This window comes from Runella sp. (genome assembly GCF_027484545.1).
In the GTDB taxonomy this organism is placed as follows: domain Bacteria; phylum Bacteroidota; class Bacteroidia; order Cytophagales; family Spirosomataceae; genus Runella.
Genome location: NZ_JAIXST010000134.1, coordinates 1 through 110,727, shown reverse-complemented (window position 1 = coordinate 110,727; position 110,727 = coordinate 1). Strand labels below are relative to the sequence as shown.

Genomic DNA, 110,727 nt, shown 5'->3' with positions numbered 1-110,727 from the left:
GGCAAAAACGAAGGGCAATGGCTTGGTCCCCAAAAGGTTCTCGAAATCTTGCCATCGCAACCGCATATTTCAAAATACCTGCCTAATATAGTTTGCACAAATTATTTACAGTAACTAAATTTATGATTGAATTCAAGTAAAAAGTTATACATTAATTTGTTGAAACCCACCACCGAAGTAAAGTCGTTATGCAAAAAACTTACCGGATAGCCATCTTACTTTTAGGTTTGATAGCAGCACGTTCAGACGCTCCCCGCGAACAGATGATTATCTTGGGACAGGCGTTTCAGCAGTTGAATACCCAAATTCGTGAACAAACCCTTACGCCTGACTCGGCGCAGATGCGATTTCAGGCAATTATGCTTCAACTTCGCGAAGTAACCGACCCGCTGCGTCAAAAAAGTTGCAATGATTCCATACGATTTGTGTTTCCTTTAAAAGATTATGATGCAGAAAATATTGGCGGTAATGGCTTTGGCTTTCGGCCGCGAGGATTCAATCTTTTCGACCATGGTGTACAGGGAAGTCATCCTGCACACGATATTTTTGTTTACGATCGCAATCAGGACAATATTGATGACCAAACCGATTTGCCCGTAGATGTATTGGCGATGCGTCCCGGAGTTGTGGTAGCTACTGAGGCCAACTGGACCCGCGAAAGTTCGTATAGAGGAGGCAATTTTGTATGGATATACGATCCTTGCTTAGACGGGTTGTTTTACTACGCCCATCATAGCAAAGTGATAGTAAACGTAGGCGATGAAGTGGTAGCCGGGCAAAAAATTGCAGAAGTGGGCCGTACTGGCCTCAATGCTGCTAAACCTCGTTCAGGTACACACCTTCATCTTATGTACCTTCAATTGACACCTGACGCGCTTCCACAGCCTATTAATACATACGATTGGTTGGCCGATGCGGAAGTGATAAGATAAAAAAAGTCGTTGGTGTTTTTCATTACACCAACGACTTTTTTATGTAGTACATCTTTTTTGAACCCTATTTTTTTATTAATCCTTTCAGCTCTTCCTGTAAAGTTTTGTTATCAGGAAACTCCTGTGGAATCCAGCGTTCCACTATTTTTCCCTGAGAGTCAATCAAGACAAACGGATAACGCATTGAGGTGGAGTAAGTATCCTTGAGTTTTTGAGCCTCTTCGTCCGAAGCCCACAAATGTACAACTCCCGGGCGGCTTTGAACCGTAGATTTCCAGTCTTCAAACGGGGTATTCGGAGTAACGTTTAAGTAAACAAAAGTGAGTCGATCACGGTAGGCTTCTTCTAGCGGTTTGAAAATCAATTCGTGCTGTTTGAGATTAAAACAAAACGCAATACAAACGGGCTTGCCTTTCAAACTGCTTAGTGATACGTCTTTCCCTTCCTGATTTTTGAAGGTGAAATTAGGCGCCCGTTGTCCTACATACTTTCCTTCTTTGGCCGCAATGGTCTGTTTGAAATAAGGGATCAGTTCAGAAGACGGATACGTTTTTTCGTAGTTTTTCAATAAAGCATGGGCAGCCGCCATGTCACTGCGGAAAGTAGTGGAATAGTCCAACCAATAAGTAAGCAAATACGCTCGCTGACGCGGATAAGCACGGAGTTTTTCATCGCTCAATTGATACGCATATTGCACGGCTTCGCCGCTGAGGACATATCTCTTGGCCGAATCAGTAGGATATTTTTGAGTAACGGGAATCTGAATGAAATTGCGCAATTCTCTGCGGTAAGGCTCACTCATTAAGGCGGCATCGGGCAGAACTTTGAAATTTTGCATTGTCAAATTTTCAATTTCCTGGCGTTGTTCTGGTTTCAACTGAATCCCTTGACTTTCACGAATCTTTTTATCTGATACAATCAACTTTAACAAATAGGCTTCTGTAGTGGTCGTGGCAGTTAGGTAGGTCTCAAATGCCTCATTGACGGGTTGCTGACTCTTCAAAGTTTGCAGGCGTTGTTGACGAGCCTGCTGTAGACTGTCTACTTTGGGTAAAATCGAGCTGTTGTCTATTTTGGTGGGATTGTAGCCAAAAACCGGTAAATATTCATACAAACTCTCTCTAAAATAATCCCGCAAAATTTCCTGGTAAATAGCATTAGTTCCCTGAAAGGTGAGTGATTTATCAGGATTAATCGTAATCGTCAGTTTATCATTTGGACTTATGAATAGCACATAGTTGGATCTCTGAGCAGGACGCTGACCCGCAACAAATGCCTGTGCTTTGGAAGTAATATTCAGTCGTACGATTTGAGGTTCTTTCAACTCAAATTCGGTCATCGCCCATTGTCTGGTTGTATCATCAAAATACCCAATGTTGAGAAACTCCATATCTATCAAACCAATGGAAGGGGCTTCGTGATATCGCACTTGTTCGGTTGCCAAAGACAACATAAAATTACTGCCAAGGGGCGTTTTAAGCGTAATTGGGGCAGTTTGAGCGACGAGTGTGGTGCTTATTAGGCAAGCAACAAAGCTGTAGAGTACGTGTTTCATGTTGTGTGATTTTTTCAGTAAACGAAAAAAAGTACAGATTATGTTAATGAATGTACCATTTTTGAGTTTAAGGTTAAACAAAAAAGCCGTTGTGAGACGGCTTTTTATAAATCATTATGTCATTTTTGTCTTTCTTACTTTCCAGTATTTGCTACTCCGTTTGGATTAAATTGTATCCATTCCACTCCAAATAGACCTTGGTTATTAGGCACTGATTGGGTTGTAGTGAACACCAAATATAAGTTGTGCAATTTCTCGTCCGGTCTGCGAAGCGAGGCAGTAAGAACCCCTATTTTGTTGTTAGAAACTTCTACTTCCCCAATCAATGCTCCCGTGGGGCTGTCCAATCGTATTTCAATTTTACCGCCTACAGTCCGATCCGGTGTGGCATATACCATAAATGAAACAGTGCTGATGTCAGTCAAATCAATGTCTTTGTAAAGTGCATAACTGCCATTTTTTACCGGTGCTAATACTTCCGACTTTGAAGGTAATTCCACATTAGTTGCATCTTTCACTTCGTCGTTTTGTACAGCTTTTACTTTGGCGGGGCGCAGTGCTACCGTAGTGGTAGAAGTTTGAGGGCCTACAGCGGCGTTTCCTTTGTCGGTATAGCTTGCCGTAAAAATATAAGAACCTTCTTTCTGTTTGGGAACAGTGACATATTCGCCTTTAACAGGTTTTTTGTCCGGTCCTTTTTCATTGGCCAACGACATGATATACTTTACAATATCTTTGGCTTCTTCTTTTTTGATTTGTGGGTGCGCACTCATGGCTTGCTCGCCCCACACGCCGCCGCCGCCTTGGATGATTTTGTCGGCCAATCGGCTCTCAATATCGCGCTCGCCTTTGTATTTTTTAGCCACCTGACGATACGCAGGCCCAATTGATTTTTTGTCAATGTCGTGACATGCTTTGCAATCCGACAAGTCCATAAGGCGTTTGCCCGTTGCAAACCCCAAATTTGCCTGATGGCCCTGGGCTAAAATGGTTTTGTCAAATCCTTCCAGATAATCAATTGTTACAGTTACATCTTCGGGGTTGATTTTCTTATTAGCTAAACTTCCGTCTTCTTTATCAGCTACTTTTACTTCGTAGTTAACAGGTTTGTTTTCCCAATAAAAAGACTTATTTCCTGCTACCGCTACTTCGACTTTTGGTGGCTCGTTGCCTACTTTTACCTCTACATTACTTGTCGAAGAATTCCCTTTGGCGTCAGTTACTTTTAACATAGCCGTGTAAGTTCCCGGTTTGGTATACGTGAAGGTTGGATTAGGAAGTGTGCTTTTGGGCAAACCTTTGCCAAAATTCCATTCATACGTAAGCGCGTCACCGTCATAATCCACTGATCCCTTTGAAGAAAATAGGGCTTTCATAGGAATGGCACCCGCTTTTTTGCTGACAGATGCAGCAGCAATCGGCTTACGGTTGCCTGCATTGTAAGTAATGCGCGATAAACGAGAATCATCGTTTTGAGCAAACCAGGTGTTTCCATATTCCATCACGTACAAAGAACCGTCAACGGCAAATTGCATATCAATCGGGTGATTGAATTTCGTACCCGGCATAAATTCTTCCATGCTCACAAAATTGCCGTCTTTGGTCATCGTTACAGGGTGAATCCAGTCACGGATCCACTCATAAGCAAACAGTTTACCATCGTAATGGCGAGGAAATTTTACATCTGTTTCAGGATAATCGTCGTAGTAATATACAGGGCCTGCCATTGCATTGCGTCCGCCTTTACCTACGATGGGACCAAACTCAGGAGAATCAGCATAGGGATAAAAAATAAATGCTTTTTGGGCAGGCGGTAATTCTGTCAGACCCGTATTATGTGGTGAATCGTTGATGGGTTTTAGAGGGTCAAACAGTTCACTTGATACTTTGGTACCCATATCATAGCGGTTGTAGGGTCTATTATCCCCTATAAAAAGCGGATAACCAAAATAGCCGGCTTTTCGTGCCTGATTAACTTCATCGTATCCTCGCGAACCACGGGTAGGGCTATCATTGCCCGCATCAGGGCCTACATCGCCCCAGTATAAATAATTTGTACGTTGGTCAATCGAAATACGATAAGGGTTTCGTGTTCCCATTGTATAAATTTCGGGACGTGTTTTGGGGGTATTAACGGGGAATAGATTCCCTGATGGAATATCGTATCCACCCTCCGGGCGAGGTGTTATACGCAGTACTTTTCCGCGGAGGTCATTGGTGTTGGAGGAAGTTGAACGTCCATCCCAACCTGCCCTTCCCGGGCGGCCGTCCAGTGCTCCGTACCCGTCATTGCCAAACGGATTGATATCATCACCCGTAGAAAGGTATAAATTGCCTTGTTTGTCCCATGCAATAGAACCACCCGTGTGGCAGCAGTCAGTACGTTTTACAGGAACGCGAATCAAGACCTGTTCGGTGCTTGGCAAAAGCGTGTCACGTTCTGTATCGTATTTCATGCGCACCAATCGCTGCGAAGTATCGGCCTCGGTTGATACAGGAGAATAATAAAGATAAACCCATTTATTTTGTTTGAAATTCGGATCCACATTAATTCCCATTAAACCATATTCCTGCTTGATGTAAACGGGTAAGTTGGCTACTATTTTATAAGTATTGGGCTTTTTAGGATTGTACAGTTTAACTTTACCTTTTCGCTCCGTAAACAATACCCGTTGGTCTTCCAAAACAACGATCTCAGTAGGTTCATCTAATTTTTCCAGCAAAACATTTTTAGTGAATCGATTCTCTTCGGGGGCAGTTGAGGGAGTTTGGGCAAAGGCCGAATTTATCAGCGTAGCCGACAACAAACACGTGCTCAATAAATGCGACGACTTGGGCCAAAATTGTAGTTTCATGTTAACGGTTAGTATAAAAAAATAGTGGTTATCATTTATAAAGCACAACTGATAGATAAACTAATTTGTTGTACTGCAAGTTTTAAACGCAGCAGGCTTTTTTCAGTAATACTGCGTTCTGATGAATTTGAACCATCCCTAAAAATATTTCGTTATTTCTTTGGAATGCTTGAACAATTTAACCGATATTTGTCACGTTTTTTTCAAAAACCAAATTACAAAGGTGGCACAATCTCTTTCACATACACGCTGCGCACACACTACGCCATTTTTTAGCAGGTCCGAAAGGACACATTAATCTATGTTTGCCTACGTAGCAAACTTCTTTCGCCAAGTTTTCCAAAAATCATTTATTTTATCAACACCAAAGCGGATTATTTGTCTCCGCAGAGGATATAATCCTGATTAAACGACAATGTCAAACATAGAAATCGTATCTGACCAATACATAGTAGAAACAGCCGAAGACAAACACTTCCATCTTGCCGAAACCATTTGCAATGAAATGGAAGAAAGTGCCAAACAGCGTGGAACTGGTATAGCCAAGCGTTCTCCCGTTTATATTCGGGAAAAAATGGCGGAAGGGAAAGCGATTGTTGCCACTACGCTTCTGGGAGATTGGGTAGGGTTTTGTTACATTGAAACGTGGGAACACGGCAAATTTGTGGCAAACTCCGGTCTTATCGTACATCCTGACCATCGGAAAAGCGGTATTGCCAAAGCCATCAAAAGAAAAGCTTTTGAACTTTCGCGTACCAAATATCCGGATGCCAAAATCATCGGTATCACTACCAGCCTTGCGGTCATGAAAATCAATTCTGACTTAGGGTATGAGCCTGTGACTTTTAGTGAGTTACCGGCCGATGACGCTTTCTGGAAAGGATGTTCAAGTTGTGTAAACTATGATGTACTGACCCGGACCAATCGCAAAAATTGCCTTTGTACCGGGATGATGCATGACGCTGAAGCCGCTCAAAAAACGGAGAAAAAAGCTCCGTGGGACTTTTTGAAAGAGTCAAAACTCTATGAGCGTTGGATGCGCCTGAAACAACGTATCTTACTGCGTCGAGAAATTCGTGAAGCCAAAGCACGTAACCGCCAAAGAGAATTGGAGTTGGTTTGATTCTTTTGATTGCTATTTTTGAACCCGTCAGATTCGCGAGTCGTTACACCGCAAAATCTGACGGGTTTATTTTTAGTAACCTCGTCGTTATTATCCTAACTTTGTGCTAAAATAGTATCCCTGATTTTGAAGTTAAAAGTTAACTGTATTTACCATCCATGTCTGAAAAAAAGAAAGTTGTCTTAGCATTTAGCGGAGGTCTGGATACCTCTTTTTGTGTCAAGTATCTGTCAGAAGATCTCGGTTATGAAATCCACTCGGTGTTGGTGGATACAGGTGGGTTTTCGGCAGAAGATTTGAAAGCTATCGAAGCGCGCGCGTATTCGCTCGGAGTCAAAGCCCACGCTACTATTTCCAAAACGGATGATTATTATAATCAATGTATCAAGTATTTAATATTTGGTAATATCCTGAAAAACAACACGTATCCGTTATCGGTAAGTGCGGAGCGTATTTTTCAGGCCATTGCTGCTGCTGAATTTGCCAAAAAGATTGGTGCACAGGCCATTGCCCACGGAAGTACAGGGGCGGGCAACGACCAAGTGCGCTTTGACATGGCGTTCCGCATCATTATGCCCGAAGCAGAAATTATTACGCCGATTCGCGATTTGCGTTTATCGCGGGATGCGGAGATTGAGTATTTGAAATCAAAAGGCGTAGATCAGGAATGGCATAAAGCGGCCTATTCCATCAACAAAGGACTTTGGGGAACGTCAGTAGGGGGGAAAGAAACGTTGACTTCTGATAAATATTTACCCGAAAGTTCATTTCCAACGCAGGTAAGCAAATCGGAGCCTGAACGGGTAACTTTAAGTTTTGAAAAAGGTGAATTGTCTTCCCTGAACGGACAGGCGATGAGTTCCGTAGAAATAATTCAAAAACTTTCAGAGATAGCGGCTCCTTTCGGAATTGGCCGTGATATTCACGTAGGCGATACCATCATTGGAATCAAAGGCCGCGTAGGTTTTGAAGCCGCTGCGCCTTTAGTAATTATCAAAGCGCATCATACACTTGAAAAGCACGTGTTGAGTGAGCAGCAATTGTACTGGAAAGAACAATTGTCCAACTGGTACGGAAGTCTTCTGCACAAAGGACAGTTTATGGAGCCGGTGATGCGTAATATCGAAACATTTTTGACTGATACCCAACAGCACGTATCAGGACAGGTTCATGTGTATTTGGCTCCTTATCGTTTCCACGTAGAAGGAATTGAGTCAAGCTATGACCTAATGTCTCCGGTATTTGGCAGTTATGGAGAGATGAACAATGCCTGGACGGGTGACGATGTACGCGGCTTTGCTAAAGTGGCTTCTAATCAAGTGATGATTTATCAGAAAATCAGTGAGTTGAATCAGTGAATATCAATCCTTACAGGACTGGACGTCCCCGTTTTTACGGTGCGACGTCTCGCAAACCTGTAAGGATTACACAACCGAATGAGAAAAAATTTATTCCTTATTTCCCTATTGTTATTGGTTTCGTTGATTACAAAAGCCCAAAGCGAAGGCTGGGCAATTTGCAATAGCGGGGCCAATTTGTACTTCAAAATTGTTGGCAGTGGAAGTCCTGTGTTGGTGGTCAGTGATGTAGGGAACTCATCTACTTACCTAAAAGACTTGGTTAAAAAACTATCCGAAACCAATCGCGTTGTTTACTACGATCCTCGAGCTACGGGAAAAAGCCGTTTTCCTTATATTAACGATACAACCGTTAATTTTAATAAGGCTGTTGCTGATATTGAAGCACTGCGGATGGTGTTACGAATTCCGAAATGGTCGGTTATTGCACATGGATTCGGAGCAAAAATCGCCTGTGCGTATGCCTCAGAGGCAGGAACGCATTTGGCGCAATTGGTACTTATCAATCCTACTTCAATGAGTGAGGTGGCTGCTCAGGCAACCGATACTTACTTTGACACCTATGAAGATTATGGTTTTTCAGGGATGTTGTCGCAGGATGTAATCAATCAACGTTTTCAGCGATTGCAGACTTATCTTCAAACTGTTTCAACCGATTCGCTTGCCCGTGCCAAAGCCATTATGAATTTTCAGGCGGCTACCTACGTACACGATACATTGCATGAACCGATTGCTGCCGATTTTTTGTTTGAAAAAGTACGCAATGTGGCGGTAAAGAGCCGAGTTAGCAGTAAATTTGTTCCTAAGCCGTTTGATTGTGTTACTACCCTTCGCACCCGGAATATTCCGGTGATGGTGGTATTGTCGCGGCAACGGTTCAATCTCAATGGGTTGGTGAATTACTGGAAAAAATCACTTCCCAACGCCATGATTTCAGTAATTGACCGAGCGCATCATTTTCCGTGGTTGGACAATCCAACGGCGTTTTATGAGCAAGTAAATCCTTTTTTGCAACGATTTGTCTTGGAAGAATATGCCAGTCAAAAAAAAGTTAGTCGTCCTGTCGGGCGCGGGTATCAGCGCCGAAAGCGGTATTAAGACCTTTCGCGATTCTGATGGTTTGTGGGAAGGGTATAGCATTGAAGATGTAGCCACGCCCGAAGGCTGGCGTAAAAATCCGCAATTGGTGTTGGATTTTTATAACGAACGTCGTAAACAGGGGCTTACGGCGCAACCCAACGCTGCTCATTTGATTTTGGTAGAATTGGAACGCTATTTTGACGTTCAAATCATTACTCAGAACGTAGATAATCTGCACGAAAAGGCAGGCTCTGCCAAGGTGCTCCACTTACACGGCGAACTGTATAAGTCTCGAAGTACTAAAGACCCAAGCTTGGTATATGATATTGAAGGCTGGGAACTTAACTTAGGAGATAAATGCGAATTAGGAAGCCAATTAAGGCCTAATATTGTATGGTTTCATGAAGAAGTTCCGATGATGGAACCCGCCGTTGAATTGGCTGAACAAGCTGATATTTTTATAGTAGTAGGAACGTCGTTGGTGGTGTATCCTGCGGCAGGTTTGGTATATTATGTTCGACCTCGGGTGCCTGTTTTTGTGATAGACCCCAAGACACCCGAAATGTCAGGAAGTACCAAATACGTTACTTTTATTCAGGAAAAAGCAACGGTGGGTATGGAATTATTGAAAAAGAAACTGTTGGAAGAATACGTTTAGAATTAGCAAAAGCAATGCTGATGAATGTTTTGTATTTTGCAGGTGTTATAAAAATAGAGAACTTTGTGAAAACTAAACAGATAATGAAAGCCGAACGAAAAACATTAAAAAACATAGCCCAAAAAATCTTGGCTGATAAGAAAGCGATTCAAGCCAAAGGAATGGAGCGTGCCGCTACTGAAGATGGTATCAAATTTGTCAAACCTTTCTCCTTATCTCATTCTTGAAACCGAACAGGGTTTCTACTTTGATAATGAATAAGGAGTTACCTATTATGTTTATTTTACTGATGCGACAGGCTATTTTCCAGATAGTTCCTACAGTGAATACCTGAAAATATTCGGTTTTGAACCCACTTCGGATATTGGTGAGACAGGCTTCGACCAGCGTACTTCTGAAACTCTTTTATATTTGTTGATAAAGTTTTTTGCGCAACACAATCACAACGTTATTTTATATGTTTGTGATCAGGCTGACGGGAGGCAAGCCCATAGGAAGCGTCTTTTTGAACGCTGGTTTCGACGCTATGCCAGTAACAGCTTTATGAAATTCGACGAAGAATTTGAGGATATAGTCTATATTTCTGCTATTACCTCTACACAAAATCCTTTGTTGGAACGTTTTGAAGCGGATTTTCGATTTCTACGTTCTTATCTCAAATAGATATTATGGTGTAAATCCCAATCATCAATAATTGGAATAATTTCCCCAAATAAATCATAAAATCCCTAAAAATTAATTTTTAACGGATTATGGGAGTTTAGGTTTTTTGAACAGGAAAAAGCAACGGTGGGTATGGAATTGTTGAAAAAGAAACTGTTGGAAGAATACGTTTAATAACGAGTGTAAACTGCTTTTCTGCAAATGAAATTTCTCGGACTTCGTACGATCATTTATCCCGCGCCTGATTTGGAAGCACTCAAGAAGTGGTATATTCAGGCTACGGGTGTTTTACCTTATTTTGACGAACCTTTTTATGTTGGATTTAACATAGGAGGATATGAATTGGGACTTGATCCCAATACTACCGTGGGCGAAAATGGCCAAACGCTTTATTGGGGCGTTGAAAACATCGAAGAAGCCTGGGATTATCTACTTTCCATTGGAGCGGCTTCCCATGACGGAATCCGCGATGTAGGCGATGCCATTAAAGTGGCAACGGTAAAAGACCCGTTGGGTAATGTGCTGGGAATTATTGAAAATCCATACTTTCAATTGCCTCAACCTTAATTGTGTATGATTTTGGAGGCAACGAATTTTGTATGGGTTGTTTCCGCTGATAAAAATAAAATATTTCTCAATGCAACTTCTCGATGGCAAAGCACTGTCAGCACAGGTAAAGGCTGAAATCAAATTAGAAACCGATAAAATCAAAGCGACGGGGGGTAAAAAGCCTCACTTAGCGGCTATTTTGGTAGGCAACAACGGGGCGAGTGAAACCTACGTAGCTTCTAAAATCAAAAGCTGTGAAGAAATCGGATTTACCTCTACCTTAATCAGCTTGCCTGATACTACTTCGGAGGCGGAATTGCTCTCGCATATTCAAGACTTGAATTACGATGACGATGTAGACGGATTTATCGTGCAGTTGCCTTTGCCGGCTCATATCTCCGAAAACACGGTAATGGAAGCCATTGCTCCCGAAAAAGACGTGGACGGATTTCATCCTATCAACGTCGGGCGGATGTGTAAAGGATTGCCTGCTTATATTTCGGCTACTCCGTTTGGGATTTTGGAAATGCTTGAACGTTATAAAATTGAAACCGCAGGGAAACATTGCGTGGTTGTAGGCCGCAGCCAAATCGTAGGACTTCCGATGAGTATTTTGATGCAGCGTAACACCTCTCCGGGTAACTGCACGGTTACGATTTGCCACAGTCGCACTCATAACTTGAAAGAAGTTTGTCAGAGTGCCGATATTTTGATTGCTGCGTTGGGACGCCCTGAATTCATCACCGCCGACTACGTAAAAGAAGGAGCCGTGGTAATTGATGTTGGTATTACTCGCGTACCCGATGCTTCCAAAAAGAGCGGGTTTGCTATCAAAGGTGATGTAAAATTTGATGAAGTAGCGCCCAAATCAAGTTTCATTACGCCCGTGCCGGGTGGCGTGGGCTTAATGACCATTTGCGGGTTGTTGACCAACACACTTTTGGCTTCTAAAAAGGCGATTTTTAAATAGTGTAGCCGTTACTGCGCGGGCGGCCCCGCTGTTAATTGTTATTAGTTAATTGCCCAATTTTACGCTGAGATCTTAACGGTTAACGATTTAACAGATAACGAATAACTTGTTCCTAATTCGGCATGTAATTCAAATCATTATTGCGTTTCAGCTTGATGATTCCCGTTGCATTCAAAAATAAAATGAATGGGAATGTAGGGTCAAATTCGTGCCATTTCACGCCAAAATTGGCACGTCCACCGAGTTTGTGATGATTGTTGTGATATGATTCACCCATCATCAGAAAATCAAACGGAAGCAAATTTTTAGCAGTATCGTTTACTTTAAAGTTAATATAGCCGTATTTGTGAGCGTACCAGTTGATAATGACACCGTGTACAGGCCCCATCAGAAAGTGGATAGGCAGCAGTAAAAACATCCACCAAGCCGTAGCAAATTGGATATAAAACAAAGTGTATAACACGCCCCAGCCTATGCGGATAGCCCAGAAGTCGCCTAACCTTTCGATAAATTCCCAGTGAGGAACATCTTTCTTAAATTTAGCAGGTATTTTATCTTCGTGATGCAAAATAGTATTGTAGTAATTTTTAGTTTTCCACATCATATCAAACAAACTTGATGAAAAACTGGGAGAATGTGGATCTTCCTCGGTATCAGCGTAGGCATGATGAAGTCGGTGCATGACACCATACGCATACGGACTTAAGAATGACGAACCTTGGAAAATGAATGTGAGACCGTAAAAGAATTTTTCCCAAAATGGACTCATTGTAAACATTTTGTGGGCTGCGTAGCGGTGCAAAAAGAAAGTCTGCATTAAAAGTGATAAATACCAATGGGCTACGAAAAATACAAGAATATACATAATTTGAAAGATGGATTGAGAGTATCGTCTTGCAAAAGTACCGGTGGGATTTTTAAGAAAAGATGAGGAAAATCAGCTTTTTTTGTTTTTTGCCAATTACTGTAAACCGGAAGATTAATTTAGAAATACGATGACTGTTAACGATTTTATGGCTTCGCTGACCGAAGCTCAACCGCCAACTCAATGCCCTATTTTGGTGCAAGCCCTTTGGTATGATGCCAAAGACAATTGGGAAAAAGCCCACGAAATAGCGCAGTCGCGCGAAGGAACGCGTGAGTATGACCGCCTGCACGCGTATTTGCATCGCAAAGAAGGAGATCAGTGGAATGCTGGTTATTGGTACCGACGCTCCCGTGCCGAAATGCCGACCTACTCGTTGGAGCGGGAATGGGAAGAATTAGTAAAAGGATGGTTATAAGAGCCCGGAATCCCCATTCTGCGGAATTCTATTCAGGTATATCTTTATCCGATATCCCTTTTCAAGATAACAACCATCCCTTTTTGCGTAAAACGTACTTCCCCAATGAGATTTCCATTCAACTTACATTTGTTTTGACTTTAGTGGCTTGTTTATCAGCATTTTCACAAGATAAAATCGGAATTGTAAAACACAATCATATTGCCTTGCAAGTAGCCGACATTCAGGTAAGTGCTAAATTTTATGGAGAGGTTTTGCAATTGGATCGCATTGAAGTTCCTGACAATCTAAAAGCCATTCGGGCTTGGTTTAAGATTGGGACCGACCAACAAATTCATTTATTAGCGGGGCGTACTCAGCCCGTGGTCAATGACCGGAACGGGAGCCACTTTGCGGTTTTTGTGAGTTCAATGGGAAAAGCGGAAGCGTATTTGACCAAGCTTAAACTGCCTTTTCATAAACAGGTACGTTTTGATGGCGTAGTTCAGATTTACTTAGCTGACCCTGATGGGTATTTAGTGGAGTTGAACGAGTGGAAATAGTTTCAGTTTACTCAATAAAAGCTATGGACAGATTATAAACAAGGGTGTTTAAATTGTAAACTAATAACTGTAAACTGTTGACTTCCTTTACTTTCTGACGTAAAAATACAGATTGACAGAAGGGGCAATATTGCGCTCACTCAGCGTGAAATAGCCATTGTTATTTTTAGCAAAACTGACAGCTTCTCCCTGTGGTTCAAAAAGATACGGAAGGGTTTTGTTGGGAGCTCGAAGCAGTACTTCGCCCACACTTTCCGTTGTTTTTCGTTTCCAATAATTAATGGCGGTATAACCACGTACTACTATTTCGGTACCCACTACGGAGATACTTCCTCCTGTTAAGTCACTTCCTACGGTCATTTCACCTATTTTTTGAGCCGTTATAACTTCATTAGTAGATTGTGGATAGGCCAACCGATAAAGTCGTGCTTTAGGAAGCCATTTGGTTACAACAAACAAATCTCTCGTGAGAGGGTCCAATAGGATTGTTTCAGCATCAAAAGAGCCGTCCGGATAACGGAATTGAATACGGCCGAAAGCCGTAATGGTGGAAGAAGGATTGCTGGGTTCGGGGAAACGATAAATGCGCTTAACGTCCTGACTGCTGCCGTTGTCGCCAATGTCGGCAAGGTAAAGATAGGTTTCACCCGTTTGAGGGCCGGGACCGATGGCTACGTCTTCCCAATCGTAGTTGTTAAACGGCGTTTTTACGGTTCCCACTAATTTCCCCTGACGATTCAGTAAATAAATCTCATCGGGCGAGCCCGCATCTCCGTGCGTCCATAAAAGCCCCGACTGTTTTTGACTGTCTGCCAAACCAGAAGCCTCGTCGAGTTGGTTAGAGGGCGTAATTGGACTTATCGTTGGTGTTTCAGAAAAAACGTCCGAAAGTTCGCCGCCCGGCGTTGGGTCGGGAGTTGGGTCTTGGCACGAGGTTACTATTAAAGTGCAGATAAAAAGTAGGAAAATGAGATTTTTCACGCTGTCAAATTTTTTTAATTACTAATTCAACCCGTCGATTAAGCCGGCGAGTTTCTTCTCGATTATTGTTGGCAATAGGTCGTGTGGAGCCAAATCCTCTGCCCGAAATGCGTTGAGCGGCAACTCCTTTAGAAACTAAAAAAGCCTTCACGGCTTCTACCCGTTGTTTGGATAATGCCAGATTCAAGTCAAAATCTCCTTGGTTGTCGGTGTGACCCTGGAGCTCAATTTCGGCAGTTGGATGTTCGCGCATAAATTCCCACAAATGGTTGAGCTCGGCATCCGATTCAGGTAATAGTTCCGCTTTACTTTGCACAAACCGAATGTTGTTTAGAACAATAGATGCTCCAATAGCAACGGCTTTCTCCTCAAAATTGGTATATGATTTTGGTTTTTCGGTCGCAGCAGCAACAGGAGGTGTGGCAGCGGGAAGTGCAGGTGTGATAACGGGCGGTGTTTTTACCGCAATGGATTTGGTAATTCCCTCATTGAGAAGTAAAAAACCACGTTTTATGGTGGCGGGGTCAACGACATAATCGTAGATTTTTATCATCGCTACGGCTCCTTCGCTGGCTTCTTCTTTTACGATAAGGTCATCAAAAAAGAAATTTAAAACTCCATCATCGTCAATTACGCCTTGGTCAAATTTGTCCGTAAATTGCACTTTTGACTCGCCGTCCACGTACATTTTGAGTTGTTGCGTTTTGGCATCGCGCGAGACCACATAATGCGTGTATTCGTTGGGGTTTACAGGTGCTTTAGTTCCCATGGCAAAGTTGTAAAAATTAAGTTTGCCTTCGTAGACATAACAACCGTTGTCTGACTTTCGATTTTTGAAGTCAATAACTCGTTTCCAACTGTCTAAAGCCAAAAATCGAAAATAGATTTCGATGGTGTAAGAGCCGCCCAGAAAACCGTTGGCGGCACGATTGTCAAATTGAAGGCCGCAATTTTTCTCAAAAGCGTATACCGTTCGTTTGGCATTTTTTAACTCAGGAAGTTTCTCTTCCTGATAGGTGCCGGGTTGGCCAAGAGGCTTGAATGCGGGTAGTTTTCCCGATTCTTCTTCCAAGGTTGTATCAAACCGATACACACCCATGCGTTGGGCTTGCACGCCCGACACAAACGCCCAAATTGCCACCAACAAAAACAGAAAGCAACGCATAAAATAGAGTAGGATTTGCGGTGTATGAACGATTACTTTGGCAATTTATGTTCAAATTTAGAAAAATATAGCCAAAGATACGTTGAAACATTTATCCGAAACTCGGGAAGTTTGGCTGCGAGGCCCGCTTCCTAACATTCCCCCTTTATTGCAACCCGTTGCTCATGCGTTGCTGCAAGCCCGTGAAGAAGTAGAGACATTAGGCCATAATTTTCCAGAGAATCAACTGTGGACACGACCCGCCGGAATGGCATCGGCAGGATTTCATTTACAGCATTTAACGGGTGTTCTCGACCGCCTGTTAACGTATGCACGGGGAGAATCACTAAACGCCGCACAATTGCAATGGCTTGCCAACGAAGGCAAGTCTCAGGAAGGTGCAGATTCATTTGAGGCTTTATTTCAACTTTTCAGTAAACAAATAGATAAGGCGTTAAACCAAATTCAGCATACTGACGAGGGAACCCTTACAGAAATACGCGGAGTCGGACGCGCGCAAATTCCCTCTACGGTCTTGGGGTTACTTTTCCACGCAGCGGAGCATACACAGCGGCATGTGGGGCAATTGATTGTAACAGTGGGAATATGCCGAACATCAACCCCCAGTTAGTGGGGATTTTTTTCTACACTTTGGTTAAAAATAGCATAAAATCAGTAAAATATATCCCGAAATTCAGCCGGTAAGAGAGTTTTAAAGAATAGAATAAAATAAATTATTCGCACCCAAAAACACTTACTGACATGATACGCTGGACTGTTATTTTGTTGATTGTAGCGATAGTTGCCGCTCTTTTTGGATTTGGAGGCATTGCCGCGAGCGCTGCCGGCTTAGCTAAAATTGTTTTCTACATTACCATTGTGCTCTTTTTAATTAGCCTAATTGCAGGCAGAAGAAGAATATAGGTAAACGTAATGCTGTTCGAGATTTACAATCTCGAACTAAATTGCAGCGAATTTGTAATTCGCAAAAAGCGGAGGTCAGGAGGCATTGCCTTTTAACCTCCGCTTTTTTATAGCAAAGATATCAGCCCAGCTGCATGTGCAGAATCGGATAAGGCTTGCCCAATCCGTCTAATTCGGAGCGGTTGATAATTTCAAAACGTATATGTTCATAAAATCCTATGGCTTGCGGGTTTTGCTCATTTACATCTACTTTTTTTACCTTCAAATCGTTGATAGCGTGGAGAATGACCAGTTTCGGGTAAAAAATGATGCGTGGCTCGCACAGATGCCTCCCACACATCCACCACTTCAGGATAGTCAGTTGAAAAAACGGGTTCAATCGTTGGAAGGTAATTTGGAGACTTCATGCGTGATTTTTGGAGTGAATTTACTTGCAAAATGGAGTACATGCGGTTTTTTACAAAACGTTTTGCTAAACAAAATTTCAACTCCGGCAATGTTCATTTACTTTTGCTGCTTGTCACCCCTTCGTCTTATTTTATTAAACTATCTGAGTTCAAATGATTCGTTATTTATTTTTACTGTTTGTGTTGATTTCAACCGGTTTACAGGCGCAATTAGCGGCTCCTTCTTTAAAAATCAGTTGGGAAATTATTGAAAATAACCATCAGGGAAAATCGGCATCGCTGACCGCTTTTGCCATCACCAATACTGGTAAAAAAGCGCTTCCTAAGAACGGTTGGAGCTTTTATTTCAATTTCGTACGAAAAGTAGACACCACGTTGTCGGCTGACTTAAAAGTTAAACACGTCAACGGTGATTTGTTTCAGTTGCTGCCTACGGCCAATTTTCAAGGGCTAAAACCGGGTGCTTCTTTAGAGATTAAGCTTATATCGGAGGCATGGGTCATTAATTTTACGGATGGGCCTGCCGGTTTGTATTGGGTATGGGACCAACAGCCAGGAAAAGGCTATTCACTGACGGATTATTCCATTAAATCTTCTACGCAATCCCGCCAATTTCAACGCTTTGCCGGAGATAATCTTGGAGTGATTACCCCCGAAAAGACATTTGCCCAAAACAAAGCCATCCAAGCCATTGAAGAAAAAGACCTTCCCAAAATCATTCCAAGCCCACAGCAATATCGCGAGCGGGGAACTCCTTTTGTGATAACACCTCAAACTGAGTTGGTTGCCCCTGCCGAATTAAAGGAAGAAGCTGCTTTTTTGAATTCACAATTGAGTGGAATGTTGGGAAAAACACTACCCATAGCTAACGGAAAATCAGGCGCAGCATCGGCCATTGTATTTCGAGTTGAAAATATGCCCAAAGAAGCATATCGGTTGATGGTCAATGAGAAAGGAATTGAAATTGCCGCATCCGACCGAGCAGGGGCTTTTTATGGAATTCAGTCCCTATTGGCTTTATTGCCTCCTTCCTCTTGGGGTAAGACGCAATCAAGTCTAACGGTTACGGGGGTTGAAGTAAGCGATCAGCCCCGCTTCGGGCACCGAGCCATTATGTTGGACGTAGCCCGTCATTTTCATTCCAAAAAACAACTGTTAAAATTGCTCGACCTGATGGGTTTTTATAAACTCAACGTACTTCATCTGCACTTTTCAGACGATGAAGGTTGGCGTTTGGAAATACCATCCCTGCCCGAGTTGACGCAGGTGGGGGCTATGCGCGGTCATTCGGATGTTCCACTCAAAAGCCTTCCCCCGGCGTATGGTTCAGGACCGGAGGCGATGAACAGTGCGGGCAGCGGTTATTATAGCCGATTGGAATTTGTGGACATATTGCGTTATGCCAATGCCCGTCACATTAAGGTCATTTCCGAAATCGAAGCGCCGGGTCATGCCCGGGCGGCAGTAAAGGCCATGGAAGCAAGATACGTTACCAAACTGGCCGAAGGACGCAAAGACGAAGCCGAAAAATACCTTTTATACGACCCTGCCGACCGCTCCTCGTACCGTTCGGTACAGATGTACAACGACAATGTCATTAATGTAGCTATGCCCTCCGTCTATCGTTTTTTGGAAACGGTTACGGATGAGATTTTGGCCATGTATCGCGAAGCGGGTGCACCTATTGAAACCATTCACTACGGAGGTGACGAAGTTCCGATAGGAGTTTGGACTCAATCGCCAGCGGTGGCTAAACTGCGCCAACTAAATCCCGAGCTCAAAACTACTGACGATTTGTGGTATTATTTCTACGGTAAAATCAACGATATGGTGCAGAAAAAAGGGCTTTACCTGTACGGTTGGGAAGAAATTGCGATGCGGAAAACCATGCTTGACGGCAAAAGTCATATCATTCCCAATCCCGATTTTGTCGGTCAGGAGGTACAGGTAGATGTTTGGAACAATGTATTGGGCTGGGGGGCCGAAGATTTGGCGTATCGACTGGCCAATGCCGGCTATAAAGTGGTGTTGTCGTGTGTCACTCACCTGTACTTTGACATGTCGTACTATAAATCCTTTGATGAGCCGGGGTATTATTGGGGAGCGTATTCCGACGTAGACAAGCCGTTTTCATTTATTCCCTACGATTATTTCAAAAATTCCAAAGAAGACCGTTTGGGTAATGTCCTCGACCGATCTATTTTCAACGGGAAAGAACGGCTGACCGATTATGGAAAACAAAACATCGTGGGAATTCAGGGGTTGCTCTGGAGCGAAACCCTCAATTCACCCGAACGACTGGAGTACATGATGTTGCCAAAATTGATTGGTATGGCTGAGCGTGCCTGGGCTCCAACACCCACTTGGGCGGCCGAAGCCGATGAAAAATCGTATGAGAAAGCGTGGTCAATTTTTGTCAATCAGTTAGGAAAACGCGAACTTCCTCGCTTGGATTATTTGGCCGGAGGCTTTGCCTATCGTTTACCAACGGCAGGAGCAATCGTGGAAGGCAATCAAGTGATGGCCAATGTTCAATTGCCCGGCTTGACCATTCGTTACACCACCGATGGCTCTGAACCCACCGCCAACAGTGCTATTTATTCGCAGCCGCTTCCGGTGAGCAAACGTATTAAAATGAAGGTATTTGGAGCAAATGGTCGTGCGGGAAGAACGGTGGAGGTGAATCCGTAAATGTTAAAATCATTATTATTTTGTGTAACTTCGTTTAACGAAACAGGATAAAAAATGACAGCACAAAAACTATCACCTTTACAATTAGAACTTTTGAAGGTGTACTCATTTCAACCTTCACAAGAAGATTTACTGGCTGTAAAACAGATGCTTGCTAATTATTTCTCTGATAAATTGATTTCTAAAATTGGCAAAGCCGTAGAAGAAAAAGGCATTTCAGAAGAAGATTTAGAAAAATGGCTAAATGACTAAACTGCGTATTGTACTGGATACCAACGTATTTTTGGTGTCGTTAGCTCCTCAGTATAAATATCATTGGATTTATCAGTATCTGTTGGCTGGTAAATTTGAATTATGTTTGACGACAGATATTCTACTTGAATATGAAGAAATAGTGGCTCAAAGATATGGTATAGAGCGGGTTGATGGAATGTTGAATTACTTATTGCTTTTACCTAATATACTGCTCGTTACTCCTTCTTTTCGCTGGTATTTAATAGAAGCCGACCACGACGACGATAAATTCGTAGATTGTTACATTGTGGCCAATGCCGACCATATTGTGGGGAATGATAAACATTTTAATGTATTGAAAAACAACGATTTTCCTAAATTCAGTATTCTCAAATATGAAGAGTTTGAAACAAGGTATAAAGATAAGTTATCTTAATTTTTCTATACAGTTGTACCAATGTCAGGCTAAAGTTCGGTGCTGACGATTAGCACTAAATTCGAGCGCTGCGGTTAGGTCTTCACGTGTCAATTCTGGAAAGTCCATTAAAATATCATCAAATGACATATCAGAAGCCAACCAACGTAAAATATCCTCTACCGTAATACGCATTCCACGTATGCAAGGTTTGCCGCCTCGTTTACCAGCTTCCACCGTGATTATGTTTTTGTAAATAACCATTACTTTTGTAATTTTAGGATGAATCAAAATAACAAAAAATAGCGTGTCCACGCCCCTTTTTACTATTTTTGACCCAAACACAAACCCCAATTTCTATCGAAACAAGCCAATTATAACTTCAACATATTGATTTATAGCGTTTAGCTTAATAATCCTGTAATCCGAAACCTGAGAAATTTCAAACACAACAGGGAAAGTAAAGCTCAACGCTCGCGCGGTCTGCGTGGGCGTTGTCTTGCTTTTGTTGTGTGGGCTTCTCAGGGCCTCGGAGACAGAGTAACGGCAGCGTTCCACGCTTTTTCTTTTGACCCTAAGACCGCAATGAGAATTTACAATCTCCTCGAACAAACCCTCCGCAAAGAACCTAACTTCATCAGTGACGACGGTCACCTCAAAAAATGGGTGGTAATCAGCCAAGCCCAAAATTTTGATGAAGAATTGCTCTCGCTGCTCATAGATGAACCCGAACTCAAAGCCGAGTTTTTCAAAGAAATCCATCAACATTGGGTGTTTGACCAAAATCGGTTTGTGCAGTTTTTGGAGCAAAAAAATTTCCTGAACGATAGCTACACGGCTTTCAAAAACAAAATCGGCTTAACCATTGACGGAAAATACCTGAAACAACGCAACGAAGTGGCCTTGGTATGGCCTTTTAAAGACTGCGTACTCGAAGGCGGGCAAAGCCGCGAAGAAGACAAACGCGAAGAAATTTTCTTCAATGAAACCCTCGCCCAAGACGAAATCACGCAGCTTTTAGAACCGAAGGTACTCACCAACGCAAAACGCTACACGGCTCCACCACTCGAAGGATACTTAAATTTCTCAGCACCAGTTGCAGAAAATACCTCGTTTTTTAACCGAGATATTAACGGCCACATTACTGACAACCTCATAATCAAAGGCAATAACCTCTTGGCGCTCCACTCGCTCAAGGAAGAATTTGCTGGAAAAGTGAAGCTGATTTATATAGACCCACCTTACAATACGGGAAATGATGGGTTTCGGTACAATGATAGTTTTAACCATTCCACTTGGTTAACATTCATGAAAAACCGCCTCGAAATAGCTAAACAGCTTTTATCAAAAGATGGAAATATATTTATTCAAATTGATGATTTTGAATCTGCATATTTAAAAGTTCTATTGGATGAAGTTTTCGGCAGAGAAAATTTTAGAAATCAAATTACGTGGAAAAGAAGAGGTGGGAGCGCAAACCCTTCAAATCGTTTAAACAATGTTGTAGATTATATTTTATGGTATTCAAAGACAGATAAATTTTTATTTAAAAGCCCCTTCACTATTGATGATGAAAACACACAGAAATACATAAAAGAAAGGTTCACAAATATTGATGAAAATGGTCGAAAATTCATGAAATCCCCATTACAAAGCCCAAATCCAAGGCCTAATTTGATGTATGAATATAAAGGCTACAAAACGCCAAAAAACGGATGGTCTATTTCACAAGATAAAATGAAAGAATGGGATAAAGAAGGGAAGTTATGGTTTCCAGAGGATAAAACTCAAAATATCAATAGAAAAATTTATCTCGATGAATATTCAGGACAACCAGTTTCTAGCTTATGGAGTGATATAAGTGTCATCAATCCTATGAGTAAAGAACGTTCTGATTTTGATAATGGACAAAAACCTGAAGCCTTACTACAAAGAATAATTGAAATGTGTTCAAATGAAATGGATTTAATTTTAGACTTTCATCTAGGAAGTGGTAGTACTGCAACAACCTGCCATAAAACAAATCGCCAATATATTGGCATTGAGCAAATGGATTATATTGAAAATGTTGTGATTGAAAGGCTTAAAAAAGTAATTGAAGGCGAACAAGATGGTATTTCAAAAGCAGTTAATTGGAAAGGCGGTGGTTCCTTCATTTATCTTGAACTCAAAAAATACAATCAAACCTTTGTAGAGCAGATAGCCGAAGCCTCCAATACAGAGACACTTTTGGAGATATGGGAAGCTATGAAAGCCAAGTCGTTTCTGAACTACAATGTGGACATCAAAAAGCAAGAGGCTCATATAGAGGAATTTAAAGTCCTGACGTTGGCAGAACAAAAACGGCACTTGGTAGAGATTTTAGACAAAAATCAACTCTACGTAAACCTCTCTTCGCTCGATGACGATGATTTTGCCGTTACCGACCACGAGAAGAAAATCACCAAGGCGTTTTACCAAAAACAGGCGAAGAAATAATGGGCTTTTTATATAGCAATTTTGATAACACGTTTGGTAAAAAAGAAATCAACCGGGTAGTTGTGCCCAATACCATTACCGATAATCTCAAGCCCAACTATGGGCAAAGGCCCTATCAAATAGAGGCTTTCAAGCGGTTTGTGTATTTGTACAACGAGGATTTTGAAGGAAAGCCCCGTAAGCCGTATCATCTGCTTTACAACATGGCTACGGGTAGCGGCAAAACGCTGGTTATGGCAGGATTAATGCTTTATTTGTACGAAAAAGGCTACCGAAATTTTTTGTTTTTTGTTGATTCCAACAACATCATCCAAAAAACGAAGGATAACTTTCTGAACGCCCAAGCATCGAAATACCTGTTTAATGACAAAATTGTCATAGAAGGCCGAGAGGTTTATGTAAAAGAAACCGACACCTTCGACAGTGCCGACGACAAAAACATCAACATCAAGTTTACGACCATTCAACAGCTCCATCTTGATCTCAACAACACTAAAGAAAACAGCATCACTTATGAGGATTTTCAAGACAGAAAGATAGTGCTCATTGCCGACGAAGCGCACCATTTGAGTTCGGCCACCCGCAACAATGGCGAACTGTTTGGAAGTTGGGAAGGAACGGTAATGGAGATTTTGAAGCAAAATTTTGATAATATTCTTTTAGAATTTACGGCAACGCTGGATTACGACAGCCGAGAAATTACGCATAAATACCAAGACAAAGTAATTTTTAGATACGACCTTTCACAGTTCAGAACCGATAAATATTCTAAGGAAATAAACCTCATCAGGTCGTTGTACGATGAGCAAGAGCGTATTATTCAGGCTTTGATTCTAAACTTATATCGGCAAGAGTTGGCCACGAGTCACCACATCAATTTGAAGCCTGTTATCTTGTTCAAAGCCAAGAAAACTATCCGAGAATCAGAGCAGAATAAAGAGAATTTTCACCGCCTGATAGATGAATTATCGGCAGAACTCATTGAAAAAATCCGAGAAACGGCCACTGTACCCATTGTAAGGAAGGCTTTTGTGTTCTTTGGTTCAAAGCATATTACACCCGCCGAAATTTCACGAAGGCTAAAATTCAATTTTCGCTTTGAAAATTGCCTCAGTGCCAACAACGACGAAGAAGCCGAAAAAAATCAGTTATTGCTTAACACCTTAGAAGATGAAAACAACCCCATCAGGGCGGTTTTTGCCGTGCAAAAGTTAAATGAAGGCTGGGATGTGTTGAATCTCTACGATATTGTGCGTTTGTATGAAGGACAAAATACGGGCGGTTCAAATGCCAAAATTGGTGCAACCACCCTTTCAGAAGCGCAGTTGATTGGACGAGGAGCGCGGTATTTCCCGTTTGCGTTAGAAAAAGGGCAGGATAAGTTCACCCGAAAATATGACGATGACCTCACCAACGACCTCAAAATTCTGGAAGAACTCTATTACCACACCAAAGAAGATAGCCGCTACATTTCAGAGCTAAAGAAAGCCCTTGTAGAATCGGGTATTTATGAAGACGATGAAAAATTGGTAACAAAACAACTCACGCTCAAATGGGATTTCAAGCAGACTGATTTTTATAAAACGGGACAAGTTTTATACAACAAAAGAGTAGAGAAAAGCTACGAGAATATTCGGTCATTTGCTGACTTGGGCGTCTCAAGGCGCAACTTTGCTTATACGCTTTCTTCGGGAGTGGGCAGAATGTCAGGGGTTTTTAAAACAGAAGAAGAAATCGAAACCGAAAAAATAGAGAGTAAAGACATAGCACTTTCAGCGATACCCAAACACATCGTTCGTTTTGCTTTGACTCAAAATCCCTTTTTCTATTTCAATAACCTGATGCGGTATTTCCCTAATGTAGGATCAACTTCCAATTTCATTAACAGTACTGATTATCTGGGGAGTTTGGAGGTAACTTTCAGCGGCACAAAAAACAGACTTGTTACTATCACCCACCAAGATTATTTGCAGGCTATTCAAGGGCTGCTTCAAGCCATTGAGTCAGAAATAAAAGTCAATTTAACCACGTATGAAGGCTCCGATTATATTAAAGAGTACGTCCATAAAGTATTCAAAGACAAGGAAATAAAAGTGCCGAAAGACAGCGAGCGAGCTGATGGACAGGAAACGTTGGTTGTCAACGAGCCTTGGTATATTTATAATGCCAACTACGGAACGAGCGAAGAAAAGGCATTTGTAAATATGTTTGCGAGACGTTTTGAAGGCTTGGGACAGAAATATGAAGACATTTACTTGATTCGTAACGAAAGAGAAATCAAAATCATTGATAGACTCGGCAGGGCTTTTGAGCCGGACTTTATTTTGTTTTGCAAACAGAAAAAAGAGAGTGCCCTGACGTACCAAGTTTTCATTGAGCCAAAAGGTAAACACCTGATAGGAAATGATAAATGGAAAGAAGATTTTTTGAGGGAGATAAGAGAAAAAGAACGAACCCTAAAAATCCACACCGATAGCTATGTCATTACAGCCGTTCCTTTTTACAACTACGAAAACGAAAACGATTTTGTGAGGTCATTAGAGGGAGTATTGTCAATAAATGAAAGGTAGTTAGTGTCCCCCTAAACCACGGCAGGCTCGAAATAAACTTTCATCAGTTGATGGGCGGTAAGTGTGGGCAGGGCGTAGGTAACACCTTTGGTATCGGCGAACTCGACTAAAAAAACATCTTTGTCTATACCTCTACAATGGTTCGCACCGGCGACTCGGCCTAACTCCCCTTTACGGAGATTAGTGTGGGCAATGATTCCGTCAATACCACCACATCTTATAATTCAAGGGTTATCATGTGTATATTTGTAATAACATAACAATGTGTTAGTATAAATATAAAAATCTCAGAAATCAGCGCCATTATGCACATACAATACTGCTCTGACCTGCATTTGGAAATGAACCACAATGCCGCCTTTTTGGAAGATTATCCTTTGGAAGTGGCGGGCGATGTGCTGATTTTGGCGGGTGATATTACCAATCTAACGTATTATAATAGTCGTAAATTAGAAAAAGACTTTTTCAGAAAGCTTTCTAAACAATTTAAACAGGTATTTTGGATTTGTGGCAACCACGAGTTTTACCGCAGTTGGGATGTGTCGCAGTCAGATAAACCGATGAATATCAATGTGCATAAAAACGTACAGTTGATTAACAATGTCAGCGTAGACTACAGAGGTGTACGATTGGTATTCAGCACCTTGTGGTCGTACATTGGTGAGATAGAAGGGATGTACATTCAACAAAATATGTCCGATTTTGACTTGATTCGCTACCGTGGCCGCACCCTTACTACGGGGATTTATACTAATAAGCTCCACCGACCCTGCCTTGATTTTTTGATGAACGAATTCCAAAAACCTACTGATTTTCCTACGGTGGTGGTGACCCATCATTTACCCTCTTTACAATGTGTCCACCCCAAACACCAGGGCAGCGCCCTCAATCAGGGGTTTGCTTCTAATCTTGACGCGCTGATTTTGGAAACTCAACCCAACTACTGGATTTACGGTCATAGCCATGCCAATTTGCCTACCGTTGAGATTGGAAAAACAAAGTTGATAACCAATCAATTAGGCTATTGTGCTTATGGGGAGAATAAGGGATTTAACTGGAATAAGTGTATCGAGATTTGATTGATAATTTTACCCCCTATTCAACCGCTTCATCCCCAAATACAACGGATAACTCAGCACCAAAAATCCAAGTGCATAGACGCTGCTTCCTGGGTCTTGAAAACCGGCACCAATCAAAAACGCTAAGGAGGCAATCAGTACAATCCAGGGAATGAAAGGATAACCCGGCACTTTCCACGGGCGAGGAATGTCAGGCTCAGTTTTGCGGAGGTACAACAGCGACGCAAAGCCGGAAGTGTAGCCAATCACGAAGAAAAACGTGGCAATGTCGGAGAGTTTTCCGCTGGCTTCTTTTCCGCTTAGGATAAATACAACAGCCATGGCTACCGAAAGCGGCATGGCGATACTGGGTGTTCCTCCGGCATTGACTCGGGTGGCTTGCTTGAAAAACAGTCCATCGCGGCCCATGGAATAAAGCACTCGTGGGTTGAACATCACTTGCGCGTTCACAATGCCCAAAATTGAAATCATTAAAAAGAAGGTAACAATCTTGCCCGACTGTTCTCCAAAAATTAAGGTAATGGCATCCGCTGCCGCGAGTTTGGATTGTTGCAAAACAGGCATGGGTAAAATGTATAATATTGCGGCGTTCACCAAAAGGTAAATAGCCACAATCAATGCCAAGCCACCCAACATGGATTTGGGAAGGTTGCGGGCGGGATCCGCATCTTCTTCTGCAAAATAAGCGGCGGTGTGCCAACCATCATAGGTGTAAAAAATGGCCTGCAACGCAAAAATCAATGCCCCAATCATGGAGCCTTTTTGGACCGCCTGCGCTGTGGTTTCGACTACCTGCGTAGGGGTGACGGCGTCTCCGTACACAAAACAGATGATGACAAACCCAAAAAGTCCCACGCCTTTGGCTACGCTCATGATTTCCTGAGCGCGGCTTGCCGTGCGTAAGCCAATCCAATGCAACAAACCAAGTCCTACCAGTATAGAAATTGACATATAGGTCTCATACCCGGCCGTTTTGGGTAACAATAAAGCGATATACTCGCTCATTGTAAAAGCACCGAAAGCGGTAGCCGATGAAGTGCCCAACCAACTGTTAAACCCCACAACAAACCCGGCATAGCCCCCAAAAGCTCGCTTTGCATAAACATACCAGGCACCGGCCTTTGGGAAAGTAACCCCTAACTCAATGGTACACAACACGCCTAAAAGCGCATAGATACTGACCAATATCCACACGCCCATGATGAGCCACGGGTCTCCGAGGGCGTTGGCGATGGGACCCGGTTTGCGCAGAATCCCCGTGCCAATGGTCCCGCCGATGGTAACGGCAATTCCGAAGCCTACGCCAAGAATTTTGAGAAGTTGATTGTTTTTAGGTTGTGGGTTAATGGTTTCCATACAAGTTAGGTTTTGAAAAAAATACCCCTGTCGGCGTAGAAACCGCTGACAGCGGTGGGATTGGGCGGCGGTTGCTAAATTGGCAAAAAAAAGCCAACCGGCCTAATTTTCGACAAGTTTTGAACTGCCTGAAAATTGAGCGCTCTTTATGCTAAACCCTATTTTGCAGAAATTTGAGAGCCTCACCGTTGTTTGATTCAAAATAAGTTAAACCTTTAAAACAGGTACATAAGAGTAAATTCAGAAAGAAAATAATTGAAAATTGTCGGAGCAAGTAAGGCGCTTTCTGAAAGTTCCTGACTTAATTTGTAGAAACTAAAAAACTCAACAGGTATGAACGCACTCTCACTCTTCTTTGATCGCATTGCCAATTGGAAAGTATTGTTACTGATCATTGCCATTTATATCAGTTTTCCTGCTTATTTTTTGAAAGATGCCGAAACAAGAATTAATATATTAGCGGGTAAAACATTGGGGCCTATTGACTTAACAATGGGGTTTACGCCTGAAAGGACGTTGCAGATGGTAGCTGAATACGGAGACGAAGCGCGTGCTTATTACGCTACTGTTGAATCTACGATTGACTTGGTTTATCCCATTACGTACGCGTTCTTATTTGGAGTAATCCTTACCTTGGTATATCGCAAAAAACGCTATAAACCTTTTCCCTACGTCAATATTTTACCGTTTGTGGCGTTGATTTTTGATTATCTGGAAAACATTACCATTGTGACCATGTTGAAAAGCTATCCTGACCAATCCATTGTAGTAGCTTCACTTTGTGAGTTTTTTAAATTAGGTAAATGGCTGACCTTTGCCATAACGATTGTGCTGATTATCTACGGATTGCTGAAAATGGTACCCAAAATGAAAAAGGCGTAATTGTTAGAAAAATTTCCGTTTATTTTATTTTTCCTAAAACCCTATTCCAAGAACTGATGACCAGTCAACAAACACCTGCTGAAATTTTTGAAAAATTAGAGAAAATCATTCAGGGCTATATTTTGGCTCTTGACGGCTATACCGATGAGCAATTTGCCTATAAAAGTGCGGATGATGTATGGTCATTGGGGCAGATGTACGAGCACTTGTACCTTAGTGCCAATTTTTTCTTTTTTGCCAATACCTTACGGTGCCTTGAGCAGCGCAAAGGTCAGTTGGGCGGCGAGAAAAATCAATACGGTGACAATCTCTTTATCTACAACCGTTTTCCTCCTATTAAGGTCAAGATTCCCGAAGCGGTTCGCGGACCTGAACCCGTCGCTAAAACCCGTGAAGAGTATCGTCCCTTGTTTGAAAAAATAGTTGACGATGCTCAAAAACTTATAGAGCCTATCACTAAGGATGCGGGAGAGTACAAATTCAACCACCCTGTTTTTGGCTGGCTCAATGCGCACGAGTGGTTTCACAATCTGGAAATGCACCATCGTCATCATTTGCGGCAACAGAAAGAATTGGAGAGTTTAGTATTATGAGACAATAATTCGTTATTTTTGTTAAAGACAAATTTTGGATAATACACAGCTATGATACCTACTGCACAAACGGCATTATTTCCTACCACGCTCGAAGAATTTGAGCGTTGGGAGCCTAACGATGGCTACAAGTACGAATGGAATGATGGTGAATTGATTAGATTTACGGGTATGAAAAGAAAACATTTGAAGATAATAAAAATACTAAATCGCTTGTTTTTGCTTACGACAGCCCATAAAGAAGGCGGTGAACTGATTTGCGAACAAGACGTAATGCTCAATGGTATTCAGTTGAGACGTCCCGATATGGCATTTTTTAGTGATGAACAAATCAAAAGCGAAGGAGATGAGCCCATTCCAGCCTTTTGCATTGAAATCATTTCATCAAATGATCAAATCAACGACGTAAAGAAAAAAATTAAAGAATATTTCAGACATGGCGTACGGGTAGTGTGGGTAGTGTTGCCCGAAGAAGACATGGTAGAAGTTTATACTTCAGTAAAAGACGTGACTATTTGCTTAGAGCAGGATATTTGCTCTGCTGAACCTGTCTTAAATGATTTTAAAATTTCGGTAGATGATTTACTGAAATAGTCAATTTAAAAGATACTGCACCATCAACTCCCCTGCCCGTTCCGAGGCCCCTTTTTCACCCAGCAGCGCTTTTACCCGACGGTAATCTTCCAGTTGGGCTGCACGTTTTGTGCCCTTAGGGAGAATATCCTGAAGCTCCTGAGCCATGTTTTGGGGAGTCAACTCATTTTGAATCAGCTCTTTGACGGCTTCTTTTTGGGCAATTAAATTTACCAACGAAATGTACGGAACACGGATAAGCCGCTTGGCAATGGCGTAACTGATACTTCCTGTTTTATAACAAACCACTTGAGGAACTTCAAAAAGTGCCGTTTCGAGCGTGGCTGTTCCGGAAGCGACCAACGCCGCAGTTGCTACTGAAAGTAAGTCATAAGCTGCATCCGTGACGAGCTTAATGTCTTCTTTTTCAAAAGGTTGGTATAATTCCTTTGGCAAATTGCTGACGCCTGCGATCACGAATTGATAATTGGGGAAATGCGGCTTCGTGGCCGTCATCAGAGTCAGCATCTGTTCTACTTCCTGACGGCGGCTACCGGGCAAAAGTGCAATGATGGGTTTCTGAGAATCCAAACCGTTTTCCTTTAAAAAATGGGAATTAGGCGTAAAATCGGCAATGGCATCAAAAAGAGGATTCCCAACGTAATCGACCTCATAATCAAACTTTTGGAAGAAATCTTTCTCAAAAGGAAAAATGACAAACAGCTTGTCTACGTACCGTTTGAGTTTGAGGGCTCGTTTTTGATTCCAGGCCCAAACCTTAGGAGAAATATAATAAAAAGTACGAATGCCGTTTTCTTTAGCAAAACGAGCGATTCGCATATTGAAACCTGCGTAGTCAATCAGAATCACTACATCGGGGCGATAGGCAAGAATATCAGCTTTGCATTTCTTTAAAAAACCGGAAATGGTTCCTAAGTTTTTGGCAACTTCCCAAAAGCCCATAAAAGCCATGTCGGCGTAATGAGTGACCAATTCTGCCCCTGCGGCCTGCATCATCTCACCTCCCCACGCCCGACACTCCGCTTGCGGGTCATGCCGACGAATGGCTTTGATAAGATTACTGCCGTGTAAGTCGCCGGAACGCTCACCTGCGATGAGATAGTATTTCATAAAGCCCCCTATCCCCAATGGGGGAAATCATGTATAAAAATCTGTTTTTTATAGAATCCATTCTAATGAATTAATTGTGCATGAAGTGAGTCAATTTGAATGGATTGAGAAACGTATTGCAGAGAATAACCCTTGCCAGATGGACTCAAAATGCCGATACGGTACGTGTCGGGTACAAAGTTTTCGTTGTAAAAAGTGACCACAAATCCTGCTTTGTAAACTTTCCCCGTGGTTAAAAATTGACGTTTCCCTCCCTGAATAGGCCACGTTGGAAGTAAATAGGTTGTGTTTTTTTGCGATTTGAATACTAAAAACAATCCTGCTTTCCCAAATTCAGGCTGCGATACACTATTATTTTCCAACGTAAATTGAGCTACTTTTTGAGGATGATTAAAAAAATCAATTGACTTTACGTGGGTACTCAATGTTAAGTCTATTTTTTTGCTTTTGCTTGTGCTCGTATCTGCAGGAGCGGAAATGAAAGCTTCGGCGCTTGCTAAAGGAAAATCAGTAAAGCGATAAATTCCTTTGTCGTAGGCCGGTTGAGTGAAAAAATCAGCCAATTCACTCCGAAAATGCGTAGTCAGTTTGCGGTGTTGTCGCCAATTGTAATGGTCAGCAACAAGGCTGCGTCGGCGTACATCGATGTCAAGTTGGTATTGGTAAAAACTCATTAAGACAAAAGCGATTCCAAAGACAAATGCGAAACGAGCAAGCCATTTTTGAGATACGGCCTTCCACGTTAACAGAGCAATGTAAGCAAGTGTCAATAAATGAAGAGGATATAAGCTGTAACGACTCGTAAAAACGGAATAAACGTCGCGCCCGCCGCGAGAAACGGCAATAATGCCAATCGTCATTACCGAAAATAAAAATACACCCGTCCAAAAGTAAATCTGACTCGGACGAGGTTTGGCAGGAGAAAAGAAGGTTTGACTGATTAACCAAAGCGTCAGCCCAACTAAGCTAACGAAACCAATGATAAAAGCTCCCCAAAGCAGCCAAGCTTGGCTATTCCCTTTAAAAGCCGCGATCCAACCACCTGATAAAGCGGCAAAACTTACCACAAAATTTTGCACAAACTGACCCGAAAACGTCACTTTTGTTGCCTGCCCTACACTATAATTTAGGAAGTACGCCAACAATGCCACTACCATACCTATGCTCCACCAGACACTTTTTTTCCAATTTTTGGCCAATAATAGTATCGAAAGCCCTGCAGCAAAAACCAGAAAGCCGTTTCCGTTGGTAAATGTTGCCGCAAAAGCGAGTACTAAGGCAAAGATCGTTGGAAGTAATTTTGGATACGTTGCCAACAGATAAAGCGAAGCAAATACCAACAAATTAAGTGTGGTATGTTGCGTCCCGTTGATACCCCAAAGCGTGACATCAAACATGAAAGGAGTAAGATACCAGAGTAAAATGGGAAGGAAATGCCAAGCGCTGAGCCCTTTTTTGAGAAAACTCACAAACCAAAATCCCAAAATCCCAAGCAGACTGCCATTAACAACCCAAATCAGTGTACGATAATTGATAAAACCTTCTATGGCATAATCCAACAAGGCTATCGAGCGCGGAACAAGAATACGATGGTCGTTTTCGGGTTCTAACAATAATTTAATTTTTTGCCACCAACTGAACTCCTGCGTAAGCAATGTGTATTTTACGCGAACAAGGTCATAATCATCTGAAATGGGAATATTGACCGCATAGAGATGAATATAATACAGATAGCTCCCAACAATTACGAGCAGAATAAGCCCCAAAAGAAGAGGAAGGCGTTTTTTGTCCACAATGGTTTGATTAAAATAAATAGTTCGGCTGTAAAAACTTGGAAATCATAAAGATAGGCTTTCTAAATTGGCTTTGATTCTCACTGCCGTAGTCAGCGTCCTTACTGACTACTTCGAGATTATTCTCCATAATACTCCACATAATTTTTGGGAGTTTCGATTAATTTGAGATAATGCAGTTTGGTGTGAGGAGCCAATTCGCCAAGACCTTTTTCCAGAATTTTCCAGATTTCAATCACAAAGTTCTCACAACTTGGAATAATACCCTGCATAAAGTCCACATCTAAGTTAAGATTGCGGTGATCTACTTTGTCAATCACGGTATCTTTCATCATTTTACCCAATTGCTTCATATCCACCACAAACCCCGTTTCGGGATTTATTGAGCCTTTTACCGTAATTATCAACTCAAAATTATGCCCGTGGAAGTTAGGATTGGCGCAGATGCCGAATACTTCCTCGTTTTTTTCATCCGACCAACTTGGGTTGTATACCCGGTGGGCGGCATTAAAATGTTCTTTTCTTGTTACGTAAACCATTTTTTAGTCCACAATCAATAGTCCAGAGTTAACAGTATACCGTACTAACAAAAGAGATACAGATACTGACAACTGTTAAATAATTTTCTGCAAAATTACTACCAAAAAACGGTATCAAAAAACGCACTGAAAATGAGTTGCGAATCTTGGAAAAATCAAATTTATTCTACGAATTTTAGATAGTTTGGTATATTAAATAATACCTACCTTTGCGGTTGCTTTTTTGAGTAATTTTACTGTACCAACTATTTGAAAACCCACTATTTAAACGCCTTATCATAAACTATTTCTATGATTATTGTTACGGGTGCTGCAGGCTTTATCGGCAGCTGTCTTATCAGCAAACTAAACGAAGAAAACTTCAATTTCATTATTGCAGTTGATGATTTTTCAAAAATTGAAAAAACACCAAATTTAGAGGGTAAAAAGATTCAGGAACGGGTCGAAAGAACTGAGTTTTTTGAATGGTTAGACCAAAACTACTACGAGGTCGAGTTTATTTTTCACATCGGAGCACGTACGGATACTACCGAATTTGACCACACAATTTTTGATGAGCTTAATGTCCGTTATTCTCAGCAAATTTGGCAAAAATGCATTGATTATCAAATACCTCTGGTCTATGCTTCGTCGGCGGCGACCTATGGATTGGGAGAACTTGGTTATGATGATAATGAGTTTACCATTCCTCAATTAAAGCCGCTCAATCCGTATGGAGAGTCAAAAAATGATTTTGATATTTGGGCATTGCAACAGGAAAGAAAGCCGTTTTTCTGGGCAGGACTAAAGTTTTTTAACGTATATGGCCCTAACGAATATCACAAAGGCCGTATGGCTTCGGTGATATTCCATGCTTTCAACCAAATTAAGGCAACTCACCAAATGCGTTTGTTTCGTTCGCATCATCCTGATTTCAAGGACGGTGAGCAAATGCGTGATTTTGTGTACGTAAAAGATGTAATAGAAGTGTGTTCGTTCTTAATGCATCATCGTCGCAATTCAGGTATTTATAATCTGGGCAGTGGAAAAGCACGCACTTTTGTCGATTTAGCCAAAAATACCTTTGATGCGATGGGCCTGGAACCCAAAATCAATTTTGTAGATACACCTGCCGATATTCGCGATAAATACCAGTATTTTACACAGGCAAATATGAATAAATTGCGGTCAATTGGTTATACCAAACCGTTTCATTCGCTGGAAGAGGGAGTGAAAGACTACGTTCAAAATTATTTGTTGCCTGGAACGTATTATTAATCAGCTTAAAATATCAATAAGGTCACTTATCTTATTGATAATAGTGCAGTTGCTGCCCAACTGAATATCTTGTCCGACTACTTGGTAGCCTGTTAATAAAATCTTAGTGTCAGGAAATTGCTGAGAGAGCCTGTCAACGTATGGTTGAATTTCGTCGTTGGCAGGTACTGAAGTAATTGCGGTAAAGATATAGTCCGGTTTATGGACGTCATACGAAAAAATCAATTCACTGAACGGGAGCGTTTGACCCAAATAAAACACTTTATGGTTACGGGAACGTATAATGTAGCTGGCGAAAAGCAAGCCCATTTCGTGCAGTTCTCCTTCGGGTAAATACAGTATAAACTTCTTGGAATTCGGACTGTATTTGATAACCTGACCGTCAATGGCTACAATTATTTTTTGGCGCACCAAGTTAGAGATAAAATGCTCCTGCGCAGGCCCAATTGACCCCGTTATCCAAAGTGTACCAATTCGGTTCAAAAATGGGTAAATAATATTGGTCATGGTATTTTCGAAGCCGTTCTGCAAAAAATTAGTGCTGATAATCTTCTCAAACCGTTCCTCCTCCAAGTCAATCATTGAGATGGTAAGGGCATGAATCTGATCGGGATAACTTAGCTTTTGATCGGAAATAGCCATCACAATTTTACCCATTTCATCAAGCGATAGCTTGGATATTTCTGAGATTTTGTGGCCGTGATCTTTGAGTAACGAGATATTAAGGACCAATTTTAGGTCTTGGTCATCGTAGAGACGGATGTTGGTGTCCGTTCGCTTGGGCTGGATAATATTATAGCGCTGTTCCCAAATACGCAACGTATGGGCTTTGATGCCAGACAGTTGCTCTAAATCTCGGATAGAATAATTACTCATAATTTCCTTTCATTTTAAAATGGATGTATCCTTATAACCTATCTATATTAAAAGTGTTTTAAATATTTGTTATTCAAGTATATATGTTAGGTTATGAGCGCCAAAAAATAGAGCTTGACAAGCCAATAATAAGCCTGCTGCGCGGTTTTGTTTTGGGAAAGGCAGTTTATAAAACAGCCATAGTAAGCCAAACGACACTATGTACCAAGCCACGTAGTTTTGCAAGGGGATAGAACCTCCGACCCAACTCCAGAAATCAAGCCGTATGGCTACTGGTTCAATAAGCATATCTATTGCTACTACCATCCCTGCGGCCAGTAGTGCCTTTATCCAATGAGAACGGTGCCACTGATTGGCGATGATACCGGCGGAATAAATGAGCGTAAGCCAATTGGCACCGATGACCAAAGGAACATCCAATAGCTTCGGCCCTAAAGTTGCTCCATAGTGATACTGTCCAAAAATCATGCCTGTGTAGACACCCAGCGCCTCAATAATAAAGCCGACAAAATAAGCAATAAGACAAAAAAATACGGCAGGACGATTCCAGTCCGTGTGAAAAAGAAGTAGTACAGCCAATGAGGTGAGCAAATGAAAAGGTACTAATGCTTTAAATAATGGCTGAGTAAAGGAATTCTGTAGTCCCAAAAAGCCCGTAATGTGCATTAAGGGTAAAACAATAAAAATGACGCGTTGAAAGGAAGAGGAGTGACGAAGCTGAGATAAAAAAGAATACATAGCATTTTTTAAACTAAAGCTGTGTAAAAAGGTTTTGAAAAAGGGACAATAAAAAATCCCAATGCGATGCATTGGGATTTAAAAAAAGGGAGGGAGACGGGGTTCGAACCCGCGACCTTCGGAACCACAAACCGACGCTCTAACCAGCTGAGCTACAACCTCCGTGTTTTGGATTGCAAAGATACGGAACTACTTTCAATTTTTCCAAGCCTTTGTGCGTTTTTTTGTAGATTTGTAGCTGTATTTTATAAATGATAAACTACTTATGACGCTCAAACAACGCATAGACGAAGACATCAAACAAGCCATGCGCGACAAAAATCAGGATACGTTGCGGGCTTTGAGAGCAGTGAAATCACTGATTTTGTTGGAAGAAACCAAAGAAGGTGCTGCTGCTCAGCTTACTACCGATGATGAATTGAAACTTCTTAATAAAGCCGCTAAGCAACGCCGTGATTCAGCAGCGATTTATGAACAACAAAATCGGCCTGATTTATTGGAAAAAGAAGTGGCTGAAATTGCCGTGATTGAAAAATATCTTCCGAAACAACTCACAGAAGAAGAGGTAAAAGAGAAACTTCAGGAGATTTTTAGCCGTGTAGGAGCAAAAGGCCCGTCGGACATGGGTAAAGTAATGGGGGTGGCAATGAAAGAATTGGCCGGTCAGGCCGACGGTAAGGTGGTTCAGACCTTAGTGAAAAGTTTGTTGGCCGGATGAACACCCTTGATTTATTGATTTTAATCCCACTCGCCTGGGGTGCATTTAATGGCTATCGCAAAGGGTTACTGATTGAGATTGTGGGGGTAGCGGCTTTTGTGATAGCCATGATTGTTGGCTTCAAATTCCTGCGTTTTGGAACGGATTTATTGGCCCCTTATCTTACGGCCGAACTTGTCCGTCGGTTTTTGCCATTCGTCGGTTTTTCAGTTATTTTCTTCCCGACCATTTTTATGGTCAATCGTATTGGATATTCAATGCGATCTATGTTGCGATATACCTTGCTGGGCACGTTGGATAATCTTGCCGGGGCAGCGGTAGGTATCTTTACGTGGGTGTTTGGAATCAGCGTCTTTTTTTGGTTGTTAAGCACAATTGGTATTCAAATTCCTCCTAAATACCGACTTGAAAGTTTTCTTTACGACTATCTTGTTCCCGTGGCGCCGGGCATTATCAGCGTTATTTCTGATTGGATTCCGGTCGGCGGAAATCTGATACGGGAGTGGGGGAGAGGAGAGTAGGCAGTTTACAAGTTTGGAGTTTACAGTATAGGGTTTTTATGTTTGGGGTAAGAAGCTGATTTATTTTGTTCTGCGAATACTTTCAGAGAGCACCTCGTACATTCCCTGCCATGCTGGATAGCGTTCCAAATAATCCAAATGAGTCTCTATAATTTGCTGATCGCCGCGTCGGGCCGGGCCGGTTTGAACCATTGCAGGGTCAGGAGCTTCCATCGCTTTGCGAATGGTTTCGCGAATGAGCGGTTTGAGTAAATCAAATTCTAAATGTTCGGCATCTAAAATTCGCTTGGAGATTGTCAAAAGATGATTGGTGAAATTGCAGGCAAAAACAGCGGATACGTGTAAAATGCGGCGCTCTGCCGAATTCATTAAATACACCACGTTACTGATATCCTGAGCAAGTTGAATGAGTACCTGTTCAATTTTGGGTTCGGATGCTTCAATGCAAAGAGGAATGTCGGTAAAACTGATAGGTACTTCCCGGCTAAAAGTCTGTAATGGATAAAAAACACCGGTTTCGGCAGGGACATCGCTATAAATCTCAATTAATTGGCGTAGTTCATCCAGAGATTTGGTACCGGAAGTATGAATAACAATGCAACTTTCGGGCAATACTAAATGCGATACCACTTCATGAAGCGCATCGTCGGCTACGGCTAAGACAATAAGCTCGGCAGGGCTCTCCGCAAAGTCTAAATCAGGTGCGACTTGCGTGTCGTAAAGTTTATTGACAAGCCGTCGTGCATTGCGGGTATCACGACTGAAAACTTCGACAATATGATGCCCTGCGTGTTCGAAGGCTTGGGCTAAATGCCACGCTACGTTTCCGGCTCCAACAAATGAAATGCGCATATTGCCTTAGGAATAAAATTACCTTCAAAGATAAAAAAATAACCCGTCGGGCAATAGCGCGACGGGTCTTCTCGGAAGGTTAGATTAAATAGGTAACCGATCTTTAGATTCGGGTTTTCCCAAACTGATATAAAAGCTTGAATCGAACGCCTATGCTGCGATTTTCTGTAAGATAGGTGGGCTTTTGCAGGTAGGGAGCTGCGTAGACTTCCATCTGAAAAACGAGCGATTTCCATTGTTTTTCTACCCCTGCCGAAAACATAAAATCGTTGGATAAAGCAGGTTTTACATCAAACTTTCCGTTTTCCACTTCAATCTCTCCATTTCTTTCTCGATAAGAAAAGCGATACTCCTGAATCGCAGAAAGATTGAGGTTGGTTCCTACTGACATTAATAACGTAAGGCTATTATTAAGTGGCCAACGATACGTTAGGCTGACAGGCATCCGTACTAAACTAACGGAAGTGGTAATATCAAATGCCTGCGGAGGCAATAAGGGAGGTTGTGGAATCCCTGACTTTTTCCATGTTTGAAAATCCCGGTTATTTTTGGCTTTGAAAACCGCGTCTGTATAGTACTGAGGACCATTGATTTTGGCTTGCCCGATTCCTACATCCACACTCCAGTATTTCCCCAACAGTAAACTTGTGTTTACGGTATAGCCGGTAAACTTATCGCCTATGTTAAATCCGGCTCCCATTCTGAATTTCATATTTTTGAATGAAATAGAAGGCGGAGGCGTAGCCTTCGTTTCCGTTGGAGCGTTATTGGTTGCGGAAGCTGATAAGGTAGCGTAAGCATAGCGCTGTACGTTTACATTAGCAGGTTCCAAACCGTCTAATTCACTGATTGTTTGCTTCGATTCCAACAAGGCTATTTCCGATGGAGCCACAGGAGCGGCAGGAGTATTGACATTGGCTGCCACTGAACCGTTGCCAGTCATTACTTCGTTGGCTTCGCCGTTCTGTACAACTCGTTCTGCTCTCGACACATCGTTTCGGTCCACTGAGCTGCCTTTTTGTTTTGACAGTGAAGAGGTCGATGTTTTCGGTGAGCTTTTACCTATCCTTTCTTTTTTTAGAGAAGAAGGATTATTTTTTGCTTTGGCAGGATAAGAGTCATCGGACAATTTCTCGTTGAGAGCATCTACAGTTCTGGTGTTATCCTCTTTTTCCCCCAATGCATTCGTTGCAGATTCAGTCGGTTGCCTTTCAGGGGATTCACTGATTCGTTCATTGGAATTTTTCCGAATGATTTTTCCTGCATTTTTAAGGATTTCCGACACTTCGTTCGGAAGTTCGTTCTTCAACTCATTGGTATTGATTTCAGTAGAGGAAGGTACAGCTTGGGCATAGGCATTGGGTTGAGATGAGGGTTCAACAGAAATGTATTTGGTGATATAAACAGTATCTACTCGGGTGGAAGTACGAATCGGAGCGTTGTCTTTTTGAGAGAGCTTTCCTTTTAACTCTGTAATCTCCTGATTTAAGTGTTGTTTTTGGCTGTATTGATACACATTTGCAAATACCATTACTGCTGCTGCCACACTCGCTGCCGTATACATCATCGAACGCCCATATCGTTGTACAAACGACATAGGAATTTGGGTACTTTGGTACGCCTTAAATTTCCCCCAATCTTCTTCCTGAAAACCGGGTTGAATCCCTTCCAACTTTCGGCGTATAGCTTCGTCAAATTTATCGGGTTTCATTTTTGTTGTTTTTGTGCTTCTGCACGTTGTTTATCGTTTGTGGTTGGATTGCCAACCGATGATTTATTGGTGTTTGGGGTACTTATTTGAATCGCTGATCCATTTTCCCCTCAGAAAAAACCGGGTATGACAGTTTTATCAATTCCTGCAGTCGTGTACGTGCCCGGGCAAAATGAGAGCGCACGGTAGCTTCGTTAAAGTTAAGTACATCAGCAATTTCGCGCAGTTGATAACCATCTACCACGTGCATCGTAAAGACAGTACGATAAATCGGTTTCAACTGTTGCACTAAGGCCAAAATCTCCTCGGCAGATATTTGGTCAATGACAGATTCATCCACCGAAGGCTCATGAATGTTATCAAGCCCGATTTCACCGTGAAACTTCTGATTCTTACGGTAATAGCTGATAGCCGTATTTACCACGATAGTTCGTAACCAGGCTTTGAAGGGCTGAGTAAGGTCGTAGCGATCCAAATGTTGAAAAACTTTCAGAAAGCTCTCATTCAGGATTTCTTCCGCTTCTTCCATTGAGGAAGAATACCGCAAGCTGATTCCCTTGGCGTAACCGAAAAACTGTTGAAAAAGCACCCGCTGCGCCCGACTGTCGTTGTCGCGGCACGCTCGGATGACTTCCTCAAGGTCGTCTTCGGTAAAGTTGATTTTCTTTCTAAAAAACAAGGTAGTAACGGATTTTGGATGGTTGTTAGCGGCACTTCTTCTACTTATTACATACCCGTAATACGCACAAGAACGGTATCGTGTTGCAGAAAGTTACATCTTTTTTTTGTTAAAAAAAATTAATGCTTTTCCTGCCACGCGCTGCAAAATGACCGCGTAATGGCCTATGAAATCAATTATTGTTTTATTCAAATTTATCAAAACAAACCATGAAAAAGTCCCTGTTTCTTGTTTTCGCTTTAGTTGGATTATTCTTAGCGAGTTGTAATCGCGAAGACATTACTGCTAACACTACATCGGATGACTTGACCGAAGTAGTTCAACTTTCGGCAGCCCGTTCCGCCGCTACGACTGACACCGTTACGAAGCAGAAATGCAAAGGAAATTTAACGGTAATTGCTGCGGCAGATTTACCGGCGGCTGTTTCAACGTACATCTCAGCCAACTATGCAGGATCTGAAGTTCAGTTTGCTGGAAAAGATGCTTCCGGTCAAATTGTAGTTGGTCTTAAATTGGCAGACGGTACCCACAAAGGGTTGCTTTTCAACGCTGACGGCACATTTAACAAAGCGCTTGAAAAATACCCAAAAGGTGCTAAACTGACCAAAGTAGAAGTGTCAGCTTTGCCCGCTGCTATCACTGCTTATGCTGCTAAATATGCAGGTTATACGGTGAAAGCTGCCGGTAAGAATGATGCTGGAGAGTATTTTGTAGTTATTGAAAAAACAACTGGTACTGATGCTGAAATAAAAGCATCGCGCAAAGTATTGCAATTCAATGCGGACGGTACTTTCAAACAGGAAACTACTCCCCCTTCCCACCCTGATGGTCCAAAAGGAAATCGTCGTAAGCATTAATAATCAGTCAGTAAAAAACACTTCTGAACATTCCGAGTCTGTTTCCTGTCTTAATGGACTTGGAATGTTTACTTTCTCTTAACATCATCTTTCTTAATTAACCGCACGTATCAGTTATGTCTGCGCCAAAAAACATTCACGTTTTGGTGATAGGGGGATGTCATGTCTGTTTTATTCGGAGGAATGGTTGAGAAAGAAAGACTTGGTAGAATTGGGATACCATTCTTAGAGTGCTTTGAAAAACAGCGTACTACGTATATACAATTAGGTTATTCGCCTCCATAAACGACTCCGGATATGTCGTTTTGACTTATTGCGTCAAAGAGAACATTTGACTTCCATTTACACACCAATTAAAGGTTACTTTTTATGAAAACAATCACAAATTTATTCATTTTGGGGGCTTTTGCCCTTGTTTTGGGACTTTCCGGCTGCACAAAACAGGAGGTAGAACCTGACCCCGCTGATCAGGTACTGGGAACCTACAGTGGTACTACCTATACCATATCTATGAACGGCGTAGCGCAAAGTTTTGATCTTACTAACGAACTTATCAAAAACGAAGTAGTGATTTCGATGACTATAGCTAAGAAATCGGCAAGTAGTGTAACAATTGTGTTGAATTTCTCGCAACGCGACAGTACAGGCACCATGCAATCGTACACCGACACCTACGATACTATTGACCTTAAAGCATTGGGAAGCGGCGAGTTTGAAATGCAGAATGCCGGTGCGGCGGTAGGAAAGATCGGGAACGGTGTCTTAAAATTGCAGGAAACCTATTCGGATGCCGATGCAAACGGTACTGCTATGCAGGTAGCAGTGACCATTGATGCTAAGAAAAGCTGACCATACGTCGTTATATTCCTGCTTTATATCTACACTTTAAACAAATTACGCCACGTTTTGAAACAAGTTGCGTATTGGCTTACATAGACTAAAATATATCTGCACATGAAAACTACATGCCAACACTGCCAATGCTGTTATAATCACCAAGAAGTGGCTAACGCTCATACAGTATATGAAAAACAGGCAGGAAAAATTATGTTTAGCAGTACCGACGATGATTTTGGGGTAGATATATGCCAAGTATGCCATAAACCGCCTTTTGTGGCGAGTTTATGGCATACAATCTTTGGCAGCTCTACGTCTTTGTCGTTAGAAACCCGAGCGGAAATTTACCCCGAAGTAGCAGTTGCTATTTTGTAAATGTGTACAAAATTTAGAATTCAATTCGATAATTCAGTACGGGAATAAGCGGTAATTGATAGGCCGTGCGGATTTTTCCAATAGTGGCATCGTAATAATGGATAAACACATTTTCGCGATTGGTCAGATTTTGAATGTCGAGCGAAAGGGTGCCTGTAAAGCCGTTTCTGTTGCGTTTCCAACTGATACGTACGTCGGAACGGAAATACGCGTCTAACGTTTGTTCATTGGTTTTGCTTTCTACCCAAACCGTTTCTCCTTTGCTGCGCGATGCCTGTAGATCAATGGGTGTTGTTTTAAAGCCTCCTACGAAGGTTGTTTTAAGATTGAGGCCCAGCACGTTGTTTTTGTTTCGTCCCATCAACCATTCTTTTCCTACAAGTAGATTTCCCGCTGCTCCGGCATCAAATCGCGTGCTGCGCCAAATCTTGTCCGAACCCGTATATTCCGATTTGAAAACCGAACCGCTCAGTAAATAGTAAAAATTGTTGTGCAAAAAGCGTTCGAGGGTCAATTCCGCACCATAGTTACGACCCTTACCGTTATTGACTAAACGTTCTGTCAAAAAGCCATCGGTCGCGTTCAGTAGCGAAAAGGCAGTGCGTTTATCGGCGCTTACGGGGACGTTGTAAAGTGATTGGTAATACGCTTCCAGTTTCAGGCGAGTATGTTCGTTGAGCAATCGGTCATAAGAAAGCACCAAGTGTTGGGCTTTGGTAAAATCAAGATTACGATTAGGATACGAATTGCCGGCGTCGGTCAATTGATTGGAATAAAAATACAGCGCTAATGGATGTATCTGACTGTGAATTCCATAGCCAATAGCCAATGATTGCCCTGTGCCTACATCCCATTTCAGGGAAGCCCGTAGTTCAATGGAGCGACTTTTATTCAACAATAACGCCAAGGAGTGTATGCCAAGATTGGCCGTCAATTTTTCGGATACTTTGTAATTGACCTGTGCATAGGCTTGCAGAGTGCCTGTTTGACCGTCGGAAGCAATAAAACGTTCCATCTTTTTAAGATCGCTATTCCATGATTCGCGGAAAAAATCGTAGGATTGTCGGCTCCAAATGGCTCCCGCACGCAAGGCAAGTCGGGCGTTGAATTTATAATTTAGCGTGCTCGAAACGGTCAATTTACGCAAGGAATAATCTTCATTGTAACGAGGCTCGAATACGTAGGCATTGCTGTATTGTTGTTGGTGAAACCCATTTTGGTAGACAGAATACAATACCACCGTTTTAAGAAACGCCTTTTTGTTCAGATTGACAGCATGAGTAGCGCCCCAAGCTCCTGTGTTAGATTTGAAATTTTCGTCGTACCGTTTGTCTCCGTTGGTTTTCCAAAGCGTAGAATCGGCTTGCGCTTCTCCGACGCTGCTGCTCAGTCCGCCAAATCCAAAGAGGGTGAATTTACCCCATTTGTTGGTAGGTAACGAAATATTATACGATAGATCCTGAAAACGTTGGGCAAAATCTCCCAATGGCAAACCGAGTTTTGTAAGAAGTTCGAGGGTAGAATAGCGGTAATTTATCAAATAAGAGCCTTTGTAGTTTTTAGAAAAAGGCCTTTCAGCAGCAACATCCAAGCCCAATAACCCCGCCTGAACCGTGTATTCGCGTTTTTGATTGTTGCCTTTGCGAAGTTTTAAATCAAAGACACCCGATAACGCATTGCCGTATTCAGCGGGAAAAGCGCCCGTCATAAAATCAGAATTGGTCAATACCTGGGCGCTCAAAATGGAAACACCGCCCCCCGCTGCGCCCAAACTTGAAAAGTGATTAGGGTTGGGAATATCAACGCCTTCCATACGCCAAAGAAGTCCATTGGGGGAATTTCCACGAATGACAATGTTATTGCCCCCGTCGTCAGCGGCGATGACGCCTGCGTAGGCCGTTGCCATGCGGGCCGGGTCGTTGATAGCGGCAGCGTAACGTTGGGTTTCTTCTACCGAAAAGGTTCGTGTACTGACCGTGGCCATGTCATTGAGGGGTTTATCTTTTTCAACCGTTGGCTTGATGGTAATTTCAGAAAGTTGGGTAATGTCTTCTTCCAAACCTACGTTAAGTACCAATTCTTTGCCCGCATTCACCACAACGTTACTCATGGTCATTTCTTTGTAACCCATGTAGGTAATCTTGACTGTTTGACGGCCAATGGGAACTTGAGTAAGTTGGAATCCGCCTTCGCTGTCGGTAATCGTTCCTTTGAGAGGAGTTGAACCCACCAAAATTACCGTAGCTCCGACAATGGGAGTTTGGATGTTTTTATCCAAAATGATGCCGCGAATGGTCTGAGTGAGGGTTTGAGCTTTTAGGGAATGAGTGAATAAGAGAAAGAAATGAGTGAATGAGAGAAAGAGTAAATGAGTGAATACGATAAAGCTTCCTTTTCTTGTCAGGTGTTTTGGCTTTTGTTGGTTTGTCATAATAGTGTTGTTTAAGGCTGTTTTTTAGGCAAAAAAAATCCGTCACCGTTTTTTCTGCGGTGTAAATTCAGAATTGAATTTCAGTGAATTAACCTATTCGGTGACGGAGGAGGCTTTCGGTTTTTATTTGTTTTCCTGCTGTTTGGGAATAAGACAACCCAAAAAGAAGATGCCCCTATTGTGTAGGTACGGAAATTTTAGATTCCTTCGGAATGACAAATTATTTCAAAGAAAACTAAGGAATCAATGCTGCGATGGCATAACCGATCATGACCAAACACAAGACAACTTTCATAAAAATCCCCGTGACAAACCCCAGAAAAGAGCCTAACGCGGCTTTGAGTGCTTTACCTACCCCCATGCCGCCAATGAGTTCACCTACTAAGGCACCTAAGAATGCGCCCAGAAAAATCCCCAAAGCAGGGATTACAAAAAATCCCAAAAGCAGACCGATGGTAGAGCCCCAAGTGCCGTAGCTGGTTCCTCCAAACTTTTTAATTCCCCAAATGGGTACGTAATAATCCAAAATGGTGATTGCCAACGTGAGCGCTCCGAAGGTGTACAGAGTCAATTCGCCGATGTCGGCGTATTTGCTAAAATGCAGGCACAATAAGCCAACGAAACTCAACGGCGGTCCCGGAAGTGGCAATACGGCTCCCGCCAACCCTACCAATAAACCAGCAATCCCAAGAATCAGCAATAAGATGTCCATCGTTTTGAGTATTAAAATCTAACACTCAAATAACACAAAAAACTACGGCGAATCGTATCTTTGTCCACCAAATTTTTAGAGTGAACTATTCACTCATCCGGTCATTCACTCATTCACTCATTTTTACATGTCAAAAGTCTTAATCATTGGAGCAGGGGGAGTAGGGGGCGTAGTGGTGCACAAATGTGCAATGAATTCACACGTTTTTACCGAAATCATGTTGGCAAGTCGTACCAAATCCAAATGCGATAAAATTGCGGCCGATATTCAGGAAATGCACGGAGTTTCGATACAAACAGCTTCCGTAGATGCTGATATTGTAGCCGAAATGGTCGTGCTTATCAAGTCATTTCAGCCCAAAATGGTCATCAACGTAGCGCTGCCTTACCAAGACCTTACCATTATGGAAGCGTGTTTGGCGACGGGCGTTCACTACTTGGATACCGCCAATTACGAACCCAAAGACGTTGCCAAATTTGAATACAGTTGGCAGTGGGCGTATCAGGAACGTTTCAAAGAAGCGGGTTTGATGGCCTTGCTGGGCTGCGGTTTCGACCCGGGCGTAACGCAGGTATTTACTTCTTTTGCCAACAAGCATCAGTTTGACGAGATGCATTACCTCGACATCATTGATTGCAACGCAGGTAACCACGGCAAAGCTTTTGCTACCAATTTTAACCCTGAAATCAACATTCGGGAAATTACGCAGGCGGGTCGCTATTGGGAAAACGGAGCGTGGGTAGAAATTCCTGCCATGAGCATTCACAAACCCATTGATTATCCAGGCATTGGCCCCAAAGAAAGCTATGTGTTGTACCATGAAGAATTGGAATCGTTGGTAAAAAACTTCCCGACTTTGAAACGCGCTCGCTTCTGGATGACGTTTGGACAGGCGTATTTGACGCATTTGGAAGTGTTGCAAAACGTGGGAATGACGAGCATCGCGCCCATCAAGTTTCAGGGAATGGACGTTGTGCCGTTGGAGTTTTTGAAAGCCGTATTGCCTCCGCCGGAATCATTGGGTGAAAACTACACGGGACAAACGTCAATCGGTTGCCAAATTAAAGGAATCAAAGACGGTGAAGATAAAACGTATTATGTGTGGAACAACTGCGACCACGCTCAGTGCTGGAAAGAAGTTCGCGCACAGGCCGTTAGCTATACGACGGGCGTGCCAGCCATGATTGGAGCCATGTTGATGTTAACCAATTCGGAATGGATGAAAGCAGGCGTTTGGAACTGTGAAGAACTGAATCCTGACCCGTTCATGGACTTGCTCAATCAACACGGATTGCCGTGGAATGAGCAAATCAACCAACCGCTACCGCACGAGTATTAGTCGTAAAAAAATAGTAAAAAAAAGCCCTGAATAGAGTGTTCAGGGCTTTTTTCTTTTCATCCGTACCCACTTAACCATTGACACATGACACGTTTCCAGTTACATTTGTGTTTATGATTATAAGCTATCGGCACAAAGGCTTGGAACTTTACGCGACAAAGGGCGACTGCTCCAAGTTGAACCCTGCTCATGTCTCTAAAATTCGATTAATTTTAACTCGTTTAGATGCAGCGGACAGCCCCGAACAAATGAATCAGGTTGGTTATGGATTTCATGCGCTCAAAGGAGATTTAAAGGGTTTTTACGCCGTGAAAGTGTCGGGAAATTGGCGCATTATTTTTCGATTTGAAGGCGACAATGCTACTGATTCGGACCGCCGACGCGGTGGATTATTTAGATTATCACTAAGGAGGAACAAAACATGGCACTATTTGACCCCGACCACCCGGGCGAATTAATCCGCGAAACTTTGGAAGGGTTGCGCGAAGAAACAGGAGAGAAATTGACGATTGCAGAAGTTGCCGAGGGCTTAGGCACGACGCGCAAAACTCTATCGGCCATCATTAATGGTAAACAAAGTGTAAGCCCTGAAATGGCTATCCGTTTAGGCGCAGCATTTCCAAATACGAGTGCTGAATTTTGGCTAAAAGTTCAGGAAACCTACGATCTTGCAAAGGTTGAGCCAAATGTCGATACCAGCCATATTCGGGTTTTCCGGAATCCTTCGGGATTGAATTTTCAACCTGCTTAGGGCAGCAGCTAAAGAAAGGAGGGTATTATGACACATACCATCATCATCGAAACGCATAATCACAATGATTTTGCTTTGCTAAAGGGATTGGCGCAGAGGTTGGGACTTTCCACCAAGGAAGTTCATAAAGAGATAAGCTGCCTGAGTGAAGCCGAAGAATTAAAACTGCTGGAAAGTGTTGCCGGAAGCTGGCAAGGTGACGAAACAGGCAATGAATTAGCTGCTAAGATTCGTGCAGATAGAAACGATAGCCCCCGTGATATTGAGTTATGAACCAATACCTTCTTGATACTTATCTAAATATCGTCAACCGATAGTTTATATTCATTCAGTAAAATAGAGATTGGGTCATTAGGCTTAGGGAAGCTGTATGCACCTTTAGACCACGATATTGTGTTTGGAGCGTTATGTATTAATGAAACTTTTTTCCATAAATCATCATGTGGATACAGATACCAATCCCCATTATAGGGAAAACAGATATAAAGGTTCTTTTCGAGGTATTTAGCCTCGAAAGTTAGCCGACCCTTCAACTGAATCTTTAAAATATCACTATTGTTTATGTGGATAGCAAGAAAATCTGCTCCCTCATAGTCGTCTGATAATCGAATACAGTTAAAACCATAATCGGCTAATAATGAGGATATTTTGTGAAAGTTGTAGTTTTCCTTTTGTCGATGATTCAAATCAGTTTTGTAATTTATTTTTTGGAAAACCATATAATTTGACTTTAAGAGGAGTGCAATATTCAGTATGCTTCTTGCAAAAATAATAAGAAATTAGAATGTTATTGGCAATAGTCATTGCCTTTGTTTAGGCTTGGGCAGGTCACTAAAAAAGTGCTTCGTCCCGCACTTATTTTTCAATTTATCACTTCTTTATACTGCATTTGGTACAGATTAGCGTAGAAGCCGCCGTGTTCGAGCAATTCTTCGTGTGTGCCTTTTTCCTTGATTTGTCCTTTGTCCAGTACAATAATCTGATGTGCTTTTTGGATGGTGCTCAGGCGGTGGGCTATTACAATCGCGGTTCGGCCTTTCATCAGTTTTTCAATCGCGTTCTGAATCAACTCTTCCGTTTCGGTATCTACTGAAGAGGTTGCTTCGTCCAAAACAATAATTTTGGGATCGTGTACCAACGCCCGTACGAAAGAAATCAACTGTCGCTGACCTACCGAAAGCGTAGCTCCGCGTTCCATGACGTTGTAGTCGTAGCCACCGGGCAGGCGTTCGATAAATTCGTGGGCACCCACCAATTGCGCGGCTTCGATGATACGGGCGCGGCTGATGTCAGTGTTTCCCAGCGTAATGTTGTTGTGAATGGTATCCGAAAACAAAAATACGTCCTGTAAAACGACACCGATGTTGTGTCGTAATGCGCCCAATTCGTAGTCATGCACGTTGACGTTATCCACCAAAATTTCGCCTTTATTGATTTCGTAAAAACGACTCAATAAGTTGATAATCGAAGACTTACCCGCACCCGTAGCTCCTACAAAAGCAATGGTTTGCCCAGCTTTTACGTCAAACGAAATGTCTTTCAAAACGTATTCTTCTTCATTGTAAGCAAACCAAACATTTTTGAAAGAGACTTCGCCGCGCAAAGTTTCAGGAGCGTGAGTGCCGTGGTTGACGGTATATTCGTCGCTATCCAGCAATTTGAGAATGCGGTCGGTACTGACAATACCCATTTGGAGCGTATTGAAACGGTCGGCCAGCATCCGTATGGGTCTGAAAAACAGGTTGGTAAACATGATAAAAGCCGTAACTGTCCCAAACGTCATGTCGTCGCTGAGAATTTGCCGCGCTCCGTACCAAACAATGAGACCCGTAGCGGCAGCGGCAATGACGTCGGCAACGGGATAATACACCGAATAATACCAAATCGAACGAACGTGGGCATCGCGGTGAACGGTGTTGATTGATTTAAATTTGCGGTACTCTACTTTTTCAGCACTGAAAATCTGGACAATGTTCATGCCCGTGATATGTTCCTGCACAAAAGAATTCAGGTTAGACACGGCAGTACGAACCTCATTGAAAGAATCCTTGATTTTTTCTTTGAAAATATAGGTACTGATAAGCATGAACGGAACCGTGGCAAGGCTGATGAGCGAAAGCCGCCAATCGGTATAAAACATAACTCCGATGATAAGCACCAACTGTAAAATATCGCCTGCAACGGCAGCCATTCCATCACTAAATACGTCGGAAAGCGTTTCTACATCGGAAACCGTACGAGTTACCAAACGGCCAATGGGCGTGTTATCGAAGAATTTAAGACGAAGACTGAGGATTTTTTCGTACAACTGAACCCGAATATCACGGATGATATTCTGACCCAACCAACCCGCTAAATACGTTTGAACAAACTGAATAAGCGCCTGAATAAGTAACAGGCCAATCATGACCAACAGCATGAGGGTAAGACCGTCATAGTCGCCCGACGCGATTTTGGTATCAATGGTATAACGAACCAACAACGGACTCAAGGGCGAGAGTGCCGCCCCCGTTAAAATAAGGGCAACAAGTGCATAAAACTGTTTTTGATAAGGGGTAATAAAAGCATAAAGACGGCGAAGGGTAGGCCAGTCGAATATTTTCCCGCTTTTTTTTTCTTCGTTCATAGCACAGAATATAGGAGTTGTCTATCAAAGCTAACACCAATTCTCCCATGAAGAGTTTTGGGTTTGGGCTTAAATTTTTGAAATAGTCGATTTCTTGGCCCCTTTTTTCTTTCAATAGTGCACTTTTGAGCCCGATTGAAAGGATTGTGAGCGATATTTAGGCATTTTATCGTTTTAATTTTGAATCCAAACTCAAGGTTCCCGCTCCGTTGAAAAAGAAAACCAAGGCTAAGAGAACAAAAAGAAAAGGATGTTGGTCTTCGTACCAAAATTTACCGTGTCCTACAAAAAAAGTAATGCTCAACATAGTAACGGAGATAATGATCGAGGCGAACCGTGTAAAAAGCCCCAAAGCCAATAAAATTCCCGCCATAAATTCGGCTCCTTTGCCCAAATAGACCAATGCCAAACCCATGGGTAACTCTTTAAACATGTCCCATTGGGCGTAGTCGTTCATTTGTTTGGCATCAAAAATTTCAAAGCCATGATACGCCATGAGTAAACCGGTGACGATTCGTATGATGGCGGTGCCTATACTGTTCAATTGAGTATTTCCTGAATGTTGATTCATGGCTTTTGAAGACTTAGAAATTTATTCAAAATTGGGTTAGAGGAATTCCAAATTTATAAAGCAGGAAGGAATCAAATCATAATGGAAACGTCCCGTTTTTCTACGATACCCCACAACAAAAAACCCCGCCAAGGACGGGGTTTTTTAGTGCTATGTATTCCAAAAATCAGATTTCTACAGCTTTAACGGTCTTAATGATGCGGGCCGCTACTTTGTATGGATCAGCCGCCGAATTGGGACGACGATCTTCCAACCATCCCTTCCAGCCTTTTTGTACGGCTGCGATAGGAATACGGATAGAGGCTCCACGGTCAGAAATACCGTATGAGAATTGGTCAATTGACTGTGTTTCGTGTTTACCTGTCAAACGGAGGTGGTTATCAGCACCGTATACGGCAATGTGCTCAGCTACTACCGGAGCAAATGCCTGACAGATTTTGTCGTAAGTCTCTTTGTTACCTGCCGTTCTCAACGCAGTGTTTGAGAAGTTGGCGTGCATTCCTGAACCGTTCCAGTCAGTATCTCCAAGTGGCTTGCAATGCAGGTTGATACCTACTCCGTATTTCTCGCCGATACGCTCCAACAGATAGCGTGCAACCCAAATTTGGTCACCTGCTTCTTTGGCACCTTTGGCAAAAATTTGAAATTCCCACTGACCTGCCGCTACTTCGGCGTTGATACCTTCCACGTTCAGGCCGGCTTGCAATGTATATTCAAGGTGTTCTTCAATGATATCTCTTCCGTACGCATTTTTTGCGCCAACTGAGCAATAGTAAGGGCCTTGTGGGGCAGGGTATCCATTGGCAGGGAAGCCAAGTGGTTTATTTGTTTCAAGATTCCACAGGAAATATTCCTGCTCAAATCCAAACCAGAAATCGTTATCGTCATCTTCAATCGTGGCGCGACCATTAGTTACGTGAGGCGTACCGTCTGCGTTCAATACTTCACACATGACCAAATAAGCAGGTGTACCCAATTTTGAGCGTTCCGGATCGGGGCAAATGAAAACGGGCTTTAACAAGCAGTCTGATGAGCCACCTGATGCCTGCTCAGTTGACGAACCATCGAATGACCATACACCGCATTCTTCTAATGTTCCCGTAAAATCGGACTCAATTTTGGTTTTACTACGCAAACTTTGAGTGGGCTTGTAGCCGTCTAACCAAATGTATTCTAATTTAGCCTTTGCCATTGACAGTATAAATTTTAAGTGGTTGAAACAATCAATTGGTGTTGTTGCACTTTTTACGGATTCAAAACTAATGTGTTTTTATATAATCACCAAATAAAATTCTATATTTTTTAATATTAGCCATTGATTATAGATGGAAAAGGTTGTTTGTGAGATAAATACATTAAAAAATTGTACAAAACCAAGTTGTGCCAAATTTGACCTACTTTTTACATAAAGTTAGGAAATGTGCGGAAAATAAGATTAAAAAGAATACTCTAAAAGGTTTTTTTGATTAAAAAATACGAAAGTTTGAATAGTTTAAAGTACTCAAAAATACCCCAAAGTGCTCTATTTGCCCCTTTTTATGCAGTATTTATTTGTTTTATACGAGAGAAAACGACCTGTTTTTAGGGAATAAATTTCGATTGGACAACTTCTGAGTGCAATCCGAATCAAATTTGCCGATAGCGGCTATATGCAGAAGAAAAAAGAGTGCATCTGGACGAGTCGAAGTACTACAGACAGAGGACGAGTTTGTATAAATGGATGGTATAAACAAGAAAAACCCCGTACTCTAAAGAAGAAATACGGGGTAAAAGAGGTAGAAATCGTATTGCGACCTATTTTCCTTTTCGCTCAATCTCGCGCAGATTTTCCAGTTTTTTGTTTCGCAGAAAACCGTTGATGTCTTCAAAGTGTTCTTTGACGCGCTTATTTCCGAATTCAAACACTTTTTCGGCCAATCCATCTAAGAAATCCCGATCGTGAGAAATCAAAATGATGGTTCCTTCAAAGGCTTTCAAAGCATCTTTCAGAATGTCTTTTGTTTTAAGGTCGAGGTGGTTGGTGGGCTCATCGAGTATCAATAAGTTGACGGGTTCCAACAATAGTTTGATCATTGCCAAACGGGTGCGCTCTCCACCCGACAGCATATTTACTTTCTTATTAATACTGTCGCCGCTGAACATGAATGCTCCCAACAGATCCTTGATTTTGGTACGAATGTCGCCTACGGCAATGTTGTCAATGGTTTGGAAAACGGTTAAATCACCATCCAATAAAGCCGCTTGATTCTGCGCAAAATAGCCAATCATGGAGTTGTGCCCCAGCTTCATTTCGCCTTCGTAGTCAATCTCGCCCATGATGGCTTTCACAAGCGTAGATTTACCTTCGCCATTTTTACCGACAAACGCTACCTTTTGCCCGCGTTCGATCGTCATGCCCGCATCTTTGAACACCAAATGGTCGCCGTAGCTTTTGCTCAGTTGTTCCACAATCACGGGGTAGTTGCCCGAGCGCGGGGCAGGTGGGAATTTAATATTCAGCGCCGAGGTGTCCACTTCGTCCACTTCTACAATGTCCAATTTCTCCAGCATTTTTACCCGCGACTGCACCTGCAAGGTTTTTGAGTACGTCCCTTTGAAACGATCAATAAACTCCGTGACTTCAGCAATCATTTTCTGCTGATCGGTAAACTGCTTTTGCTGCTGTTCGTGGCGTTCTTTGCGCAGTTGCAGGTATTGCGAATAGTTGACCTTATAATCATAGATGCGCCCCATCGTGATTTCGATGGTCCGGTTGGTGATATTGTCCACAAACGCCCGGTCGTGTGAGATGACAATCACTGCCTTAGCAGTATTGACCAAAAACTCCTCCAACCACTGAATCGACTCAATATCCAAGTGATTGGTAGGCTCATCCAACAAAATCAAATCGGGTGTTTTCAACAGAATTTTGGCCAACTCGATCCGCATCCGCCAGCCCCCGCTGAACTCTCCTGTTTTACGGTCAAAATCGCTCCGTAGGAAACCCAAGCCCAACAGCGTTTTTTCGACTTCCGCATCATAATTGACTTCCTCGGTCGAGTAGTACTTTTCGCTTAGTTCCGATACGCGCTCAATGATGGTCATGTAGGCGTCCGATTCGTAGTCGGTGCGTGTTTCCAACTGATGATTCAGTTCATCCAGTTCTTTTTTCATGTCCAATACCTCGGCAAACGCCTTAGAGGTTTCCTCAAAAACTGTGGAATCATCTTTGGTCAGCAGGTGCTGAGGCAGGTAGGCAATCACGGCCTCGTTGGGAGCGGAGATTTTGCCGCGCGTGGGTTTATCGGCTCCCGCTATGATTTTGAGCAGGGTAGATTTCCCAGCTCCATTTTTGCCCATGAGGGCGATTCTATCTTTTTCGTTGATGTTGAAAGTGACATCACTAAACAAAGCTCGTCCGCCGAACTCCACTGTTACGTTATCTACCGAAATCATTCAAGTTCCTTTTGTGAACCGCAAAGATAAGGATTATCAGTAAACGCTTCATTCAAGAGTTCGTATCGGGGCGTCCCCGTTGCAAACGCAAACTAACAGGAGTTCATACGATTTAGGTTTTTTTGTATCTTTGACAAAACTGTTTCAACACTATGGCGAACGAAATAAAAAATAGCTTGTTGCCGCAAACCTTGGCGGAGTTTGAGCGTTGGGAGCCTAACGACGGCTATAAGTATGAATGGAATGACGGCGAATTGATAAAGTTTGAAGGAATGAAAAACAAACATTTGTACCTAATCAGTATATTAAACGAACTCTTTGATAAAACCGCTGCCAAAAAGCTCAGGGGACAACTCCTTTGTGAGCAAGACGTAATGCTGACAGGTATTCAATTGAGGCGTCCTGATTTGGCCTATTTTAGCAGAGAGCAAATTATCAACAGCAAAACAGAAGAGCAAATCCCCGAGTTTGTCATAGAAGTTATTTCTTCCACCGACCAAATCAACGAAGTAAAGCGGAAAATCATCGAATATTTCAAAAATGGAATCCGGGTAGCATGGCTGATTTACCCCGATTACGAAATGGTGGAAGTTTATACCTCCCTCAAGCACATAACCGTGTGTACTGACGCAGATATCTGCTCTGCCCGCCCTGTCTTAGATGACTTTGAAATCCCCGCCGCTGATTTATGGAACTGATCCATTATCTGCCGAAATCATTCAAGTTGCTTTTGTAAAGAGTAAGATTGCCGGTAGCTTTATAAACGATTTATTCAGAGGAGTACATTGGAACTCCCCAGTTGCAAACGCAAACTGGGGGAGGTATGTAAAATGATTTTTGTAAATACCTATCAAAAAACAAGAGATATTTACAAAAATCATCGCGATTCTATCTTTTTCGTTGCTATTGAAAGTGACATCACTAAACAAAGCTCGTCCGCCGAACTCCACTGATCCATTATCTACCGAAATCATTCAAGTTCCTTTTGTGAAGTGCGAAGATGAGGATTATCAGTAGCGTTATAAACGCTTTATTCAGGGTGTTTTCTTTGTAAAGCAACGACTTAGTTTATGGTTTCAAGGATGAATAGCCGCAGTTATTCTTTTTGAATTCATCCGCAGACATTGCCCATACTTTAACATCGCCCGTATTTTTACAACTCCATGTTGAATGATAACTCCCAGCAGCTATAGAAGAGGCTTCACAACTCCATGTGCCATCTTTCTTTTTAAAACACCAATAAGCTTCTAACTTGATTTTAGTTAGATTGGTTATTTTTATACCTAATCCATCTGCTCCACAGTCTCCCCATCTGGTTTCAACTTTTATTGCTGTTGCTGTACTATAAGTAGCCCAATCACAAGTAGGTACAATAGGGGCAGTTATAGTTACCAATTTTGAATCTTGATCTTGGTTCTTACCATCACTGGCGGTAAGCGTGGCCGTGTAAGTACCTGCTTTGGCGTATTCATAGGTAGGGCTTGAAGCGGTAGAAGTATTTCCATCGCCAAAATTCCACTTATAACTGTTAGCATTTTTTGAGGTGTTCGTAAATGTTACTTTCAAATTGCTTGCCTTCCAAGTCCAATCGGCAACGGGCAACACTGCCGCGGCTTTTACTGAGATAGTTACTGTTTTTTGAGCGGATTGGTTTTTAGAATCAGTAGCAGTAAGTTTTACTGTGAAATCGCCCGCTTTAGTAAACTCTTTGGTGGGGCTTGCAGTAGTAGAGGTCGTTCCATCCCCAAAATCCCATTTATAAGTGTTCGCATTTTTTGAGGTGTTTGTAAAGGTAATGTTTGCAGGTGCTGTTAAATTACTGCTTGGAGAATAGGTAAAGTCGGCAGTGGGAGTCGTTGCAACTGTCGCATTAACTGTGATGTCAGCCGTGCTCTCTGACGAACTTGTTTTGGCAAATGCGGTTAGTTTTACTTTGAAAGTGCCTGCTTTGGTAAATTCTTTTGTTGGATTTGCCTCGGTCGAGGTTGTTCCATCGCCAAAATCCCACTTATAGCTGTCCGCATTTTTAGAACTGTTGCTAAAGGTAACTTTAACGGGAGCTGTTAAGTTGTTGGCGGGCGAATAAGTAAAGCCAGCAATGGGCTGTAAACTTGGTGCATCAGCTACTACGAAAGAACGTGAATAAGTATCAGTTCCTCCTTCACCTGTTGCAGTAAGTTTCATACTATACTTGCCGCCACTGTTAATCGTATAAGTTATGTCTTTGTAAATCGATGTTTGCCCATCACTTGTTTCCCACAAGTAGCCTGTAGCATTTTGGGATGTATTTGTAAAGGTAATTTTTACGGGTGCTACCAAATTGGTGTTGGGAAAAAACTCAAAATTGGCTTTGGGTAAAGCTACTGGCTCTTTTTCTTTGCAGGTGCTGAAAAGAAAAGCCACTATTAATAACAATGCGTTATTCTGAAGGTGAAGCAGCGAAGTTTTCATACATTTGGATGTGTTAAAAATTAGTACAATAGACCTGGTTTTTTAGTTGTTACAAAGGTCTTTCTACTTTTCCATCTTCGCCACGGGCAAATTCCCCTATTGGATACCGTACTTTTCCCGTATTTGTCATGGGAGATTTCCCGTATTGATTTACGTACCTGTTTACAGAAAATACGGGCAATTTCCCCTCATGGTACCGTATTTTTCCGTACCAAAAGATTAACAGTTAAATGGCTCTTGAATTATTTTCAGAAAATCAATGTGGAGTGGCTGGCGAAGTTATAGCCGACCGTATTCCGTATTTTACAGCTCTTGTGCCTAAAAGAAGTACTGATTCTGCTGAATTTGTAACCATTCAGAGCAGAAAAGAGATTGGCCTGACTAACTTTGATTTTTCTATAAGATGAATAAATATCCTCTTAGCAGATTCTATCTTTTTCGTTGCTATTGAAAGTGACATCATTAGACAAAGTCCGCCCCCCAAACTCCACAGTTACGTTATCTACTGAAATCATTCTATTCGGTTTTTTGAACCGCAAAGATAAGGGGATTAGGTGGAAAGTTGGTAGGGTTATGAAGGCTTCATTCATAATCCTGCGTTGAAAATGTAAATTAGTGATTACAATATTTTGACCGAGATAATTATAGAATCATCTGCAACGCCCAAAGCATTAGATTTGGCTATCACCTTCAATTGTTTAACTGTAGGGTCAAGTTTCTCTATAAGACTGAACTTAAAAGTACATAAGGCATTTGCGTCACTTTCTTCATTTCTTTCAAGAAAATTGTTTGTGTATTCTCTATTATTTTGTTCATCTGTCACAGTTAAAGTCACTTTATTTCCAATAGATGGTTTTCCGCTATTTCTTTTCAATTCTACGGTAAAAGTTACAATATCTTCCAATTTTTGAATCAAAATTTTATCAGTTTTTATTTTAATCTTATCGGGCGGCGCGTTCTTGAGCTTAATTTCCATTTCTTTTTCAGAACTTAAAATGGACGCTTTTATTTTGGCTATCCCAACACTTAAAGGGCTTTTAAAAGTTATTTTTGCCTGCTTCTTACCATTAACTATCTGCGCCGTCTGAGTAATAGTCGCGGAATTAGTTGCTTCAAAAACTCCTTTATCGGTGCGAAATGTAATTGTTGAGCGAGGAGTAGATGTATTAAGTGGAATTTCTGCTGTTATTGATGTCGTAGATTCTCCATCTGCTAAAATGGAGTCAGATGGAGGAATCAGGGTAATGGCTGGAGGACTATCATAAATAAACTTAAAACTCTCAGAGTCTTCGCATTTGCTTTCTATCCAAGCCGTTACCTTTACTGTATCTACAGGCTCTGTGCCGCTCTTCAACAACGCCCAGGCTTTCTTCCGTAAAACGCCATTTTCATTAACTTGGACTACTTTTCGGCTTACTTCTTTGGGTGTGGCCGTTGCAGCACCGTCAAAAAAACCATGAGTGGTTCTGAACTTAACTTCAGTATTTTCAGAAGTGTTGTCAGGAAGATTAACATATACATTTATGGTGCTTTCACCGTCAGCTTTGATGGAGGTTTGATTACTTTGAATATTAAAATCACAAGCAGGTTCTATCTCTTGGCAAGTGCTAAACAAGAAACTAATTCCGAGTAGGAAAAGTGGTGGTAGGGATTTTTTCATGGAAATTTAAATACGCTTTGAATATCTCCGATTAACCTTTTTATACTTAAGTCCAATGAGAAACTTACAGTTGGCAATATTGTAAGCTTTTTACTGGAGGATATGTAGTTAGGAAATTCTTGATTGTAGATAACTCCCGATAATTTAAGTCGGAATGCATTGGTCAATTTATAACCTACACCTATCATCAAGTTATTATTGCCAAACAGATTGCTTCTTACTCCTGTCTTTGCAATGGATTGAAGGGTAATTCCTGTTGATATAGACCATCTGTTCCAAAAATTCTTATTCTTTATGAGTCGTAAAGGAATATCTCTATTAAATTGTCTCAATTCAATATTGAATCCAATATAAGGTGTAAACCCAGCTTTTTCAAACGGTTTTTCTGCTATTGGTACATAATAACAGTATCCAAAATCTGCAATAATTCCATAAAAATTTCAAGTATTAAAATTAAATATATTAGTAGTAAATAAGTTGCTAAAATTGTTTTGAGGGACACTGGAAATGTTATTTGAATTCCTTGCTGGTCGAGTACTGTTTGCCAATAATTCTTCTGATATAAAATTAATATTAATATCAATGTTCACCATTGGGTTGTCTTTGTTATATATGTGATTTTTAGCTATTTTATTTAATATACTTTCTTTTTCAATTTTTAAGTTTTTTTCAATAATGTTGAGTTCTTCTTTTTTTAAATCTGTTAAATAGTTGTTGTCAAATTGCTCTTTAAAAGTATACCTTAGTTGACTACTATCTATTGCTATTTTAAAAGCATTTTTTTTCTCAATCAGGTTAAGTTTGTCAGTAATTTCTTTTTTCTTTTGTTCTAAATATTTAAGATTACTTTTAACCAAAGTTGCTTTTGGTTCATTATTATCAATGGCGTCAAAATGATTTCTTAAAGAAATTTCATAAAATCTTTCAATAGGAGATTGCGAATTAATCATTAATTGCAAGTCCTGCTTTATAGTCTTTTGCTGGGAATTATTTGCAGTTAAATTAGAGATAAATATATTTGAAACCGCCACAGATTGATAAATATCTTCTTGGAATTTTAATGGTTGAAGAGCAAGGTCGTTGTACATAGTTAATGTACGCCTCCAAAGATTGTCGAGCAACGAAGATGGATCTCTTTGTGAGTTTTTATAGTAATTTATATTGGCAAATCTTTTTTTTGCTTCTTCAAAATGCTTTTCTTTATCATAAGGGTTTTTATATGCTTCGTGTACCGCTTCAAACATCTTATAAGTTTCATCGAGTAATGGTTTATTGTACTGTTTTACTATTCTAAAATCATAGAACCTATTTGGCCTTAATTCAGGCACATAGATATATAATACATTTTTTTCAACTTTGTAAGCACATGATTCTATAATTTTTAACCTCTTAAACTTTCTCTTTATTTTTTTTTGTAGCGCAGCAGTATCAGGGAGATTTTCAATATTCAGCTCATCCATAACTTGACTATATGTTTTCGTTGCTTCCTGAGTTTGCCGATTCAGTTTATCTTCATAATTAGCTTTTTTTGAATTGTTATCTTCAGCTTGGAGCAATTTTAAGGTCAATTTTGTCTTATTTACCGAATCTTCATTTGATTTTCTGAGCTTTTCTAATCTTTTATTTATTCTGTTTGCTTTATTTTCATGTTTTAGGTTAATCATTTCTACTTTCAAAATTTTCATATTTGTGTCCGATGAAGGATATTCCTTCTTCAAAATAAAGGGCATGTCAAAAGGAAAAGGGCGTTTGGGGAATTCTGTTACCTTATCAATTTCAATTACCAAAGTATCTACTCCTCCCTTTGCTTGTCCAAAACCTTTGGAGTAGAAAAATGAGCATAATAACGTTAGAAAGGATAATAAAAGGACTTTCATAAGGCTATATAAGGTTGAATGAAGAGAAATTTATAACAATTGCGCAAATATTGCACTTTGATCCGAGATTTTACAGGGGAAATTCCCCGTATTTGATACCGTATTTTTCCCGTATAAAAAGGGTATTTTTCCCGTTGTGTCCGTAATACATTTAGACCGACCTTTGTGTAGAATTACTCTCGGTTCACAATAAATCATTATCTTACATTTAATTCTTTTCAAAATGGCTTACGAAAAAATCTACCTCGAAAACGATGCTCCAGGAGTATTCCCTCCCTCAAATCGCCAAGCAAATTGGGGCAATGAAACAGTCATGGCTCCCCAAACTGTTAATGCACCATTGCTTGATACAGAGGCTGCTCAATTTTTTGATACATTCGTTGCTCCATCTATCCAAACCACTACTGGCCGTATGCCTCAGCCAAACGACCTAAAAGGGGTTTTTCTACGATTTCATATTCATAAAGATATATTGTTACGGCTTTTAGCACAAGGGAGCGATTGCTACGGAATAGCGATCAATTTGGGCGTAAAAGAATATTTATATCTCACCAATGGGCATGAGTCACCGCCCAATTCCCCACAAACCGAAACAGTGCCTGGCATTGGAATCACCATAACACCTGTCGGCAAAGATATGCAAGACTTAATAGAAGTACAGGGAAAAAGAGATACGATTCTTTTCTGCGAAGAACCTACTCCTTGCCCACCCGCCAATCCTTGCCCAGCCCAAACCGTGGTTACGGCCATTATGACTACTGCCAATTTCAATAATACTATCAACTTTGCCCATAAATGACACCTGTTGAGTGGCTCATATTAGCAATTTTATTTATCGGGGTAGTCGTAGGTATATGGCAATACGATCGGCTTCCCCGATATGCTAAGTTTTTGCTTTATTTTTTTATCGTTACTTTTTTGCTCGAAGTAAACGCAGACTATTACATGACTGCTTTTAGGAGTAACAACCTTTTCCTTTATCATTTTTTCATTCCATTTCAGTACATTACTTTGGCTCTTTTTTTGAGAGAAAGCATACATACTCCTACTGTCAAAGGAAGCATCAATTACAGCATTTTTTTGGTAATTGCTTGTGCCATTATATTTAGTGGTTTTGTTCAAAGTCTAAAAGAAATGCCATTTTATATACTCTTACTTACACGGATACTACTTCTGATATGGTCGCTTATATACTTGCAACAACTGATAAGAGCAAACAAAGTCGAAGTCCTTAGTAAGATACCCGCCTTTTGGGTGTCTTCTGGTATTTTGATATATTTTGTCAGTTTTTTCCAAATGGGATTAATGCGTTATTTAATCATAGACCATCATCAGTTAGCTAATTTTTGGATTTATATTGTTTTATGGTTTGATGTGGCTTTTTACTTATTCTGCCTCTTTCCGATTCTGAAATACCGAAATAATAGCTGGCCTCGTACAGATGAACGACATGTCCTTTGATATAGACATATCCATTGTTTTAATTTTAGGTTTGCTATCATTGGTAGTCGTGATTGGTTTTATGATTTCATTTGTGTTTGTTTATCAACGCCGCCAACTCCAAAACCGTCAAGAAAAAGCCACCCTCCACGCCCAACATCAGCAAGAAATCCTCCAAGTCCAACTCGAAATACAAAACCAAACCTTACAGCACATCAGCGGGGAGTTGCATGATAACATCGGGCAATTGATGACGTTGGTGCGGTTTAAATTGAATATGTTGGAGATAGAAGAAACAATTACACCCAAGCAAATTGAGGAAGTGAATGAGGTAGTAGGAAAAACGATTGATGAACTGCGTGGTTTGAGCAAAAGTCTGGACGGCGATTTTGTGAAGAATTTTGGGTTGGTAGATAGTTTGAAGCATTTGTTGCAGCGTATTGCTTTTACGGGTAAGTACGAAACCGATATTTTGATTGAGGGTGAGGCATATCAGTTGGACGGGCAAAAAGAAATCGTGCTTTTCCGAGTGGTACAGGAAATTTTGAGTAATATTCTCAAACACGCCAAGGCCAAATACATCAAAGTCTCCCTTCAATTTACACCTGCTCACTTTAGCCTTACCGTGCAGGACGATGGCAAAGGCTTTGATTACGAAGCGGTCTTGGGCCGGGAGATGAGTAAGTCGGGCGTGGGGCTGCGCAATATCCAACGCCGTACTGAAATGCTGGGCGGAACCTGTACCTTCAAAACCGCTCAGAACGAAGGCACAAGCGTGCATATTCAACTGCCTTCTCTGTAACCCCCACTAAATCTCCCCCTGTAAGGGGAGACTTTATTTAGTTGCAAATACTTAAAAGCTGTTATTTGGGTACTTAAATGCATAAAAACAACGGGAGATTTCCCGTTTCTTCTACCGTATTTTTCGGGTACAAAAAGGGTGTTTTCCTCATTTTATGGGCAATTAAGGATATTTAGCTTTGTGGAGTTAAATGAATTGTTTACCAATTTAACCCCTATGCAGTATGTCAGGAATTATTTCGAGAGAAAAAGCGAGAAGTTACAACGCTGCCTTTAAGAAGTACGGCAGTGATAATTTTTCGGATGAAATCAAAGCCCTTTTTTGGGAGAATCTGCTTGTTCTTGGACAGGATTTGAGAAAAATCCTGTCTCAAACGGACGAGTTTGGGAAAGAATGTAAAGATGTCAGAGCCTACCCCGGCATTAGAAATCTTGCGCCCGAGGGGCAGCCAGAACAATTGTCGTTCACAATCATTTTTGTGGGAGTAGACGAACGAGGCAACAACATGTACCAAAAGGAAATTATTCTGCGCCGCACGCCTGCGGGTGACCCCGCTACGGCGACGGACTTGCTTTCCGATGAGCATGAGCCTTGCAAACCGCCACCGCCGTGTGAGTTGTTGTAAAAAAATAGAGAAGGCATTTTTTTCTTTTTAAGAAATTAATGCCTTTTTTGTTGAACAAAGGTGATTATTATGAAATGGACTACAATTCTCTACCACGTCATTCAATTATTGGCAGTATGTGCTGGGATATACAATTATAAACGTTTAGTAAAACCTACGAAAGTTCTCTTTTGGTTAATGGTTTATACGTTTATCAGCGAGTTGGTGGCACTTTATATTCGATTCAATTTTGGGAATAACGTTTATATCTATCATCTCTATAATCCCATTCAATATTCGCTGGTAACGTATGCTTTTTATTTGGAGCTGCGGCAGTATCGATTTATGCTCTATAGCATTTTCTTATTTTGGATATTTGCGATTGTCAACGGAATTTATTGGGAGCCTTTTTTAACGATGTTTTGTGCCAATCTTTCCATGACCAAATCCATATTGACTACTCTTTGGATTTTTCTTTATTTCTATGAATTATTGAAAAATGTGAACGAGCATAAATTTTTAGAATATCCTTTAGTTTGGATATCCATTGGCCTGTTAATTTTCAATGCTAATTTAGTGGGATTGGGGTTATTTAATTTATTAAACCAATATGATCCTATCACATTAGCGCTTTCCAATGTACGCAGCTTTACCAATTATGTACTTTATTCTTCCTTTGTCGGTGCCTTTTTTTGCCATCAAAATTTAGTATATAAATGATGAATTCTATAGACGATAGAACACTGTTAGCATTAATGGCGATTTGTTTTTTGCTTTTAATGTCAGTGTTTTTCATTATCATTATCGTTGGATTATTCAAAAAACGCCAATCGGAACATCGTCAGGAAAAAATAACTCTTCAACATCAGTACCAACAGGAAATTCTTCAGGCACAGCTCGAAATTCAAAATCAGACGTTACAGCAAATTGGACGAGAACTGCACGATAATATCGGGCAGTTGCTGTCGGTGATGAGTATTAATCTGGATATACTCGAAGAAGACGTTTCGGATTTGAAAACCAGAAGTCAAATTATAGATACAAGTAAGATTCTCCAGCAAACCATTGCGGATGTCCGGAGCCTGAGTAAAAGCCTGGACGGCGATTTTGCCAAAGATTTTGGGCTGGTAGATAGTCTGTCGCATGACTTGCGACGTATTCGGGCTACGGGCAAGTATCAAACCGAGATTTTGATGGAAGGCGAGCCGTATCGGTTGGACGGTCAAAAAGAATTCGTGCTTTTTCGGATCGTACAGGAAATTCTAACCAATATACTCAAACATGCCGAAGCCAAAACTATAAAAGTAACACTCCACTATACGCCTGCTCAATTTAGCCTTACGGTGCAGGACGATGGCAAAGGATTTGACAATGAAGCAGTTTTAGGTCGCAAAATGGAAAACGCAGGTGCCGGCCTGCGAAATATCCAACGCCGTACTGAAATGGTGGGCGGAACCTATATAATTGAAACGGCACGCGGACAAGGTACAAAAATAGAGATTCAATTGCCTATTGTTCTATAAATACTGTAAAAATATACTCTCAAAATTGCACCCTCCCTTAGTGGGTCGGACCGTCGCACGGAGGGTAGGGTAGGGCTATTTTTTTGCAAATACCGTAAAAACACCCCCCGAAATAGGGGGAATTTCCCGTTGCGCGCTATCCGCATTTGGTCTACTTTCGTGCAATTACATTCACCTGGCCTTCTGTTCGTTATTGTATTCTAAAAAACTAAGAGAACATCATGACCGGAGAAGTGTGGATAGGGCTGTGCGCAGTAGGATTTATCATGTTAGTGATAGAAATCCTGGTGGTAAAATACATGGTTAGACAAAGACAAAAATTCCAAAAAGAAGACAACAGTAAGAGAATGACAGCAAATTATCGACAGGAAGTCCTTGAGTCGCAGGTAGAGGTGCAGAAGCAGGCATTTGAGCGGGTGGGGTCAGAATTATACGACAATATTGGACAAATGCTGTCGGTAGCAAAAATGTATCTGTATTCGCTGGAAGAAACGGAATTGAATCAGGAACAACGCACGTTTATTCAACAAACCAACGACATAGTAGGAAAGTCCATTACCGATTTAAGAGGATTGATTCGGCGTTTGGAAGGATGCATGGCGCAGGATTTCGATTTGCAGGATTGTATCGGCCAATACCTGCAGCGGTTTCGCAGGAATCACCACGTGACAACAGAGTTAGTGGTAACGGGAACGTCATATCCCTTGGAATATGAAAAAGAAATTGTGCTGTTTAGAGTGATACAGGAAGTGGTAACTGTTATTTTTAAAAGAGCAAAAGTGAGTCACCTTACGGTAAAACTCAATTATGAGTCGGATCCTTTGAAGATTGTGGTGGAAAGTGATGGACAGGCGTTACCCGAAGAGGCAGACGAAAGTTTGCAAAATTTTGGATGGCGTGATATTCAGCGCCGTATTAAATTAATAGGGGGAAAATGTACCTTTGAAAATAAAATAAACGGAGGAACGAAAGTGACCATCGAAAAGAAAGTATAAAAACCTAAATTCCCTTCCAAGGAGGCAGGGCTCTATGAAAACTACGATTGCGATTGTTGACGACCATGAACTAATGGCTAAGGCCCTGTCGGGGTTGGTTCAGAAATACGAAGATTACGAGGTAATCTATGAAGCAAATAACGGAAAAGAACTCCTCAACCGCATCAAACTCAAGATGGTGCCTGATGTAGTGCTGCTCGATATCAGTATGCCCGAAATGGATGGTTTTGAAACAGCCCTTTGGCTAAAAAATAATTATCCGGAAGTGAAAGTGCTGGCGCTTTCTATGAATGACAAAGAAGAATCTATCGTAGGAATGCTGCGCAATGGCGCACGGGGTTATTTGCTCAAAGGCTGTAAACCTTTTGAATTGAAACAGGCCTTGGATGCCATTGTACAAAAAGGGTTTTATTATACAGAATTTGTAACCGGGCAATTGATTAAAAGCCTGAATCCAGAAACGCTTCAAAATCCGCAGGATGCCTTGCGCCTTAACGAGCGCGAAAAGGAATTTATAAAATGGGCATGCAGTGATTTGACGTACGCCGATATTGCCGAAAAAATGTGCGTAAGCCCGCGTACTGTCGATGGGTATCGTGAAAGTGTTTTTCAAAAAATGAATGTAAAATCGCGCCAAACATTGGCCATGGAAGCAGTACGACTCAAATTGAATTAAAAAACAGTCATGAAAACCACCATTGCTATTGTTGACGACCATGAATTAGTGGCTAAAGCCTTTTCCGGATTGGTGCAGAGATACGAGGAATATGAAGTGATTTACGAAGTCGGCAACGGTAAAGAATTGATCAATCGCATCAATCTTAAAATGATACCTGATATCGTGTTGCTTGACATCAAAATGCCCGAAATGGATGGCTATGAAACGGCACTTTGGCTAAAAAAAAATCATCCCGAAGTGAAAGTGGTGGCACTCTCAATGCACAACGAGGAGGAATCGGTCATAAAAATGTTACGCAACGGTGCCTGTGCCTATTTGCTGAAAGGCTGTAAACCTCGCGAATTGAAACAGGCGCTGGATGAGGTTGTGCAGAAAGGGCGTTCTTATAATGAATTTGTGACCGAGAAATTGGTTAATAATCTCAATCCCGAAACGCCCCAAAATCCGCAGGAACTGTTAGGCATCATTGACCGGGAAATGGAGTTTATTAAGTGGGCCTGCGACGGTGATTTGACCTATACCGATATTGCCGATAAAATGTGTGTAAGTCCGCGTACAGTAGATGGCTACCGCGAAAGCGTATTTCAAAAAATGAAAGTAAAAACCCGCGTAGGAATGGTAGTGGAAGCCATCCGACTCAAATTAGTAATCATTCAGTAAACGGGGTTATTGTTCGTAATAATACCCGAAAATAATCCCCATTTCATCTTCACTAGTCAAGCCAAATCGCACAGCTTTGGAAGTAGTGTTGTTATAGGTAATTTCCGACATTAGCCCTTCGCCTGCTTTGAATTCAAGGGGCTGCGTAAAGGTTTTGATAAGTGGGTGTTCCCAATCGGTACTTTCATAGACAATTTCGCCATTTCGTGCTCCTCCTACAATCTTTATTACAAACTTTTCGCCCAATTTGTGGGTGTGTGAGGTTAGCATAAGTACTTTGGTTGCTTTAGCAAACGAAAACGTTTTGGTCAATACGGTACGCCGATTGGCGGATATAGTCAAGCTTTCATTGGCTAAGTTGAGCGCATTTGCTACTATCTTGACTTTTGCCTTATCCAATTTGTAAAGGTTCACATACACTTCTCCAGGAATCTTACCCGTCGTTTTATTGACATAGTGTGAATTGAAGTCGAAAGAATAATTGGGAGGAATGCGCAATGCAATACCTTCTGGAAACGAAAAGTCATATTCTTGGGTTTGAGTTCCTGCCCAAAAAACGTGATTTTGCATACTTAAAAATGTGCCCAGATTGCTGGTTCCGTCAGCATTTCGCAGGTCACGTATTTGCCCCATCGTGGGTAAATTGTTCAGGCTTTTGAAGTCATACAGAATAAAATGGTGACTTCCTGGGCGCATCCGTGATTGTACTCGGTTGATGTACAGTTCGGTGGCATTACCTACAGGTTTGCGAATAAACAACTCACGTTCGTAAGTATTGGTAACTTCAAACGGGTCTAAATGCAATTGTATACCGTCGGCGGCTTTAGGTGGCTCAAGGGCAGTAAACGTACTTCCAAAAGTAGAACCGCACAGCGGTACAGAATTGGTAATCAGCGAAGCATCTACCGAACCACCCGAGCGCGGAGCGCCGGATTCAATCCATTTCTTGATAAAATCAATTTCACCTACCGACAGTCCATTGGCTCCCAATGGCATAGGGTTTCCGTACTGTTTTCCTGAAAGAAGTGAAGCGGCACTGCAATTAAGCTTGGTATAAAGAAAACTCTTGGCTACGTTTCCGGGCGTAATCAACCGTAGAGAGTCGCTTTGGGCGGCAGAGTTTTTGGGGAGTTTATTGAATAAATTATCGTATGAAACGTTACTCGTCAGTATCAGTCCATGTTGCTTGAAAGAGGCGTCCTGTTCCGATGCGTGACATCCTGAGGTGGCGCAGGATTTGTCAAAAATCTGCGTTTGGATGAGCTTGAAAGAGCCTTCCTCCAATACAGCTTCCGTTTCTTTGTTTTGACAGGAAACGATTAATAGAGCCGTAGCGGCAACAGATAATAGTGTAAGGTAGAAAAATTGACGGGTATTCATTCCACTTTGGTTTAAGACTGCGTGAAGATAACGTAAATTTATAAATTCGTGGTATTCAGTACTATGACAATTTAATGAGCAAGAGGTTTAACCACATTGGAATCATTTTCATTTTCTGCCGAGGCAATTAATTCCCGCAGACAGTCGGGACATAAACAACTGTGGAGATAACGCGAAACCGATTCAGGCAATGTAAAGGAAAAGCAAACACAATTGGTTATGGCGTTGGGTTGACAGGCAAAAGCCTGCTCGCAGCGAGGGCAGTTGTGAGGTTCGTAATTTTGAAGATTTTCCAAATTTCTTTCCAATTTTCACTTCATAAATTTAAGCCAATAAAGGAGCAACACAAAAAATATTTTTTAGCCAGTGTATTGTATATATAAAAATCTTATATATATTTGTTCGCATAAATCACCTTTACAATCTTATGGAAGCAACAAGCAATGAATTTTTACGCGGAACCCTCAAAACGATTGTGCTGAAGCTGTTAACTGAGCATGGACGCATGTACGGATACGAAATCACTCAATCAGTAAAGGAGCGCACAAACGGTGAAATAACCCTGACCTTTGGAGCGTTATATCCTGTATTACACAAGTTGGAACAGGAAGGCTTTCTACTTACCGAGTCGGAAGAAGTGGATGGGCGGTTGCGGAAATATTATACACTTACTCCTACCGGGAGCGCAACCGCCATTCAGAAAGTTTCTGAGTTCGAGCGTTTTGTGGAAGCGATGCAGATTCTGCTGAAACCCACAGAGGGCGGGTTATCGTTAAGTCCAATTTAGATTTTGTATGACCATTTTATAATTTTTGGAAATATGAAAAAGCTAACCCCTGAACAGCTTACTAAGCTGTTCAACCACCTTATCCGCAACAATACCAACGATGTACTCCTCAACGAGCTGCTTGACCATCTGGCCTGCGAAGCGGAGGAATACCTTTGGAAGGGTTATAATTTTGACTTGGCTTTGGAGAAAATCACGCAGGATGCCAACGCAATGGCGGTAAAATACCTAAGCCAAACGTATCAACACGATATCGCAATGACTGACGAGCAACTCCAAAATGCGAGTTTGGACGATATCGTCTTTGAGTTCCGTAATAAAGCTTACGGTGCTTACGATTTACGTCAGTCTTACCCGTTTGCCTTACGCAGTGCTCTCATTTTGGGGGTTGGCCTTTTCCTGATGCTGATGGCGTTTTTGTCGGGTATGGCGCAGGGCTCTTGGAATTTTTTCTCTACCTCAGGTGCTATGTGGATGATTGGGCTTAGCGGAGTTGCCTACGCAGTCGGTACGTGGTTTTTTAAAAAATCACCTCACAATTATGCCTTGCCTGCGTGAAAGCATATATTTTGTTAAGTTGCTGTTTAGTAAGCAGCTTAGTATACGCCCAACAGGCAGATGACGATATTGTTTATCAGATAGTTCAGGTCAATCCTCAATTTCCAGGAGGGACTGTAGCCTTAAATGAATACATTGAAAAAAATCTGCGTTATCCGGCCAAAGCCCGTGAAGCCAAACTTAGTGGAAAGGTTTTAGTGAGAATATTGGTTGAAAAGAATGGAGATATCAGTGAATCAAAAATTCTTTTGGGGCTTGATTATGGGTGTAATGAAGAGGTAATTCGACTGATTTCTACTTTCCCGAAATGGATACCCGGAAGCCAAGATGGAAGACTGCTTCGAACGTATACTCAAATCGTTGTAAAATTTAATTTGAAGTAATAAAACCCTATTAACAGCTATTAAAATTTCTATTCAATCCTCGGCAATTGCCGATTAGGAGTGCTTTGTACTTCCGCATCATTTTTAGTTCGTCTTTTTCCATCTCTTCCTGTTTTCCTAAACCCTTCACTTATGAATAGTTATTCATTGGCTCATAAATGTATTGCCTGTTTAATCGCCGGAATAACCCTATTTATTTTTATTTTAGCTTATAATTCAGTTTGATATTCAGTTAAAAAGAGTCAATTAATCTTCAATTTCAAATGCCATGGAAATCTTTGTAAAGCCCCTCTCGGCAACCGCCGAGCTTAGCGAAGCTATGTCGCTGGATGACATTGTCTTCTTACACCGCCACCGTGATTACGGGGCGTATGACCTCCGAAAAGCCTATCCCAAAGTCCTCCGAAATGCTGTTTTACTGGGCATTGGAGTTTTCCTGCTGATTTTTATCATCCCAACTATTTATGGAAGATTAAAATCTGAGGACGTACAGATGTTTATGCATGATGAAACTGTTTTATCTAATTTGCCAACGAAGGCAAAGGAAGTGGAACCGCTGCCCGAATTGGAGAAACCAAAAGAACTGCCCAAGCAAACGACCGTGCGATACCTTGTGCCTGAGGTACAGAAAAACCCTGACATTGAAGAATTGCCTCCCCGAGTCGATGAAATGGAAAAAGCCAATCCGGGCCCTGAAACCGTGGAAGGAACGGGCGACGACGACATAGCTATCGTGGCCCCGCCTGAAGATACGCCTGCTCCCGAAGCGACAAAACCGGCCGAGGTAGAAGCCAAAGCGCCTGAAATATTTGACAGGGTGGAAATTCAACCTGAATTTGTAGGAGGGATGGAGGCATTCAGGGCATTTTTGACGAAGAATCTGCGCTATCCTAATGCAGCTCAGAGTAGTAACGTACAAGGCAAAGTGTATCTGAATTTCACTGTAGAAGCTGATGGCTCACTTTCCAACATTAACGTCCTGCGCGGCATCGGATTTGGTTGCGATGAAGAAGCATTAAGAGTGATGAAACTAATGCCCAAGTGGAAGCCCGGTAAGCAATCAGGTCGTGCCGTGCGGGTGAGGTTTACCATGCCGATTATGTTTGCGTTGGAGTAAATGTTTTCACGCAAAGTCGCAGAGCAGCAAAGTTTTCTCTATAATTTTTATCATTTAATCCTTTGTTTTAGGAGCCATGAATTGGTACTGGTTGGTATTATTTCTATTTCCATTTGTAAGCATAGCACAGCAAGACATTCAGGAAATGGTGTTTTTGAGAGTAGAAGACCCGCCTAAATTTGTAGGAGGCGAAGATTCACTTAGGAACTTCATTAAGAGACACTTAAAATATCCCGAAGAAGCCCGAAAGGAGCAAATATCCGGAAAGGTCGAATTGCAATTTATCGTTGAAAAAGACGGAAGTATTACCAATGCAGAAGTGATTTGGGCACTGGGAAAGGGCTGCGATGAAGAAGCCTTGCGCGTCATGAAACTGATGCCGAAATGGAAACCCGGCAAACAATCAGGTCGTGCCGTGCGGGTGAAGTTCATCATGCCGATTGTGTTTGCTTTGGAATAAATTTACTCATGCAGGAGCGTAAATGTATGCGACGGTTGGTTTGAAACCGACTGTCGCATAAACGCCACGTTTCCGGGTATTTTTATCTTTCTCGGCCGCTGATTCGGTAATTGATGCCGATGGAGGCAAAAAAAGGGCTGCCCACGGAAAGTTCACCGTTGATGCCGAGGTTTTCGGTAAGGTATCCGCGCAAGCCAAATGCGATGAGTTGAACCTGGGGCATGGCAAAACCGCCGCCTAATTTATTGCCAAGCAGTGTTCGCCAGATACCGCCGCCACCTGCTTCTTTAAAAACATCGTCCAATCTTTTATCAACGGAATTTGAACTTGCCGTCACGCCCCAAATCCCGATACCCAATCGGACGCCCGAATACATATCGATTCGGTTGGCGTTGCCGTAGTGAAACAATGCTCTGGCTCCAATCGTAACGCGCGATACGCCTAACGTAACGTCGCCCAAATTTTCGGTTTTGTTGTATTTAACGTCTTTCAAATCCATCGAAACTTTGTTGTAACTCACCGCGCCGCCAATCGAAAACCATGGATTGACGCCGTAGTCATACGCAATATTGAGTTGAGGGAAATTAGAAGCCTTTCCCGATGAAAATGAAACGGTGGTATCCGAAGAATTCTGCGAACCGGTAATGGTACCGCGAAAGGGAGAAAACAGACTCGCGCCCGATTGAACACTGATCACGTGCTTATAATCTTCGTTTTGAGAAAATGCACAAAAAGCACAAGGAAACAAAAGCAATGAAAGGAAATACGTTTTCATACAAATAAAAGTAGTTGGCTGTTAACTACGGAAATTGATTAGGTAGCAAATATACAGGTTTCAGCTTTCTCTGCCCACCAAAAATTCCGCAAATTCAATCAACGGTTTTTTCCGTTCAGGAGCTACCGGTAAGTTGTGCAGGGCTTCAAATCCTTTGGTAAAAAATTCATCGGATTTGGATTCTGCGATTTTGTCAATGCCCAATTCAGTATAAATAGCGGTTACGGCAGCGACTTTAGCGGCGGTATCGTATGACCCCTGTTCCAAATGAAGCCAATAATCTAACTTCTCTTTGGTTTCTCCCTCGGCCAATAATAGGGCTTCAATGAGCATAAACGTCTTTTTGTTGGCGATGATGTCGCCCCCTACCTGTTTCCCGAATTTTTCGGGGTCGCCGTATACATCGAGCAAATCGTCTTTGAGTTGGAAGCCCAATCCCATATTGAGACCTGCATCGTAGAGTAATTGGGTAGTGGTCTCGTCTGCGCCTGCAATCATCCCTCCCAATTCCATGGCAAAACCCAATAAAACAGACGTTTTGAGGCGAATCATGTCAATGTATTCGTCTTGTGACACGTCCGATCGCGTTTCAAAATTCATGTCCAATTGCTGCCCTTCACAGACTTCGGCTGCTGTTCGATTAAACCGTTTAATGACGCGGGGCAATTGGGCAGTTTCAACATCAAGCAATAATTCATACGCGTTGACCAGCATCACATCGCCCGATAAGATAGCCGTGTTGGCATTCCATTTCTCGTGCACGGTAGGTTTGCCGCGCCGGAGTGGCGCACAATCCATAATGTCGTCGTGCATGAGCGTGAAGTTGTGAAATACTTCGACGGCAATGGCGGGTTTGAGGCACTTTTGCCAATCGTCAATAAATAAATTAGCGGAAAGGGTAGTCAGGAGAGGACGTAACCGTTTTCCGCCCAAGGACATGATATAACGAATGGGGTCGTACAATTCGTTGGGATGTTGGCCGTAGATAGTGTTGTCAATCTGTTTTGAAATAGCTTCTAAAAAAGGTTGAAATGTCATTAGAAATTTAGAGTTATTGGTTAATCGTTAGCAACGACGACTAACTATTAATGGGTATTGGTTCAAAATTAGCGTAACTTATAGGTACAAACGTCGAGATAGCGAAAAAGTTTTGAGTAATTTGGAGGCTGAAAATAAGAATTGCCTAAAAGTACTTCTAAATACGGCTGATTATCAAAGATTTAAAAAAAATAGAATGCGCCTATTACAAACCTCTTCCTTATTATTAGTCAGTTGGTTGGTTCTGACCAGTTGTGCAAGTTCTCAACCAACGGTTTCATCTAACAAAACAGAATCTCCCTGGCAAAATTTAGTGGCGTCGTCGTCCGTTTTCCGTCAAAATCATACGGGCTTTGCTCTCTACGATATTGAAAAACAGGAAATGGTGGCTGAATACCAATCTGACCGCTATTTTACACCGGCGTCCAATACCAAGCTTTTTTCTTTGTACGCAGGGTTATGTCTTTTGGGCGATTCTATTCCTGCTTTACGGTATACCACCAAAGGCGATTCATTGATTTTTTGGGGAACGGGTGACCCGAATCTGTTACATCCTGATATGCCCGCAAGCAATGTATTCAATTTTCTGAAAACTTGGCGTGGTCATTTGTTTTATTATCCTCACAACTATCTGGGAAAACGTTTTGGGCCAGGTTGGTCGTGGGGCGATTATCCCGATTATTATCAATGCGAACTTTCTGCCTTGCCACTCTACGGAAATTTTGTTCGTTTTACGAATAACAATGTAAGTCCGCGTATTTTTAAGGACAGCCTGCGTACGGCGGGTTGGTCAGATGAATTCAAACTGTCCCGCGACGAGTTCACCAACGGTTTTTATTCTACTGGTTGGCCTTCCAAATCGTTTTCGGAAGATATTCCTTTTCACATTACCTCTCAATTGACGGCTCAATTATTGGCTGATACACTTAAAAAAGAAGTTCGACTTTTTCCAAAAATGGCGATGGGACGCAATTTTTCCACGCTTCCTGGTTTGCCAGTGGATACGGTCTACCGCCGAATGCTTCAAGTAAGTGACAATATGCTGGCTGAACAAATCATGCTGATGTGTGCCTCAAAGTTGGATACGAATAACACTGGGTTTGACATGAAAATGGGCATTGATTACGTTAAAAAGAATTTTCTAACCGATTTGCCTGACGAACCTATTTGGGAAGATGGCTCCGGGTTGTCGCGCTATAATCTCTTTACTCCCCGCTCCATGGTGAAACTGTTGCAGAAGATTTACGCTAAAGTACCGCAACAGGAACGGTTGTTTGGATTGATGTCGATTGGGGGAAAAGCAGGTACCATAAAGAATCAGTACAAAAGTCAGGTACCTTTTATATTTGCCAAAACGGGCTCTTTATCCAATGTCTATTGCCTGAGCGGTTATTTGCGAACAAAAAAAGGCAAAGTTCTCATTTTCAGTATGATGAATGGAAATTTCATCAGTAAAACTGCCGTAATTCGCGCCGAAGTAGAGCGGATTCTAAGAGATATTTATGAGAAATATTAATAGTTTACGGTTCACAGTCTACAGTAACCCCTAAATCCTAAACTGTAAATTTTTAACTTTAACCTTTCCACTTTCCAATGGCAGTCATAGAACAAATTAAAGCATTTAACGCAGGTCGTAATACCGTGCTTTTAGAGCGTAAGTATGACCGAATGGCCGAAGGATTGTACCTGTTTTTTAGGGCAACCTCTTCCGTTTTCTACGAAGATTTTGCCAAACATTTTACCACTGCTGACCCGACACGAGTATGGGGATGCGGGGATTTGCACCTTCAAAATTTCGGAACGTATAAAGCCGAAAATCGACTGGTCTATTTTGACGTGAATGACTTTGATGATGCTTTGCTGCTGCCGGCTACTTGGGAGTTAAGTCGAATGTTGACCAGTATTTATTTGGCAGGGGAAGAATTGGATTTAGAAAAAAATGAATGCGATACACTCGTAAAAGCATTTTTGAGCAGTTATACCAAAACGCTTTCGCTGGGAAAACCCATTGATATTGAGCGACGTACTGCATCGGGCATGTTGAAAGATTTCTTGGAAAATTTGGAAAAACGTCGCCGGAAAGACCTGATAAAAGAACGTACGGTGAAAAGTGATGAGGGACGTAAGCTCAATCTTGAAACCGGAAAAGTATTGCCTCTCACTTCAAACCAGCGGGAAAAAGTAGAAAAACTTCTGCAAGATTGGCCCCAACAACACCCTAACCCATTTTTTCAGCGCATTTGTGACGTAGGCATACGCGTGACGGGAACGGCAAGTTTGGGGCTGGAACGATACGTAGTCTTGGTTGAAAGCACCAAAGGAAAGCTGTATTTGCTCGACCTGAAAGAAGCCCGCCATTCCACGTTAGCTCCTTTGGCTACTTTACCCCAGCCCGTTTGGCCAACAGAAGCTCACCGAATCGTTGGTATCCAAAGTCGCGTTACCAATGTATTGCCAACACTTTTAAGCGCCGTTGTTTCGTTTGATTCCTCTTTTGTTTTGAAAGAATTGCAGCCAGAACAGGACAAATTTGATTTTAATTATTGGGATGGTGAATTGGAATCGTTGGAAGAATTGATCCGAATTATGGCAACTACTACGGCCTCGGGGCATTTACGAAGTGCAGGTCGTCAGGGGTCTTCCATCGCCGATGAACTGATTGCATTTTCAAAGCAGACCCAATGGCAAAAAGACGTATTCTCCTATTGTCAGGAGTATCCTAATAAAGTGCATCAGGATTATTTTGCGTTTTGCGAAGCGTACGAAGAAGGTTTTTTTGATGAATAATGCTCAATTTTTGTGCAACCACTTTTTAGTTTTCTCGAAGCTGTTAATGACCTGCCCGATGAGGCTAAGGCATTGATTCTTGCAAAAACGCGAATCAAACATTATCCTAAAGGACATTTGCTGTTTCGAGAAGGCCAAGTCTGTCATTACATGTACTTTATGGCGAGTGGGTTGGCCAGAATTTTTCATTGCAAAGAAGACAAAGAAGTGATTGATTGGTTGGCCACCGCAGGCCACCCTTTCACGGCTATTGATAGCTTCTATTCGCGTCAACCCAGTAGATATACCATCGAAATTCTGGAAAATTCGGAAGTGTATGCTTTTTTGTACGACGATTTGGAAGAGTTATATCACCAATTTCACGCTTTTGAACGAATCGGCAGACTCATTACACAAGAGCAATTTCTGATTTTACAGGAACGCATAGATATGGTACAGTTCCAGAATGCGCAACAACGCTACGAAACTTTCCTAAAACGCTTCCCGAATATTCAAAATCGACTTCAATTGACCCACATTGCTTCCTATTTGGGCATTTCGCTCGAAACTTTAAGCCGGATCAGGGCTAAATATTAATTATTTGACTTTTGTCAAATGAAATTCCATTTTCTTGATCGACTTTTGAGCCCTAAAATATGCACAAAATGGACAAGACAATGCTGATTTATGGCTGCGGTATTTACAGCCTTTTCTTCGCGATCTTTCACCTATGTTTCTGGAAAATCTTTCGGTGGGATAAAGAGTTAAGGAAGCTCCATCTGGTGAATAGCGCAGTAATGCAAATCCTCAATCTTCGCATTATACACTTACTTTTCTTCGTTGCATTCCTTTGTTTTTTCTATCCTCATTCTCTTTACCGTACAGAATTGGGAAATGTATTGCTTCTTGGGTTTTCCCTTTTTTGGCTGGGACGCACGGTAGAGCAGGTTATTTTCTTCAAATTTGATCAACCTGTTATTTATATTTTTACTGGTCTATTCATCATCGGTACCGTAATTTTTATACTTCCCGTTTTTTAAAATCCTGTTATGAAATTAGTTTCTATCCATCGAATTACGGGAATTGTAATCGCTGTGTTTGTCTCAGCCCATCTTTTCAATCACGCCATGGCATGGTTTGGAATTGAAACGCACCGAGAAATCATGGAAGCTTTGCGCAAAATCTATCGCCAACCCATTATTGAAGTTCTATTGATTTTATGCTTTGGTTTTCAGGTGTATAGCGGCCTAAGACAGGTTAAGAATTTAAAGAAGAAAAACTCAATAACTTTCAACGAACGCATCCAAATCTACTCAGGTGTGGTATTTACGTTCTTTATTGTTCAGCATATTCCGGCGGTACTTTTTCAAAGGGAGTATTTTAAGTTGGATACGGATTTCTATTTTGCAGCCCGAGTGGTTTTGGAAGCACCGTTCAAATTTTACTTTGTGCCCTATTATTTCTTGGGAATGATGGCGTTTGGAGTTCATGTTGCGGTTACACATCGAAAGAAAATGGAAGAGCCAGGAAAGCAGAGACAAGCTGATTTTCAAGCTGTACTTATTATTTTGTTGTTCCTCATCATTACCGGCATCATTTTTTATGTTTTCATGGGTAATCGTTTTCCCATTGCGATTCCACACGAATATCATGTGTATTAAGCGGATTATGTAAGTTTTCAGGCTTATATTCGTTCTGAAAATGGGTCAGGGCTTACTTTTAGCATATTAAATGAAATCATATCTATTCACGTTTACTTTTTTACTCGGTTTTGGTGCTTTTGCGGGTGGTATCAGAGGGGTTGTTAAAACCGTAAAAGGGGAGCCGCTTGCCTATGCCGCTGTGGCTGTAAAAGGCACTAATTTAGGTACAATGGCCAACGCCGACGGTCGCTATGAACTTGTGTTACAGCCTGGTCGGTATGAGGTTGTTTTTCAATATTTGGGCTTTAAAAATATCGTTAAAACCATAGAGGTTGGAAACGATTTTAAAACTTTTGACGTCATTCTTGAAGAGCAGGCGCTCAATATCAACGAAGTAAAAATAGGCTCAAAAAGCGAAGACCCCGCCTATACTATCATGCGGAGAGCCATTGCCAAAGCGCGTTTTCATGCCTTGCAGGTACAAACCTATAGCGCTCGTGCTTATATCAAGACAACGGGTATCGTCACTAATATACCCTTTTTTCTCGAAAAATCCCTCAAAAAAGAAGGCATTGAAGAAGGTCGTCCTATACTGAATGAGAGTGTGAATGAAATCACTTTCCGCCAGCCTAACAACTACCAACAACGCGTTATTTCAACTCGTAACAGCTTGGACAACAGCGCTCCCAGTCCTAACGCATTTGTGCTGGCAAGTTTTTATGACCCAACTGTCGGGGATGCGGTATCGCCGCTTTCACCTAAAGCGCTGGGCTATTATAAGTTTGAATACGAAGGCTCGTTTCGGGAAGGGGATTTGGAAGTTAATAAAATCAAAGTTATTTCTCGATCGTACGGGGAAGGCGTGTTCAAAGGTCAAATTTATATTATTGAGAATACGTGGGCCATTCACAGTCTGAATCTTCAAACCACCGTTCAAAGCTTTGACGTGGATGTAAAGCAGGTCTTTACTCCCGTGCAGGAAGTTTGGATGCCGACCAGTCTTCAGTTTCGCTTTGGGGGTTCCATGATGGGTTTTTCGGGTGAGTTCAAGTACGTGATTTCGATGACTTACAAAAACCTGAAAGTCAATCCTGCATTTAAAGAAACGGTCACGGTATTGGATGAAAAATTTGAAAAGCCCGACAGTGATATTTCAAAAAAAGACTTGCGGACTAAAAAACTCAACGAATTAGCCGCGCAACAGAAAGCCGTTTCCACCAAGCAGCTCCGTAAAATGATGAAGGAGTATGAAAAACAGGATAAAAACGAACGAAAAGCCCAAAAAGAAGACATTAATGTAGTTCGTAATGACTCAATCATCGTTGATTCCATGGCCAACAAACGCAGTGACGTGTTTTGGAACGAAATACGAAGTATTCCCCTCACCGAAATTGAAACCAAAACCTACCGCCACTCCGACAGTGTGCGCATTGTGAAAGAAATAAAAATCAAAGCCGACAGTTCCAAAGCCAAAAAAGACTCTTCCAATGTGAATTTTATGGGTGTACTGACAGGGCGTTCGTTCAAACTTTCTAAAAAATGGGTACTTGATTATGAGGGGCCGCTCAATCCTCAAAACGTTACGTACAACACCGTAGATGGATACGTGGTAGAAAGCAATTTTAATTTTAAACGGCAGTTGAATCGAGATAACTCTTTTTATATCAAGCCCTTGGTGCGTTATGCCTTTGGACGGAAAGTGTTTTCAGGAACTGCGACTACGGGTTGGCAGGGACGGCGGCGCGGGCTTTCATTGACGGGCGGGCGGTATGTATCTCAATTCAATGCCGGAAATCCCATTAGCCCCACTATGAATACCTCGGCCACGTTGTGGTTTGAGAATAATTTCATGAAAATCTACGAAAAGGATTTTGGGCGATTGTCGTTTTACTACGCCCGTTTGGCGGATGTTTTCAGCGTATCCGGAAGTCTTGAATACGGACGCCGCTATGAATTGGAAAATCTCGAAAATGCCCGCCCCTGGATTCGTTGGAATCAATTTGCGTTCACGCCCAATGCGCCCTTTAACCAAGAATACAGCGATCGTCTTAAAGCAACAGAGTCTTATTATCGTTTTTCTCCCCACGAAGCGCTCACTTTTGACTTCTCGTTAACCTGGCGACCGGGGCAACGCTATCGTCTGTATAACGGCAGAAAGCGTTATTTAACGAATAAAAATCCGTCGTTGATTTTCCATTATACCAAAGGCATTCCCAACGTAGGCAACAGTGTTTCCGACTTTGATTTGGTAGAACTCAATCTGCGTCAGGATGTACAAACAGGGGTAAGAAGCGAGTTGCATTATTCCTTTTCAGCGGGAACGTTTTTAAACAATCGGAACGCCTTTCTGATGGATTATAAGCACTTTTTGGGTAATCAGGTGTTTGTTCAATACGGTGATGCCTTCACTACTTTTCGTGCCTTGCCTTATTACCGATTCAGCACTTCAGAACGATATTTAGAAGCACACGTTGTCAACGAATCGCGACGATTGCTGTTGACGCGCATCCCATTTGTTCGTTTGGCAGGGCTTAAAGAAAATTTAATGGTGCATTATCTTCATACGCCTACCTTATCTCACTATACCGAACTTGGATACGGGCTTGATGGGCTTGTGCCGGGTTTTCCATTTTTCAGAGTAGAAGCCGTAGCCGTATTCCAAAATTTCAAATACGACCGTACTGTTTTTCGATTGGGAACAACGTTGAAATTTGGCAGGTAGAGACGCAAGATTTTGCGTCTGAAAACGGAGTACAATTAAAATGTAGATACGCCTTATCGGCAGACCGAAGATGAATCGTAGAGACGCAAAATTTTCGGTCCGCCGATGTGGCGTCTCTACGGTGTGTTTATAAATTTTACAACATCCTCATAGCCTTCCGTTAGCATAGCTTTCAGGTTATCAGCCACTCGGTTGGCAGCGATTTTCTTTTTCAGAACTTCATTGAGGGTAATTCGGGATAAAAACATACATACCTGACTGTCAATATCAGCGGATTCTTCAATGTGCCATCCGGCTTCCTGCAACAGTGTCCATGTATCGGCTTCCTTGCTGCCGCAAAACAAGAGCGTACCGCCCGCACAAACCGAACTCATGGCCTTGGAAGGAACGGCGATGTGTGTCCACTTTGTCAGTAAACTCACCAAATGAACGTCTATGTAATGCAATTGACTGCGGGGAATGCTTTTTAATAGAGTGACTCCTGCTTTTCCTTCGGCGGCTTTCAGCACTTCCTGCGATTTTGTCCCGTAAAGCGCTAAAACTAAATGTTGTTTTTGCGGATTTATATGGTTTAAAATAGCCAACAAAAACTCAGATGAATGGGCATCACCTAAATTACCGGCGTAGCCAAAGTAGATTTTTCCGTTGTCTGTGCGCCAATCGGGAGGCGTAAAATCGCGGGGTTGGTCAAGCAAAACCCCGCACGGAATAATGCTCGTTTGAATGGGTTTACCGTAACTGTTTTCGATATATTTGGCCTGATTGGGGCCCAATGAAAAAAGGTGTGAAGGTGCAAGACCGTACGTGACCCAACGCACAAAACGGTAAACGGGATGAGAGGCTTTAATCACTCCATCGGCGGCAAATCCTTCGGGAAATAAATCCATGGACCACAAAGCCCAACGTATCCCAAAAATTGGCAGCATCCATGAAGCCCAAAAAGGTAAAAGCGGAGGGCTTGTCATACACAAAACAGGGCCGCGACGCACGCGCAGGGTTTTGATGAGTAAGAAAAAACCGTCAAAAAAACCGGCTGCTAATTTTAATATCCCTTTTTGACCTTTGTAAATTGTCGAAATTTCAAAAGTTGTTCCAATCGGTTGACGGGTTTGTCCGCCGCCCAAATCGTTGCGTTTGACGTGGACTATGCTTACTTTAATTCCGTGGTTTTCAATCAGGTATTTGGTCAAATCCCAAGCCGACTCCCCCGTAATGCCCGGATTGGGGGGGTAGTGACGATTGACGATGGTGACGTATTTTTGAGACATTCAACGAGACTTTTTGCGGTTGATTAAGCATCCTACTGCTTCGGTGGAGGGAGGAGAGACGAGCTGGCCGTTTTGTAAGGCTTCCAACGCATTTTGCAGGTAAAATTCGGTCGTTTTTGGTCGATATTTTCCCAGTCCAAAAAACTGATTATCAATGGCTCCGCGATAGATTTCTACTCCTTTTTGGTCAAGCAGTACCACTTCCGGGGTAGTTTTTGCGTCATAGAGTTCAACAAGGCGATGCTTTCGGTCTATGACGTAAGGTATTGTGAAATTGTATTCTTTATTAAATTGCCTTACATCCGACCTTTTCAGAGATTTGGTCGAAAATACGGCCTTAAACGCAACGTTTTGACCATATTTCACGTACATTTCCTGTAGACGCTTGCTGGATTTCTGACAAATGGGGCACTCGGTATCGTAGAAAACAAACAGATGCCCCTGACCCTCAACGAGAGTACTCGCAAGAGTGAAAGCAATGAGAAAAAGTAGCTTAGTCTGAATCACCATTTTTAAAGAATATTTCTTTTGATTCAAAATTAGATGAAGTATCTTGTAAAACATTCAGTACAATGTTTCGTTTTTAAATTTATAAATAATTGGGCTAAGCGTATTTTCCCCCAACTATTTTATCTAAATTTTCGCCCAATAACCACACTTAAATACAAATTGTGATTGAGTGAATTGCGAATGAGTGAATAAATTCTCAATCGTCCTATACTTAAATGTAATTTAATTGCCTGATTTTCAAATATATATTTACTCATTTACATACTCATAGAAATCCCTGATTTTCAACATATTCTTACATGGATAATCTGTTACGCAAGTTTTTTCTTATTTTTAGCCTAACCTGTTGTTCTTGGGCGCTTTTTGCTCAAAATCGCACAGTGACGGGTAAAGTTACTACGGCTACCGACGGTCAGCCGATGCCTGGTGTAAACGTAACGCTCAAGGGAGCTTCTTCTGGAGCAAGTACGGACGCCGACGGCAGTTATCGAATCACGATACCTAACGGCAAAGCTACGTTGGTTTTTTCGTTTATAGGAATGTTGAGTCAAGAAGTAAATGTCAACAACCGAACTACTATCAACGTTGAACTTCTGGAAAGCCCCACCCAATTGAATGAAGTGGTGGTAACCGGTTATACGACGACCCAGCAAAAGGACGTCATCAGTTCAATGACGACCATTAAGAGCGACCGTATTAAAAATCTTCCGGTATCTGGTATTGATCAGGCGTTACAGGGGCAAGCAGCAGGTGTGCGGGTATCTCAATCGTCGGGAACGCCCGGTGGTGGGGTAAAAGTCGTGATTCGGGGTAATACTTCCATCAATGCCAGCAATCGCCCATTAATGATAGTGGACGGAATTCCGGTGTATGACGGAGCGGTATCGCAATTTGGGTACGGAGGGCAGCAGGACAACGCTATTTCTTCCTTTAATACCAGCGACGTAGAGTCCATTCAGGTATTGAAAGATGCTTCTGCCAAAGCCATTTACGGCGCTCGCGGGGCCAACGGTGTGGTGCTTATTACCACCAAACGCGGTAAAGCCAATCAAAAAACAAACATTACAATGGATGTGCAACGAGGCACGACGGAAGTTGTAAAACGTTTGGATTTGCTCAATTCAACGGAGATTTTGGGATTACAGCGCGAAGCACTTGCCAATTATAACGCCAAGCAAACCAACTTTGCAGACATAATTGACCCCGATGCCCGCGGACTTATCCCGGGCGTAACTGACGCAGTCAATACGAATTGGGTAGACGAAGTGCTTCGTAAAGGAATTTATCAGCAATATCAGCTTTCAACTTCTGGGGGTAATGACCGTACCCGCTTTTATTTGAGCGGCAGTTATCGTGATGAAGAAGGGGTACAGTTGAACAACCGTTTTGCGCGGTATACTGGTTCTTTTAACTTAGACCATAAAGCTTCTCCAAAATTATCTTTTGGACTGAATATGAGCCTTGGAAGTACTAAAAACCGTCGTGTATTTAGTGACAATGCCGTAGATGGTGTGTATGGTTCTTCTATTCGCAGTTTGCCTTATTATTCTCCTTTTAACGAACAAGGCAAACTGTATACTCCCAACGATCCCAATTACCAAGGCTTCCCCAACGGTAATCCGGTAGCTGAAGCCTTATTGCCTCGACAAATTACGTACGGGACAAAAGTATTGGGCGGTATCAACGCTGAATATGCCTTCTTACCCAATCTACGTCTGCGTACGAAGTTCAGCATGGATTACAATAATTCTCAGGAAGATACTTATAATCCAACGGGAACATTTTATGGAAGTCTTCCTTCCATTGGAGGGCAGGGTTATGGGGCTTATGCCGCTTCTACGTTGGCTATCTTCCTGAACTCAACGGTGCTTACTTATAATACAGCCATTGGAGAAAATCACCACATCAGTGCCTTGCTGGGTGGAGAGCTTTTACGCTCACAAGGCCGTTCTTCCAGCGTGCAGGGGCGGATTTTTCCACGCGACGAGTTTACGTATATTGCTTCGGCAGGGGTAGTAGATGCGGGTAGCTCGTTTTATGCCCAAAATGGCTTGGTATCCGGATTTGGAGAAGTAAAATACGATTATAAAGATAAATATTTGTTTAGTGCCACTGCCCGCTATGATGGTTCATCTCGTTTTGGTCAGGACCGCAAGTTTGGTTTCTTTCCGTCAGTATCGGCAGGATGGCGATTGAAAGAAGAAGGTTTTCTAAAAGACGTAAACTTTCTGGAAGACCTTAAACTCCGCGCAAGCTATGGTTTTACGGGAAATGAACGTATCGGTAATTTCCAGTTCTTAGGAACTTGGGGTGCTACTACTTACAACGGCTCATCTGGGGTAGGGCCAAACAGCCTCAGCAACCCTAATTTGCAGTGGGAACGTACCCGCGAAGCCAACATTGGTTTGGACGTAGCTTTCTGGAAAGGACGACTAAGTTTTACCGCAGAAGTATATGATAACGTAACTGATGCCCTGCTTTTTGCTGAGCCTCTTCCCGCCACTACGGGTTTTGGTGCCTTGCAGGGGAATATTGGAAGTATTTCGAACCGAGGAGCTGAATTTACCCTTCGTTCGGTCAATTTCGATGGTGCTTTTCGCTGGACAACAGACTTAAACCTTTCGCGCAATGACAACAAAGTAGTGTCGTTAGCCTCCGACCAACCTCTGTTCCGGGGATTTACGGCGGCGGGCGTAGGAGCAACCAACGTCATTAAAGTAGGAGAGCCGTTAGGTACTTTTTGGGGATTAAAATATTTAGGAGTAGATGTAGCTACGGGTGATGCCTTGTATGATGATTTCAACGGTGACGGACGTATTACCACCGACGATGCTCAGGTGATTGGCAATGCTCAACCCAAATTAATTGGCGGTTTAACCAACAGTTTTTCATGGAAAGGAATTGATGTAAGCCTATTCTTTCAGTTTTCTTACGGAAACAAAGTGATGAATTACAGCAACTCTTTCCTGTTGAATCCTGGTACTGATTTACGCGTGAATCAAACCCGGGCGGCTTTACGTCGTTGGCAAAAGCCCGGTGATGTCACCGATATTCCACGGTTTGAATACAACAATGGTTTTAATAGCTATTCCAGCAGTCGTTTAGTAGAAGACGGCTCCTATTTGCGCCTCAAAAATGTGGCAATAGGCTATACTATTCCTTCAAAATGGACGGGTAAAGCTAAATTGGGAAATGTACGATTGTATGCTACGGCTACCAATCTCTGGACATTGACCCGCTACATTGGCGCTGACCCGGAAGTGAGTACTTTGGATGGATCTACTTCAGCACAAGGGCTTGACTTTTTTACACTACCCCAAGTAAAAACCTTAGTAGCAGGGGTGACTGTTAATTTTTAAGAATAACTATTTCTTGTCCGCGGACTGTTGACTGTAAACTATTGACTAACGACTATTGACTTTTATATGAAACGCCTTCAAATCGCTATATTACTTACCGCACTTTTATCCGCCTGTAACACGGTCATCCTTGATCCGCCGGCGGTAGATTTGCTTATTGACGACATCGTATTCACCCGCTCCAGTGATGTACCTTCGGTACGGATTGGCCTGTATGCGGCGGCTCGTAATTTGGGAAGTCCTACGGTTCAGGCAGGAGATTTTACTGCGGATCACATCATTCACTTGGGGACTTTTACTGATTACAAAGAGTTTGGTACTAAGCAAATTACGCCTGCCAACGGTGTTGTAGCCGCGCTGTGGGGAAGTATTTTTCGGACAGTATACATGAGCAATTTTATCTTGGAACGCCTGCCGACTATCTCAGGCGTAAAATCAGCCGATGCTAAACAATTGACAGCCGAATCCAAATTTCTCAGAGGCTATGCCAATTTTATCGGCGCTTATACGTATGGCGGCATTCCTAAAGTAACCACTACAATTTTAGCAACCAATCGCACTGCAACAAGAGCATCGAAAGAAGAAATATTGGCTTCAGTACTTGAAGATTACAAAGCAGCTCTTGTTGACTTGCCTGATGGCAACCCGCAGGACCGCAATATTTATGCAGGATATGCCACCAAAAACGCTGTTCGGGCGGCTTTAGCGCGGTTTTATCTTTATCAAAAAAACTGGACAGAAGCGGAAGCAAACGCAACCCTACTTATTAATTCTCCCAACTACTCTTTGGTGACTTTTAATGAAGTAGTTACGCGGGATTATAACCAAGAGTCAATTTTTGAATTTGGTTATACCCTCAATGATTACGCAGGCGATATCAATAATTATTTTGTAGGTCGTCGCGAAGTGGTTCCTTCCAACCAAGTGGTGGTTGCCCTTACTTCACGGGAGTCCGGTAATCGCAATCAAACCATTCAATTTGAGTTTGATAAACAGAAAGGAAACGATAACGGCTGGACGCTCAAAAAATATGGTACGGCCGACGAAAGCAATCGAAATTTTGTCATCTTTCGCCTTGCCGAAATGTACCTTATACGCGCCGAAGCAAGAGCACAACAGGGTAAAATCACGGGCTCGACCGGTGCGATTGCTGATATCAACCGCCTCCGTACGCGCGCAGGTGTTGGATTGGCTGCCAACCTCCAACCTCCCTTGTTGACAGCCGCTACTCAAAATGAGATGATCAGTATTATTGAGCGCGAACGAGTGTATGAATTGGCTTTTGAAGGTCATCGCTGGTACGACCTTGTACGTACAGGACGTGCTCAGGCAGTGATCTCGGCTTTTTCAACCAACTGGAATTCTAAATACGAATTGTGGCCTATTCCACAGACGGAGATTCAGCGTAATCCATCTTTGGCAGGACAACAAAATCCGGGTTATTAAAGTAGGCAGTTTAAAATTTGCAGTAGGCAGGGTTGTTTCTGCTCATCACAAGTAATAAAATTCAACATGAAAAAAATTACATATTTATTCACTCATTCACTTATACTTTTATTCACAATTTTAGCAGGCGTGTGGCTTGCAGGTTGCGAAGAAGAAAGGATTGTTTATGAAGGAAGCAGCTTTGTACGCTTCACAGACACCACGTTGAGTTACAAGGAAAGCTATTCAAAAGCGATTAAAGTTCGTGTTCATAACGGCGGGAAAGTCCTCAACGAGTCTATTAATGTCAGTTATGTGGTGGGAGGAACTGCCCGTGAAGGGAAAGATTATCGAATTGAAGGTACAAAGGGAACAGTTATTATTCCCGTAGGCCAAAGTTTTGGTGAAATTACGGTCTATTTGCTCAATAACGCCAATAATATCATTGAATCCAGCAACATTGAATTCACACTTACTGCAGTAAAACCCGCCGATAAAGTGCAGGTAGGTTTTGGAAAAAGCGGTATGGGAAATAAAATTGTCTTTACGATTAGAGATGCCTGCATCATGGACGGAATTTATACCGGTCAATTGCCCGTCAATGCCACGCAGGCGTATCAGTTAGCAGATATTGAAATTTCCAGTGCAGATTGTAAACGTTATACGGTCTCTAACATAAATGTCGGGCTGATAGGGTTCCAACAATTCTTTAATTGGGAAAGCCCAGTAAGTTTTGAAGCAGAGCGCCCTACGCTCGATTTTATTGATAACGGAAACAATACCCTTACCATTCCTCGACAGATAATTCCGCAATTCGCAAGTGGATATGATACCTTGTCAGGAACAGGAGTATGGAATCCTGTCAATAAACGCATTACGCTCAACATTAAAATGAAAGTGTACAGTTATAAGACCAGAAAAGATACGGCCATTGTTCTTCCCCTGACGTACGTTCCACAATAAATAGCTCTGAATCTCATGAAAAATTTTATTCGCTTGTTTGTAGTTGTACTTATTGCCGGTGCGGCAAGCAGTTGCAGTGAAAAACTGGACCCTAAACCGTTGACGTATTCTCAGCTTTTGACGGGCACTGAAAAGAAAGCGTGGACGCTTAGCGCCCTTACCATTGTAGACCAAAAAGACCCTTTTGATTTGGCCGGAAACCAGGTATTGGATCCCTGCGAATTAGATGACCAATTCATCTTTTATGCAAACGAGGAGAAAAAATTAGAATATTCCAACGGGCCTACCAAGTGTAAGAGTACAGAGCCAGATATTCTTATTACAGATGTATGGCAGTTTACCAGCGCCAATGCTACCCTGGAAATGGGTATTCCCCGGATTTTTGGAGGGTTTAAGTTGCCCTTTATTGTCAAATCGTTGACCGAAACTACGATGGTATTGGAATATTATTTTGGAGATATTGATGCCAGTTATCGTTTTAAATTTACTTCGAGCGGGAAATAGAAGAATAGTATAGTATTGCAACCGCGCTTGAATCAAATTTAATAAAAACTCTTACAACCTAATTTGTCATGCTGACGGGTAGGATTTGTCTCTGCAAAAGTTTCGGAGTTGGGCAGCGAAAAATCAAAGTCTTTACAGAATGACAATCATACTTTCTTTATCTGTCAGTTTATGCGTTATATCGTTTACATTTTCGCGCTTTTTCTTTTCGCCGCTACCTTTTCTTACGCGCAACGGCGGCCCGAACCATGCGCTACCATGGAGATGGATAGTTTGCTTCGCCTGCGTAACCCTCAGGAAGGTTCGCTTGATGATTTTGAGCGGGATTTGCAACGTAAAATGGTGCAAATCAAAGCCCGTATGGCTTCCGGACGCGGTACTGCGGAAGTAATTGTCATCCCGATAATCGTACACGTTATTCACAATGGCGAAGCAGTAGGTGTAGGGAGAAATATCAGTCAGGCCCAAGTCCAATCTCAAATAGAAACCCTCAACGAAGATTTTCGGCGACGGGTCAATACCAACGGTTTCAATACGGACTCTCGCGGAGCAGATATTGAAGTTGAATTTTGTTTGGCTCAGTTCAATCCGCAAGGGCAACGCATGGCTGAACCGGGAATTGATCGCGTAAATGGCAACCGTACCAGTTGGGCGAGGAATGACATTGAAGGGTCACTAAAACCAACTACTTCGTGGGACCCTAACAAGTACTATAACATTTGGGCACTGGATTTTGCCGCTCAAGATGATAATTTACTCGGTTATGCCCAGTTTCCGAGCAATTCCAGCCTTTCAGGGATTCCGGGGAATGGCGGTGCCGCCAGTACCGATGGAGTTGTGATTGTATATACCAGCTTTGGGAATTCTCAAAAAGGAAGTTTCCCACTTTTGAAAGCGCCTTATAACTTAGGACGTACGCTTACGCACGAAACCGGCCACTGGTTGGGATTGCGTCATATTTGGGGAGATGCTGCCTGCGGAGATGATTTTTGTGCAGATACCCCTACGCAGGCCTCCGAAAGTCGGGGTTGCCAAAAAGGCAGGGTTAGTTGCGGAGGGGCAAACATGGTAGAAAACTACATGGATTATTCGGATGATGCCTGCTTTAATATTTTCACCAAAGACCAAAAGACCCGGATTCGGGCCGTGATGGAAGTGAGTCCACGGCGTTCCAGTTTGTTGACTTCTAATGTGTGCGGGCAAATTATTTCGGGCAAACCAATTCCAAATTTTGAAGCAGAGAACCGCACCGTATTGTTGGGCGCTCAAGTACGTTTTACGGACCTTTCTACTAATTTTCCGACGGCTTGGCAGTGGGAATTTGAAGGAGGCGATCCGGCTACTTCTACCGAACAAAATCCCACGGTAACGTATAATAAAGCAGGAAAATATAAAGTGACCCTGACAGTTTCCAATTCATCAGGCAGCTCTGTACCACTGGTAAAGACACAATATATTGAAGTGATCAACGCAGGATTGTGTGCCACCACTACCAATTTTGCAGGAACCGAAACGGTCATTCGTCAACCCAGTGGAACGGGCTATGTGGCCGGGCAGAACAGCCGAAAAACCCAAGCCGTTGCCGAGCTATTTACGAATCCGCTTGGATACACCAATTTGCGAGGAACATTTATAAAGTTTGGAGTAGCAAAGGCGGCAAAGGGTACTGAAACAGAATCGGTTGTGCGTGTGAAAGTTTGGAACGCTCGCGGTTTTCAAGGAGGTCCCGGTTCTGAATTAACGACCAAGGAAATTCCACTGCGTCGTATTTTGGACGATGTTAAAAACAATCGAGCCACTACAGTCGTATTTGATCAAAACATTGATTTGTCCCGCCAAAATAATTTATCCTTCCTGATTGGGGTGGAGTTTGATTATGTCGCAGGAGATACGGTAGCCTTGATTACAACCAAGAATGGCGAATCGCTCAATGCAACTTCGTGGGAAAGAAATTCGAGTGGAAACTGGGACCGTTATATAGTCCGTACGGGTTTTAACGTAGCTCATGCGATTACAGCACAGGTAGGAATGAAACCATCAGTGCAGGTACAGGCTTCGGCTCAATTTATAAATCCCGGAGAAGCTGTAACGTTGCAGGCCCGTGGAGCAGGAGTGATTAATTGGTCACCCGGCGAAGGATTGAGCTCGAATCTGGGTCCGCAGGTGACTGCCCGACCAACGCGTACGTTGACTTATTTGGTGAAAGGGACGGGCACAGACGTATGTATAGATTCGGCGAGTACAACTATCTATGTACGTAACGTTCAGATACTTGGCGCCGAAACATTGCCCGAAAAAGATTTTACATTGAGCCCTAATCCTACCGATGGTTTTGTGGAGCTTAGCTTTACTAATGCACTGCGAGGTAAGGTAACGGTGCGTTTGCGAAGCATTACGGGAGCTGAAGTTTGGCGAGGTGAATTTGAGAAAAACAGCGATGCGTTCAACCAATCCATCAACGTGAGAACATACCCTGCGGGGTCTTATTTTGTGGATTTACAATTGGGAGAATATATAGATCGAAAGCGCTTTGTGAAGTTTTGATAGCTGTCGATAACTTTTGGTTATGGTCTATTCTTAGTTTTTGGGGGGATTTTTAGGAATTCCCCCTTTAATCTTTCAATTTTGTGACACAGTTCAGAAATTAGGTTACCTGCTTAGAACTGTTTTAGAAATAATCAGGTTTTAATCGTACCAGAAAAACGGGTAAGAGGGAATAAAAATCCCTTTTCAATTTATAAAATAAGATATTAACTCGATAGAGAATAAGTACTATGTCAATCCCATTCTCCCCCAATGTTAGTGAAGCTGCTCGCAGAGATATTCTCGATTTAGAGAGCAAAATCAGCGTGTTTACTTCCGGTGATGTTCCCGAAGAAGCGTTTCGTAAATTCCGTTTAGCGAGAGGGGTTTATGGACAGCGTCAGGCAGGTGTACAAATGATTAGAATCAAATTGCCGTTTGGTCGTATTACTGTCGAGCAATTGGTTCGTATTGCAGATTGTTCGGATAAGTACGCAACGGGTAATCTCCATGCTACTACTCGTCAGGACATACAACTTCACTTTGTAAAATTGGCTGATTCTCCCGCTTTGTGGGCAGATTTGGAAGATGCCAATATAACCCTTCGTGAAGCTTGCGGTAACACCGTTCGTAATGTAACTGCCTCGGCAAGAGCGGGTGTTGATCCATTGGAGCCGTTTGATGTAACTTCCCTCACGCACGGAATTTTTGACTATTTTCTCCGTAATCCTATTTGTCAGGACATGGGGCGTAAGTTCAAAATTGCCGTTTCTTCCTCAGAAAAAGATTCAGCGTATGCCTATATTCACGACGTAGGATTGATTCCAAAAACGCAGATTGATGAGAATGGAAAGGAAATTAAAGGGTTTAAAGTACTCGTTGGGGGCGGTTTAGGTGCTCAGCCACTTTTGGCCCAAACAGCCCATGAGTTCTTGGAAGAACAATTTGTTATTCCTTTCATTGAGGCAGTCATTCGCGTATTTGACCGCTATGGTGAGCGCGTACGTCGCCACAAAGCCCGCATGAAATACCTTTTAGCTGATATCGGCTTGGAGGAATTTTTGAACCGAGTAAATGACGAACAGAAAGCCCTGAAAAACAAAGAGTTTACTGTTAGCAATCTACAATTTGCAGTAGATAGATTATATACTTCCACTCGTGAAGGAGGTTTGACAAAAGAAGATTTAATTGCTCAGACACAGGATGCCACTTATAAAAAATGGTTAGAGACCAACGTTTTTGAACAAAAACAAAAAGGGTGGTACGGAGTTCAACTGCGTGTTTTGTTGGGAGATATGCACTCTTTAACGGCACGTAAACTGGCTGACATTGTGCGCCAATACGCTGCGAATGATATTCGGGTCACGGTCAATCAGGGCTATTTGCTTCGTTTTGTAAAAGCAGAAGATTTGGCTGCAGTGTATGAAAAACTAAATGAACTTGGCTTAGCCGAGCCTGGTTTTGATACCACTGCCGACATTACTACCTGTCCAGGAACCGATACCTGTAACTTGGCGATTTCGAGCAGTTATGGTATTACCCGCGTTTTGGAAACAATGATGAAGGAAGAATTTCCTGATATTATTTACAACAACGACATCAAAATCAAGATCAGCGGCTGTATGAATGGCTGCGGACAGCATAGTTCGGCCAATATCGGCTTCCACGGCAGTTCTATTAAAAATGGTAAACTCGTTCTTCCGGCTATTCAAGTGTTGTTAGGCGGTGGTTTTAACGGTGTAGGAGAAGGGACGATGGGTGACAAAGTGATTAAACTTCCTGCCAAACGCGGACCTGCTACGTTGCGTACGCTTTTGCACGATTATGAAACCAATGCTTACGAAGGAGAATATTATAACGATTATTTCCTTCGTCAAGGCAATAAATATTTCTACGCACTGCTCAGACCATTGGCTGATTTGACCACTTTAACAAGCAGCGATTATGTAGATTGGGATCATGACGAGCCTTACCAAACAGAAGTTGGAGTAGGAGAGTGCGCCAGTGTTCTGATTGACTTAGTAGGTACAACCCTTATCGAAGCACAGGAAAAACTGGTTTGGGCAAACGAAAACCTTGAAAAAGCCATTTGGGCAGACGCTATCTATCACGCTTACAACGTGTTTGTGACGGGCGCAAAAGCATTGCTTATTACCAAAAGCGTAGCTACCAATACCCAATATGGAATTGTGAGAGATTTTGACGAACATTTTGGTGTTGACTTCGGACGTACATCAGAGACAGGATCTTTCAAAGAACTGGTATTCAGCATTAATAAAAATGAACCAACTGAGTCGTTTGCGCGCACTTTTGTAGGTGAAGCAGTGAAATTTTTGCAACAGGTAAATAAAATACGCCAAACACAATTGGCTTCGGAAGACGAGCCAGAGTTGTCTTTGGTAGAGTTTGGAAAAGATAGTTAAAACAGTAGTTAGCATTGAGTAGTCAGTAGTGAGAATTTTATTCCTTCTGATATGCAATACTTTGTGACTTAATACATTTTATGAAAGTTACTTTGATTGGTGCGGGGCCGGGCGATCCCGATTTAATAACCCTAAAGGGCATCAAAGCGCTTAAAGCTGCCGATGTGGTGTTACACGATGCCTTAGCGAGTACCGAATTATTGGACTATTGCAAGCCTGACTGCGTGATTATCAACGTAGGAAAACGCTTTGCACAGCATAGCTGTAACCAAGACGTAATTAATCACCTGATTGTGGACTATGCTCAGCAATACGGACATGTAGTTAGACTCAAAGGGGGTGACCCGTTTATTTTCGGACGCGGTTACGAAGAACTGGAATTCGCCGAGCGTCACGGTATTGATGTAGAGGTTGTTTCGGGCATATCGAGTAGCTATGCAGTTCCTGCGTTGGCGGGTATTCCACTCACGACTCGGGGAATGAGCGAAAGTTTTTGGGTAATTACGGGTACTACCAAAGACCATAGCCTATCAAACGACCTGTCGTTGGCAGCGCAATCATCTGCTACCGTCGTAGTCCTGATGGGAATGCATAAACTTCCCGAAATTGTCGAAACTTTTGCCCGATTGGGTAAGATGGATTTGCCGGTAGCTATCATTCAGAACGGGAGTCGTCCCGACGAAAAAATCGTAACCGGTAAGGTGAAAAATATATTACAACTGGCTCAGGCCGAAGGCGTTGGTTCGCCTGCTATCATCGTTATCGGGAAAGTAGCGCAACTGGCCGACAAAGTAAAAGAGATTACTCAATTAGCTGATTATTAACCACCCTTCATTAAGTTTCATTTGGTTTAAGTGATTTTTGGGACCTTGTCTTGAAAGTCACTTTTTCTTTTTTAGAACCTTCCGGCAACTTTACCGAATCAAATTAGGTTTAATTTTTAGGTACTTTTGCTGATAAATCATCAATTTGCTTTGAAAACAATCCCCACCGACCCGTACGCAGCACTGCGCTATCCCGAATTTGTCAGCCTCATTACGGCCAATAGTCTCACCACAGCGGCTATCATGATTCAGGAGGTAGTGATTGGGTATGAGCTTTATAAGCTCACCCACGACCCACTTTCTCTGGGATTCATTGGCTTGGCTGAAGCGCTCCCGTATATTTCTATTGCGTTGTTTGGCGGACATTATGCTGATCGCAAAGACAAACGAACGATTATGCAAATCAGTCAAAGTGTAATCCTGTGTTGCTCATTGGGTTTGATATGGGTGATGTATCCCGAGCACCGTTCGCAATTTTCTACGACTACGCTGCTTTTGACTGTGTACGGAGTTTTGGCTGCCATAGGGTTTGCTAAAGGGTTTTATTCCCCCGCATCATCTTCCTTGAAAGCTTTTTTGACTCCCCGCGAGGTGTACTCAAATGCGGCTACGTGGAGCAGTACGTTTTGGCAGGTGGGAGCCATTGCCGGACCGGGGATTGCCGGATTTCTATACGCCTATTTTGGCCTGATAAATACCTTATGGGTTGTGGTAGCTCTATTTATGATTGGTCAGGTGCTTTTGGCGATGATTTCTAAAAAACCAATTCCTGAAACAATGGGCCCTGCGATTGATGTTTGGCAAAGCATCAAAGAAGGAATCAAATTTGTGTATGAAAAGAAAATTCTTTTTTACGCTACTTCGCTGGATTTAGCGGCGGTCCTTTTTGGAGGGGTCATTGCTATTTTACCCGTATTTGCCGAAGATATTCTAAAGGTAGGGGCCGAAGGGCTCGGTATTATGCGGGCGGCTCCCTCGGTAGGTGCGGTGTTGACTATTTTCGCAACCGCCTACTATACACCTACCCGAAACGCTTGGCGTAATATGCTCATTGCCGTGGCCGGTTTTGGCTTGGCTACCTTGGTTTTTGCCGTTTCCACCAACTTTTGGTTATCCGTTCTGATGCTCTTTTTGACGGGCGCTTTTGACGCCATCAGCGTCGTTATTCGCCAGACGATTTTACAGGTTGTTCCTCCCGACCACATGCGCGGACGCGTCATTTCAGTTAACAGCGTTTTCATCAGTTCTTCCAACGAAATCGGCGCTTTTGAGTCAGGTTTAGCGGCTAAATTGATGGGAACGGTGCCTTCTGTGCTCTTAGGAGGCGGACTGACGATGGTTATTGTGACGTGGGTATGGCTGCGCTCCAAAGAACTGTTTGGAGTGAAACTGACTTGAGAACAGGATTCTTGGTATTTATCTAAACAATTTAGGCAACTATCGAGTTATGCACCTATGTTCCTCAAATCTCTGTCAGTGAACAATAACAAACTAAATATTTCCTTTCAACAACGTCCCGGTCTCAATTCCGAAGACTATTACGTGGATAAAAACACGGGTTTTCTGGTATTTACGGACATCTACCACAAAAAGCGAGGTTACTGCTGCAAAAGCGGTTGCCGGCATTGTCCGTATGGATTTAGGAAAGTGAAAAGTTGATGGCTAGGTTTTAGAAAGACCGTTGGACTTTTATAAAACAAATCGCCTCAAAATCAACACATCGTTGGCTCTTGAGGCGATTTTTGCTGATTCCTATACTACTTACTGCGCACTGAAAATAGTCTTCATCGCATCTTCGTAATAAAACAGGCGCTCGTTGAGAACGTTGAGGGCTTCGGCTTTGTCTTTGGACCAAACCAAAATCGAGAGATTGTGCTCTGAGGCTCCATACGAAATCATCCGAATCGGGATGTGTTTCATGGCTTCAAATACTTTCAGGGCAATGCCTTCTTTATCGGCTTTGAAATCGCCTACGATGCAGATGATGGACAAATCGCGGTCATGTTCTTCCAAATCAGCGATTTCGCTCAATTCAGCCGTGATTGCGGCCAAGTTGGTGTCATTGTCAATCGTAACCGATACCGACACTTCCGATGTCGTTATCATATCCACCGGTGTTTTGTATTTTTCAAAAATCTCAAATACCCGACGCAGGAAACCGTACGCATTTAGCATACGAGTCGAATGGATATAAATCGCCGTAAGGCCGTCTTTGGCCGCAATGGCTTTGATTTCGCGGTCGGTAGTGGTCGTTGCGATGAGGGTACCAAATGCCTGCGGTTCCATGGTGTTTTTCAGACGAACCGGCACGCCGCGTTGTTTAGCGGGAGTGATCGTACTTGGGTGTAAAATTTTTGCCCCGAAATACGCCAGTTCTGCGGCTTCTTCAAAAGTCAACTCGCGAATTGGGAAAGTACGTTTTACGATGCGGGGGTCGTTGTTGTGCATTCCGTCAATATCGGTCCAGATTTGGATTTCTTCAGCACGAATCGCTCCACCAATCAGCGAAGCTGTATAGTCTGACCCTCCGCGCTTGAGGTTATCCACTTCACCGCGCGGATTGCGACAAATAAACCCTTGGGTGATAATGAGTTGTTTGTCGGCTTGTTGACTTAGCATATCGCTCAAAAGCTGCTCAATGGTTTCCAATTCTGGTTCGCCATCGGTATCAATGCGCATAAAATCAAGGGCCGGTAACAACACCGAACTTTCGCCTTGTTCTTCCAAATACGCTTGAAACAACTGCGTACTCATGATTTCACCCTGCGCAACCAGTTCTTTGTCTTGTTTGAGCGTAAAAGGACGACTTTTTAAGACTGAACGAATGAAACTGAATTCGTTATCAACAATCGTTTGCCCCTTGGTAAGACTCTCTTCGGTACTGTATAATTCCTTGATAAACGCATCGTAATGCGCTTTCAAAGCTTCTATTTTTTCCTGAACTTCGGCATCGTTGTTGGCTTTTGCCGATTCTCCCATCGAAATCAACGCATTGGTCGTACCTGATAAGGCCGACAATACCACTATTTTGCGTCCGCTATCGTCCGTTATAAGTGTTCTGATTGAGTGCATCCGTTCGGGTTTTCCCACCGACGTTCCGCCAAATTTCCAAACTTGCATTTTTATAAATAATTAGTAATTGATGAATTTGTGACTATTCTTATTTATTGAGGTTTGGCCTGTCTCTTCGCCATTCCCCAAAGGGCAATTCCTACCCAAATAATATTAACGACAGCCGAGGGAATGGCTCCGTAAAAAAGCGTATTAAAAATCAGAAAAGCACTGCCTGCCAAATTGGCCCACAGATACAATTTGGAGCTGTGATGAATTTTACCGCTGATGTTGAGGGCATACGCACCTACCACAAGGACAGAACCCACCCAGCCAAGAACGTCTATTATAATGCGTTGGGACATTTTTTCTTACTGTTGATTTTTAGAATACGATTCGCAATTATTTTTTTACACTGTCAATATACAAGGTATCCGGGCAAAAGTCGAGCTCGTTGCTCCATACAACTGTTCCATTGAAAGACTTTACTGAATTGAATACAGTTTCATCAGCCAATTCTGAGAAAATACCTTTGATTAAGTAAGGTTTTATGTCGAAAATACGGGTTTCGTGGTTAGAAAAAAGAAGTTCTAACTCATGATTTTCCAGTGGTTTAACTTTTATGACTCTCGGATTCACATTCGTTTTATTTTAAAGGGTCTATTGGGAAAATTCTTTGTCCATTGACTGCTAATTGCCAGTCGGCCATTAAATCCTCACGGCGTAACTCTATCCAAGCTTCACTAACTTTGTTTTGGACCTCGGTAAATTACCATCAATCAATTCACCTGTCTCAATGGAGAAAACCGCTTCCATCCCGCTATAACTAACATGAATATGAGGTAAATGATGTTGTTTGTTGTCGAAATAATACAACGAAACAATTAAGCCATAAAACATTGAAATAACAGGCATCGCTTTTAAATTTTCCGCAAAATTACAAGATAATCCTTAGAAACTTGTCCCGTTTACCAATACTTGAAAATTGTCGTGATGATCTTGTATCCGGCCAATACAACTCCTTTGGCGGTACCCGAAATTTTGGAAAAGCCAATGCGTTTTCGGTAATGTACGGGCACTTCGGTGGTTTTCATGCGTTGTTTGGCGGCTTTCAGTTGCATTTCTACTGTCCAGCCATAGGTAGTGTCCTGCATATCCAATGCCAGTAATTTATCCCATTTTATGGCTCGAAAAGGCCCTAAATCAGTATAATGAACTCCGTAGAGCAAACGCATCAAGAGCGTGGCGAGCCAATTGCCAAAAACCTGCTGAGGTGTCATCGAACCGCGTTCACGTTTTCCTAATGCCCGCGAGCCAATCACCATATCGTAGCCTTCTTCAAGGATAGGTTTGACCAGTTCGGGGAGCTGTTCGGGATAGTCGGAGTGATCTCCATCCACAAAAACAACAATATCTGGCGGAACAAGCAATGATTTAATGTATGTTATTCCCCGCAAACATGCTCGCCCATAGGCAGGAAGAGGCTCATAAACTACAGTAGCTCCTGCTTCTCGGGCGCGGGCTGCCGTTTGGTCGGTAGAGCGATTGTCGGCTACTACAATTTCTCGCACCCATTCTTTTGGAATTTCGGCGATAACTTCTCCAATAGCGGCTTCTTCGTTGTAGGCGGGAATGATGACAATGATGTTCAAAAGTTTGCGGTTTGAGAGTTACAAGTAGGAGTTTGCAAAGATAGGGAAACTTTAGGACGGGTCGTTTCGTTTAAGTTTTGAGACAATAGAAATCAGACCCATTCAGCGTTGAACCTTTAGCCCCCAAAGCCTAATTTCAAACATATCTATGCACTGTCAACCCTTACCACTTACCGCCACGGGCGCATTCCCTCCTCTTTTTTTAGATTATATTTCCCAAAAAGAACAACTTCAGCCTTTTTACGGACATTTTCCTACCCTCAACAATTTTGAAAAGCAAATACAGCAAAAAAAATCGGATGCTCATGTAGACAGAAGTATGCTGGTGAAAGTGCTTAAACGTCAATATAAGCACTTGAAGAACAGTCCTGATTTGTCGGTTTTGGAACAATCCAATACGTTTACTGTGACTACGGGGCATCAGTTGAATATTTTTACGGGACCATTGTACGTGATTTATAAAATTGTCACTACCATCAATTTAGCGCGTAAATTAAAGGAGGCTTATCCCGACTCTAACTTTGTGCCTGTATATTGGATGGCTACAGAGGACCACGATTTTGAAGAAATCAGCTATTTCAATTTGTTTGGTAAAAAATATACGTGGCAAACGCAGCAAAAGGGTGCCGTGGGCCGTATGAATCCCCGCGAATTGGGCGAGGCACTCAAAATTTTACCCGAAAAATTACCCCTTTTTGAGAAGGCTTATCTAAAGCACGATAAATTGGCCGATGCGGTACGTTGCTACATGAACGATTTGTTTGGCAACGAAGGTTTGGTCTGTATTGACGGGGATGATGCTGATTTAAAAAGACTCTTTTTACCCGTCATCGAAGAAGAACTTACTCGGTCAACAGCACATGGACTGGTTACCGATACTACGTCGCAAATTGAGGCGTTAGGGTATCATACGCAAATTACTCCGCGGGAAATAAACCTTTTTTACCTGGAAGACGGCGTTCGTGAACGAATCGTAAAAGAGGGAACTTCCTACCAAGTGTTGAATACAGATTTAAAGTTTTTAGAAACCGAGATTCTGGAGACTGCCCGTCAACACCCCGAACGATTTAGCCCTAACGTGGTGCTTCGGCCGCTTTATCAGGAGATACTTCTTCCCAACTTAGCCTACATTGGCGGTCCGTCCGAAGTGCCGTATTGGATGCAGTTAAAGGGCGTATTTGACCATTTTTCAGTACCTTTCCCGTTATTGTTACCCCGTAATTTTGCGCTGTACATCAACGCGGCCAGCAGCAAGCGGGCCGAAAAACTGGGCGTAACGGTGGAGAATTTATTTTGGGATGATGTACGTTTACGGAAATCGTTTGTTGAAAAAGCTTCGACGATTTCGCTCGAACTAACTCAGGAAAGGCAAGCGATTGAGCAAATTTTCAATGATATTCTCCGAAAAGCCATTGTAATCGACAAAACGTTGGAAGGCGCTGTTAATGCCGAGAAAACGAAGGTTATCAATACGTTGGAGAATGTAGAAAAAAAGCTCCAAAAAGCGGAAGAACGAAATCATGAAACGGAAATTAATCAATTGCTGGGGTTAAAGGCCAAACTTTTTCCGAGTGGAGGTTTACAGGAACGAAGCGAAAATTTTTTGAATTTTTACTTGAACGACAGTACGTTCATCCAAAAATTGTTAGACAATTTTGACCCGCTTGCCTTTCAGTTTAATGTCTTGACAGAGGAAGAAGAATAGACATAACGCAATTGGATGTAAAACACAGAAGCCGACTTTTTCAAAAAGCCGGCTTCTGTGTTTTAGAATGTAGTGGTATTAAGCATAGATAGATTCTTTGCCAAATTTCTTTACCAATAGGTAATAAAATACCACGCGTAATTTTCGGTTGATTCCTTTGAGCGATGCGACAGTTTCGGCAATAGCGGCATCCAATTCAGGACCGTCGGGTAAACCTAATTTGCCAATTAAAAAGTTAGTTTTCACCCGATCCAATTCTTCTTGGTCTGATGCAGCTACTAAAGATGAATCCTGATTGTAAATGGAAGGACCTAATCCTTTGGCTACGGCAGTCAAAAGGGCTTCGTCTGCACCTACTCCGATACCGCTTAATTGCTCAATGGATTTTTCTATAACCTCTGAAAATGCACTCATGGTTTTGGACTTTTAAGGGTTTAAATAATTGATTTATGAATTCAGCCCAATAATCGAAAAAATGCTCAAATTCTACAAGGCTTTACGTCTTTTTTTTGATTCGCTTATAGACTTTCCAACATTGAAGTACTTGGTAAGTAAGGTCGTAGTCGGTAGAAAGAAGCATAAATTCCTCAGAAAAATCGCAGAAATAACGAAAGCGTATCAAGCCATCGCCACTCAACTCAGTAGCTTGCCCGGCAATCATCCCAAAGCGATAATTAGCTAAATCACGGCGGCGTTTTTCCTGCATCAGCATCGCTACCATGCGGTCTTCTTTCGCTGACTTGCTAAAAAGTTCATACAACAAAGTAATCGGAGATTGAGCCATGGAAATTGCTTCTCCAAACGAAAGGTTTTTTCGGGCTTCGGGCTCGGCCAATACTTGTTTTATTTCTTTTTCGAGCTGTTGTTCGCGTTTGGAAGTCACTTTTACTTCGGGCAATTCAATGGCTTTATCCAATTTTTTCAATTGAATTGTAATTTCTTCCGAGTTTCCATCCCACCGAAAAGCCCCTCGCACGTGCGTAAGGCTGGCAATTTCGAGGGAATCACCTACGGAAGCATCCAAAAAAAAGACCCCTTGCTTGTTGGTTTTGGTCATGTCTCTGGTTTTCAGGTTGGTAATTATTGCCAAATTGAGCCCTTCTTTGGTAGAAACATCCACGACTTTGCCTATGACATAGCCTTTTTGGGCATAGAGATGCCCAGTCAGTGTCCAAAAAATGAGTAAGAAATATGTATAAAAACGATTCACAGGTTGGGAAAAAGAGACGATAAATTTTTTAACGTCCAATGATTATAAATGTTGTTCAGTTTCCGAAAGCCATTTTCGATAATCTCCGTGGGCAATTAGCCTGAATGATATAACCGATTGGCAAAAAAGATACACCCGGCAATGAATCGTTTCTCCATTTTCAAGTTCGACAGGAACTTCTTGGCGGACATATTCAGGATTGAAATCATGAATTCCTTCGTAATGATCCAGAGAAGTAATGGTTTTTTGAAAATCAGTCAATTCCCAAACTTCTCCCTGTACATGGGTAGTTGCACCGGGTTGGTAAACAGCGCCCGGGTAGCTGCCTAAGTCGAATAGTTGTCCGGGGAATGAACCCTTTCCCCGCCAAATGCCCTTCTGTTTCAGCTTTTTAGAAAAAGGATTTGAAAAATCCTGCATCAATGTTCCATAGACAAAAAGGAATTTGTTGCCGTTTTCTTTGTCAACTTTCACAAATTTTAACGTTAATTTTCGATGGATAAACCGATGGTCCAACGGAAATCGTTGGGTTTTCGTCCAATTGCCGTATAACTTTCATAGGCATCCTCAAATCTAGTACGCAGACTGATGGCGTTACTCAGTTTATAAGCCATAGTCAGTGTACTGCTCCAGCGAAGGTTGTTGCGTACAGAAATTGCCGGTTGCAAAAATACAACACTCGTAATTCTAAACTTTCCTGATTTACCCGGCGCAAATTCACCCAGCAATCGGGTCGAGTTTCGCCATACATCAATATCATTCCTTTCAGTAAAGTCGGTTACTTCGTGTAAAATCAAGTTCGTAATTGAAAAATAGACTTTCTGTTTCTGAATAATCTTGAAACCCACACCCGCAGCTTGGGTCCAACGATTCAGGATATTTCGCAGGTTACTTTTCTCCCAAGATATAAATGCCAGACCGTAAATTGGTTTTTGGTGCCAAAACGAGCCTCTCATATCGGCAAAGAATTCTCGCTCAGCCAACAGTTCGCCTTGTTTTCCATAGACAAAAGAAGGACTGCTTGATAACTTGAATTGGTTGGTAGGCTTCCAATCCAACGCCGACGACAGCTGTAGTAATATCCGTTGTACGTTTCCCGCCGAAGCAATGCCATCCGTTGTAAATCGGTAATGAAACTTTGCCGTGCTGTCTTGTTCTGATTCCGCAACGGCATAGTTCGGATCGTCGTCTCCGCTGCCAGTCGTATCAGTTGAAACGACCTGTAAGGTATCTGAGGATGTACTTTGGGCCGTGGCTTCGCAACAAAATACAGCCATTGAAATGATAAAAAGTAAAAATAGTCGCAAGGTTTATGGGAATTAGGTCAGTTATACTTTTTAGACTAAACTCTACAAATATAAGCTAAAACTTTAAACTCACGCCATTTCCGTTGATTGCAATGGTGTCCAATAAGCGATGCAAACGGGGGTTATCGGAACGATGTATGAAATAATTGGTTAGGTCAAAGACCAACAAAAAGCCGCCCTGAACGATTACCGCCTGCCCAAATCCTCGAAAACGGTCGTTTCGAATTGGGCTTAGTTCGGTTTTGGATTTGTCCAACAACCAAAATCCGCTTGTGACATACGCAAGGTCCAAACCGGTATTGAGCAATAAGCTATTTTGGAGTGCGTAGTGCTCTTTTACTACCGAAGAAACGGTTGAAGATGAGTGTTTTTTACGTAAACTCAGGAGGCCAATACCCGCAATACCCACATTAACAGCATTCCAATACAAATTCATTTCGTGGAAATATCGGTTGCTTCCTTCGGCCTGACCAATGGCAATGCCGCTTACGGCCAAATTAGCTACCGACCAACCTGCCAATGTCAAAGTACTGACTCGCTGAAGATGCGCCTGTCGTTCTGTGATTTCCTGAAGTGTAGTTGCCGATTGGGCATGAAGGGATAACGTGGCAACAATCGCCATGAAAATAGCCGCTGTTAATTTTCTCATTGTGTGGTTCCGTTAAGGTTCAATGAGCAATACCTTTTGGGATATTTTTTGGTTTTGGAATTGCCCTACTAACCAATACAAACCGGAAGGGGCATTTGTTTGAAGAAGATAATCATTTGTGGTGACAGATTGCCGGCTAAATGGGAATGATTGTCCGTTAAGTGAAACCAATTGTACTTGGGAAGGGTCAATATTTTGCAATCTTACTCGAATTTGACGGGCAGAAACGGGATTTCCATAGAGCCAAATTTCCGGCTTTTGAGTATCTGTTTTTACCGAAATAATTTTTGAAAATTCAAACTTTCCATCGGAGTCAGTTTGCCGAAGGCGAAAGTAATTTGTGCCCGGCATAGGAGACTCATCCGTAAATGTGTAGTAAGCCTTGTCACGGGTATCGCCTACAGCCGCTACTGTTTTCAAGGTAACAAATTCTTTCAAATCGCTGCTGCGCTGTACTTCAAAATAAGCGGCATTGCGTTCCCAAGCCGTTTCCCAACTTAATTGAATTTGGTTGTTGAAAACCTGCCCTCGAAAATAAGTTAGCTCGACAGGTAAAGGAACCACCAAAACAGTACCGTTTATGTGCAGATTATCAAGCCTGAGCGTGCCGAGATTATCCATAGCCGAGTGGGCATAAATTCGGAAACTGACGGTGTTTTCCAAACCATTGAACGAAACGGAATAGTTGTAATTGCTAAAATTCGTTCCGACGGATGCAGAACCAATATTACTGCCAAAGCCATCCTGATTCGTACGAACGGATAATTGCGTTGGCCCCTGAGCCGATCTGTTACAATCAAAAGAGATAGAAGTAATACTCATCCGATAATTTTGAGGAGTCAACGACACTTCCACGTATTTGCTGCCATCGAGTCCGGTCGTTGGCCACAAACGAATGCTGATGGCATCACCAGTCGCACCGGCCGGATAGCCTGCCGCATTGACATTGGAGAGATTGGCAGGTGAAATGTTTATGTTGGGATTATTAACGTTGCCGCCGGTGTTTCCTTCAAAATCCCACGAAGCAGTAAAGGGACTTTGGGCATGCGCGGCAAACGCAAAAAGGAAAAATAGAATAACGTACAGCTGGATTTTCATTGCTTTTCCTCTTCAAATGATGAACGTCTATTGAGTAACTAAGAAGCCGATTATTCAATAGACGTTCATTTGAAAAAAAGTAACAGAGTTGCTGTTTACTCCGTTAGAAGAAATCTATAATGTCTTAGCTTTGTTCCAGTATTCATCCATTTCGGCAAGGGTCATTTCATGCAATTGTTTGCCGTCTGCCCGAGATTGAGTTTCGAGGTAATTGAAACGTTTGATGAATTTTTTGTTCGTGCGTTCGAGCGCAGTTTCGGGGTTAATGTCAATAAAACGGGCGTAGTTGACCAACGAAAACAACAAATCACCAAACTCACCTTCGGCTTTTTCTTTGTCAATCACCGAATTGTCTTCGGCGTTGAAATGCTCTTTAAATTCCTGCATTTCTTCTTCTACTTTTTCCCATACCTGCTGTTTTTCTTCCCAATCAAAACCTGCACCCCGCGCTTTTTCCTGAATACGCATGGCTTTGACAAGCGCTGGCAGCGAGGCAGGAACACCGCCCAATACCGACTTATTGCCTTCTTTGAGTTTGATTTGCTCCCAATTTTGCTTGACCTGTTCTTCGGTTTCGGCTTTTACCAGTTGGCCGCTGCCATCGCCATAGATATGCGGATGACGCACGATAAGTTTTTCACAAATACCGTGCAATACGTCTTTTATCTCAAAGTCGTTAGTTTCGGAAGCGATTTTGGCGTAAAATACAATGTGTAACAGAATGTCACCCAACTCCTTTTTGATTTCAGGCAAATCATTTTCCATGATAGCATCCGAGAGTTCGTAGGTTTCTTCAATCGTCAAATGCCGTAAACTGTGCATGGTCTGCTTTTTGTCCCATGGACATTGTGTCCGCAAATCATCCATGATGTTGAGAAGACGGTCAAAGGCGAGGAGTTGTTGCTGACGTTGGGCAGGTAATTGCGAAAAATCGGTCATTGGAATATAAATTCTTAGAATAGATTATATGGAGAAATAACCTTAAAAGCTTGGATAAAGTGTCCTTTTGACTTGTATTTTATGGTAATCTGTTGATTTTAAAGTTTTAATTGACAATTTCAAAGCAATGCCGACAGGCGAACCATTTATCCTGTCGGCATTTTGCCCTCAAATCAAGAGAAATCGTCGTCTTACTTAAAACTTGTACTTAATGCTCATTCCGCCAAAATAATTGGCTTTGCTTGGGCCCGGATTTACGTCCGTGGTTACATTGGCGGGATAGCCACTGCCCGGATCGGTATCATTGATATTGTTTCCCAAGAACAGGAATGTGTAATTGATTTGATTGGTGAGGTTATTGCCCGCTACAAATACATCCAAATCCACTTTTTTACCTGCGTACTTATAGCCAATCTTGCTGTTCAGCAAAGTAAAGCCCTTTACACTGTTCTTATTTGCAAAATCGGTATATACATCACCCAAATAATTGAGGGTGTTGTTCCAATAGAAAGCAATATTGGTAGTGATATCAAGCCCTAACGTATACTTGGTTGGAGGAACGCCTACGACCTGTTTTTGGGAATAGTCCACCACGTCGTTGCCAAATTTGGTTTTGAAATCGCTATACTTGAAGTTATAACTTGACAGATTGAAAAACGGCTCTATTTTCTGAATAAATCCTTTGCCTTGGTTAGGAGTCAGGATGTAGCCCAAGCTTAATTCCAGCCCTTTGTTGTTTTGATTTCCTGTGTTTGCCCAGTAGGTGTAAGTTCCACCCGTAGGTATTACTCCTGATAGTTGAGTCAGTTTGTTAGTAATATCAATGGAGAATAAGGAGAGCTTATAATCTAATCGGTTGTTAAGAAGTAAGCCTTGGAATCCTAAATCCCACATCCGTGCTTTTTCTGGCAACAAATCGTCGTTTGTTTTATTGACGGTCGTGATAAAGGCCGTTGTTGCGGTTGGCGCATTGTAGCCTTCACTGTAGCTTAAATTGATGATGTGGTTTTTAATCATTTTCTGCAAAGCCACGTGCGGGTTGATGGAGGTTGCAAACGATTTACCAAATGATAAATCTTTGTTGTAACCTGTCACTAAACCAAGAGGTGCCAGTAAATCAGTCCGATTGTAGTTGAGTTGGTTGGCACTAAGCCCTAAAATCAACGCTAAATTAAGCGATTTGATGGTAGTTCGGTTGTGAATAAAAAATGAATTTTGGTTGGTTACGTACTTAAAGTAGGAGCCTTTGGAAATATCCTGAACTTTAAGAGGATTTGCATCGTCGGTGCCCAGAAATCTATAATTGGAAATCAATGATCTTGATTGTTGAATTTCGGTTCCTAAGTCTAATTCATTGAACGCATTGACACCAATATTGGATTTTAAATTAAAAACAGACCTAAGACCAAAATTTGGGTTCATACTACTTTCATCAGCACCGGCAGCTACTCTTTTGAAATCCTGATTTGAGTAAAAAATGGAGGTAGAATTGCTGAGTTTACTCGAAAAAGCGTAGCGATTAGTTAATGCAAAACGAGTTGCCTGAATATTATTTCGTGCATTTTTCTTGGTATATGCAGGATTCCCGTTATCGATACCCGCATAATAATCTGCGTACGAAATTTGTCCCGTAACGCCCTCGTGCGAGTAGTTATGACTAAAGTAGGCTGTAACGGTTTGCTTTTTGTTCAATTTAAATTCACCAAAATAAGTCAAGTAGTTTTTTAAACTGTTGCCGCGCGGACGGTAACCGTCTGACTGTAAGTGGCCATAGCTCAAAAACATAGCAGAACTGTCATTTACTACGTCCAAACGGGTATTGGATTGAAACAAACCATACGAACCGACAATCAGTTTTTCGGACAATGACACACCCTTTGTTTCAGAAGGTCGGAGGTAAAAACGAGCAACACCCCCTACACCGCCGCCGTACATGGTCGCGGCCGGCCCTTTGATTACCTCAATGTTGTTGACCAGGCCAAAATCAATATCATCCATAATGGTTATTCCATCTGCCGTCGTAATGGGCACTCCGTTGTAGTAGGCTTTGATACCCCAGTTATTGAATTTTTGGTCGTTGCCGTAGCCCCGAATTACGATGCGTTGGCCACCGAGTTGGGTCCTTTTATCTACCTGAACACCGGTCATTGTTCCAACAGTTTGCTCTACAAAGGCGGGATTGTTTCGGTTGAGGTCGGCTTCGGAAAGCGCTTCTACCGATTGGGCATGACGCATAAACTCGGCTCGTTCTCTGGCCGCTTTCTTTTTCTCTTTGATAATGACTTCGTCCAGCGATTTGGTAGTTTCCTGAGCAAAAGTGATACCTGCGCACAAGAGAATATATAATAAAAGAAGAGATTTTTTCATTGAAAATAGAATGTTGATTTGAAATTCCTGATTGGACATTTTTTTAAGCAATACACTGCCCTATCAATACAGAAAGTATTGATAATATTAGGCTGAATACTTTATTCTAAATGGCTTTAGGAGGGTCCAGGAGTTTTGAGAAGTACAAAAAACAGTAAATTGAAATAGAGTGGATGGATTGTTGCCGAGAGTAGAAAAATGAATTTTTGAATTCGTACTGAAAATCGTTTGTCGGGATCAGCTGCTGGAAAATCAAATTCAAAATTTCCTTTATTACGCCATTCATCGAAGAAGCATCGGACTGAGAAAGGGCTTGAATATGTACGGCCAATCTACTTTCTTCGTTGTCTGAAAGGCAATAGTAATGAACCAAACCCTTCATAGTTTCGGTCCGTACTACGTCGTATAAATTATCATTGAACCAAAACTCTTTTCCTTCTTTTTCCCACTCCATGTTGGCCAAGTTTTGGGAGGTACCTACAATACAAACTAACTCTTCGTTTTCTAAATGGCGGGCAATTTTTCGGATTACTTTTTCTCGAATCAATTCTCGCTGAATACTCAAAATGGCGACAAAGCCTCCGATTTTGAGTAAGACCAGCAGAAGAAAAAGAGCCGAAAACCATTTTTTCATTTAGCAATAATGGTAAGAGTAAGTTAGACTAACAAAGCTTCAACTTTAAATCGAATTCACTTTAAAACTACCACTTTTTTACAAAATCACGTCCTCCAACATCTTGATATATTGGGAAATGCCCTCTTCTATTTCGTACAAATAAATAAACTCATCGGCGGTATGCGAACGACCTGAATGTCCCGGGCCCATTTTGAGTGATGGGCAGTCAATCAGTGCCTGGTCGGAAGTAGTGGGTGAACCGTAGGTAGTGCGACCTAATTTGATACCTGCTTTAACAATAGGATGCTCGACAGGAATGCTTGATGGACGCAACCGAATGGAACGGGCGGCTATTTCGGACTGAATATTTTGTTGAATGACCGAAATTACTTCTTCGAGTGTGTATTGGTCAGTGACGCGCACATCTATCGTAAACTTGCAGGCGTCGGGTACCACATTGTGCTGTGTTCCCGCGTTGATAATTGTCACCGACATTTTGATGGGCCCCAGCGTGGGTGATACTTTAGAGAATTGATAGCTTCTAATCCACTGAATGTCTTCAATGGCTTTGTAAATGGCATTTTCGCCTTCTTCGCGCGCCGCATGTCCTGATTTTCCGTGGGCAATGCAATCAAGAACTAAAAGTCCTTTTTCGGCTACTGCTAAGTGCATATCCGTGGGCTCACCCACAATGGCAAATTCAATGGGAGGCAGGTCATCCACAATCATTTCCAGACCTTCCCGTCCCGAAATCTCTTCTTCGGCGGTAGCGGCCAACACAACATTATGGGTCAGATTAGGGTTATCGTAAAAGTAGCAGAAGGTAACGATAAGCGAGCAAAGCGAACCCCCGGCATCGTTGCTTCCCAAACCAAATAGTTTTCCATCCTTTACAAGCGGCTCATACGGATTCAGCGTCCAGGAAGGATTAGGTTTGACAGTGTCGTGATGTGAGTTGAGTAAAACGGTGGGTTTATTTGGGTCAAAGTACTGATTATAAGCCCAAATGTTGTTTTTTTTGCGATGAAAAGGGGTGCCTTTGCGATTGAAAAAATCCTCAATTAAAGCAGCGGTACCTTCTTCTTCTCGACTAAAGGACTGCGTAGAAATCAGTTGTTTAAGTAATTGAATGGCCTCTTGCGCCAGTGCGTGGGGGGATGAAATTGTGCCGGTTTCAGACATAAAAATTGGTTTTGACCAGTGCAAAGTTACAGAAATGGAGTTAACAGTTTACAGTAGTCAGTTTACAGTTTGTCATTACCTAAAATAGGTTGACAGGTTTAGATAAAGATTCAATATAGTTAAAATTGTAATATACATTGATTTGGGTTTATATTTTTTGATTCATCACAAGTCCAAATAGGTAGTTT

The 110,727-nt window shown here is 42.1% G+C and carries 110 protein-coding genes and 1 tRNA gene; 62 read left to right on the top strand and 49 right to left on the bottom strand.

The features are described from left to right. The first annotated feature begins 188 nt into the window (after nt 1–188). Nucleotides 189–932, top strand: coding sequence for a M23 family metallopeptidase (locus tag Q0081_RS12570; protein WP_298353613.1), 744 nt, complete (start codon nt 189–191; stop codon nt 930–932). 64 nt (nt 933–996) lie between these two features. On the opposite strand, the gene Q0081_RS12565 is transcribed toward Q0081_RS12570, so the two are convergent. Continuing rightward, nucleotides 997–2,487 (bottom strand): redoxin family protein, encoded by a 1,491-nt coding sequence (locus Q0081_RS12565; protein ID WP_298353610.1) that lies wholly within the window; start codon nt 2,485–2,487, stop codon nt 997–999. Between the two features lie 134 nt (nt 2,488–2,621). Continuing rightward, nucleotides 2,622–5,342 carry a PQQ-dependent sugar dehydrogenase gene (locus Q0081_RS12560; RefSeq protein WP_298353607.1) on the bottom strand — a complete coding sequence of 907 codons (2,721 nt, stop codon included), beginning with the start codon at nt 5,340–5,342 and terminating at the stop codon, nt 2,622–2,624. Between the two features lie 415 nt (nt 5,343–5,757). Between Q0081_RS12560 and Q0081_RS12555 the strand changes: the two genes are divergently transcribed. From Q0081_RS12555 to Q0081_RS12520, 8 genes are all read left to right on the top strand, one after another. Continuing rightward, nucleotides 5,758–6,465: a GNAT family N-acetyltransferase gene (locus Q0081_RS12555; protein ID WP_298353604.1), complete on the top strand. Its 708-nt coding sequence runs from the start codon at nt 5,758–5,760 to the stop codon at nt 6,463–6,465. 158 nt (nt 6,466–6,623) lie between these two features. After that, nucleotides 6,624–7,823: an argininosuccinate synthase gene (argG, locus tag Q0081_RS12550; protein ID WP_298353602.1), complete on the top strand. Its 1,200-nt coding sequence runs from the start codon at nt 6,624–6,626 to the stop codon at nt 7,821–7,823. A gap of 78 nt (nt 7,824–7,901) precedes the next feature. Next, a complete protein-coding gene (locus Q0081_RS12545; RefSeq protein WP_298353599.1) occupies nt 7,902–8,921 on the top strand; it encodes an alpha/beta fold hydrolase in 1,020 nt (339 codons plus the stop codon). Then, nucleotides 8,857–9,561, top strand: a complete 705-nt coding sequence (locus tag Q0081_RS12540; protein ID WP_298353596.1) for an NAD-dependent deacylase — start codon at nt 8,857–8,859, stop codon at nt 9,559–9,561. The genes Q0081_RS12545 and Q0081_RS12540 overlap by 65 nt, the downstream gene beginning before the upstream one ends. A gap of 83 nt (nt 9,562–9,644) precedes the next feature. Continuing rightward, nucleotides 9,645–9,788 carry a hypothetical protein gene (locus Q0081_RS12535; protein ID WP_298353594.1) on the top strand — a complete coding sequence of 48 codons (144 nt, stop codon included), beginning with the start codon at nt 9,645–9,647 and terminating at the stop codon, nt 9,786–9,788. Between the two features lie 103 nt (nt 9,789–9,891). Then, entirely contained in the window at nt 9,892–10,224 is a 333-nt protein-coding gene (locus tag Q0081_RS12530) for a DUF6169 family protein (RefSeq protein WP_310586495.1), read from the top strand. Nucleotides 10,225–10,425: 201 nt separating this feature from the next. After that, on the top strand, nt 10,426–10,791 hold the full coding sequence (locus Q0081_RS12525; protein ID WP_298353592.1) for a VOC family protein: 366 nt from the start codon (nt 10,426–10,428) through the stop codon (nt 10,789–10,791). Between the two features lie 70 nt (nt 10,792–10,861). Next, complete coding sequence (locus Q0081_RS12520; protein ID WP_298353589.1) at nt 10,862–11,743, top strand: bifunctional 5,10-methylenetetrahydrofolate dehydrogenase/5,10-methenyltetrahydrofolate cyclohydrolase; 882 nt, start codon at nt 10,862–10,864, stop codon at nt 11,741–11,743. A gap of 112 nt (nt 11,744–11,855) precedes the next feature. Here Q0081_RS12520 and Q0081_RS12515 read toward each other — a convergent pair whose 3' ends face one another. Beyond that, nucleotides 11,856–12,608, bottom strand: a complete 753-nt coding sequence (locus tag Q0081_RS12515; RefSeq protein ID WP_298353586.1) for an acyl-CoA desaturase — start codon at nt 12,606–12,608, stop codon at nt 11,856–11,858. A gap of 130 nt (nt 12,609–12,738) precedes the next feature. Here Q0081_RS12515 and Q0081_RS12510 point away from each other — a divergent pair, with 130 nt between their 5' ends. Together Q0081_RS12510 and Q0081_RS12505 are read left to right on the top strand one after the other, a co-directional pair. After that, complete coding sequence (locus Q0081_RS12510) at nt 12,739–13,026, top strand: hypothetical protein (RefSeq protein ID WP_298353583.1); 288 nt, start codon at nt 12,739–12,741, stop codon at nt 13,024–13,026. Between the two features lie 83 nt (nt 13,027–13,109). Further along, on the top strand, nt 13,110–13,568 hold the full coding sequence (locus Q0081_RS12505; protein WP_298353580.1) for a VOC family protein: 459 nt from the start codon (nt 13,110–13,112) through the stop codon (nt 13,566–13,568). Nucleotides 13,569–13,655: 87 nt separating this feature from the next. Here Q0081_RS12505 and Q0081_RS12500 read toward each other — a convergent pair whose 3' ends face one another. Beyond that, the gene (locus Q0081_RS12500) at nt 13,656–14,549 is read right to left on the bottom strand and encodes a PE-PGRS family protein (protein WP_298353578.1); all 894 of its coding nucleotides are present in this window, start codon (nt 14,547–14,549) and stop codon (nt 13,656–13,658) included. Between the two features lie 4 nt (nt 14,550–14,553). Then, nucleotides 14,554–15,714, bottom strand: coding sequence for an OmpA family protein (locus Q0081_RS12495; protein ID WP_298353575.1), 1,161 nt, complete (start codon nt 15,712–15,714; stop codon nt 14,554–14,556). Between the two features lie 82 nt (nt 15,715–15,796). On the opposite strand from Q0081_RS12495, the gene Q0081_RS12490 reads away from it, so the two are divergent. Then, nucleotides 15,797–16,324, top strand: coding sequence for a DinB family protein (locus tag Q0081_RS12490; protein WP_298353572.1), 528 nt, complete (start codon nt 15,797–15,799; stop codon nt 16,322–16,324). A 131-nt stretch (nt 16,325–16,455) separates the two neighbouring features. Beyond that, the gene (locus Q0081_RS12485; protein WP_298353570.1) at nt 16,456–16,617 is read left to right on the top strand and encodes a DUF1328 domain-containing protein; all 162 of its coding nucleotides are present in this window, start codon (nt 16,456–16,458) and stop codon (nt 16,615–16,617) included. Nucleotides 16,618–16,738: 121 nt separating this feature from the next. On the opposite strand, the gene Q0081_RS12480 is transcribed toward Q0081_RS12485, so the two are convergent. After that, nucleotides 16,739–16,996: a hypothetical protein gene (locus Q0081_RS12480; RefSeq protein ID WP_298353567.1), complete on the bottom strand. Its 258-nt coding sequence runs from the start codon at nt 16,994–16,996 to the stop codon at nt 16,739–16,741. Between the two features lie 181 nt (nt 16,997–17,177). On the opposite strand from Q0081_RS12480, the gene Q0081_RS12475 reads away from it, so the two are divergent. From Q0081_RS12475 to Q0081_RS12465, 3 genes are read left to right on the top strand one after another with little or no spacing between them, the layout of a single operon-like run. Next, entirely contained in the window at nt 17,178–19,715 is a 2,538-nt protein-coding gene (locus tag Q0081_RS12475) for a family 20 glycosylhydrolase (RefSeq protein WP_298353564.1), read from the top strand. A 54-nt stretch (nt 19,716–19,769) separates the two neighbouring features. Further along, on the top strand, nt 19,770–19,967 hold the full coding sequence (locus tag Q0081_RS12470) for a hypothetical protein (RefSeq protein WP_298353562.1): 198 nt from the start codon (nt 19,770–19,772) through the stop codon (nt 19,965–19,967). Beyond that, nucleotides 19,960–20,385 (top strand): putative toxin-antitoxin system toxin component, PIN family, encoded by a 426-nt coding sequence (locus Q0081_RS12465; RefSeq protein ID WP_298353559.1) that lies wholly within the window; start codon nt 19,960–19,962, stop codon nt 20,383–20,385. The genes Q0081_RS12470 and Q0081_RS12465 overlap by 8 nt, the downstream gene beginning before the upstream one ends. Nucleotides 20,386–20,409: 24 nt before the next feature. Here the strand turns inward: Q0081_RS12465 and Q0081_RS12460 are convergent, their stop codons facing one another. Together Q0081_RS12460 and Q0081_RS12455 are read right to left on the bottom strand one after the other, a co-directional pair. Then, nucleotides 20,410–20,628, bottom strand: a complete 219-nt coding sequence (locus tag Q0081_RS12460; protein ID WP_253524273.1) for a DUF433 domain-containing protein — start codon at nt 20,626–20,628, stop codon at nt 20,410–20,412. A gap of 93 nt (nt 20,629–20,721) precedes the next feature. Continuing rightward, on the bottom strand, nt 20,722–21,126 hold the full coding sequence (locus Q0081_RS12455) for a hypothetical protein (protein ID WP_298353556.1): 405 nt from the start codon (nt 21,124–21,126) through the stop codon (nt 20,722–20,724). On the opposite strand from Q0081_RS12455, the gene Q0081_RS12450 reads away from it, so the two are divergent. Both Q0081_RS12450 and Q0081_RS12445 read left to right on the top strand, forming a co-directional pair. Next, entirely contained in the window at nt 21,031–22,842 is a 1,812-nt protein-coding gene (locus Q0081_RS12450) for a DNA methyltransferase (protein WP_409034061.1), read from the top strand. The genes Q0081_RS12455 and Q0081_RS12450 overlap by 96 nt on opposite strands. Beyond that, nucleotides 22,842–25,412 carry a DEAD/DEAH box helicase family protein gene (locus tag Q0081_RS12445; protein WP_298353549.1) on the top strand — a complete coding sequence of 857 codons (2,571 nt, stop codon included), beginning with the start codon at nt 22,842–22,844 and terminating at the stop codon, nt 25,410–25,412. The genes Q0081_RS12450 and Q0081_RS12445 overlap by 1 nt, the downstream gene beginning before the upstream one ends. Nucleotides 25,413–25,423: 11 nt before the next feature. On the opposite strand, the gene Q0081_RS12440 is transcribed toward Q0081_RS12445, so the two are convergent. Next, nucleotides 25,424–25,540 (bottom strand): DUF4926 domain-containing protein, encoded by a 117-nt coding sequence (locus tag Q0081_RS12440; protein ID WP_298353619.1) that lies wholly within the window; start codon nt 25,538–25,540, stop codon nt 25,424–25,426. Between the two features lie 177 nt (nt 25,541–25,717). Here Q0081_RS12440 and Q0081_RS12435 point away from each other — a divergent pair, with 177 nt between their 5' ends. Continuing rightward, the gene (locus tag Q0081_RS12435; RefSeq protein WP_298353546.1) at nt 25,718–26,491 is read left to right on the top strand and encodes a metallophosphoesterase; all 774 of its coding nucleotides are present in this window, start codon (nt 25,718–25,720) and stop codon (nt 26,489–26,491) included. A 9-nt stretch (nt 26,492–26,500) separates the two neighbouring features. On the opposite strand, the gene Q0081_RS12430 is transcribed toward Q0081_RS12435, so the two are convergent. Further along, nucleotides 26,501–27,847: an APC family permease gene (locus Q0081_RS12430; protein WP_298353543.1), complete on the bottom strand. Its 1,347-nt coding sequence runs from the start codon at nt 27,845–27,847 to the stop codon at nt 26,501–26,503. A gap of 333 nt (nt 27,848–28,180) precedes the next feature. Here Q0081_RS12430 and Q0081_RS12425 point away from each other — a divergent pair, with 333 nt between their 5' ends. The 3 genes from Q0081_RS12425 to Q0081_RS12415 are packed head-to-tail and all read left to right on the top strand — an operon-like array spanning nt 28,181 to nt 29,916. Next, on the top strand, nt 28,181–28,729 hold the full coding sequence (locus Q0081_RS12425) for a hypothetical protein (RefSeq protein WP_298353540.1): 549 nt from the start codon (nt 28,181–28,183) through the stop codon (nt 28,727–28,729). Further along, complete coding sequence (locus tag Q0081_RS12420; protein ID WP_298353537.1) at nt 28,651–29,322, top strand: DinB family protein; 672 nt, start codon at nt 28,651–28,653, stop codon at nt 29,320–29,322. Before Q0081_RS12425 ends, Q0081_RS12420 begins: the two co-directional genes overlap by 79 nt. 51 nt (nt 29,323–29,373) lie before the next feature. Beyond that, the gene (locus Q0081_RS12415) at nt 29,374–29,916 is read left to right on the top strand and encodes a Uma2 family endonuclease (RefSeq protein WP_298353534.1); all 543 of its coding nucleotides are present in this window, start codon (nt 29,374–29,376) and stop codon (nt 29,914–29,916) included. On the opposite strand, the gene lpxB is transcribed toward Q0081_RS12415, so the two are convergent. The 3 genes from lpxB to Q0081_RS12400 form a co-directional block, all read right to left on the bottom strand. After that, nucleotides 29,917–31,026, bottom strand: a complete 1,110-nt coding sequence (gene lpxB, locus Q0081_RS12410; RefSeq protein WP_298353532.1) for a lipid-A-disaccharide synthase — start codon at nt 31,024–31,026, stop codon at nt 29,917–29,919. 62 nt (nt 31,027–31,088) lie between these two features. Further along, nucleotides 31,089–32,819, bottom strand: coding sequence for a hypothetical protein (locus tag Q0081_RS12405; RefSeq protein WP_298353529.1), 1,731 nt, complete (start codon nt 32,817–32,819; stop codon nt 31,089–31,091). Between the two features lie 119 nt (nt 32,820–32,938). Beyond that, a complete protein-coding gene (locus Q0081_RS12400; RefSeq protein ID WP_298353526.1) occupies nt 32,939–33,358 on the bottom strand; it encodes a 6-carboxytetrahydropterin synthase in 420 nt (139 codons plus the stop codon). A gap of 291 nt (nt 33,359–33,649) precedes the next feature. Between Q0081_RS12400 and rfaD the strand changes: the two genes are divergently transcribed. Next, nucleotides 33,650–34,615, top strand: coding sequence for an ADP-glyceromanno-heptose 6-epimerase (gene rfaD / locus Q0081_RS12395; protein ID WP_298353524.1), 966 nt, complete (start codon nt 33,650–33,652; stop codon nt 34,613–34,615). On the opposite strand, the gene Q0081_RS12390 is transcribed toward rfaD, so the two are convergent. From Q0081_RS12390 to Q0081_RS12380, 3 genes are all read right to left on the bottom strand, one after another. After that, nucleotides 34,616–35,491 carry a MerR family transcriptional regulator gene (locus Q0081_RS12390; protein WP_298353522.1) on the bottom strand — a complete coding sequence of 292 codons (876 nt, stop codon included), beginning with the start codon at nt 35,489–35,491 and terminating at the stop codon, nt 34,616–34,618. Between the two features lie 69 nt (nt 35,492–35,560). Continuing rightward, nucleotides 35,561–36,229 (bottom strand): carotenoid biosynthesis protein, encoded by a 669-nt coding sequence (locus tag Q0081_RS12385; RefSeq protein WP_298353519.1) that lies wholly within the window; start codon nt 36,227–36,229, stop codon nt 35,561–35,563. Between the two features lie 87 nt (nt 36,230–36,316). Beyond that, nucleotides 36,317–36,392 (bottom strand) — tRNA-His (locus tag Q0081_RS12380). Between the two features lie 102 nt (nt 36,393–36,494). Between Q0081_RS12380 and Q0081_RS12375 the strand changes: the two genes are divergently transcribed. Next, on the top strand, nt 36,495–36,947 hold the full coding sequence (locus tag Q0081_RS12375) for a GatB/YqeY domain-containing protein (RefSeq protein ID WP_298353517.1): 453 nt from the start codon (nt 36,495–36,497) through the stop codon (nt 36,945–36,947). After that, nucleotides 36,944–37,468, top strand: coding sequence for a CvpA family protein (locus Q0081_RS12370; RefSeq protein WP_298353514.1), 525 nt, complete (start codon nt 36,944–36,946; stop codon nt 37,466–37,468). Before Q0081_RS12375 ends, Q0081_RS12370 begins: the two co-directional genes overlap by 4 nt. 60 nt (nt 37,469–37,528) lie before the next feature. On the opposite strand, the gene Q0081_RS12365 is transcribed toward Q0081_RS12370, so the two are convergent. The 3 genes from Q0081_RS12365 to Q0081_RS12355 all read right to left on the bottom strand — a co-directional run bounded on the left by Q0081_RS12365 (nt 37,529) and on the right by Q0081_RS12355 (nt 40,710). Further along, complete coding sequence (locus tag Q0081_RS12365; protein ID WP_298353512.1) at nt 37,529–38,320, bottom strand: Rossmann-like and DUF2520 domain-containing protein; 792 nt, start codon at nt 38,318–38,320, stop codon at nt 37,529–37,531. 103 nt (nt 38,321–38,423) lie between these two features. Next, nucleotides 38,424–40,031, bottom strand: a complete 1,608-nt coding sequence (locus Q0081_RS12360) for a hypothetical protein (RefSeq protein WP_298353509.1) — start codon at nt 40,029–40,031, stop codon at nt 38,424–38,426. Between the two features lie 82 nt (nt 40,032–40,113). Beyond that, nucleotides 40,114–40,710 carry an RNA polymerase sigma factor gene (locus tag Q0081_RS12355; protein ID WP_298353507.1) on the bottom strand — a complete coding sequence of 199 codons (597 nt, stop codon included), beginning with the start codon at nt 40,708–40,710 and terminating at the stop codon, nt 40,114–40,116. Between the two features lie 209 nt (nt 40,711–40,919). Here Q0081_RS12355 and Q0081_RS12350 point away from each other — a divergent pair, with 209 nt between their 5' ends. From Q0081_RS12350 to Q0081_RS12340, 3 genes are all read left to right on the top strand, one after another. Further along, nucleotides 40,920–41,567 carry a hypothetical protein gene (locus Q0081_RS12350; protein WP_298353504.1) on the top strand — a complete coding sequence of 216 codons (648 nt, stop codon included), beginning with the start codon at nt 40,920–40,922 and terminating at the stop codon, nt 41,565–41,567. A 369-nt stretch (nt 41,568–41,936) separates the two neighbouring features. Then, on the top strand, nt 41,937–42,416 hold the full coding sequence (locus Q0081_RS12345) for a hypothetical protein (RefSeq protein WP_298353501.1): 480 nt from the start codon (nt 41,937–41,939) through the stop codon (nt 42,414–42,416). A gap of 105 nt (nt 42,417–42,521) precedes the next feature. Then, a complete protein-coding gene (locus tag Q0081_RS12340; RefSeq protein WP_298353499.1) occupies nt 42,522–42,779 on the top strand; it encodes a hypothetical protein in 258 nt (85 codons plus the stop codon). A gap of 13 nt (nt 42,780–42,792) precedes the next feature. Here the strand turns inward: Q0081_RS12340 and Q0081_RS12335 are convergent, their stop codons facing one another. Together Q0081_RS12335 and Q0081_RS12330 are read right to left on the bottom strand one after the other, a co-directional pair. Beyond that, nucleotides 42,793–45,210, bottom strand: coding sequence for a TonB-dependent receptor (locus Q0081_RS12335; RefSeq protein ID WP_298353492.1), 2,418 nt, complete (start codon nt 45,208–45,210; stop codon nt 42,793–42,795). 235 nt (nt 45,211–45,445) lie between these two features. After that, nucleotides 45,446–45,922, bottom strand: coding sequence for a DUF456 domain-containing protein (locus tag Q0081_RS12330; RefSeq protein WP_298353490.1), 477 nt, complete (start codon nt 45,920–45,922; stop codon nt 45,446–45,448). A 127-nt stretch (nt 45,923–46,049) separates the two neighbouring features. Here Q0081_RS12330 and Q0081_RS12325 point away from each other — a divergent pair, with 127 nt between their 5' ends. From Q0081_RS12325 to Q0081_RS12310, 4 genes are all read left to right on the top strand, one after another. Next, nucleotides 46,050–47,261, top strand: a complete 1,212-nt coding sequence (locus Q0081_RS12325; protein WP_298353488.1) for a saccharopine dehydrogenase family protein — start codon at nt 46,050–46,052, stop codon at nt 47,259–47,261. A gap of 113 nt (nt 47,262–47,374) precedes the next feature. Continuing rightward, complete coding sequence (locus tag Q0081_RS12320) at nt 47,375–47,719, top strand: type II toxin-antitoxin system RelE/ParE family toxin (RefSeq protein WP_298353486.1); 345 nt, start codon at nt 47,375–47,377, stop codon at nt 47,717–47,719. Then, entirely contained in the window at nt 47,683–48,012 is a 330-nt protein-coding gene (locus Q0081_RS12315) for a HigA family addiction module antitoxin (RefSeq protein ID WP_298353479.1), read from the top strand. The genes Q0081_RS12320 and Q0081_RS12315 overlap by 37 nt, the downstream gene beginning before the upstream one ends. 27 nt (nt 48,013–48,039) lie before the next feature. Further along, nucleotides 48,040–48,285: a hypothetical protein gene (locus Q0081_RS12310; RefSeq protein WP_298353476.1), complete on the top strand. Its 246-nt coding sequence runs from the start codon at nt 48,040–48,042 to the stop codon at nt 48,283–48,285. Nucleotides 48,286–48,874: 589 nt separating this feature from the next. On the opposite strand, the gene Q0081_RS12305 is transcribed toward Q0081_RS12310, so the two are convergent. From Q0081_RS12305 to Q0081_RS12290, 4 genes are all read right to left on the bottom strand, one after another. Beyond that, nucleotides 48,875–50,638, bottom strand: a complete 1,764-nt coding sequence (locus tag Q0081_RS12305) for an ABC transporter ATP-binding protein (protein WP_298353472.1) — start codon at nt 50,636–50,638, stop codon at nt 48,875–48,877. Nucleotides 50,639–50,804: 166 nt separating this feature from the next. Further along, on the bottom strand, nt 50,805–51,209 hold the full coding sequence (locus Q0081_RS12300) for a DoxX family protein (RefSeq protein WP_298353469.1): 405 nt from the start codon (nt 51,207–51,209) through the stop codon (nt 50,805–50,807). Nucleotides 51,210–51,375: 166 nt separating this feature from the next. Beyond that, nucleotides 51,376–52,401: a glutamine synthetase beta-grasp domain-containing protein gene (locus tag Q0081_RS12295; RefSeq protein WP_298353466.1), complete on the bottom strand. Its 1,026-nt coding sequence runs from the start codon at nt 52,399–52,401 to the stop codon at nt 51,376–51,378. A 602-nt stretch (nt 52,402–53,003) separates the two neighbouring features. Further along, complete coding sequence (locus Q0081_RS12290) at nt 53,004–54,644, bottom strand: ABC-F family ATP-binding cassette domain-containing protein (RefSeq protein WP_298353464.1); 1,641 nt, start codon at nt 54,642–54,644, stop codon at nt 53,004–53,006. A gap of 152 nt (nt 54,645–54,796) precedes the next feature. Here Q0081_RS12290 and Q0081_RS12285 point away from each other — a divergent pair, with 152 nt between their 5' ends. Beyond that, entirely contained in the window at nt 54,797–55,342 is a 546-nt protein-coding gene (locus Q0081_RS12285; protein ID WP_298353461.1) for a Uma2 family endonuclease, read from the top strand. Nucleotides 55,343–55,712: 370 nt separating this feature from the next. Here the strand turns inward: Q0081_RS12285 and Q0081_RS12280 are convergent, their stop codons facing one another. After that, nucleotides 55,713–57,095 (bottom strand): PKD domain-containing protein, encoded by a 1,383-nt coding sequence (locus Q0081_RS12280; protein ID WP_298353458.1) that lies wholly within the window; start codon nt 57,093–57,095, stop codon nt 55,713–55,715. Between the two features lie 230 nt (nt 57,096–57,325). Between Q0081_RS12280 and Q0081_RS12275 the strand changes: the two genes are divergently transcribed. Then, on the top strand, nt 57,326–57,502 hold the full coding sequence (locus Q0081_RS12275; protein ID WP_298353455.1) for a hypothetical protein: 177 nt from the start codon (nt 57,326–57,328) through the stop codon (nt 57,500–57,502). A gap of 212 nt (nt 57,503–57,714) precedes the next feature. On the opposite strand, the gene Q0081_RS12270 is transcribed toward Q0081_RS12275, so the two are convergent. Together Q0081_RS12270 and Q0081_RS12265 are read right to left on the bottom strand one after the other, a co-directional pair. Then, nucleotides 57,715–58,755, bottom strand: coding sequence for a hypothetical protein (locus Q0081_RS12270; RefSeq protein ID WP_298353452.1), 1,041 nt, complete (start codon nt 58,753–58,755; stop codon nt 57,715–57,717). A 440-nt stretch (nt 58,756–59,195) separates the two neighbouring features. Beyond that, nucleotides 59,196–60,632, bottom strand: a complete 1,437-nt coding sequence (locus tag Q0081_RS12265; RefSeq protein ID WP_298353451.1) for a hypothetical protein — start codon at nt 60,630–60,632, stop codon at nt 59,196–59,198. 223 nt (nt 60,633–60,855) lie between these two features. Between Q0081_RS12265 and Q0081_RS12260 the strand changes: the two genes are divergently transcribed. From Q0081_RS12260 to Q0081_RS12225, 8 genes are all read left to right on the top strand, one after another. Further along, nucleotides 60,856–61,431, top strand: a complete 576-nt coding sequence (locus Q0081_RS12260) for a hypothetical protein (protein WP_298353448.1) — start codon at nt 60,856–60,858, stop codon at nt 61,429–61,431. A 642-nt stretch (nt 61,432–62,073) separates the two neighbouring features. Beyond that, entirely contained in the window at nt 62,074–62,874 is an 801-nt protein-coding gene (locus Q0081_RS12255) for a sensor histidine kinase (RefSeq protein ID WP_298353445.1), read from the top strand. 223 nt (nt 62,875–63,097) lie between these two features. Further along, nucleotides 63,098–63,499 (top strand): hypothetical protein, encoded by a 402-nt coding sequence (locus Q0081_RS12250; RefSeq protein ID WP_298353442.1) that lies wholly within the window; start codon nt 63,098–63,100, stop codon nt 63,497–63,499. A 69-nt stretch (nt 63,500–63,568) separates the two neighbouring features. Beyond that, nucleotides 63,569–64,198, top strand: a complete 630-nt coding sequence (locus Q0081_RS12245; RefSeq protein ID WP_298353439.1) for a hypothetical protein — start codon at nt 63,569–63,571, stop codon at nt 64,196–64,198. Beyond that, a complete protein-coding gene (locus tag Q0081_RS12240) occupies nt 64,195–65,001 on the top strand; it encodes a sensor histidine kinase (protein ID WP_298353437.1) in 807 nt (268 codons plus the stop codon). The genes Q0081_RS12245 and Q0081_RS12240 overlap by 4 nt, the downstream gene beginning before the upstream one ends. Nucleotides 65,002–65,222: 221 nt before the next feature. Continuing rightward, the gene (locus Q0081_RS12235; RefSeq protein ID WP_298353435.1) at nt 65,223–65,996 is read left to right on the top strand and encodes a sensor histidine kinase; all 774 of its coding nucleotides are present in this window, start codon (nt 65,223–65,225) and stop codon (nt 65,994–65,996) included. Nucleotides 65,997–66,030: 34 nt separating this feature from the next. Next, nucleotides 66,031–66,672 carry a response regulator transcription factor gene (locus Q0081_RS12230; protein WP_298353432.1) on the top strand — a complete coding sequence of 214 codons (642 nt, stop codon included), beginning with the start codon at nt 66,031–66,033 and terminating at the stop codon, nt 66,670–66,672. Between the two features lie 9 nt (nt 66,673–66,681). Further along, on the top strand, nt 66,682–67,335 hold the full coding sequence (locus tag Q0081_RS12225) for a response regulator transcription factor (protein WP_298353429.1): 654 nt from the start codon (nt 66,682–66,684) through the stop codon (nt 67,333–67,335). A gap of 6 nt (nt 67,336–67,341) precedes the next feature. Here Q0081_RS12225 and Q0081_RS12220 read toward each other — a convergent pair whose 3' ends face one another. Continuing rightward, nucleotides 67,342–68,715 (bottom strand): hypothetical protein, encoded by a 1,374-nt coding sequence (locus Q0081_RS12220; RefSeq protein WP_298353426.1) that lies wholly within the window; start codon nt 68,713–68,715, stop codon nt 67,342–67,344. A 71-nt stretch (nt 68,716–68,786) separates the two neighbouring features. Continuing rightward, a complete protein-coding gene (locus Q0081_RS12215; RefSeq protein WP_298353423.1) occupies nt 68,787–69,011 on the bottom strand; it encodes a cysteine-rich CWC family protein in 225 nt (74 codons plus the stop codon). Between the two features lie 131 nt (nt 69,012–69,142). Here Q0081_RS12215 and Q0081_RS12210 point away from each other — a divergent pair, with 131 nt between their 5' ends. From Q0081_RS12210 to Q0081_RS12190, 5 genes are all read left to right on the top strand, one after another. Further along, entirely contained in the window at nt 69,143–69,502 is a 360-nt protein-coding gene (locus Q0081_RS12210; protein ID WP_298353421.1) for a PadR family transcriptional regulator, read from the top strand. Between the two features lie 33 nt (nt 69,503–69,535). Then, nucleotides 69,536–70,060, top strand: a complete 525-nt coding sequence (locus Q0081_RS12205; protein ID WP_298353418.1) for a hypothetical protein — start codon at nt 69,536–69,538, stop codon at nt 70,058–70,060. After that, nucleotides 70,057–70,443, top strand: coding sequence for an energy transducer TonB (locus Q0081_RS12200; RefSeq protein ID WP_298353415.1), 387 nt, complete (start codon nt 70,057–70,059; stop codon nt 70,441–70,443). Before Q0081_RS12205 ends, Q0081_RS12200 begins: the two co-directional genes overlap by 4 nt. Nucleotides 70,444–70,711: 268 nt before the next feature. Then, nucleotides 70,712–71,560, top strand: coding sequence for an energy transducer TonB (locus Q0081_RS12195; protein WP_298353412.1), 849 nt, complete (start codon nt 70,712–70,714; stop codon nt 71,558–71,560). Between the two features lie 76 nt (nt 71,561–71,636). Continuing rightward, a complete protein-coding gene (locus Q0081_RS12190) occupies nt 71,637–72,020 on the top strand; it encodes an energy transducer TonB (protein WP_298353410.1) in 384 nt (127 codons plus the stop codon). A gap of 82 nt (nt 72,021–72,102) precedes the next feature. Here the strand turns inward: Q0081_RS12190 and Q0081_RS12185 are convergent, their stop codons facing one another. Together Q0081_RS12185 and Q0081_RS12180 are read right to left on the bottom strand one after the other, a co-directional pair. Further along, complete coding sequence (locus Q0081_RS12185) at nt 72,103–72,795, bottom strand: hypothetical protein (protein WP_298353409.1); 693 nt, start codon at nt 72,793–72,795, stop codon at nt 72,103–72,105. A 60-nt stretch (nt 72,796–72,855) separates the two neighbouring features. Next, complete coding sequence (locus Q0081_RS12180; protein WP_298353408.1) at nt 72,856–73,833, bottom strand: polyprenyl synthetase family protein; 978 nt, start codon at nt 73,831–73,833, stop codon at nt 72,856–72,858. Nucleotides 73,834–74,029: 196 nt separating this feature from the next. Between Q0081_RS12180 and Q0081_RS12175 the strand changes: the two genes are divergently transcribed. From Q0081_RS12175 to Q0081_RS12155, 5 genes are all read left to right on the top strand, one after another. Then, entirely contained in the window at nt 74,030–75,349 is a 1,320-nt protein-coding gene (locus Q0081_RS12175) for a D-alanyl-D-alanine carboxypeptidase/D-alanyl-D-alanine-endopeptidase (protein WP_298353406.1), read from the top strand. 77 nt (nt 75,350–75,426) lie between these two features. Continuing rightward, entirely contained in the window at nt 75,427–76,620 is a 1,194-nt protein-coding gene (locus Q0081_RS12170; RefSeq protein WP_298353404.1) for a DUF2252 domain-containing protein, read from the top strand. Nucleotides 76,621–76,632: 12 nt separating this feature from the next. Continuing rightward, a complete protein-coding gene (locus Q0081_RS12165; RefSeq protein WP_298353401.1) occupies nt 76,633–77,196 on the top strand; it encodes a Crp/Fnr family transcriptional regulator in 564 nt (187 codons plus the stop codon). A 452-nt stretch (nt 77,197–77,648) separates the two neighbouring features. Continuing rightward, complete coding sequence (locus tag Q0081_RS12160) at nt 77,649–78,260, top strand: hypothetical protein (protein WP_298353399.1); 612 nt, start codon at nt 77,649–77,651, stop codon at nt 78,258–78,260. 70 nt (nt 78,261–78,330) lie between these two features. After that, a complete protein-coding gene (locus Q0081_RS12155; protein WP_298353397.1) occupies nt 78,331–80,964 on the top strand; it encodes a DUF5686 and carboxypeptidase regulatory-like domain-containing protein in 2,634 nt (877 codons plus the stop codon). Nucleotides 80,965–81,080: 116 nt separating this feature from the next. Here the strand turns inward: Q0081_RS12155 and Q0081_RS12150 are convergent, their stop codons facing one another. Both Q0081_RS12150 and Q0081_RS12145 read right to left on the bottom strand, forming a co-directional pair. Then, the gene (locus tag Q0081_RS12150) at nt 81,081–82,232 is read right to left on the bottom strand and encodes a hypothetical protein (protein WP_298353395.1); all 1,152 of its coding nucleotides are present in this window, start codon (nt 82,230–82,232) and stop codon (nt 81,081–81,083) included. Beyond that, on the bottom strand, nt 82,233–82,796 hold the full coding sequence (locus Q0081_RS12145; protein WP_298353393.1) for a redoxin domain-containing protein: 564 nt from the start codon (nt 82,794–82,796) through the stop codon (nt 82,233–82,235). Nucleotides 82,797–83,041: 245 nt separating this feature from the next. Here Q0081_RS12145 and Q0081_RS12140 point away from each other — a divergent pair, with 245 nt between their 5' ends. The 9 genes from Q0081_RS12140 to Q0081_RS31875 all read left to right on the top strand — a co-directional run bounded on the left by Q0081_RS12140 (nt 83,042) and on the right by Q0081_RS31875 (nt 96,422). Next, a complete protein-coding gene (locus tag Q0081_RS12140; RefSeq protein WP_298353391.1) occupies nt 83,042–86,101 on the top strand; it encodes a TonB-dependent receptor in 3,060 nt (1,019 codons plus the stop codon). 66 nt (nt 86,102–86,167) lie between these two features. Beyond that, nucleotides 86,168–87,547 (top strand): RagB/SusD family nutrient uptake outer membrane protein, encoded by a 1,380-nt coding sequence (locus Q0081_RS12135; protein WP_298353389.1) that lies wholly within the window; start codon nt 86,168–86,170, stop codon nt 87,545–87,547. A 66-nt stretch (nt 87,548–87,613) separates the two neighbouring features. After that, nucleotides 87,614–88,489: a hypothetical protein gene (locus Q0081_RS12130; protein ID WP_298353387.1), complete on the top strand. Its 876-nt coding sequence runs from the start codon at nt 87,614–87,616 to the stop codon at nt 88,487–88,489. A gap of 15 nt (nt 88,490–88,504) precedes the next feature. After that, nucleotides 88,505–88,993, top strand: coding sequence for a hypothetical protein (locus tag Q0081_RS12125; RefSeq protein WP_298353386.1), 489 nt, complete (start codon nt 88,505–88,507; stop codon nt 88,991–88,993). Between the two features lie 171 nt (nt 88,994–89,164). Next, nucleotides 89,165–91,537, top strand: a complete 2,373-nt coding sequence (locus Q0081_RS12120; RefSeq protein WP_298353384.1) for a PKD domain-containing protein — start codon at nt 89,165–89,167, stop codon at nt 91,535–91,537. Between the two features lie 230 nt (nt 91,538–91,767). Continuing rightward, nucleotides 91,768–93,939: a nitrite reductase gene (locus Q0081_RS12115; RefSeq protein ID WP_298353381.1), complete on the top strand. Its 2,172-nt coding sequence runs from the start codon at nt 91,768–91,770 to the stop codon at nt 93,937–93,939. Nucleotides 93,940–94,019: 80 nt separating this feature from the next. Then, a complete protein-coding gene (gene cobA / locus Q0081_RS12110) occupies nt 94,020–94,763 on the top strand; it encodes a uroporphyrinogen-III C-methyltransferase (protein ID WP_298353378.1) in 744 nt (247 codons plus the stop codon). Nucleotides 94,764–94,913: 150 nt separating this feature from the next. After that, nucleotides 94,914–96,161: an MFS transporter gene (locus tag Q0081_RS12105; RefSeq protein ID WP_298353373.1), complete on the top strand. Its 1,248-nt coding sequence runs from the start codon at nt 94,914–94,916 to the stop codon at nt 96,159–96,161. A gap of 57 nt (nt 96,162–96,218) precedes the next feature. Beyond that, entirely contained in the window at nt 96,219–96,422 is a 204-nt protein-coding gene (locus Q0081_RS31875; RefSeq protein ID WP_336912957.1) for a DUF5522 domain-containing protein, read from the top strand. Between the two features lie 102 nt (nt 96,423–96,524). Here the strand turns inward: Q0081_RS31875 and Q0081_RS12095 are convergent, their stop codons facing one another. The 5 genes from Q0081_RS12095 to Q0081_RS12075 form a co-directional block, all read right to left on the bottom strand. Then, entirely contained in the window at nt 96,525–97,883 is a 1,359-nt protein-coding gene (locus Q0081_RS12095) for an aspartate kinase (protein ID WP_298353368.1), read from the bottom strand. 44 nt (nt 97,884–97,927) lie between these two features. After that, nucleotides 97,928–98,179 (bottom strand): CBU_0592 family membrane protein, encoded by a 252-nt coding sequence (locus tag Q0081_RS12090; RefSeq protein WP_298353365.1) that lies wholly within the window; start codon nt 98,177–98,179, stop codon nt 97,928–97,930. Between the two features lie 37 nt (nt 98,180–98,216). Next, the gene (locus Q0081_RS12085; RefSeq protein WP_298353362.1) at nt 98,217–98,453 is read right to left on the bottom strand and encodes a DUF2442 domain-containing protein; all 237 of its coding nucleotides are present in this window, start codon (nt 98,451–98,453) and stop codon (nt 98,217–98,219) included. A 90-nt stretch (nt 98,454–98,543) separates the two neighbouring features. Then, complete coding sequence (locus tag Q0081_RS12080) at nt 98,544–98,714, bottom strand: DUF4160 domain-containing protein (RefSeq protein ID WP_298353616.1); 171 nt, start codon at nt 98,712–98,714, stop codon at nt 98,544–98,546. A 68-nt stretch (nt 98,715–98,782) separates the two neighbouring features. After that, nucleotides 98,783–99,466: a glycosyltransferase family 2 protein gene (locus tag Q0081_RS12075; RefSeq protein ID WP_298353359.1), complete on the bottom strand. Its 684-nt coding sequence runs from the start codon at nt 99,464–99,466 to the stop codon at nt 98,783–98,785. A gap of 148 nt (nt 99,467–99,614) precedes the next feature. Here Q0081_RS12075 and bshC point away from each other — a divergent pair, with 148 nt between their 5' ends. Next, nucleotides 99,615–101,171, top strand: coding sequence for a bacillithiol biosynthesis cysteine-adding enzyme BshC (gene bshC / locus Q0081_RS12070; RefSeq protein WP_298353356.1), 1,557 nt, complete (start codon nt 99,615–99,617; stop codon nt 101,169–101,171). 78 nt (nt 101,172–101,249) lie between these two features. On the opposite strand, the gene Q0081_RS12065 is transcribed toward bshC, so the two are convergent. From Q0081_RS12065 to Q0081_RS12020, 10 genes are all read right to left on the bottom strand, one after another. Continuing rightward, nucleotides 101,250–101,585: a DUF2853 family protein gene (locus Q0081_RS12065; protein WP_298353353.1), complete on the bottom strand. Its 336-nt coding sequence runs from the start codon at nt 101,583–101,585 to the stop codon at nt 101,250–101,252. Nucleotides 101,586–101,667: 82 nt separating this feature from the next. Continuing rightward, nucleotides 101,668–102,381 (bottom strand): hypothetical protein, encoded by a 714-nt coding sequence (locus Q0081_RS12060; RefSeq protein ID WP_298353350.1) that lies wholly within the window; start codon nt 102,379–102,381, stop codon nt 101,668–101,670. Nucleotides 102,382–102,423: 42 nt separating this feature from the next. Next, the gene (locus tag Q0081_RS12055; RefSeq protein ID WP_298353347.1) at nt 102,424–102,855 is read right to left on the bottom strand and encodes a gamma-glutamylcyclotransferase; all 432 of its coding nucleotides are present in this window, start codon (nt 102,853–102,855) and stop codon (nt 102,424–102,426) included. Between the two features lie 11 nt (nt 102,856–102,866). Continuing rightward, the gene (locus tag Q0081_RS12050; RefSeq protein WP_298353345.1) at nt 102,867–103,688 is read right to left on the bottom strand and encodes a DUF481 domain-containing protein; all 822 of its coding nucleotides are present in this window, start codon (nt 103,686–103,688) and stop codon (nt 102,867–102,869) included. 55 nt (nt 103,689–103,743) lie between these two features. After that, nucleotides 103,744–104,337: a DUF6992 family protein gene (locus Q0081_RS12045; RefSeq protein ID WP_298353343.1), complete on the bottom strand. Its 594-nt coding sequence runs from the start codon at nt 104,335–104,337 to the stop codon at nt 103,744–103,746. Nucleotides 104,338–104,349: 12 nt separating this feature from the next. After that, on the bottom strand, nt 104,350–105,435 hold the full coding sequence (locus Q0081_RS12040) for a T9SS type A sorting domain-containing protein (protein ID WP_298353340.1): 1,086 nt from the start codon (nt 105,433–105,435) through the stop codon (nt 104,350–104,352). Nucleotides 105,436–105,549: 114 nt separating this feature from the next. After that, the gene (gene mazG, locus Q0081_RS12035) at nt 105,550–106,374 is read right to left on the bottom strand and encodes a nucleoside triphosphate pyrophosphohydrolase (protein ID WP_298353337.1); all 825 of its coding nucleotides are present in this window, start codon (nt 106,372–106,374) and stop codon (nt 105,550–105,552) included. 195 nt (nt 106,375–106,569) lie between these two features. Then, nucleotides 106,570–108,741 carry a TonB-dependent receptor gene (locus Q0081_RS12030; protein ID WP_298353334.1) on the bottom strand — a complete coding sequence of 724 codons (2,172 nt, stop codon included), beginning with the start codon at nt 108,739–108,741 and terminating at the stop codon, nt 106,570–106,572. Nucleotides 108,742–108,847: 106 nt separating this feature from the next. Next, nucleotides 108,848–109,375, bottom strand: coding sequence for a hypothetical protein (locus tag Q0081_RS12025; RefSeq protein WP_298353331.1), 528 nt, complete (start codon nt 109,373–109,375; stop codon nt 108,848–108,850). Nucleotides 109,376–109,453: 78 nt separating this feature from the next. Beyond that, nucleotides 109,454–110,539 (bottom strand): M20 family metallo-hydrolase, encoded by a 1,086-nt coding sequence (locus Q0081_RS12020; protein WP_298353329.1) that lies wholly within the window; start codon nt 110,537–110,539, stop codon nt 109,454–109,456. Nucleotides 110,540–110,727: the final 188 nt, after the last annotated feature.

Excerpts from the sequence above, each read along its gene's own strand:
- Q0081_RS12040 (WP_298353340.1), bottom strand. The coding sequence starts at position 105,435 with ATGAAAATCCAGCTGTACGTTATTCTATTTTTCCTTTTTGCGTTTGCC.
- Q0081_RS12290 (WP_298353464.1), bottom strand. The coding sequence starts at position 54,644 with ATGATTTCGGTAGATAACGTAACAGTGGAGTTCGGCGGACGAGCTTTG.
- Q0081_RS12470 (WP_298353562.1), top strand. The coding sequence starts at position 19,770 with ATGACAGCACAAAAACTATCACCTTTACAATTAGAACTTTTGAAGGTG.
- Q0081_RS31875 (WP_336912957.1), top strand. The coding sequence starts at position 96,219 with ATGTTCCTCAAATCTCTGTCAGTGAACAATAACAAACTAAATATTTCC.
- Q0081_RS12555 (WP_298353604.1), top strand. The coding sequence starts at position 5,758 with ATGTCAAACATAGAAATCGTATCTGACCAATACATAGTAGAAACAGCC.
- Q0081_RS12265 (WP_298353451.1), bottom strand. The coding sequence starts at position 60,632 with ATGAAAGTCCTTTTATTATCCTTTCTAACGTTATTATGCTCATTTTTC.
- Q0081_RS12225 (WP_298353429.1), top strand. The coding sequence starts at position 66,682 with ATGAAAACCACCATTGCTATTGTTGACGACCATGAATTAGTGGCTAAA.
- Q0081_RS12025 (WP_298353331.1), bottom strand. The coding sequence starts at position 109,375 with ATGAAAAAATGGTTTTCGGCTCTTTTTCTTCTGCTGGTCTTACTCAAA.
- Q0081_RS12425 (WP_298353540.1), top strand. The coding sequence starts at position 28,181 with ATGAACGCACTCTCACTCTTCTTTGATCGCATTGCCAATTGGAAAGTA.
- Q0081_RS12445 (WP_298353549.1), top strand. The coding sequence starts at position 22,842 with ATGGGCTTTTTATATAGCAATTTTGATAACACGTTTGGTAAAAAAGAA.
- Q0081_RS12545 (WP_298353599.1), top strand. The coding sequence starts at position 7,902 with ATGAGAAAAAATTTATTCCTTATTTCCCTATTGTTATTGGTTTCGTTG.
- argG (WP_298353602.1), top strand. The coding sequence starts at position 6,624 with ATGTCTGAAAAAAAGAAAGTTGTCTTAGCATTTAGCGGAGGTCTGGAT.
- Q0081_RS12230 (WP_298353432.1), top strand. The coding sequence starts at position 66,031 with ATGAAAACTACGATTGCGATTGTTGACGACCATGAACTAATGGCTAAG.
- Q0081_RS12475 (WP_298353564.1), top strand. The coding sequence starts at position 17,178 with ATGATTCGTTATTTATTTTTACTGTTTGTGTTGATTTCAACCGGTTTA.
- Q0081_RS12210 (WP_298353421.1), top strand. The coding sequence starts at position 69,143 with ATGGAAGCAACAAGCAATGAATTTTTACGCGGAACCCTCAAAACGATT.
- Q0081_RS12285 (WP_298353461.1), top strand. The coding sequence starts at position 54,797 with ATGGCGAACGAAATAAAAAATAGCTTGTTGCCGCAAACCTTGGCGGAG.
- Q0081_RS12250 (WP_298353442.1), top strand. The coding sequence starts at position 63,098 with ATGTCAGGAATTATTTCGAGAGAAAAAGCGAGAAGTTACAACGCTGCC.
- Q0081_RS12485 (WP_298353570.1), top strand. The coding sequence starts at position 16,456 with ATGATACGCTGGACTGTTATTTTGTTGATTGTAGCGATAGTTGCCGCT.
- Q0081_RS12140 (WP_298353391.1), top strand. The coding sequence starts at position 83,042 with ATGGATAATCTGTTACGCAAGTTTTTTCTTATTTTTAGCCTAACCTGT.
- Q0081_RS12315 (WP_298353479.1), top strand. The coding sequence starts at position 47,683 with ATGGCACTATTTGACCCCGACCACCCGGGCGAATTAATCCGCGAAACT.
- Q0081_RS12455 (WP_298353556.1), bottom strand. The coding sequence starts at position 21,126 with ATGGATTTCTTTGAAAAACTCGGCTTTGAGTTCGGGTTCATCTATGAG.
- rfaD (WP_298353524.1), top strand. The coding sequence starts at position 33,650 with ATGATTATTGTTACGGGTGCTGCAGGCTTTATCGGCAGCTGTCTTATC.
- Q0081_RS12175 (WP_298353406.1), top strand. The coding sequence starts at position 74,030 with ATGCGCCTATTACAAACCTCTTCCTTATTATTAGTCAGTTGGTTGGTT.
- Q0081_RS12080 (WP_298353616.1), bottom strand. The coding sequence starts at position 98,714 with ATGTTTTATGGCTTAATTGTTTCGTTGTATTATTTCGACAACAAACAA.
- Q0081_RS12460 (WP_253524273.1), bottom strand. The coding sequence starts at position 20,628 with ATGGTTATTTACAAAAACATAATCACGGTGGAAGCTGGTAAACGAGGC.
- Q0081_RS12350 (WP_298353504.1), top strand. The coding sequence starts at position 40,920 with ATGAAAAAGTCCCTGTTTCTTGTTTTCGCTTTAGTTGGATTATTCTTA.
- Q0081_RS12170 (WP_298353404.1), top strand. The coding sequence starts at position 75,427 with ATGGCAGTCATAGAACAAATTAAAGCATTTAACGCAGGTCGTAATACC.
- Q0081_RS12565 (WP_298353610.1), bottom strand. The coding sequence starts at position 2,487 with ATGAAACACGTACTCTACAGCTTTGTTGCTTGCCTAATAAGCACCACA.
- Q0081_RS12190 (WP_298353410.1), top strand. The coding sequence starts at position 71,637 with ATGAATTGGTACTGGTTGGTATTATTTCTATTTCCATTTGTAAGCATA.
- Q0081_RS12155 (WP_298353397.1), top strand. The coding sequence starts at position 78,331 with ATGAAATCATATCTATTCACGTTTACTTTTTTACTCGGTTTTGGTGCT.
- Q0081_RS12365 (WP_298353512.1), bottom strand. The coding sequence starts at position 38,320 with ATGCGCATTTCATTTGTTGGAGCCGGAAACGTAGCGTGGCATTTAGCC.
- Q0081_RS12540 (WP_298353596.1), top strand. The coding sequence starts at position 8,857 with ATGCCAGTCAAAAAAAAGTTAGTCGTCCTGTCGGGCGCGGGTATCAGC.
- mazG (WP_298353337.1), bottom strand. The coding sequence starts at position 106,374 with ATGACCGATTTTTCGCAATTACCTGCCCAACGTCAGCAACAACTCCTC.
- Q0081_RS12375 (WP_298353517.1), top strand. The coding sequence starts at position 36,495 with ATGACGCTCAAACAACGCATAGACGAAGACATCAAACAAGCCATGCGC.
- Q0081_RS12195 (WP_298353412.1), top strand. The coding sequence starts at position 70,712 with ATGGAAATCTTTGTAAAGCCCCTCTCGGCAACCGCCGAGCTTAGCGAA.
- Q0081_RS12145 (WP_298353393.1), bottom strand. The coding sequence starts at position 82,796 with ATGTTTTACAAGATACTTCATCTAATTTTGAATCAAAAGAAATATTCT.
- Q0081_RS12345 (WP_298353501.1), top strand. The coding sequence starts at position 41,937 with ATGAAAACAATCACAAATTTATTCATTTTGGGGGCTTTTGCCCTTGTT.
- Q0081_RS12570 (WP_298353613.1), top strand. The coding sequence starts at position 189 with ATGCAAAAAACTTACCGGATAGCCATCTTACTTTTAGGTTTGATAGCA.
- Q0081_RS12330 (WP_298353490.1), bottom strand. The coding sequence starts at position 45,922 with ATGGACATCTTATTGCTGATTCTTGGGATTGCTGGTTTATTGGTAGGG.
- Q0081_RS12390 (WP_298353522.1), bottom strand. The coding sequence starts at position 35,491 with ATGAGTAATTATTCTATCCGAGATTTAGAGCAACTGTCTGGCATCAAA.
- Q0081_RS12270 (WP_298353452.1), bottom strand. The coding sequence starts at position 58,755 with ATGAAAAAATCCCTACCACCACTTTTCCTACTCGGAATTAGTTTCTTG.
- Q0081_RS12370 (WP_298353514.1), top strand. The coding sequence starts at position 36,944 with ATGAACACCCTTGATTTATTGATTTTAATCCCACTCGCCTGGGGTGCA.
- Q0081_RS12220 (WP_298353426.1), bottom strand. The coding sequence starts at position 68,715 with ATGAATACCCGTCAATTTTTCTACCTTACACTATTATCTGTTGCCGCT.
- Q0081_RS12430 (WP_298353543.1), bottom strand. The coding sequence starts at position 27,847 with ATGGAAACCATTAACCCACAACCTAAAAACAATCAACTTCTCAAAATT.
- Q0081_RS12235 (WP_298353435.1), top strand. The coding sequence starts at position 65,223 with ATGACCGGAGAAGTGTGGATAGGGCTGTGCGCAGTAGGATTTATCATG.
- Q0081_RS12185 (WP_298353409.1), bottom strand. The coding sequence starts at position 72,795 with ATGAAAACGTATTTCCTTTCATTGCTTTTGTTTCCTTGTGCTTTTTGT.
- Q0081_RS12525 (WP_298353592.1), top strand. The coding sequence starts at position 10,426 with ATGAAATTTCTCGGACTTCGTACGATCATTTATCCCGCGCCTGATTTG.
- Q0081_RS12255 (WP_298353445.1), top strand. The coding sequence starts at position 62,074 with ATGAACGACATGTCCTTTGATATAGACATATCCATTGTTTTAATTTTA.
- Q0081_RS12180 (WP_298353408.1), bottom strand. The coding sequence starts at position 73,833 with ATGACATTTCAACCTTTTTTAGAAGCTATTTCAAAACAGATTGACAAC.
- Q0081_RS12120 (WP_298353384.1), top strand. The coding sequence starts at position 89,165 with ATGCGTTATATCGTTTACATTTTCGCGCTTTTTCTTTTCGCCGCTACC.
- cobA (WP_298353378.1), top strand. The coding sequence starts at position 94,020 with ATGAAAGTTACTTTGATTGGTGCGGGGCCGGGCGATCCCGATTTAATA.
- Q0081_RS12510 (WP_298353583.1), top strand. The coding sequence starts at position 12,739 with ATGACTGTTAACGATTTTATGGCTTCGCTGACCGAAGCTCAACCGCCA.
- Q0081_RS12125 (WP_298353386.1), top strand. The coding sequence starts at position 88,505 with ATGAAAAATTTTATTCGCTTGTTTGTAGTTGTACTTATTGCCGGTGCG.
- Q0081_RS12420 (WP_298353537.1), top strand. The coding sequence starts at position 28,651 with ATGGCTGACCTTTGCCATAACGATTGTGCTGATTATCTACGGATTGCT.
- Q0081_RS12260 (WP_298353448.1), top strand. The coding sequence starts at position 60,856 with ATGGCTTACGAAAAAATCTACCTCGAAAACGATGCTCCAGGAGTATTC.
- Q0081_RS12160 (WP_298353399.1), top strand. The coding sequence starts at position 77,649 with ATGAAATTAGTTTCTATCCATCGAATTACGGGAATTGTAATCGCTGTG.
- Q0081_RS12295 (WP_298353466.1), bottom strand. The coding sequence starts at position 52,401 with ATGGCAAAGGCTAAATTAGAATACATTTGGTTAGACGGCTACAAGCCC.
- Q0081_RS12400 (WP_298353526.1), bottom strand. The coding sequence starts at position 33,358 with ATGGTTTACGTAACAAGAAAAGAACATTTTAATGCCGCCCACCGGGTA.
- Q0081_RS12090 (WP_298353365.1), bottom strand. The coding sequence starts at position 98,179 with ATGTCCCAACGCATTATAATAGACGTTCTTGGCTGGGTGGGTTCTGTC.
- Q0081_RS12095 (WP_298353368.1), bottom strand. The coding sequence starts at position 97,883 with ATGCAAGTTTGGAAATTTGGCGGAACGTCGGTGGGAAAACCCGAACGG.
- Q0081_RS12465 (WP_298353559.1), top strand. The coding sequence starts at position 19,960 with ATGACTAAACTGCGTATTGTACTGGATACCAACGTATTTTTGGTGTCG.
- Q0081_RS12310 (WP_298353476.1), top strand. The coding sequence starts at position 48,040 with ATGACACATACCATCATCATCGAAACGCATAATCACAATGATTTTGCT.
- Q0081_RS12130 (WP_298353387.1), top strand. The coding sequence starts at position 87,614 with ATGAAAAAAATTACATATTTATTCACTCATTCACTTATACTTTTATTC.
- lpxB (WP_298353532.1), bottom strand. The coding sequence starts at position 31,026 with ATGAAATACTATCTCATCGCAGGTGAGCGTTCCGGCGACTTACACGGC.
- Q0081_RS12150 (WP_298353395.1), bottom strand. The coding sequence starts at position 82,232 with ATGTCTCAAAAATACGTCACCATCGTCAATCGTCACTACCCCCCCAAT.
- Q0081_RS12320 (WP_298353486.1), top strand. The coding sequence starts at position 47,375 with ATGATTATAAGCTATCGGCACAAAGGCTTGGAACTTTACGCGACAAAG.
- Q0081_RS12115 (WP_298353381.1), top strand. The coding sequence starts at position 91,768 with ATGTCAATCCCATTCTCCCCCAATGTTAGTGAAGCTGCTCGCAGAGAT.
- Q0081_RS12240 (WP_298353437.1), top strand. The coding sequence starts at position 64,195 with ATGATGAATTCTATAGACGATAGAACACTGTTAGCATTAATGGCGATT.
- Q0081_RS12360 (WP_298353509.1), bottom strand. The coding sequence starts at position 40,031 with ATGAAACCCGATAAATTTGACGAAGCTATACGCCGAAAGTTGGAAGGG.
- bshC (WP_298353356.1), top strand. The coding sequence starts at position 99,615 with ATGCACTGTCAACCCTTACCACTTACCGCCACGGGCGCATTCCCTCCT.
- Q0081_RS12305 (WP_298353472.1), bottom strand. The coding sequence starts at position 50,638 with ATGAACGAAGAAAAAAAAAGCGGGAAAATATTCGACTGGCCTACCCTT.
- Q0081_RS12205 (WP_298353418.1), top strand. The coding sequence starts at position 69,536 with ATGAAAAAGCTAACCCCTGAACAGCTTACTAAGCTGTTCAACCACCTT.
- Q0081_RS12415 (WP_298353534.1), top strand. The coding sequence starts at position 29,374 with ATGATACCTACTGCACAAACGGCATTATTTCCTACCACGCTCGAAGAA.
- Q0081_RS12030 (WP_298353334.1), bottom strand. The coding sequence starts at position 108,741 with ATGAAAAAATCTCTTCTTTTATTATATATTCTCTTGTGCGCAGGTATC.
- Q0081_RS12385 (WP_298353519.1), bottom strand. The coding sequence starts at position 36,229 with ATGTATTCTTTTTTATCTCAGCTTCGTCACTCCTCTTCCTTTCAACGC.
- Q0081_RS12335 (WP_298353492.1), bottom strand. The coding sequence starts at position 45,210 with ATGACAAACCAACAAAAGCCAAAACACCTGACAAGAAAAGGAAGCTTT.
- Q0081_RS12280 (WP_298353458.1), bottom strand. The coding sequence starts at position 57,095 with ATGAAAACTTCGCTGCTTCACCTTCAGAATAACGCATTGTTATTAATA.
- Q0081_RS12435 (WP_298353546.1), top strand. The coding sequence starts at position 25,718 with ATGCACATACAATACTGCTCTGACCTGCATTTGGAAATGAACCACAAT.
- Q0081_RS12560 (WP_298353607.1), bottom strand. The coding sequence starts at position 5,342 with ATGAAACTACAATTTTGGCCCAAGTCGTCGCATTTATTGAGCACGTGT.
- Q0081_RS12495 (WP_298353575.1), bottom strand. The coding sequence starts at position 15,714 with ATGCGTTGCTTTCTGTTTTTGTTGGTGGCAATTTGGGCGTTTGTGTCG.
- Q0081_RS12135 (WP_298353389.1), top strand. The coding sequence starts at position 86,168 with ATGAAACGCCTTCAAATCGCTATATTACTTACCGCACTTTTATCCGCC.
- Q0081_RS12245 (WP_298353439.1), top strand. The coding sequence starts at position 63,569 with ATGAAATGGACTACAATTCTCTACCACGTCATTCAATTATTGGCAGTA.
- Q0081_RS12520 (WP_298353589.1), top strand. The coding sequence starts at position 10,862 with ATGCAACTTCTCGATGGCAAAGCACTGTCAGCACAGGTAAAGGCTGAA.
- Q0081_RS12340 (WP_298353499.1), top strand. The coding sequence starts at position 42,522 with ATGAAAACTACATGCCAACACTGCCAATGCTGTTATAATCACCAAGAA.
- Q0081_RS12065 (WP_298353353.1), bottom strand. The coding sequence starts at position 101,585 with ATGAGTGCATTTTCAGAGGTTATAGAAAAATCCATTGAGCAATTAAGC.
- Q0081_RS12300 (WP_298353469.1), bottom strand. The coding sequence starts at position 51,209 with ATGAATCAACATTCAGGAAATACTCAATTGAACAGTATAGGCACCGCC.
- Q0081_RS12045 (WP_298353343.1), bottom strand. The coding sequence starts at position 104,337 with ATGAGAAAATTAACAGCGGCTATTTTCATGGCGATTGTTGCCACGTTA.
- Q0081_RS12325 (WP_298353488.1), top strand. The coding sequence starts at position 46,050 with ATGTCAAAAGTCTTAATCATTGGAGCAGGGGGAGTAGGGGGCGTAGTG.
- Q0081_RS12515 (WP_298353586.1), bottom strand. The coding sequence starts at position 12,608 with ATGTATATTCTTGTATTTTTCGTAGCCCATTGGTATTTATCACTTTTA.
- Q0081_RS12535 (WP_298353594.1), top strand. The coding sequence starts at position 9,645 with ATGAAAGCCGAACGAAAAACATTAAAAAACATAGCCCAAAAAATCTTG.
- Q0081_RS12275 (WP_298353455.1), top strand. The coding sequence starts at position 57,326 with ATGGCTCTTGAATTATTTTCAGAAAATCAATGTGGAGTGGCTGGCGAA.
- Q0081_RS12020 (WP_298353329.1), bottom strand. The coding sequence starts at position 110,539 with ATGTCTGAAACCGGCACAATTTCATCCCCCCACGCACTGGCGCAAGAG.